At 31.6% G+C, this 115,343-nt stretch carries 119 protein-coding genes, 1 tRNA gene and 1 other RNA gene (2 of these 121 cut by a window edge); 51 read left to right on the forward strand and 70 right to left on the reverse strand.

Features of this window, described 5'->3' with window-relative positions; genetic code table 11:
• The 5 genes from ACFQ1R_RS15155 to typA all read right to left on the reverse strand — a co-directional run.
• Positions 1 to 288 carry the start of a DegT/DnrJ/EryC1/StrS family aminotransferase gene (locus tag ACFQ1R_RS15155; protein WP_379927117.1) on the reverse strand. It extends 816 nt beyond the left edge of the window, so 288 of the gene's 1,104 nt are visible here — the first part of the coding sequence; it begins with the start codon at positions 286 to 288; its stop codon lies beyond the left edge, outside the window.
• Positions 285 to 1,274, reverse strand: a complete 990-nt coding sequence (locus ACFQ1R_RS15160) for a GNAT family N-acetyltransferase (protein ID WP_379927118.1) — start codon at positions 1,272 to 1,274, stop codon at positions 285 to 287. The genes ACFQ1R_RS15155 and ACFQ1R_RS15160 overlap by 4 nt, the downstream gene beginning before the upstream one ends.
• A gap of 45 nt (positions 1,275 to 1,319) precedes the next feature.
• Positions 1,320 to 2,630 (reverse strand): O-antigen translocase, encoded by a 1,311-nt coding sequence (locus tag ACFQ1R_RS15165; RefSeq protein WP_379927119.1) that lies wholly within the window; start codon positions 2,628 to 2,630, stop codon positions 1,320 to 1,322.
• A gap of 184 nt (positions 2,631 to 2,814) precedes the next feature.
• Complete coding sequence (locus ACFQ1R_RS15170) at positions 2,815 to 3,042, reverse strand: uroporphyrinogen decarboxylase (protein WP_379927120.1); 228 nt, start codon at positions 3,040 to 3,042, stop codon at positions 2,815 to 2,817.
• A 1-nt stretch (position 3,043) separates the two neighbouring features.
• The gene (typA, locus tag ACFQ1R_RS15175) at positions 3,044 to 4,843 is read right to left on the reverse strand and encodes a translational GTPase TypA (RefSeq protein ID WP_379927121.1); all 1,800 of its coding nucleotides are present in this window, start codon (positions 4,841 to 4,843) and stop codon (positions 3,044 to 3,046) included.
• 595 nt (positions 4,844 to 5,438) lie between these two features.
• Here typA and kdsA point away from each other — a divergent pair.
• On the forward strand, positions 5,439 to 6,257 hold the full coding sequence (kdsA, locus tag ACFQ1R_RS15180) for a 3-deoxy-8-phosphooctulonate synthase (RefSeq protein WP_379927122.1): 819 nt from the start codon (positions 5,439 to 5,441) through the stop codon (positions 6,255 to 6,257).
• Between the two features lie 14 nt (positions 6,258 to 6,271).
• A complete protein-coding gene (locus ACFQ1R_RS15185) occupies positions 6,272 to 7,129 on the forward strand; it encodes a hypothetical protein (protein WP_379927123.1) in 858 nt (285 codons plus the stop codon).
• Here the strand turns inward: ACFQ1R_RS15185 and ACFQ1R_RS15190 are convergent.
• Positions 7,126 to 7,503 (reverse strand): DUF1801 domain-containing protein, encoded by a 378-nt coding sequence (locus ACFQ1R_RS15190; protein ID WP_379927124.1) that lies wholly within the window; start codon positions 7,501 to 7,503, stop codon positions 7,126 to 7,128. The genes ACFQ1R_RS15185 and ACFQ1R_RS15190 overlap by 4 nt on opposite strands.
• 94 nt (positions 7,504 to 7,597) lie before the next feature.
• Between ACFQ1R_RS15190 and ACFQ1R_RS15195 the strand changes: the two genes are divergently transcribed.
• The 7 genes from ACFQ1R_RS15195 to ACFQ1R_RS15225 all read left to right on the forward strand — a co-directional run bounded on the left by ACFQ1R_RS15195 (position 7,598) and on the right by ACFQ1R_RS15225 (position 13,901).
• The gene (locus tag ACFQ1R_RS15195) at positions 7,598 to 8,209 is read left to right on the forward strand and encodes a hypothetical protein (RefSeq protein WP_379927125.1); all 612 of its coding nucleotides are present in this window, start codon (positions 7,598 to 7,600) and stop codon (positions 8,207 to 8,209) included.
• A complete protein-coding gene (locus tag ACFQ1R_RS15200) occupies positions 8,193 to 8,516 on the forward strand; it encodes a hypothetical protein (protein ID WP_379927126.1) in 324 nt (107 codons plus the stop codon). The genes ACFQ1R_RS15195 and ACFQ1R_RS15200 overlap by 17 nt, the downstream gene beginning before the upstream one ends.
• Positions 8,517 to 8,519: 3 nt before the next feature.
• Positions 8,520 to 8,813 (forward strand): winged helix-turn-helix domain-containing protein, encoded by a 294-nt coding sequence (locus ACFQ1R_RS15205; RefSeq protein ID WP_379927127.1) that lies wholly within the window; start codon positions 8,520 to 8,522, stop codon positions 8,811 to 8,813.
• 54 nt (positions 8,814 to 8,867) lie between these two features.
• Positions 8,868 to 10,244, forward strand: coding sequence for a cell envelope integrity protein CreD (creD, locus tag ACFQ1R_RS15210; RefSeq protein WP_379927128.1), 1,377 nt, complete (start codon positions 8,868 to 8,870; stop codon positions 10,242 to 10,244).
• A gap of 437 nt (positions 10,245 to 10,681) precedes the next feature.
• On the forward strand, positions 10,682 to 11,065 hold the full coding sequence (locus ACFQ1R_RS15215) for a ribosomal maturation YjgA family protein (RefSeq protein WP_379927129.1): 384 nt from the start codon (positions 10,682 to 10,684) through the stop codon (positions 11,063 to 11,065).
• On the forward strand, positions 11,053 to 11,718 hold the full coding sequence (locus ACFQ1R_RS15220; protein WP_379927130.1) for a DUF1361 domain-containing protein: 666 nt from the start codon (positions 11,053 to 11,055) through the stop codon (positions 11,716 to 11,718). The genes ACFQ1R_RS15215 and ACFQ1R_RS15220 overlap by 13 nt, the downstream gene beginning before the upstream one ends.
• 83 nt (positions 11,719 to 11,801) lie before the next feature.
• Complete coding sequence (locus ACFQ1R_RS15225; protein WP_379927131.1) at positions 11,802 to 13,901, forward strand: M48 family metalloprotease; 2,100 nt, start codon at positions 11,802 to 11,804, stop codon at positions 13,899 to 13,901.
• Between the two features lie 13 nt (positions 13,902 to 13,914).
• Here ACFQ1R_RS15225 and ACFQ1R_RS15230 read toward each other — a convergent pair whose 3' ends face one another.
• A complete protein-coding gene (locus tag ACFQ1R_RS15230; RefSeq protein WP_379927132.1) occupies positions 13,915 to 14,694 on the reverse strand; it encodes an SDR family NAD(P)-dependent oxidoreductase in 780 nt (259 codons plus the stop codon).
• A gap of 362 nt (positions 14,695 to 15,056) precedes the next feature.
• On the opposite strand from ACFQ1R_RS15230, the gene ssrA reads away from it, so the two are divergent.
• Positions 15,057 to 15,451, forward strand: a transfer-messenger RNA (tmRNA) gene (gene ssrA, locus ACFQ1R_RS15235).
• A gap of 58 nt (positions 15,452 to 15,509) precedes the next feature.
• Here ssrA and ACFQ1R_RS15240 read toward each other — a convergent pair.
• From ACFQ1R_RS15240 to ACFQ1R_RS15260, 5 genes are all read right to left on the reverse strand, one after another.
• Positions 15,510 to 15,779, reverse strand: coding sequence for a hypothetical protein (locus ACFQ1R_RS15240; protein ID WP_379927133.1), 270 nt, complete (start codon positions 15,777 to 15,779; stop codon positions 15,510 to 15,512).
• A 156-nt stretch (positions 15,780 to 15,935) separates the two neighbouring features.
• On the reverse strand, positions 15,936 to 16,337 hold the full coding sequence (locus ACFQ1R_RS15245) for a rhodanese-like domain-containing protein (RefSeq protein WP_379927134.1): 402 nt from the start codon (positions 16,335 to 16,337) through the stop codon (positions 15,936 to 15,938).
• A gap of 11 nt (positions 16,338 to 16,348) precedes the next feature.
• Positions 16,349 to 16,666: a rhodanese-like domain-containing protein gene (locus tag ACFQ1R_RS15250; RefSeq protein WP_379927135.1), complete on the reverse strand. Its 318-nt coding sequence runs from the start codon at positions 16,664 to 16,666 to the stop codon at positions 16,349 to 16,351.
• A gap of 111 nt (positions 16,667 to 16,777) precedes the next feature.
• Positions 16,778 to 17,398 (reverse strand): thioredoxin family protein, encoded by a 621-nt coding sequence (locus ACFQ1R_RS15255; RefSeq protein WP_379927136.1) that lies wholly within the window; start codon positions 17,396 to 17,398, stop codon positions 16,778 to 16,780.
• Between the two features lie 6 nt (positions 17,399 to 17,404).
• Positions 17,405 to 17,941 carry a TlpA disulfide reductase family protein gene (locus tag ACFQ1R_RS15260; protein ID WP_379927137.1) on the reverse strand — a complete coding sequence of 179 codons (537 nt, stop codon included), beginning with the start codon at positions 17,939 to 17,941 and terminating at the stop codon, positions 17,405 to 17,407.
• 333 nt (positions 17,942 to 18,274) lie between these two features.
• Here ACFQ1R_RS15260 and ACFQ1R_RS15265 point away from each other — a divergent pair, with 333 nt between their 5' ends.
• From ACFQ1R_RS15265 to ACFQ1R_RS15305, 9 genes are all read left to right on the forward strand, one after another.
• Positions 18,275 to 19,678 (forward strand): anthranilate synthase component I family protein, encoded by a 1,404-nt coding sequence (locus ACFQ1R_RS15265; protein ID WP_379927138.1) that lies wholly within the window; start codon positions 18,275 to 18,277, stop codon positions 19,676 to 19,678.
• Between the two features lie 121 nt (positions 19,679 to 19,799).
• Positions 19,800 to 20,366, forward strand: a complete 567-nt coding sequence (locus tag ACFQ1R_RS15270; RefSeq protein ID WP_379927139.1) for an anthranilate synthase component II — start codon at positions 19,800 to 19,802, stop codon at positions 20,364 to 20,366.
• Between the two features lie 3 nt (positions 20,367 to 20,369).
• A complete protein-coding gene (gene trpD, locus ACFQ1R_RS15275) occupies positions 20,370 to 21,362 on the forward strand; it encodes an anthranilate phosphoribosyltransferase (protein WP_379927140.1) in 993 nt (330 codons plus the stop codon).
• Positions 21,359 to 22,141 carry an indole-3-glycerol phosphate synthase TrpC gene (gene trpC, locus ACFQ1R_RS15280; RefSeq protein ID WP_379927141.1) on the forward strand — a complete coding sequence of 261 codons (783 nt, stop codon included), beginning with the start codon at positions 21,359 to 21,361 and terminating at the stop codon, positions 22,139 to 22,141. Before trpD ends, trpC begins: the two co-directional genes overlap by 4 nt.
• Positions 22,142 to 22,278: 137 nt before the next feature.
• Positions 22,279 to 22,890, forward strand: a complete 612-nt coding sequence (locus ACFQ1R_RS15285) for a phosphoribosylanthranilate isomerase (protein ID WP_379927142.1) — start codon at positions 22,279 to 22,281, stop codon at positions 22,888 to 22,890.
• Positions 22,891 to 22,932: 42 nt separating this feature from the next.
• Positions 22,933 to 24,114: a tryptophan synthase subunit beta gene (gene trpB / locus ACFQ1R_RS15290; RefSeq protein WP_379927143.1), complete on the forward strand. Its 1,182-nt coding sequence runs from the start codon at positions 22,933 to 22,935 to the stop codon at positions 24,112 to 24,114.
• Between the two features lie 3 nt (positions 24,115 to 24,117).
• Positions 24,118 to 24,882, forward strand: a complete 765-nt coding sequence (trpA, locus tag ACFQ1R_RS15295) for a tryptophan synthase subunit alpha (protein WP_379927144.1) — start codon at positions 24,118 to 24,120, stop codon at positions 24,880 to 24,882.
• Positions 24,882 to 25,331, forward strand: a complete 450-nt coding sequence (locus tag ACFQ1R_RS15300) for a tRNA (cytidine(34)-2'-O)-methyltransferase (protein WP_379927145.1) — start codon at positions 24,882 to 24,884, stop codon at positions 25,329 to 25,331. Before trpA ends, ACFQ1R_RS15300 begins: the two co-directional genes overlap by 1 nt.
• A gap of 90 nt (positions 25,332 to 25,421) precedes the next feature.
• Positions 25,422 to 25,733 carry an EF-hand domain-containing protein gene (locus ACFQ1R_RS15305; RefSeq protein WP_379927146.1) on the forward strand — a complete coding sequence of 104 codons (312 nt, stop codon included), beginning with the start codon at positions 25,422 to 25,424 and terminating at the stop codon, positions 25,731 to 25,733.
• Between the two features lie 34 nt (positions 25,734 to 25,767).
• Here ACFQ1R_RS15305 and ACFQ1R_RS15310 read toward each other — a convergent pair whose 3' ends face one another.
• The 7 genes from ACFQ1R_RS15310 to ACFQ1R_RS15340 all read right to left on the reverse strand — a co-directional run bounded on the left by ACFQ1R_RS15310 (position 25,768) and on the right by ACFQ1R_RS15340 (position 32,646).
• A complete protein-coding gene (locus ACFQ1R_RS15310) occupies positions 25,768 to 26,007 on the reverse strand; it encodes a VF530 family protein (protein ID WP_379927147.1) in 240 nt (79 codons plus the stop codon).
• Entirely contained in the window at positions 25,988 to 26,212 is a 225-nt protein-coding gene (locus ACFQ1R_RS15315; protein ID WP_379927148.1) for a DUF6500 family protein, read from the reverse strand. The genes ACFQ1R_RS15310 and ACFQ1R_RS15315 overlap by 20 nt, the downstream gene beginning before the upstream one ends.
• Positions 26,213 to 26,214: 2 nt before the next feature.
• Positions 26,215 to 27,504 carry a DEAD/DEAH box helicase gene (locus ACFQ1R_RS15320; protein ID WP_379927149.1) on the reverse strand — a complete coding sequence of 430 codons (1,290 nt, stop codon included), beginning with the start codon at positions 27,502 to 27,504 and terminating at the stop codon, positions 26,215 to 26,217.
• A 289-nt stretch (positions 27,505 to 27,793) separates the two neighbouring features.
• On the reverse strand, positions 27,794 to 30,019 hold the full coding sequence (locus ACFQ1R_RS15325) for a TonB-dependent receptor (RefSeq protein WP_379927150.1): 2,226 nt from the start codon (positions 30,017 to 30,019) through the stop codon (positions 27,794 to 27,796).
• Positions 30,020 to 30,028: 9 nt separating this feature from the next.
• Positions 30,029 to 31,318, reverse strand: coding sequence for a tetratricopeptide repeat protein (locus tag ACFQ1R_RS15330; RefSeq protein ID WP_379927151.1), 1,290 nt, complete (start codon positions 31,316 to 31,318; stop codon positions 30,029 to 30,031).
• 93 nt (positions 31,319 to 31,411) lie between these two features.
• Positions 31,412 to 31,969, reverse strand: a complete 558-nt coding sequence (locus ACFQ1R_RS15335) for a DUF4331 family protein (protein WP_379927152.1) — start codon at positions 31,967 to 31,969, stop codon at positions 31,412 to 31,414.
• Between the two features lie 26 nt (positions 31,970 to 31,995).
• Positions 31,996 to 32,646, reverse strand: coding sequence for a DUF4331 family protein (locus ACFQ1R_RS15340; protein ID WP_379927153.1), 651 nt, complete (start codon positions 32,644 to 32,646; stop codon positions 31,996 to 31,998).
• Positions 32,647 to 32,735: 89 nt separating this feature from the next.
• Between ACFQ1R_RS15340 and ACFQ1R_RS15345 the strand changes: the two genes are divergently transcribed.
• The 6 genes from ACFQ1R_RS15345 to ACFQ1R_RS15370 all read left to right on the forward strand — a co-directional run bounded on the left by ACFQ1R_RS15345 (position 32,736) and on the right by ACFQ1R_RS15370 (position 39,067).
• Complete coding sequence (locus ACFQ1R_RS15345) at positions 32,736 to 33,971, forward strand: LETM1-related biofilm-associated protein (RefSeq protein WP_379927154.1); 1,236 nt, start codon at positions 32,736 to 32,738, stop codon at positions 33,969 to 33,971.
• Positions 33,972 to 34,042: 71 nt separating this feature from the next.
• Positions 34,043 to 35,041 carry a UDP-3-O-(3-hydroxymyristoyl)glucosamine N-acyltransferase gene (gene lpxD, locus ACFQ1R_RS15350; protein WP_379927155.1) on the forward strand — a complete coding sequence of 333 codons (999 nt, stop codon included), beginning with the start codon at positions 34,043 to 34,045 and terminating at the stop codon, positions 35,039 to 35,041.
• A 246-nt stretch (positions 35,042 to 35,287) separates the two neighbouring features.
• Positions 35,288 to 36,811, forward strand: a complete 1,524-nt coding sequence (locus tag ACFQ1R_RS15355; protein WP_379927156.1) for a carbon-nitrogen hydrolase family protein — start codon at positions 35,288 to 35,290, stop codon at positions 36,809 to 36,811.
• Between the two features lie 192 nt (positions 36,812 to 37,003).
• Positions 37,004 to 37,582, forward strand: a complete 579-nt coding sequence (locus tag ACFQ1R_RS15360) for an outer membrane protein (protein ID WP_379927157.1) — start codon at positions 37,004 to 37,006, stop codon at positions 37,580 to 37,582.
• Positions 37,583 to 37,750: 168 nt separating this feature from the next.
• Positions 37,751 to 38,527, forward strand: a complete 777-nt coding sequence (locus ACFQ1R_RS15365) for a hypothetical protein (protein ID WP_379927158.1) — start codon at positions 37,751 to 37,753, stop codon at positions 38,525 to 38,527.
• 174 nt (positions 38,528 to 38,701) lie between these two features.
• Entirely contained in the window at positions 38,702 to 39,067 is a 366-nt protein-coding gene (locus ACFQ1R_RS15370) for a DUF2200 domain-containing protein (protein WP_379927159.1), read from the forward strand.
• 14 nt (positions 39,068 to 39,081) lie between these two features.
• On the opposite strand, the gene ACFQ1R_RS15375 is transcribed toward ACFQ1R_RS15370, so the two are convergent.
• The 8 genes from ACFQ1R_RS15375 to ACFQ1R_RS15410 form a co-directional block, all read right to left on the reverse strand.
• Positions 39,082 to 39,837, reverse strand: a complete 756-nt coding sequence (locus ACFQ1R_RS15375; RefSeq protein ID WP_379927160.1) for a LytR/AlgR family response regulator transcription factor — start codon at positions 39,835 to 39,837, stop codon at positions 39,082 to 39,084.
• A gap of 171 nt (positions 39,838 to 40,008) precedes the next feature.
• Positions 40,009 to 40,320: a 2TM domain-containing protein gene (locus ACFQ1R_RS15380; protein WP_379927161.1), complete on the reverse strand. Its 312-nt coding sequence runs from the start codon at positions 40,318 to 40,320 to the stop codon at positions 40,009 to 40,011.
• Complete coding sequence (locus ACFQ1R_RS15385) at positions 40,320 to 41,657, reverse strand: 2TM domain-containing protein (protein WP_379927162.1); 1,338 nt, start codon at positions 41,655 to 41,657, stop codon at positions 40,320 to 40,322. Before ACFQ1R_RS15385 ends, ACFQ1R_RS15380 begins: the two co-directional genes overlap by 1 nt.
• Before the next feature lie 20 nt (positions 41,658 to 41,677).
• A complete protein-coding gene (locus ACFQ1R_RS15390; RefSeq protein ID WP_379927163.1) occupies positions 41,678 to 42,298 on the reverse strand; it encodes a tetratricopeptide repeat protein in 621 nt (206 codons plus the stop codon).
• Between the two features lie 11 nt (positions 42,299 to 42,309).
• Positions 42,310 to 42,735 carry a DUF2141 domain-containing protein gene (locus ACFQ1R_RS15395; protein ID WP_379927164.1) on the reverse strand — a complete coding sequence of 142 codons (426 nt, stop codon included), beginning with the start codon at positions 42,733 to 42,735 and terminating at the stop codon, positions 42,310 to 42,312.
• A 200-nt stretch (positions 42,736 to 42,935) separates the two neighbouring features.
• Entirely contained in the window at positions 42,936 to 43,673 is a 738-nt protein-coding gene (locus tag ACFQ1R_RS15400) for an energy transducer TonB (protein WP_379927165.1), read from the reverse strand.
• Between the two features lie 100 nt (positions 43,674 to 43,773).
• Positions 43,774 to 44,769, reverse strand: coding sequence for a DUF6695 family protein (locus ACFQ1R_RS15405; protein ID WP_379927166.1), 996 nt, complete (start codon positions 44,767 to 44,769; stop codon positions 43,774 to 43,776).
• A complete protein-coding gene (locus tag ACFQ1R_RS15410; protein ID WP_379927167.1) occupies positions 44,762 to 45,487 on the reverse strand; it encodes an NRDE family protein in 726 nt (241 codons plus the stop codon). The genes ACFQ1R_RS15405 and ACFQ1R_RS15410 overlap by 8 nt, the downstream gene beginning before the upstream one ends.
• Positions 45,488 to 45,638: 151 nt before the next feature.
• Here ACFQ1R_RS15410 and pruA point away from each other — a divergent pair, with 151 nt between their 5' ends.
• Both pruA and ACFQ1R_RS15420 read left to right on the forward strand, forming a co-directional pair.
• On the forward strand, positions 45,639 to 47,267 hold the full coding sequence (gene pruA, locus ACFQ1R_RS15415) for an L-glutamate gamma-semialdehyde dehydrogenase (protein ID WP_379927168.1): 1,629 nt from the start codon (positions 45,639 to 45,641) through the stop codon (positions 47,265 to 47,267).
• Between the two features lie 228 nt (positions 47,268 to 47,495).
• On the forward strand, positions 47,496 to 48,455 hold the full coding sequence (locus tag ACFQ1R_RS15420) for a tetratricopeptide repeat protein (RefSeq protein ID WP_379927169.1): 960 nt from the start codon (positions 47,496 to 47,498) through the stop codon (positions 48,453 to 48,455).
• Here ACFQ1R_RS15420 and rsmG read toward each other — a convergent pair whose 3' ends face one another.
• A complete protein-coding gene (gene rsmG / locus ACFQ1R_RS15425; protein ID WP_379927170.1) occupies positions 48,456 to 49,085 on the reverse strand; it encodes a 16S rRNA (guanine(527)-N(7))-methyltransferase RsmG in 630 nt (209 codons plus the stop codon).
• A 141-nt stretch (positions 49,086 to 49,226) separates the two neighbouring features.
• Between rsmG and ACFQ1R_RS15430 the strand changes: the two genes are divergently transcribed.
• Positions 49,227 to 50,327 (forward strand): fatty acid desaturase family protein, encoded by a 1,101-nt coding sequence (locus ACFQ1R_RS15430; RefSeq protein ID WP_379927171.1) that lies wholly within the window; start codon positions 49,227 to 49,229, stop codon positions 50,325 to 50,327.
• A gap of 21 nt (positions 50,328 to 50,348) precedes the next feature.
• Positions 50,349 to 51,533 (forward strand): pyridoxal phosphate-dependent aminotransferase, encoded by a 1,185-nt coding sequence (locus ACFQ1R_RS15435; protein WP_379927172.1) that lies wholly within the window; start codon positions 50,349 to 50,351, stop codon positions 51,531 to 51,533.
• An 86-nt stretch (positions 51,534 to 51,619) separates the two neighbouring features.
• Here ACFQ1R_RS15435 and ACFQ1R_RS15440 read toward each other — a convergent pair whose 3' ends face one another.
• The 17 genes from ACFQ1R_RS15440 to trkA all read right to left on the reverse strand — a co-directional run bounded on the left by ACFQ1R_RS15440 (position 51,620) and on the right by trkA (position 63,018).
• Positions 51,620 to 52,111, reverse strand: coding sequence for a hypothetical protein (locus tag ACFQ1R_RS15440; RefSeq protein WP_379927173.1), 492 nt, complete (start codon positions 52,109 to 52,111; stop codon positions 51,620 to 51,622).
• 37 nt (positions 52,112 to 52,148) lie between these two features.
• Positions 52,149 to 52,811 carry a DUF6565 domain-containing protein gene (locus ACFQ1R_RS15445; RefSeq protein ID WP_379927174.1) on the reverse strand — a complete coding sequence of 221 codons (663 nt, stop codon included), beginning with the start codon at positions 52,809 to 52,811 and terminating at the stop codon, positions 52,149 to 52,151.
• Between the two features lie 21 nt (positions 52,812 to 52,832).
• On the reverse strand, positions 52,833 to 53,177 hold the full coding sequence (locus tag ACFQ1R_RS15450; protein WP_379927175.1) for a hypothetical protein: 345 nt from the start codon (positions 53,175 to 53,177) through the stop codon (positions 52,833 to 52,835).
• On the reverse strand, positions 53,164 to 53,574 hold the full coding sequence (locus ACFQ1R_RS15455; protein ID WP_379927176.1) for a hypothetical protein: 411 nt from the start codon (positions 53,572 to 53,574) through the stop codon (positions 53,164 to 53,166). The genes ACFQ1R_RS15450 and ACFQ1R_RS15455 overlap by 14 nt, the downstream gene beginning before the upstream one ends.
• Before the next feature lie 3 nt (positions 53,575 to 53,577).
• Positions 53,578 to 53,838, reverse strand: coding sequence for a YtxH domain-containing protein (locus ACFQ1R_RS15460; RefSeq protein ID WP_379927177.1), 261 nt, complete (start codon positions 53,836 to 53,838; stop codon positions 53,578 to 53,580).
• A 76-nt stretch (positions 53,839 to 53,914) separates the two neighbouring features.
• Entirely contained in the window at positions 53,915 to 54,067 is a 153-nt protein-coding gene (locus tag ACFQ1R_RS15465; protein ID WP_372753128.1) for a lmo0937 family membrane protein, read from the reverse strand.
• Positions 54,068 to 54,086: 19 nt separating this feature from the next.
• Entirely contained in the window at positions 54,087 to 54,638 is a 552-nt protein-coding gene (locus tag ACFQ1R_RS15470; RefSeq protein ID WP_379927178.1) for a DUF4142 domain-containing protein, read from the reverse strand.
• A 182-nt stretch (positions 54,639 to 54,820) separates the two neighbouring features.
• Positions 54,821 to 56,605 (reverse strand): CHASE3 domain-containing protein, encoded by a 1,785-nt coding sequence (locus tag ACFQ1R_RS15475; protein ID WP_379927179.1) that lies wholly within the window; start codon positions 56,603 to 56,605, stop codon positions 54,821 to 54,823.
• Entirely contained in the window at positions 56,605 to 57,051 is a 447-nt protein-coding gene (locus tag ACFQ1R_RS15480; protein WP_379927180.1) for a response regulator, read from the reverse strand. Before ACFQ1R_RS15480 ends, ACFQ1R_RS15475 begins: the two co-directional genes overlap by 1 nt.
• 10 nt (positions 57,052 to 57,061) lie before the next feature.
• Positions 57,062 to 57,625, reverse strand: coding sequence for a helix-turn-helix domain-containing protein (locus ACFQ1R_RS15485; protein WP_379927181.1), 564 nt, complete (start codon positions 57,623 to 57,625; stop codon positions 57,062 to 57,064).
• Positions 57,626 to 57,682: 57 nt separating this feature from the next.
• On the reverse strand, positions 57,683 to 58,804 hold the full coding sequence (locus ACFQ1R_RS15490; RefSeq protein WP_379927182.1) for an AI-2E family transporter: 1,122 nt from the start codon (positions 58,802 to 58,804) through the stop codon (positions 57,683 to 57,685).
• Positions 58,805 to 58,912: 108 nt separating this feature from the next.
• Complete coding sequence (locus ACFQ1R_RS15495; protein ID WP_379927183.1) at positions 58,913 to 59,098, reverse strand: CsbD family protein; 186 nt, start codon at positions 59,096 to 59,098, stop codon at positions 58,913 to 58,915.
• 12 nt (positions 59,099 to 59,110) lie between these two features.
• Positions 59,111 to 59,317, reverse strand: coding sequence for a hypothetical protein (locus ACFQ1R_RS15500; RefSeq protein WP_379927184.1), 207 nt, complete (start codon positions 59,315 to 59,317; stop codon positions 59,111 to 59,113).
• 93 nt (positions 59,318 to 59,410) lie between these two features.
• Complete coding sequence (locus ACFQ1R_RS15505; protein WP_379927185.1) at positions 59,411 to 59,701, reverse strand: hypothetical protein; 291 nt, start codon at positions 59,699 to 59,701, stop codon at positions 59,411 to 59,413.
• Between the two features lie 3 nt (positions 59,702 to 59,704).
• On the reverse strand, positions 59,705 to 59,956 hold the full coding sequence (locus ACFQ1R_RS15510) for a hypothetical protein (protein WP_379927186.1): 252 nt from the start codon (positions 59,954 to 59,956) through the stop codon (positions 59,705 to 59,707).
• 199 nt (positions 59,957 to 60,155) lie between these two features.
• A complete protein-coding gene (locus ACFQ1R_RS15515) occupies positions 60,156 to 61,652 on the reverse strand; it encodes a TrkH family potassium uptake protein (RefSeq protein WP_379927251.1) in 1,497 nt (498 codons plus the stop codon).
• A 16-nt stretch (positions 61,653 to 61,668) separates the two neighbouring features.
• Positions 61,669 to 63,018, reverse strand: a complete 1,350-nt coding sequence (gene trkA / locus ACFQ1R_RS15520; protein WP_379927187.1) for a Trk system potassium transporter TrkA — start codon at positions 63,016 to 63,018, stop codon at positions 61,669 to 61,671.
• A 168-nt stretch (positions 63,019 to 63,186) separates the two neighbouring features.
• On the opposite strand from trkA, the gene ubiE reads away from it, so the two are divergent.
• Positions 63,187 to 63,912, forward strand: coding sequence for a bifunctional demethylmenaquinone methyltransferase/2-methoxy-6-polyprenyl-1,4-benzoquinol methylase UbiE (ubiE, locus tag ACFQ1R_RS15525; protein WP_379927188.1), 726 nt, complete (start codon positions 63,187 to 63,189; stop codon positions 63,910 to 63,912).
• Between the two features lie 4 nt (positions 63,913 to 63,916).
• The gene (gene porT / locus ACFQ1R_RS15530; protein ID WP_379927189.1) at positions 63,917 to 64,645 is read left to right on the forward strand and encodes a type IX secretion/gliding motility protein PorT/SprT; all 729 of its coding nucleotides are present in this window, start codon (positions 63,917 to 63,919) and stop codon (positions 64,643 to 64,645) included.
• 58 nt (positions 64,646 to 64,703) lie between these two features.
• Here the strand turns inward: porT and ACFQ1R_RS15535 are convergent, their stop codons facing one another.
• Positions 64,704 to 65,423, reverse strand: coding sequence for a TrmH family RNA methyltransferase (locus ACFQ1R_RS15535; protein WP_379927190.1), 720 nt, complete (start codon positions 65,421 to 65,423; stop codon positions 64,704 to 64,706).
• Between the two features lie 265 nt (positions 65,424 to 65,688).
• On the opposite strand from ACFQ1R_RS15535, the gene tamL reads away from it, so the two are divergent.
• The 8 genes from tamL to rpe all read left to right on the forward strand — a co-directional run bounded on the left by tamL (position 65,689) and on the right by rpe (position 75,742).
• Positions 65,689 to 68,226 (forward strand): translocation and assembly module lipoprotein TamL, encoded by a 2,538-nt coding sequence (gene tamL, locus ACFQ1R_RS15540; RefSeq protein WP_379927191.1) that lies wholly within the window; start codon positions 65,689 to 65,691, stop codon positions 68,224 to 68,226.
• Positions 68,227 to 68,358: 132 nt separating this feature from the next.
• The gene (fbaA, locus tag ACFQ1R_RS15545) at positions 68,359 to 69,426 is read left to right on the forward strand and encodes a class II fructose-bisphosphate aldolase (protein WP_379927192.1); all 1,068 of its coding nucleotides are present in this window, start codon (positions 68,359 to 68,361) and stop codon (positions 69,424 to 69,426) included.
• 242 nt (positions 69,427 to 69,668) lie between these two features.
• The gene (accD, locus tag ACFQ1R_RS15550) at positions 69,669 to 70,526 is read left to right on the forward strand and encodes an acetyl-CoA carboxylase, carboxyltransferase subunit beta (RefSeq protein ID WP_379927193.1); all 858 of its coding nucleotides are present in this window, start codon (positions 69,669 to 69,671) and stop codon (positions 70,524 to 70,526) included.
• Between the two features lie 164 nt (positions 70,527 to 70,690).
• A complete protein-coding gene (gene rpsO / locus ACFQ1R_RS15555; protein WP_379927194.1) occupies positions 70,691 to 70,960 on the forward strand; it encodes a 30S ribosomal protein S15 in 270 nt (89 codons plus the stop codon).
• Positions 70,961 to 71,119: 159 nt separating this feature from the next.
• Complete coding sequence (locus tag ACFQ1R_RS15560) at positions 71,120 to 73,375, forward strand: polyribonucleotide nucleotidyltransferase (RefSeq protein ID WP_379927195.1); 2,256 nt, start codon at positions 71,120 to 71,122, stop codon at positions 73,373 to 73,375.
• Positions 73,376 to 73,493: 118 nt separating this feature from the next.
• Complete coding sequence (locus ACFQ1R_RS15565; protein WP_379927196.1) at positions 73,494 to 73,868, forward strand: hypothetical protein; 375 nt, start codon at positions 73,494 to 73,496, stop codon at positions 73,866 to 73,868.
• Positions 73,869 to 74,034: 166 nt separating this feature from the next.
• Positions 74,035 to 74,898, forward strand: a complete 864-nt coding sequence (locus ACFQ1R_RS15570; protein WP_379927197.1) for a sigma-70 family RNA polymerase sigma factor — start codon at positions 74,035 to 74,037, stop codon at positions 74,896 to 74,898.
• A 181-nt stretch (positions 74,899 to 75,079) separates the two neighbouring features.
• Complete coding sequence (gene rpe / locus ACFQ1R_RS15575) at positions 75,080 to 75,742, forward strand: ribulose-phosphate 3-epimerase (RefSeq protein WP_379927198.1); 663 nt, start codon at positions 75,080 to 75,082, stop codon at positions 75,740 to 75,742.
• Here rpe and ACFQ1R_RS15580 read toward each other — a convergent pair.
• The 18 genes from ACFQ1R_RS15580 to mraZ all read right to left on the reverse strand — a co-directional run bounded on the left by ACFQ1R_RS15580 (position 75,739) and on the right by mraZ (position 94,167).
• The gene (locus tag ACFQ1R_RS15580) at positions 75,739 to 76,155 is read right to left on the reverse strand and encodes a CBS domain-containing protein (protein ID WP_379927199.1); all 417 of its coding nucleotides are present in this window, start codon (positions 76,153 to 76,155) and stop codon (positions 75,739 to 75,741) included. The two genes, rpe and ACFQ1R_RS15580, sit on opposite strands and share 4 nt — an antisense overlap.
• Before the next feature lie 36 nt (positions 76,156 to 76,191).
• A complete protein-coding gene (locus tag ACFQ1R_RS15585; protein WP_379927200.1) occupies positions 76,192 to 76,611 on the reverse strand; it encodes a CBS domain-containing protein in 420 nt (139 codons plus the stop codon).
• Between the two features lie 78 nt (positions 76,612 to 76,689).
• Entirely contained in the window at positions 76,690 to 77,541 is an 852-nt protein-coding gene (locus ACFQ1R_RS15590) for a zinc-dependent peptidase (RefSeq protein ID WP_379927201.1), read from the reverse strand.
• A 288-nt stretch (positions 77,542 to 77,829) separates the two neighbouring features.
• Positions 77,830 to 77,903: transfer RNA gene (locus ACFQ1R_RS15595), tRNA-Arg, on the reverse strand.
• 28 nt (positions 77,904 to 77,931) lie between these two features.
• Complete coding sequence (locus tag ACFQ1R_RS15600; protein ID WP_379927202.1) at positions 77,932 to 78,381, reverse strand: GatB/YqeY domain-containing protein; 450 nt, start codon at positions 78,379 to 78,381, stop codon at positions 77,932 to 77,934.
• 162 nt (positions 78,382 to 78,543) lie between these two features.
• Complete coding sequence (gene ftsZ / locus ACFQ1R_RS15605) at positions 78,544 to 80,514, reverse strand: cell division protein FtsZ (RefSeq protein WP_379927203.1); 1,971 nt, start codon at positions 80,512 to 80,514, stop codon at positions 78,544 to 78,546.
• Between the two features lie 65 nt (positions 80,515 to 80,579).
• The gene (gene ftsA / locus ACFQ1R_RS15610) at positions 80,580 to 81,899 is read right to left on the reverse strand and encodes a cell division protein FtsA (protein ID WP_379927204.1); all 1,320 of its coding nucleotides are present in this window, start codon (positions 81,897 to 81,899) and stop codon (positions 80,580 to 80,582) included.
• Positions 81,900 to 81,902: 3 nt separating this feature from the next.
• Complete coding sequence (locus ACFQ1R_RS15615; protein WP_379927205.1) at positions 81,903 to 82,622, reverse strand: cell division protein FtsQ/DivIB; 720 nt, start codon at positions 82,620 to 82,622, stop codon at positions 81,903 to 81,905.
• Positions 82,612 to 83,964, reverse strand: coding sequence for a UDP-N-acetylmuramate--L-alanine ligase (murC, locus tag ACFQ1R_RS15620; RefSeq protein WP_379927206.1), 1,353 nt, complete (start codon positions 83,962 to 83,964; stop codon positions 82,612 to 82,614). The genes ACFQ1R_RS15615 and murC overlap by 11 nt, the downstream gene beginning before the upstream one ends.
• Positions 83,961 to 85,070 carry an undecaprenyldiphospho-muramoylpentapeptide beta-N-acetylglucosaminyltransferase gene (gene murG / locus ACFQ1R_RS15625; RefSeq protein WP_379927207.1) on the reverse strand — a complete coding sequence of 370 codons (1,110 nt, stop codon included), beginning with the start codon at positions 85,068 to 85,070 and terminating at the stop codon, positions 83,961 to 83,963. Before murG ends, murC begins: the two co-directional genes overlap by 4 nt.
• Positions 85,071 to 85,095: 25 nt before the next feature.
• Positions 85,096 to 86,289 carry an FtsW/RodA/SpoVE family cell cycle protein gene (locus ACFQ1R_RS15630; RefSeq protein ID WP_379927208.1) on the reverse strand — a complete coding sequence of 398 codons (1,194 nt, stop codon included), beginning with the start codon at positions 86,287 to 86,289 and terminating at the stop codon, positions 85,096 to 85,098.
• A gap of 28 nt (positions 86,290 to 86,317) precedes the next feature.
• Positions 86,318 to 87,649 (reverse strand): UDP-N-acetylmuramoyl-L-alanine--D-glutamate ligase, encoded by a 1,332-nt coding sequence (murD, locus tag ACFQ1R_RS15635; protein WP_379927209.1) that lies wholly within the window; start codon positions 87,647 to 87,649, stop codon positions 86,318 to 86,320.
• Complete coding sequence (gene mraY / locus ACFQ1R_RS15640; protein ID WP_379927210.1) at positions 87,650 to 88,891, reverse strand: phospho-N-acetylmuramoyl-pentapeptide-transferase; 1,242 nt, start codon at positions 88,889 to 88,891, stop codon at positions 87,650 to 87,652.
• An 81-nt stretch (positions 88,892 to 88,972) separates the two neighbouring features.
• A complete protein-coding gene (locus ACFQ1R_RS15645) occupies positions 88,973 to 90,436 on the reverse strand; it encodes a UDP-N-acetylmuramoyl-L-alanyl-D-glutamate--2,6-diaminopimelate ligase (protein ID WP_379927211.1) in 1,464 nt (487 codons plus the stop codon).
• Positions 90,433 to 92,394: a penicillin-binding protein gene (locus ACFQ1R_RS15650; protein WP_379927212.1), complete on the reverse strand. Its 1,962-nt coding sequence runs from the start codon at positions 92,392 to 92,394 to the stop codon at positions 90,433 to 90,435. The genes ACFQ1R_RS15645 and ACFQ1R_RS15650 overlap by 4 nt, the downstream gene beginning before the upstream one ends.
• 61 nt (positions 92,395 to 92,455) lie before the next feature.
• Positions 92,456 to 92,773 (reverse strand): FtsL-like putative cell division protein, encoded by a 318-nt coding sequence (locus tag ACFQ1R_RS15655; RefSeq protein WP_379927213.1) that lies wholly within the window; start codon positions 92,771 to 92,773, stop codon positions 92,456 to 92,458.
• Positions 92,774 to 92,813: 40 nt separating this feature from the next.
• Positions 92,814 to 93,710 (reverse strand): 16S rRNA (cytosine(1402)-N(4))-methyltransferase RsmH, encoded by an 897-nt coding sequence (gene rsmH, locus ACFQ1R_RS15660; RefSeq protein WP_379927214.1) that lies wholly within the window; start codon positions 93,708 to 93,710, stop codon positions 92,814 to 92,816.
• Positions 93,697 to 94,167 (reverse strand): division/cell wall cluster transcriptional repressor MraZ, encoded by a 471-nt coding sequence (gene mraZ, locus ACFQ1R_RS15665; protein WP_379927215.1) that lies wholly within the window; start codon positions 94,165 to 94,167, stop codon positions 93,697 to 93,699. The genes rsmH and mraZ overlap by 14 nt, the downstream gene beginning before the upstream one ends.
• Positions 94,168 to 94,459: 292 nt before the next feature.
• On the opposite strand from mraZ, the gene ACFQ1R_RS15670 reads away from it, so the two are divergent.
• The 4 genes from ACFQ1R_RS15670 to ACFQ1R_RS15685 all read left to right on the forward strand — a co-directional run bounded on the left by ACFQ1R_RS15670 (position 94,460) and on the right by ACFQ1R_RS15685 (position 98,301).
• The gene (locus ACFQ1R_RS15670; protein WP_379927216.1) at positions 94,460 to 95,224 is read left to right on the forward strand and encodes an alpha/beta fold hydrolase; all 765 of its coding nucleotides are present in this window, start codon (positions 94,460 to 94,462) and stop codon (positions 95,222 to 95,224) included.
• Between the two features lie 73 nt (positions 95,225 to 95,297).
• Complete coding sequence (gene yihA, locus ACFQ1R_RS15675) at positions 95,298 to 95,909, forward strand: ribosome biogenesis GTP-binding protein YihA/YsxC (RefSeq protein ID WP_379927217.1); 612 nt, start codon at positions 95,298 to 95,300, stop codon at positions 95,907 to 95,909.
• Positions 95,910 to 96,154: 245 nt separating this feature from the next.
• On the forward strand, positions 96,155 to 97,279 hold the full coding sequence (locus ACFQ1R_RS15680; RefSeq protein WP_379927218.1) for a Fic family protein: 1,125 nt from the start codon (positions 96,155 to 96,157) through the stop codon (positions 97,277 to 97,279).
• 119 nt (positions 97,280 to 97,398) lie between these two features.
• A complete protein-coding gene (locus ACFQ1R_RS15685) occupies positions 97,399 to 98,301 on the forward strand; it encodes an alpha/beta hydrolase family protein (RefSeq protein ID WP_379927220.1) in 903 nt (300 codons plus the stop codon).
• Positions 98,302 to 98,334: 33 nt separating this feature from the next.
• On the opposite strand, the gene ACFQ1R_RS15690 is transcribed toward ACFQ1R_RS15685, so the two are convergent.
• A complete protein-coding gene (locus tag ACFQ1R_RS15690; protein WP_379927221.1) occupies positions 98,335 to 99,429 on the reverse strand; it encodes an ABC transporter permease in 1,095 nt (364 codons plus the stop codon).
• A gap of 7 nt (positions 99,430 to 99,436) precedes the next feature.
• Positions 99,437 to 101,575, reverse strand: coding sequence for a carboxy terminal-processing peptidase (locus ACFQ1R_RS15695; protein ID WP_379927222.1), 2,139 nt, complete (start codon positions 101,573 to 101,575; stop codon positions 99,437 to 99,439).
• A gap of 178 nt (positions 101,576 to 101,753) precedes the next feature.
• On the opposite strand from ACFQ1R_RS15695, the gene surE reads away from it, so the two are divergent.
• Genes surE through ACFQ1R_RS15720 form a run of 5 tightly spaced genes read left to right on the forward strand, consistent with a single transcriptional unit; the run spans position 101,754 to position 106,633 of the window.
• A complete protein-coding gene (gene surE / locus ACFQ1R_RS15700; protein WP_379927223.1) occupies positions 101,754 to 102,530 on the forward strand; it encodes a 5'/3'-nucleotidase SurE in 777 nt (258 codons plus the stop codon).
• A complete protein-coding gene (locus ACFQ1R_RS15705; protein WP_379927224.1) occupies positions 102,523 to 102,807 on the forward strand; it encodes a hypothetical protein in 285 nt (94 codons plus the stop codon). Before surE ends, ACFQ1R_RS15705 begins: the two co-directional genes overlap by 8 nt.
• Positions 102,808 to 102,863: 56 nt before the next feature.
• Positions 102,864 to 103,976, forward strand: a complete 1,113-nt coding sequence (gene lpxB / locus ACFQ1R_RS15710; RefSeq protein ID WP_379927225.1) for a lipid-A-disaccharide synthase — start codon at positions 102,864 to 102,866, stop codon at positions 103,974 to 103,976.
• An 8-nt stretch (positions 103,977 to 103,984) separates the two neighbouring features.
• Positions 103,985 to 104,569, forward strand: a complete 585-nt coding sequence (locus ACFQ1R_RS15715; protein WP_379927226.1) for a C40 family peptidase — start codon at positions 103,985 to 103,987, stop codon at positions 104,567 to 104,569.
• Between the two features lie 24 nt (positions 104,570 to 104,593).
• A complete protein-coding gene (locus tag ACFQ1R_RS15720) occupies positions 104,594 to 106,633 on the forward strand; it encodes a ComEC/Rec2 family competence protein (protein ID WP_379927228.1) in 2,040 nt (679 codons plus the stop codon).
• Positions 106,634 to 106,638: 5 nt separating this feature from the next.
• Here the strand turns inward: ACFQ1R_RS15720 and ACFQ1R_RS15725 are convergent, their stop codons facing one another.
• The 3 genes from ACFQ1R_RS15725 to ACFQ1R_RS15735 form a co-directional block, all read right to left on the reverse strand.
• Complete coding sequence (locus tag ACFQ1R_RS15725) at positions 106,639 to 107,187, reverse strand: thioredoxin family protein (protein ID WP_379927229.1); 549 nt, start codon at positions 107,185 to 107,187, stop codon at positions 106,639 to 106,641.
• 88 nt (positions 107,188 to 107,275) lie between these two features.
• Positions 107,276 to 109,087, reverse strand: coding sequence for a peptide MFS transporter (locus ACFQ1R_RS15730; RefSeq protein WP_379927230.1), 1,812 nt, complete (start codon positions 109,085 to 109,087; stop codon positions 107,276 to 107,278).
• A 5-nt stretch (positions 109,088 to 109,092) separates the two neighbouring features.
• Complete coding sequence (locus ACFQ1R_RS15735; protein ID WP_379927231.1) at positions 109,093 to 110,637, reverse strand: peptide MFS transporter; 1,545 nt, start codon at positions 110,635 to 110,637, stop codon at positions 109,093 to 109,095.
• A 212-nt stretch (positions 110,638 to 110,849) separates the two neighbouring features.
• On the opposite strand from ACFQ1R_RS15735, the gene ACFQ1R_RS15740 reads away from it, so the two are divergent.
• The 3 genes from ACFQ1R_RS15740 (at position 110,850) to ACFQ1R_RS15750 (ending at position 114,155) form a co-directional block, all read left to right on the forward strand.
• Entirely contained in the window at positions 110,850 to 112,172 is a 1,323-nt protein-coding gene (locus ACFQ1R_RS15740; RefSeq protein WP_379927232.1) for a hydroxymethylglutaryl-CoA reductase, degradative, read from the forward strand.
• 2 nt (positions 112,173 to 112,174) lie between these two features.
• Complete coding sequence (locus tag ACFQ1R_RS15745; RefSeq protein WP_379927233.1) at positions 112,175 to 113,086, forward strand: GYDIA family GHMP kinase; 912 nt, start codon at positions 112,175 to 112,177, stop codon at positions 113,084 to 113,086.
• A gap of 106 nt (positions 113,087 to 113,192) precedes the next feature.
• Positions 113,193 to 114,155, forward strand: a complete 963-nt coding sequence (locus ACFQ1R_RS15750) for an alpha/beta hydrolase (protein ID WP_379927234.1) — start codon at positions 113,193 to 113,195, stop codon at positions 114,153 to 114,155.
• Positions 114,156 to 114,354: 199 nt separating this feature from the next.
• Here ACFQ1R_RS15750 and ACFQ1R_RS15755 read toward each other — a convergent pair whose 3' ends face one another.
• Positions 114,355 to 115,343, reverse strand: partial view of an L-fucose isomerase gene (locus ACFQ1R_RS15755; protein WP_379927235.1) — the 3' portion only. It continues 793 nt past the right edge of the window; the window shows 989 of its 1,782 coding nt (coding positions 794-1,782); its start codon lies off the right edge, out of view; the stop codon is at positions 114,355 to 114,357.

Below are 115,343 nucleotides of genomic sequence, written 5' to 3' on the forward strand. Positions count from 1 at the left end.
AATAGCTATAATAGTGGCAATGAACGTGTTTGCTGGCACTATAACTTCATCATTTTTTTTTAAAACACCTAACTCTAAATATGCCTGAAAAATTAAAATAAGCGCATCCAATCCATTACTTACACCTATACAGTATTTTGTTCCACAATAATTGGCAAAGTTTTTTTCAAATGCAGCTACTTCTTTTCCAAGAATATAATGTCCTGAATTTAAAAATTCGTTAAATTTATGTTGAAACTCTAATTGAAAACGGGCGTTTATTTTATGTAAGTCTAAAAACTGTATCATAGAAAAATATCGTTTAAAATGGCATGGTTTTTTGTTTTAACTTTATAAAAGTCTTGAGTAATTGTTCTTGCGCCAAAACCTTCCTTCCAAAACTGTAATCCCTTATTTATTTGCAACCCATAATTTTCATTAGAGATTCCAAAATCAAAATATTTTTTTTCTTTAAATACCTCGTTTATTAAATATATATGCAAAAAATCCAAACTTCCTAATGAATTTTTACTTTCATCACCAGATATATATTGAGAATGTGCCACATATTTTGATTCGAAAACAGTAGTACCTGCAACAATTTTATTGTCTTTGTAGACATTAAATTGCTTGATGTTATTTGGGAAACGTCTTTTTAATAACGTCATCTCCTCAAGACTGTGTACTGGTGAAGCATTATGTTTTTTCTTTAGATTTTTTATTAAAATGTCGTTCCAAAATAATTCAAAAGTATCTTCTTCTCTAATAACTAAACCATTCTTTTCTCCTCTTTTAAATCCTTCTAATCGATTATTGGATATTTTTAACCTTTCAAATAAGTTAACTACAGATAAAGTATCTCTTTTAAGCAATTCTGCCTTTAAAACAAACATTAGATACAGAATTTCATCATTAGTATTTGTTATATAAATAGATGGAATTTGTTTTATAATTAGATTTTTAACAGATTGAGTTTCTAAATATTTGAGTATATTTTTAAAAATTTCAACAACAATTTCAAACTTCACTTCTTTTTCTAAAACCACGCCTCCATAGGTAAGCCCTTGATGCGAATAAACATCTTTTCCATTCTTGTTTGCAGGTAAAACAGCAACTAATTTATTTTTTTTATAAGCCAACAATGAAAAATCCTCAAACCTATCTGAATGATACTCCATAAAATCTCTATGAAAAAGAAATGTAGCATTTTTTGAGTTTTCAATAAAACTATTCCACTCGTCATAATAATCTCTTGTATATTTTACTATTTTATACATGGTAGATTTTTCAGACATATTTTTATATAAAACAAATATTAATAACGCTAAATAACATAATACTTAACTTTTTTCATTATTTTCAGTATCTACTCCAAAAAGCGAACTACCAAATATTAGTAAAATAATACCGTAATACATAATATAGCTTACAAAATGTGCGATAACTGCGCCTTTTACATTATCGTATAAATCAATAAAATAAACGCTTGTGGCATATAAAATGACTACCAAAAAAGCTTCGGTTAAAATGTAATGCCAAAACATTTTTTTGGCTAAAAACTGGTAGGCTATCACCATAGATAATACTTTTACAAAATCGCCCAACAATTGCCATAAAAACAAATCTTCAACAGGTTTAAAATCTTCTGAAAATATAATAGTTACAATATATGGTTTTAATAAAAATATAGCTACTAACCCAATGGCCAAAAAAGGAATAACTGTTTTATAAAAACTAAATACTTCTTTTCTAAACTCTTTAACATCGTCAATTTCAGAAAATCGTGGTAATATATAAAGTGCCATTAACGAGCTAACTAACATTAAGTAATATTTAGATATGCGTGTCATCGCTTCCCAAAAACCAGCATCTTTATACCCAATATTGTCTATAATGTAGGAGCGTATAGCAATAGCAATTAATGGCATTATAATAGCTGAAAAAAGAGCCATTAGCGTATAAGTGCTCATTTTTTTTAGAAAACTAAAACTAATACTATTAACTTTTATTAATGGTACTAAAGTTCGTCTATTAGTTATACCTACTAATGTTATTAAGAAAATTAAAGATTCGGCTATAACCACCGATATTAAAGCGCCATTAATTTTATTTTGGTAGATTAACAACAATGCGATGGAAACACCTAAAATTTGACCTATTATGTTGATTATAATAAGTATTTTATACTTTGAAAAACCGTTCATTATAGAAAATGAAAACATATTTAAAGCATAAAAAGGCAATACCATAGCAAAAATTTTAATTACAAAAGCGTAATTATTATAAACAGGAAATATGATATTGTTTATTAAATCTGCATTAAAATAACAGAAAAAAGACACTAAAATAGTTGACACAAAGCCTACATAAAAGATGGTCGAAATAGTTTTGCTAAGTGCTACAACATCATCTTTAAACTCTGAAATGTATTTTACTGCACCATTATAAAAACCAAGTATAGCAATGGTTTGAAATGAACTTACAAAGTTGCGTAAATTACCTATTAATGCTAAACCTGTTGGCCCAATAAAAACAGCAATAGCCTTTGAAGTTAATATTCCGGCAATTATTCTGGTTAATACTGAGGCAGCTTGTAACGAAGTAACTTTAACTAAAACGTTATTATTTATATAATCTATTAATTTTTTCAATTAATATATAGGTTTACAGTTGTTTATGCAAAATAATTCAATAATCAAACTACGTACATATAACATAAATTTGAAAAAAAATATTATTTTGTTTGTTAAAGAAACCAAATATACAAAATCATTTAACGTATCAATATAATTTCAATTTTAAAATGTAAGAAATTATATATTTAAAAAAGTTAACTTATTTTTTAATTAAATAGTAAATATTAATAAAAAAAATAGCGGTATTTGTAATAATAATGGGCTTTGATAAAGGTGCTAACATAACCCCATAAAGCACAAATAGTAAACACCCTAAGGAGTTTACTATTCGTAATTTATTAACAGATTTCATTAAGAATGAAATTAATACCGTAGCCATAGCAGCATACCCAATCCATTCTACATATGAAATTCCTAAGAATTCCATATTATATAATTTTATATCGTTTTCTATCTACTTCTGTTAAATAGATTTTACGTATGCGTAAGTGGTTTGGTGTCACCTCAACATACTCATCTTTTTGAATATATTCTAAGGCTTCTTCTAATGAAAATTTAATTGCTGGAATAATTCTAGCTTTATCATCGGCACCAGATGAACGTACATTACTTAACTTTTTAGTTTTGGTTACGTTTACCGTCATATCATCACCACGCGAGTTTTCACCAATTACTTGACCTTCGTAAATATCTTCACCCGGATCCACAAAAAACTTACCTCTATCTTGTAACTTATCAATAGAATATGGAATGGCTTGCCCTTTTTCCATAGAAACTAACGAACCGTTTTGGCGTTCTGGAATACCACCTTTTAATGGTTGATATTCTTTAAAACGGTGTGCCATAATTGCTTCACCAGCAGTTGCCGTTAATAATTGATTTCTTAAACCAATGATACCTCTAGACGGAATCATGAATTGGCAAACCATACGCTCGCCTTTTGCTTCCATACTTAACATTTCACCTTTACGAAGTGTTACCATTTCAATTGCTTTTCCTGAAACATTTTCAGGTAAATCGATTGTCATTTCTTCAACTGGCTCACATTTAACACCATCAATTTCTTTTATAATTACCTGTGGCTGACCAATTTGTAACTCATAACCTTCACGACGCATGGTTTCAATTAAAACTGATAAATGCAGTACACCACGACCAAAAACCATAAATTTATCAGCACTATCTGTTTCTTGTACTCTAAGTGCTAAATTCTTTTCAAGTTCTTTTGTTAAACGATCCTTAATATGACGCGATGTTACAAACTTTCCATCTTTTCCGAAGAAAGGAGAATCGTTTATTGTAAACAACATACTCATAGTTGGCTCATCAATAGCAATGGTTTTTAAACCTTGAGGGTTTTCAAAATCTGCAACAGTATCACCAATTTCAAAACCTTCTAAACCAACTATAGCACAAATATCACCTGTTTGAACTTCGTCTACTTTTATACGTCCAAGACCTTCAAAAATATGAAGCTCTTTAATTTTATTTTTAACAACTTTACCATCTCTTTTTACTAAAGAAATGTTTTGCCCAACTTTTAAACTACCTCTTGTTAAACGACCAATAGCAATTCGCCCAGTAAAACTAGAGAAATCTAAAGATGTAATTAACATTTGTGTTGTTCCTTCTTCAATTTTTGGTGCAGGAATATGCTGAATAACCATATCTAGCAAAGGCTCGATGTTTTCGGTTTGGTTTTTCCAATCGTCACTCATCCAGTTATTTTTAGCTGAACCGTAAACTGTTGGAAAATCTAACTGCCATTCTTCAGCACCTAATTCAAACATTAAGTCGAATACTTTTTCATGTACTTCTTCTGGTGTACAGTTTTCTTTATCAACTTTATTTACAACAACGCATGGTTTTAAACCTAAATCAATCGCTTTTTGCAATACAAAACGCGTTTGTGGCATTGGTCCTTCAAAGGCATCTACTAATAAAAGTACACCATCTGCCATGTTTAGTACACGCTCTACTTCGCCTCCAAAATCCGCGTGACCTGGTGTGTCGATAATATTAATTTTAGTGTCTTTGTATATTACAGAAACGTTTTTAGATGTAATTGTAATACCTCTTTCACGCTCCAAATCGTTATTATCTAAAATTAAATCGCCTGTATTCTCGTTTTCACGGAACAATTGACAGTGGTACATAATTTTATCAACCAACGTAGTCTTGCCGTGGTCAACGTGTGCAATAATTGCAATGTTTTTAATATTAGCCATAATAGTGCCTTATTTTAAGCGTGCAAAGGTACGCTATATTTTAAAATTTCTACTATACTGCTATAATATTTAGTTAATTAAATGTTATAATTGATAGTTTTGAAAACTTTTTGCGGTTTTCACTCGTTTAATTAGTAACTAAAACTTTTTAAAAATATGCTTAAAATTACATATAAATACTTAATTTTAAGCAATTTATATCATGAAACACCTTAGCAATTATACAAAATTTATACCTTACCTTTATTTTATAACGGTTGTTATTTATTGGTTTACTAACATTAATAAAAGTGAAGGTATAACTGCGTATCCTATTTTATTTTTTGGTATTCCGTTTTTGTATCAAATTATAAAGCCTAGTAAAAAGCTAAACTTCACGCTAGGAATTACTTTTGTTTGCCTATCTTCTTACTTAATTTTGGTCTATTTGTTTGATATTATTGACTTTATAAAACTAAGTAACAACACCAAAAATTTTATAATAAGTGGTGGTTTATTTGTTTTTACAAACTTCATAATGGCTTTGTGGATAATAAGAAATAGTATGACAAAAAGCTTTTAATTTGATTATATTTGTCGCTTAAATTTTAAGCTGATGAATCTTCAAGATATTCCTAAAATAAAACATACAAACGCAAATAACTTTTTCCTTTTATGTGGTCCGTGCGCCATTGAAGGTGAAGATATGGCTCTTCGCATTGCAGAAAAAGTAGTTTCTATTACCAATAAATTAGAAATTCCTTATGTTTTTAAGGGTAGTTTTAAAAAAGCAAACCGAAGCAGAGTAGATAGTTTTACAGGTATTGGCGATGAAAAAGCTTTAAAAATTCTTAAAAAAGTATCTGAAACTTTTGATGTACCAACAGTAACTGATATTCATGAAATTAGCGATGCCCATTTAGCAGCTCAGTTTGTTGATGTGTTGCAAATTCCAGCGTTTTTAGTTCGTCAAACAGATTTGTTAGTAGCTGCCGCAGAAACTAACAAAGTAATAAACTTAAAAAAAGGACAATTTATGAGTCCGGAATCTATGAAACATGCGGTTCAAAAAATTCACGATTCTGGTAATAACAAAGCATGGATAACCGATAGAGGCACTATGTTTGGCTACCAAGATATGATTGTAGATTTTCGTGGCATTCCAACAATGCGCCAATATGCCCCAACGGTTTTGGATGTTACACATTCGCTACAACAACCAAATCAAATAGCTGGCGTAACAGGCGGACGGCCAGATATGATTGAAACCATAGCCCGTGCAGGAATTGTAAATAATGTTGATGGTTTATTTATTGAAACGCATTTCGACCCTGCAAATGCGAAAAGCGATGGTGCTAACATGTTACATTTAGATAACCTAGAAAAGTTACTTACCAATTTAGTAGCCATTAGAAAAACCGTTAATTCACTTTAATTACAACCTACTTAATGAAACTTTTTATATTTAAAAACCTATTAGGTGCTATCATTTTTTTGTTTACACTGAATATAATAGCACAAGATGCTGAAGCAGTAAAATACACCACATCAAACAAAGGAAAATTTTTTATAAGTTGGGGTGGAAATAGAGAAAGTTTTTCAAAATCGGATATTCATTTTAAAGGTGAAGATTATGATTTTATTATTAAAGATGCCGATGCTAAAGACAAACCTAAAGGTTGGCATATTGATTATATTAATCCAACCAGAATTACCATACCACAAACCAACTTTAAAGTTGGTTATTTTATAAATGACCATTACACTGTTTCACTAGGCGCAGACCATATGAAATATGTTATGACGCACAATACCAAAGCAGTTAGTGGATATATAAATCTTCCAAGCACAGAACCTGGTGCTATTTATAATGGAACTTATAACAACGACGATGTTCTTTTATCTGATGATTTTTTACAATTTGAACATACAAACGGTTTAAATTATGTTTATGCTGAATTTGCTCGTTTTGATGATATCTCTTCGATTTTTAATCTGCCAAACACCGATAAGTTTCAAATTAACCTTACCGAAGGTGTTGGAGGCGGCATTCTTTACCCTAAAACAAATACCACTTTACTTGATAAGGATAGATATGATGAGTTTCATTTGGCTGGTTATTGTGTTTCAATAAATGCGGGATTAAACCTTACCTTTTTTAAACACTTTTTTATGCAATTAGATTTAAAAGGTGGTTATATAAACATGCCCGATATTAGAACAACTAGCAATACAGCCGAAAGCGCATCGCAACACTTCTTGTATTTACAGCGTATTATTGCTTTTGGTGGTATTTTTAAAATTTAAAGAAACCAAGCTTTTTTACTTTTCTTAATTAAAGCTGAAGCTTCATATAATAAAGCTTTAAAATTTTGATGATCTAAATCTTCAATTGTTTTTAATTGAATAGATCGAACTTGTTTTCTTTTATTATTATTTTTAAGACTAGGAAATTGTTTTTCTAAAAGAATTCCTTGTACAAAAGCCACATCTACATAATTAGTTCCTTTCAAAATATTAAGATATAGCATTGGCTTTTTTTCAATATTATAAAATGGAATTTTATAACTATACCGCTCTTCTACTTCTGGCAAAGTGCTTAAAATAACACTTCGCACATATAGCATTATAGATTGGTATGGCTCTTTTTGACTTATAAAGTATTCATCTACTGGCTTCACAATAAATGCAAATTATTTATCTTCAAACTTAACAAAAATTTATGATGCTGATTTCAAAAATATTTATTTACTTTGTTTTTCAAAGTACTTTTATATGGAATCAAAAGATTATTTAAAAGACCTAAGCGAGATTAAAGATTTAATGAATAAATCGTCTCGCTTTATTTCACTAAGTGGTTTATCGGGTATTATGGCTGGTATTTATGCACTTATTGGTGCTACAATTGCTTATTGGTTGGTTACAACATCGGTAAGAGGCTATCTTATTCTAGATGGAAAAATATTTAGATTATGCTTAATAATACTATTTTTGGTAGCTTTATTGAGTGTTATAACAGGCATAATACTAACTACCAGAAAAGCAAAAAAACACAATACTAAAATTTGGGACGCAACTTCAAAACGTCTGGTAATTAACTTTTTAATTCCATTAATTGCAGGTGGTTTGTATATTTTAATCATGTTAAGCAATGAAAAATATGGGCAAACTGGCGCATTAATGCTTATTTTTTATGGCTTAGCTTTGGTTAATGCATCAAAATATAGCATTGGCGATATTCGCTATTTAGGTTACACTGAAATTATTTTAGGCTTAATTGCTGCCCTTATGCCAGGATATGGGTTTTGGCTTTGGGTTTTAGGCTTCGGTATTATGCATATTGTTTATGGTACATGGATGCATTTTAAGTATGATAGAAGCAATTAACTTACTTAACAATCAAATGATTTTAAAAAACAAAAGAATACTAGTTTTTTTAATAATAGCCATAATGTTATTATTAACACCTTTTATTGCAATGCAATTTACAAATGAAGTAAATTGGACATTATTAGATTTTATGATTGCTGGAGTATTATTATTTAGCACTGTTTTTTTTATTGAATTAACATTAAATGTTATAAAGAAAAAACAAAAACGATTAATTTTACTCGTCATTATACTATTATTTTTTAAACTAATTTGGTTAGAACTTGCCGTTGGAATTTTTGGAACAGCTTTAGCAGGAAGTTAAATAATGAGCATTATAAACAACATAAATAAAGTATTTGATCATCGTATTAGATTAGGCATTATGTCTGTTTTGATGGTGAATGAGTATGCCGATTTTAATATGCTTAAAGACCTTTTAGGTGCAACCGATGGTAATTTAGCAAGCCACACAAAAGCGTTAGAAACCGCAGAATATATTAAAGTTGAAAAACAATTTATAGGCAGAAAACCCAATACCCGATACACAACAACCAAACTAGGTGAACTTGAATTTAAAAAGCACATTGATGCTCTTGAAAAATTAATAAATAAACATTAACAAAAAATTTTAATCTTTTACTTTGAAATACAAAGTACTTTAAATTTAATAATTATGGAAAACACAAACCCACAACCTCAAAACAAATTTGGCAATTGGCTAAAAACATCCATCACTGCACGTATGCTTATGGTAGGTTTTTTAATTATCATTTTACTAATACCTTTATCTTTTATTGAAAGTCTTATTCGTGAACGTTCTTTCAGGCAACAAGATGTTGTAAACGAAATAAATGAAAAATGGGGAAACAACGTACTGGTTTATGGACCAATTTTAAAATTACCCTACAAAACATTTATCGAAACAAATATATTTAACGAAAAAACAAAAACTTATTTAAAAGAAACCAAAACCGAAATAAACTACGCTTATATTTTTCCGGAAATACTGAAATCAGATGTAAAAGTAAATTCAAAAAAATTAACTAGAGGTAATTTTGAATCTGCTGTTTTTACAACAAATATGGATTTTTCAGGATTCTACATTCCAACAGATTTAAATTCAAAAGACATAAAAAAAGAAGACATTATATGGGATAAAGCAACCGTAATTATTCAAACCTCTAACCTCAAAGGCATTAAAAGTGAAATGCATTTAAAACTTAATGATGAAACTTATGCGTTTCAAACAAACTATGATGAAAATTCCAAAAACAACAACACATATTTAGATGCTTTAGAAACCGATTTCATAAATCCCGATGCAATATCAAAAAATGCAAATGCAAACTTTAGTATCTCAATTGCTTTTAATGGTAGCAAACAAATAGAGCTTATTCCTATTGGAAAAACAACCACTATGCACATGACTTCTAATTGGGCAGACCCAAGTTTTATGGGTAATTATTTACCTAACGATGAAACAAAAACAATAACAAAAGATGGTTTTAAAGCCGATTGGAAAGTACTTCATATTAACCGTGCTTTCTCACAACAACACCTCAATAAAATACCAAATCTTAGCGAGTTTGCATTTGGCACAAAATTCATGGTTATGGTAGATGAATTTCAACAAAGTGAGCGTTCAGCTAAGTACGGTTTTTTAGTAATTGGACTTACTTTTTTAATTTTCTTTTTAATTCAAACTTTAAGCAAAATAGATATTCATCCGTTTCAATATTTAATGATAGGAATAGCCTTAACCATGTTTTACACGCTATTGGTATCAATTTCAGAACACAGCAACTTCTTAAAAGCATATCTAATTGCGGGTATTTCGGTCGTAGTACTTATTACACTATACTCTAAATCCATTTTAAAAACATACAAATTCCCATTATTCATAGGATTCTCATTAATGGCTCTTTACACTTTTATTTATGTCATTATTCAGTTAGAAAATTACGCACTTTTAGTAGGCAGTATTGGTTTGTTCATAATATTAGCAACGGTTATGTTTGTGTCAAGAAAAATAGATTGGAATAATGGTTAGTTTCTAAGCCATTTTTGAGCGTAACCCCCGAAGAAAAAATGGGGGTTTCACTTTTCTTTCAAATCCTCACTTCTATGTTATTGTAAATTTTCTATTTCAAAAACAAAATATTAACCATTTTAATAATTTTAAATATAAAAATTTGTAATGATTAAAGATTTAACAACTACAAGTAAGGCTATTACAATTTTAAGCTTTGTGATAGGCACAATTCTGTTTGTATTATACCTATTCTTTAAAGGTTGGGAAGCGTTACTATTTACTGGAATTATTTTTGTTATATGCGCTATAATTTTAAATAGCATTTCATTATTTACTATGCTATTATTAATGATATTTCATCCAAAAGAAAGACTATTAATTATTCAAACTTGTGGACTAATTTTATTAAATATTCCTGTCGTTATTTTATACTTCTACATTTTATTCATTTACACATGAAACTACATTTCAATAAAACCTATTTAGCCATTACAATTATACTTTTAATAATAGAAATATTAATAGCTAAATATCTAAAAACAGGATTTATACGCCATACCTTTGGCGATTTTTTGGTGGTTATACTTATGTATTGCTTTTTTAAAAGTTTCTTAGAAATCAATTCACTAAAACTTGCCATTTCCGTTTTAATTTTTTCATTTATTATTGAATTTTTACAACTAGCAAACCTATTAAGCTTACTTAATTTACAAAACAACAAATTTGTTAGTATCGTTTTAGGCAGCACTTTTAATGTTACTGATTTAATTGCCTATACCCTAGGAATTATAATAACGCTAATTATCGAATTTCAATCACAAAAATTATGTACCAAATAAAACAACTTTTCAATAACCAATTTAAAACCTTCACCTTAGTAAGTGTATCCATGCTTTTAAGTTTGGTTTTATTAATTATACGAATAAAACTTTCTCATTCCCTTTTTTATATTTTTCTGGTTTGGAATTTATTTTTAGCCTTTATTCCTTTTGCTATTACTACGTATTTAATGCAAAAGCAAAAAAGCAACAAACTCGTTTTATTACTATGGTTTAGTATATGGTTGCTGTTTTTACCAAATGCACCTTATATAATTACAGATTTAGTCCATTTAAGGTTAAACACTAATGGCTATTTATGGCTAGATATTTTAGTTGTAAGTGCTTTTGCTTGTAATGGTATATTACTTTTCTACTTATCTATTTTAGATATGAAAAGTGTTTTACAAAACCATTTTAAAAATTATGTAGTAAACTATACAATACTTTTCACATGCTTTTTAAGTGGTTTTGGTGTGTATTTAGGCAGGTTTTTACGTTATAACTCTTGGGAAATTTTAAGTAATCCTAAATATTTATTTTTTGATATTGCAAACATCATTACAAAACCACAATTCAATAAAGAGGCTTGGTTATTTACATTTTTATTTGGTATATTTTTAAGTATTGGGTTTTGGGTGTTTAAAAATTTGATTGTTTACACAAAAAATTAAAGTAGAAAAAAACAAGATTTTACATATATATTTTAAAGCAAATTCTTATATTTAAATTCTGAAATATCGTCAATCAAAAACTAATGACAGAGAGTCTTTACCCAACAAGCCCCGAAAATTTATCTAAAAAAATTACCTCACTAACAACATCCTACCAATTAAAAGCCTTTTTAGCAATTCTATCAATTATACTATTTTTTGCTCTCTATGTTGCTTTAGTTGTTGTTCTTGCCTATTTAGTTTATTATGCCTTTAAATATGATATGGGCTATATCAATAAACTAACAATTATTATGAAAATAGGAGCCATTGCTGGTTCTGTAATGCTATTTGTGTTTACTCTTAAATTCATTTTTAAACTTAAAAATCACAAACCAAATAATCGGATAAAATTAGACAAAAAAAACTATCCTAAAATTTGGGATTTTGCATATAAAATTTGCAAAGAAACAGGTGCGCCTAAACCTAAAAATATTTATGTTGATCCTGATGTAAATGCTTATGTTTCATATACCAACATGTGGTTAAGTTTATTTCTTCCAGTAAAAAAAGAACTAACCATAGGTTTGGGCTTAGTAAGTTGTTTGAATTTAACAGAATTTAAAGCTGTTATTGCTCATGAATTTGGACATTTTGCTCAAAAAAGCATGAAAATAGGCAGCTATATAATTTCTGCAAACACAATCATCCACGATATGATATTCTCTAGAGATAAATGGGATGATTTACTGGATCAATGGAGAGCTTCAGACATTAGATTATCGGCTGCTGCCTGGGTTATCACACCAATAATTTGGACTATACGACAAATTCTAAATCTATTTTACCAATTTCTCAATATAATGTACTCATCATTATCAAGAGAAATGGAGTTTAATGCAGACAAAGTAGCAGTTAGTACAGCTGGCAGCGATTCAATAATTTCTGCACTTTGGGAATTAGACAATGGTTATACCTGTTGGAATACTAATTTAAACAATGCGTATTTAGCATCACAAAAAAAAATATATGTACAAAATTTATATACTCATAACAACTTAGGTCTAAAAAGAATATCAAATATTAGAGAAGAACTAATCAACAGTTTACCTAATGATTCTAGAGGTGGAAAAAAATACTTTTCAAGCTCAGAACAATCTAAAGTAAACATGTATGCAAGTCATCCACCAAATGATAAAAGGCAAGACAATGCAAAATCACCCTATATTACTTGTGAAATAGATAAAAGAACACCTTGGCTATTATTTGATAATAATGAAGAGCTTCAAGAAAAAGCTACCGTACTAATTTATGATGTTTACTTTAACAAAAAAAGTTTAGAATTCTCTAATGCCGATGAGTTTGAAGCATTTATTAAACATGAAAACAAAGGCAAAGATTTATTAGAAGCATACGCTAATACATTTGAAAATCGATTTCTACACATTCCAGAACTTAAAGATTTAAATTTTACTTCAATTAATCTAAATCAGAATTATTTAAACACTATCAAAACTGAATTAAATTCTTTAATGAAGCCTGTAAAAGAAATTGAAAATTTAATGCACAAAGCAAATCAAATAGGCGAAGGCACAATAAAAGAAACCTCATTTTCATTTAAAAACAATGTTTATAATAAAAAAAATCTACAAGAAGGATATATGTTGCTTTTAAACGAACGTGAAAAACTATTTACTGAAAATTTTAAACAATGGGATACGTTGTTTTGTTCATTTCATTTTGCATTAGCTAAAAAAAATGCGCAAGAAGTTGAACTTACAAACTTATATAAACAACATTCTGAATTATCAAATATTTACAAATCTGCTGTTGCCGTTAAAAACACTATTTTAGAAGAATTAAATACGTTACAAACCAGACAAGATGTAACTCAAGGTGAAGTTACAAGATTTGGATATAGAGCAAATGATTTATATACAAGTTTGAATGACAGTTTAAACAAATTAGACACACTGAACTTTGTTAAACTTCCTAATATTGATACAATTTCAGAACTAAAAGAAGCCATCATTGAAAATGGTATTTTTGAAAGAGAAACAGGTAATATATTTGAAAATGGTGGGTTCAATAAATTGATAAATACGCTAAATAATGTTGTTACCCATTGTCAACGTTTAGATCAAAAAAGCATTATTTCTATACTAGCTTTTCATCATAACTTACACAATTTACTTGAAAATTAAAGTCAACAAAAAGCTAATTTCTATTCTTTTCTTGAATCTTTCGTACAATTGCTGCAGCTGCATTTCTAGAAACCAACCTAGGTAAAATGGCTAAAAACTTATTGAATTTACCAGGAATGGCATAGGTTTTACCCTTTAGCATAGATTTATATCCATAAGCAGCTACAGTTTTTGCAGAAGCCATATTAAATGTTATTTTATTATCGCAGGAATTAGCAGAAACTGTTTTTTGAAACGATGTTTTTGTTGGCCCAGGGCATAAGGCTGTTACCGTAACACCCGTACCTTTTAACTCGTTTGCTATTGCTTCAGAAAATGACAGCATATACCCTTTTGATGCATAATAAATAGCCATTAATGGTCCAGGTTGAAATGCTGCTAATGAAGAGATATTTAATATTCTACCAGAACCACGTTTTACCATACCTTCTAGCACTAATTTGGTTAAATGTGTTGTGGTTAAAATATGTACGTGTAACATTTCAGATTCACGTTCCCAATCGGTATCTACAAATGAGCCAAATAACCCAAACCCTGCGTTGTTAATTAAAACATCTATTGGTTCGTCTTTAATTTCTGCAATAATATTTTCTGCAATATTTTTTTCACTTAAATCTTTCTCTAAGGTAATAACTTGTATTTTAAAATTGTTTTCTAGTTCTGTTTTTACTTTTGATAAACTATTAGCATCAATATCTACTAAAATTAATTTATAAGCATCGGTTGCCAATAAAATTGCAAGTTCATAACCTAAACCAGAAGCTGCTCCTGTTACTAAAGCGGTTTTTGTCATTAAAATAATTATTAGAAATTATGGGGTTTGGTACAAATCTATTGTTTTTAACGCAAATAATTATGAAATAGCACAAATTGGTTAGAATTGTTTGTTTTTAAGCTTTATATATTTGAATATATTAAATAGTTAATCAAACTTTTAGCTATAAAAACGGAATAGTTTTTGTTTTTATAGAATTATTATGAAAAGTTTTTTGATACCTTTGCTGCCCGCGTTAGGGATTACTCATGCTTTTTTATTTTTATAAATCGGAAATCGTGAATACCTAAGGTATTAGTAGCGGCATCCTTTTGCTTTTGCAAAAGATATAGCGAAAAGCCCGACCCTTTTGGGAAACGCCATTATTTTTAAATTAATTTGGGGTCGACTGGTTTTGACAGCGAGATTAATTGAATTGTAAGCACGTGGTGTAATGATTTTGAAACACCTTAAAGACTAAATCAAACTTTAAACGGCGAGAATAACTACGCTTTAGCTGCATAATTCGAATTATAGTAGAATTAGCCTAGGTACACAAGGTGTACAAGCTTTATGTCTCCAGAAAGCCTTGGTTAACGGCGTTCTTTTTTGAGGCATCGTAAATGTTAACATAGAATAGGTAGTGCTTTGATGCCTGTTTGAAACTAAAAAAGCTAAGTTGTAACTAGGTTGTCTTTAACCAGGTTACCATCGAAAACCCAAGAAAAGAATAAACGTGTAGAAAGCCTTTTGGTTACTTGTTTGGACCCGAGTTCGAATCTCGGCGACTCCACAAACAAAAAAGTCCATGTAAATAACTATTTACATGGACTTTTTATATATATAAATTTAGTTTAGCTCACTTGTTGCTTCTTTTTCATTTTTTCTAAAAGCATCAATTCTCTATGAATTTCTTCTTTTCGTTCATTAAATTTTCTAACACGCTCATCAATAAGTTCTTGATTCATTTTGCGCTTTTCAAGTCTAAGTGCTTCTTTTTGTGCTTCTAATTCTTTATTTTTTTTAGCTCTTATTTTTTCCATAAAAACCGAAAAATAAGCGTAGCCATACATACTTATAAATAACAAAGCTATTATTCCTAATATAATGTAACCGTTTTGCATGAAGGGAGATTTTAGATTAATTACTATAAAAGTAAATAGATAGATTATTTTTTGAAAATAAAAAAGGTAAAGTACCCAAAAAAAAGATGAAAATGCAAAACATCGACAAACTACATGCCTGTAACTACCTAAAATTCAGAAAAAAAATATGCGTTATTAATCGATTACAATTGGTAGGCTTTTTGTTTTCCAATTTAAAATACCACCTTCTAAATCATAAATTTTGGTAAAACCTGCATTTAATAGAATTTTTACACTTTCATTACTTCGTTTTCCTGAACGGCAATACACTAATATGGGTTTTTCTTTATCTAAAGTGTTTATGTTTGTTGTGAAAGATGGTGATGCCATAAAATCGATATTTTTAGCATTTTTAATATGTCCTTCTGCAAACTCTGAAGGCGTTCTTACATCAATTATTTGTATTGCTTTATCTTGTAAAACCTTGTTCGCTTCTGTAGGTGTTACAACACTTACTTGGTTTTGTACTGTTGTTTCTTTACAACTAAATCCAGAAATACTTATAAAAAAATAGATTAACAGTATTAATTGTTTCATTTTAAATTGTTTTAGTCTTTATCAACCAAATCGCCTTCCCATTCTAAAATACCTCCTAAAAGGTTATAAGCGTTTTCAAAACCTAATTGGTTCATAACCGAGCAAGCTTGACCACTTCTATTTCCTGAACGACAGTAAACATAATAGTTTTTAGTTTTATCTAACGCTTCAATTTCATCAATAAAGCCTTGTCCTTTATATATATCTATATGAATGGCGTTTTTTATAATTCCATCAGCAACTTCAGCATCTGTTCTTACATCTAAAATAACGGCGTTAGCATCATTTTCTAATTGTGACACCCATTCTTCTTGTGTTAAATCTTCCATGTATTTTAATAATTTATTTTCTACAAAATTAATACTTCTAAAATTTATAGACGAAAAAAAATCTAAAGTATTACACTCTAGATTTTTTCTTAATCATGTTTAATGTGTTATTTAAACTTTTATTGAACAACCAATAGCTTTGGTTTCTGTTTGCTCAATGTCTTTTCCTTGTAGTAAGGCATCAACTGCTTTTTCTACATATTTTGTTGTTACAGATGCTGCATCTTTATAATTATCATCAATAGCACCTATATATTTAACGACATTGCCTTTTTTTGTTTTTTGTAAAATAAACATGTGCGGTGTTTTTGTAGCACCAAATTTAGGATACACTTTTTGTTCTTTATCTATTAAATAAGGAAACGTAAACCCTTTTTCTTTTGAGCGTTGTTTCATGGCATCTAAATTGTCGTCTGGTTTTACAGATACGTTGTTTGGCATAATAGCAATTACCGGATAACCTTTTGACGCGTATTTTTTATCTAAAGCTATAATTCTGTCTTCATAAGCTATAGCGTATGGACAGGTATTGCAAGTAAATGTTACTATAAATCCTTTAGCATTTTTATAATCGGATAAAGACACCATTTTACCGTCTACATTTTTAAGTGAAAAATCTTCGGCTACATCGCCAATTTTATAACCTTCGCTTAATGTTGTTTTGGTTAATGTAAATGCGCTAATACATAATACAATAACCGCTGCCGTAATTAGTTTGATTGTTTTTTTCATTGTATTCTAATTTAAAAATTGATTTATTTCTTTTTCTAATTCTTGAAATGTAAATGATTGTTCAAAAAATTTACGTTTGTTATTTTTATAAATAATGGTTGCTGGCAAAGAACCAGACCATGCCTCATTAACCTTAGGAATCCAAGTATTCATATCTACATCATCAAGCGCTATCACTTTCGATTTTAGTTTTTTCTCCTTTATAAATGGTTTCAGTTTTGATTCATATAAATGCGGAAAATCTAAACTCACCAATAGTACTTCTACATTTTTGTTAGCATATTCTGAATTCAATTTTTCAAAATAAGGTAATTCTTTTACACAAGGCGCACACCAAGTTGCCCAAAAATTAATTACATAAATTTTATCGTCGTTTTTGTTTAAAAACTTTTCAAAACCTGCAAAATCGTAAACTTCAAGATCTAAATTCGTTTCTATTTGTTTTTCAACAACACTATTTTTAGTTGCTATTTCTATTTTTTTATTTTTTGTATTACAACTAACAAAAACAAGTAGAAGTATAAGTACGGCTTTAAATTTCATATTACTTTTTGGACTAAAAAAAGATTGATTGATTTAATAATATTTCATTTTAGTTATAAAAATAATTAATACTTCAAGGTTATTACCCCGTTTAACATTATTTTATGCAAAAATTAACTTGAAGTATTGCGTATTTCTATTATCATTTCTATATTTGAACCAATTAATAATAACAAATGAAAACAATTTTAAATAATACTTGGTGGTGGAGCTTACAAAACTTACGTTTCGTGAAGTAAACCCTAGTATATTTAAAACTTAAAATATCCAAAAGGCTTGTCGTTCACGACAAGCCTTTTTTTAATACCAAAACACTGAAACACATTCAGCATAATGAACAAATTTAATTTATATACGCACTACAAAAAAATTCTGGCAGATACCATTACTCCTGTTAGTATTTACTTAAAAATTAGAGACAAATACCCTAATAGCATTTTACTTGAAAGTAGTGATTATCATGCGAACGATAACAGTTTTTCATACATCTGTTTCAACCCAATTGCAACTATTAAGGTTGAAAATGAAACTATTTTTCAAACGTTTCCAGATGGTAGTAAAACTGCAAATCCTATAACCAAAACAACTGATGTTTCAGAAGAAATTAATCAATTTACTAAACGTTTTAAAGTAACTTCAGAAGAAGACTTCAAATTTATAAACAACGGTATTTTTGGATACATTGCTTATGATGCTGTTAGGTATTTTGAAGATGTTGAAATTTCTAAAAAAGAAAATTCAGTAAACATTCCCGATGTAAATTATGCAGTTTATCAAAATATTATAGCAATTAATCATCACAAAAATGAAGCTTATATTTTTGCACATTGTTTTAATTCTGAACCTAATATTGAAGAAATAGACCACTTAATTAAAGTTAAAAACTTTGCATCATACAACTTTGCATCTAGTGGAAACATAACCTCTAATTTGTCTGATGATGAATACAAACATCATGTAGAATTAGCTAAAAAACATTGTGGCCGTGGTGATGTATTTCAATTGGTTTTATCAAAAAGCTTTGCTCAGGAATTTAAAGGTGATGAATTTAATGTGTATCGTGCTTTAAGAAGCATAAACCCTTCGCCGTACTTGTTTTATTTCGATTATGGTAACTTTAAAATATTTGGAAGTTCGCCCGAAGCACAACTTATTGTAAGTGATGGAAAAGCTGAAATCCACCCTATTGCTGGTACTTTCAAACGTACCGGAAATGATATACAAGATGCCGAATTAGCAAAAAAACTTGTTGTTGACGCCAAAGAAAATGCAGAACACGTAATGCTAGTAGATTTAGCAAGAAATGATTTAAGCAGACACGGAAGTAATGTAACTGTAGATACCTATCGAGAGGTTCAATTTTTTTCACATGTTATCCATTTGGTAAGTAAAGTTACAGGGCAAAAACACAAAGAAACCTCAACAATGCAAGTCGTTGCTGATACATTTCCTGCAGGAACGTTAAGCGGCGCACCAAAACACAGAGCCATGCAACTTATAGAGCAATACGAAAAAACCAGTCGTTCGTTTTACGGTGGTGCTATTGGTTTTATGGATTTTGAAGGCAACTTCAATCACGCCATCATGATTAGAACCTTCCTTAGTAAAAACCACAAATTGCATTGGCAAGCAGGCGCAGGTATAGTATCAAAATCAAGTTCAGAAAACGAGTTACAAGAAGTTTATAATAAATTAGGGGCTTTAACAAAAGCTATTGAATTAGCAGAAACAATATAAATTCCTGTAAAAAAAAAGGAACATTTTTAAAATAAACAGTCAAGAATATATTATTGTATTATTGGCTAAAAAGATTAAACTAATTAAAAACAGATTCCTGCTTTTGCAGGAATAAAAAAAGATGACGAAAGTATTAGTTATAGATAATTACGACAGTTTCACATACAATCTTGTACATTATTTAGAAGATTTAAACTGCGATGTTACGGTTGTGAGAAACGATAAATTAACCTTAGATGATGTTGAACCTTTTGATAAAATTGTTTTATCACCTGGTCCAGGCATTCCAGATGAAGCTGGTTTACTAAAACCCATTATAGAACGCTTTGCACCAACAAAAAGTATTTTAGGTGTTTGCTTAGGGCAACAAGCCATTGGCGAAGTTTTTGGAGGTTCGCTTATTAATTTAGACGATGTTTATCATGGTGTGGCAACAAAAGTGAACATTACGGTTGATGATGAATCCTTATTTAATGGGATGGATAAAGAAATTGAAGTAGGTCGTTACCATTCATGGGTTGTTAGTCCAAATTTACCCGAAAGTTTAGAAGCAACTTCTGTGGATGCAAACGGACAAATTATGTCGCTACGTCATAAAATTTACGATGTAAAAGGTGTACAATACCATCCTGAATCGGTTTTAACCCCTAATGGAAAACAAATTCTTAAAAACTGGATCAATTCTTAAGAAATGAAAAACATATTAAACAGACTCATAAACCACGAAAGCATTTCTAGCGAAGAAGCTAAACAGGTTTTGGTTAACATCTCGAAAGGTGATTACAATCAAAGTCAAATTGCCGCTTTTTTAACCGTTTATATGATGCGAAGTATTACGCTAGACGAATTACGTGGTTTTCGTGATGCACTTTTAGAATTATGTATTCCAATTGATTTAAAAGATTTTAATGCCATTGATTTATGCGGAACTGGTGGTGATGGGAAAGACACCTTTAACATTTCAACGTTAGCATCATTCGTAACTGCTGGTGCTGGTGTAAAAGTAGCAAAACATGGAAACTACGGAGTTTCTTCAGCATGCGGTTCTTCAAACGTTATGGAATATTTAGGCATTAAATTTTCAAACGACGAAGATTTTTTAAAACGCTGTATTGATAAAGCAGGTATTTGTGTATTACACGCACCATTATTTCACCCAGCTATGAAAAATGTGGCGCCTATTCGTCGTGAATTGGGTGTTAAAACCTTTTTCAATATGCTTGGTCCTATGGTAAATCCATCGTTTCCTAAAAATCAAATGGTTGGAGTTTTTAATTTAGAATTGCTTCGTCTATACGGATATTTGTATCAAAATACCGATAAAAATTATTCCATAGTACATGCCTTGGATGGTTATGATGAAATATCTTTGACAGGAAAAACAAAAGTGATTTCAAACCATGCTGAAAGAATGTTTTCACCAGACGATTTAGGTATTTCAGAAATAACACAGGAATCTATTTTTGGTGGAAACACAGTTGAATCATCTGCCAAAATTTTCATGGATGTGATTCAAGGAAAAGGAACAGAAGCCCAGAATAATGTAGTGTGTGCCAATGCAGGTTTAGCCATTGCTACCACAAACAACATAGAACACAAACTAGGGTTTGAATTAGCTAAAGAATCACTACTTTCTGGCAAAGGATTAAAAGCATTGCAAACCATTCAAGAATTGAGTAAATGAACATTTTAGATAAAATTGTAGCAGATAAACGCATTGAAGTCGATTTAAGAAAATCATTAATTCCAGTTAAACAATTGGAGCAATCGGTTTTGTTTGAAAGACAAACTATTTCATTAGCCAACAAATTAAAAAATAGCCAAACAGGCATCATTGCAGAACACAAGCGTCGTTCACCATCAAAATCGGTTATCAACCAAAACTTAAATGTGTTTGATGTGGCAAAAGGATATGAAGCTGCTGGCGTTTGTGGTATGTCCGTTTTAACCGATGGTAAATATTTTGGTGGTTCTTTAGACGATTTGTTAACCGCTAGAGCCAGTTGCAACCTACCACTTTTACGCAAAGAATTCATCATTGACGAATACCAGTTATTAGAAGCCAAAGCCTATGGTGCCGACGTTATTTTACTTATTGCGGCTATTTTGAGCAGAGATGAAATTAAGCAGTTTTCAGAATTTGCAAAAAGCTTAAATTTGGATGTGTTGTTGGAAGTTCATAATGAAGAAGAATTGCACAAATCCATCATGCCTAGTTTAGATATGTTAGGTGTAAATAACCGAAATTTAAAAACCTTCGATGTTAGTTTAAATACCAGTAAAGGACTAAGTGAACTCATACCAAACGATTTTGTAAAAGTATCTGAAAGTGGCATTAGCAACATTAAAGCTATTAAAGAATTACAACCTTATGGCTACAAAGGTTTTTTAATAGGTGAAAACTTTATGAAAACCGATAATGCTGGTGAAAGTGCTAAACAATTTATTAAAAGCCTCCTCTAACACCTCCGAAGGAGGAGAACACTCAAATGGCAAACAGTACGAATAAAAAATAAATGAACAAAGATAAACGAAATACTCCGCAATCCATTCCCTCCCCTTTGGGGAGGGTTAGGGTGGGGCTTCTTAAAGTCTGCGGCATGAAATATCAAGACAACATAGAACAAGTTGCAGAGTTGCAACCAGACTATCTTGGGTTTATATTTTATGAAAAATCTGCACGACATTTTGATTCAAAAAATATTCCTGAAACACCAAAATCTATTAAAAAAACAGGTGTTTTTGTTAATGAAGACATAGAATTTGTTTTAGAAAAAATAAAGACTTATAACTTACAAGCAGTTCAATTGCATGGTGAAGAATCTCCTGAGTATTGTCTAAAATTGAAATTTGTCGCATCAACAACAGTAGAAATCATCAAAGTATTCTCAATAAAAGATGAATTCAATTTTGATATTTTAAAACCCTATGAAAACGTGTGCGATTATTTTCTTTTTGATACCAAAGGAAAATTACCTGGAGGAAACGGATACACGTTCGATTGGAATGTACTAAACAACTACCCATCAACCAAACCTTTCTTTTTAAGTGGTGGTATTGGCTTAAATGAAGTAGAAAAAATTAAAGAATTTCAGCAAAGTAAAGCTTCAAAATATTGCTATGCTATTGATGTGAATAGTAAATTTGAAATAGAACCTGGATTAAAAAATATAGAGTTATTAAAATATTTTAAAGAAAAGCTCAAAGAATAGGTCTACTTGAAACTTTGAACTTTTCAACTTTAAACTTATAAAATGAATTACAACGTAAACGAAAAAGGCTATTACGGTAACTTTGGAGGTGCTTACATCCCCGAAATGCTATACCCAAATGTAGAAGAATTACGCCAAAACTATTTAAAAATAATGGCCGAACCCGACTTTAAAAAAGAGTTCGACCAACTTTTAAAAGATTATGTTGGACGTCCTTCTCCACTCTATTTTGCAAAGCGTCTTTCAGAAAAATACAATACCAAAATTTACTTAAAGCGCGAAGATTTAAACCATACTGGCGCACATAAAATAAACAATACTATTGGTCAAATTTTAATGGCAAAACGCCTTGGCAAACACCGTATAATTGCCGAAACTGGTGCGGGTCAACACGGTGTTGCAACAGCAACGGTTTGTGCTTTGATGGGATTAGAATGTATTGTTTATATGGGTGAAATTGATATTGCACGACAAGCACCAAATGTGGCACGTATGAAAATGTTAGGTGCTACCGTGGTTCCTGCATTATCTGGTAGTCGCACCTTAAAAGATGCTACCAATGAAGCCATTCGAGATTGGATTAACAACCCAGTAGATACGCATTACATTATTGGTTCTGCCATTGGACCGCACCCGTACCCAGATATGGTTACACGTTTTCAATCGGTTATTTCGGAAGAAATAAAATGGCAGTTAAAAGAACATGAAGATAAAGAAAATCCCGATTATGTGGTGGCTTGTATTGGTGGCGGCAGTAATGCTGCTGGAACCTATTACCACTTTTTGCACGAAGAAAATGTAAATATCATAGCTGTTGAAGCTGCTGGTTTAGGAGTTGATTCAGGCGAAAGTGCTGCGACTTCTGTTTTAGGAAAAGAAGGCATCATTCACGGTTGTAAAACACTGTTGATGCAAACTAAAGACGGTCAAATTACCGAACCATACTCTATTTCTGCTGGTTTAGATTATCCTGGTGTTGGCCCAATGCACGCTCATTTAGCAAAAACAGGTCGCGCTGAATTTATGTCTATAACTGATGACGAAGCTATGAAAGCTGGTTTAGACTTGTGTAAGTTAGAAGGCATTATTCCTGCCATTGAAAGTTCGCACGCACTCGCTATTTTCGAGCAAAAAACTTTTAAACCAACCGATGTTGTAGTAGTAAGTTTATCAGGCAGAGGTGATAAAGACTTGAACACATATATTAATTATTTCAAATTGTAAGCTGTGAATAGAATACATCAAAAATTACAAGAAAACAAAAAGTTACTTTCTATATATTTTACTGCAGGTTATCCTAGTTTAAATGACACAACTACCATTATTCAAGATTTAGAAAAAAATGGTGTAGACATGATTGAAATAGGTTTGCCTTTCAGCGATCCGTTAGCCGATGGACCAACCATTCAAGCAAGTTCAACGCAAGCTTTAAAAAATGGCATGACTACGGAAGTACTTTTTAACCAATTAAAAGATATCAGAAAAACAGTATCAATTCCATTAATTATTATGGGGTATTTTAACCCAATGCTTCAATACGGTGTAGAAGCATTCTGTAAAAAATGCCAAGAAATTGGTATTGATGGCTTAATCATTCCCGACTTACCTGTAGATGTGTATAACGAACAATACAAAGCAACTTTTGAAAAATACGGATTAATAAACGTATTTTTAATTACACCTCAAACTTCAGTGGAACGCATCAATTTTATCGATTCAATTTCAAACGGGTTTATTTATATGGTAAGTAGTGCTAGCGTTACTGGTTCTCAATCTGGTTTTGGTGATGAGCAAACTGCCTATTTCAAACGTATTGCAGATATGAATCTTAAAAATCCGCAAATCATTGGTTTTGGTATTTCAGATAGTGAAACATTTACCCAAGCTACACAATATGCAAAAGGTGCAATTATTGGAAGTGCATTTATAAAATATCTTACAAACAATTCTGTTAGTGATATTGATAAGTTTATCAAATCTATTCTAAACTAATGCCTCTTAACATCGTTCTTATTGAACCCGAAATACCAAATAACACTGGTAATATTGGGCGTTTAGCTTTAGCATCTGGTTCTACATTACACTTAGTAAAACCCTTTGGGTTTGAAATTAGTGATGCCCGATTAAAACGTGCTGGTTTAGACTATTGGCAACATGTTACTATCATTTATTATGATGATATTAATGACTTTTTTAATAAAAACCAAAACCAGAATATGGTATTTCTTTCCAGCCATGGCACCAAAACGCATTATGATATTCCTTTTGAAGACAATCTTTTTTTAGTATTTGGAAAAGAATCGGTTGGATTACCAAAAACCATTATTGAAGCTCATGCTAATCAACTTTATAAAATCCCATTATATAGCGAACATGTTAGAAGCTTAAACCTTGCAAATGCTGTGGGAATTGTGGTTTATGAAGGTTTAAAACATTTTTAATCAACATTCTACCCCTGTCTTTTAAACCTTTTTTTAATTGTAATGTCTAAACCTCATTATAGATATCATAAACAATTAAAAAAATAAAATATGAAATTAACAACATTAAAATTAGGTGTATTAGCATTAGGCTTATTTGCTTTTTCTCAAGGAAATGCTCAAGACAGACAAAAACCAGATCCAGAAAAAATGTTTACTTTTTTAGACACCAATAAAGATGGCTCTATTAGTTTAGAAGAATTTAAAGCACGTAAAAGAAAGAATGAAGTATCTGATGAAATGCAAGAAAAAAGATTTGCAAAAATAGACACTAATGCTGATGGCGCTGTATCTTTAGAAGAATTTAAAACTGGTATAGCAAATAGAGGTAACAAAGGCGAAGGCAAGAAAAAACCAGAATAACAGTTTTTATTAAATTAAATAAAAAAGGTTCAAGTTAATTACTTGAACCTTTTTTGCTTTGCTTTAGCATATTTAAATACATTGCTTCTACTTTTGTACGTGCCCAAGGTGTTCGTCTTAAAAATTTTAAGCTTGATTTTACAGAAGGATTATCAGTAAAACACTTAATTTTTATGACATAACCCATATATTCCCAACCATAATGTGCAACCAAATCATTAATAATTTGTTCTAGTTTCACACCATGTAATGGGTTATTTGGTTGCAATGCCATTTACTAGTTTTTTAATTTTTGTAGCTTTTTCAAAATGGTCAAGTTTATGTTCCATAATCCACCAGGTTGCTGCTTCCATTAATAATTCTGGATTGTTGTTTTTATTTTCAAAAAAAGCATAAAAAGACAACCCAACGTTTTCACCTTTTAAAATTATCTTTTCATTACAAACTTTAATAATTTTAGCTTTTAAACTTGCAGTCATTATTAATCTCTTCTGTCGTTTCTACGTCTGTCGTTATTACGTTTTGGGCGACGGCTGTTATCGTTTTTTTGAGTATTTGAATTTGCTGCTCTTTCATTGTTTCTAGAACGGTCTTTACCACCACGTTGTTGGCGCTTTTCTGGCTCGGTTGAAGCATTTGGGTCGGGTTCAAAACCTTCTATTATTTCCGAAGGAATCTTAATCCCTACTAACTTTTCAATATCACGTAAAAAAGTTGTCTCATCTGCACTTACTAATGATATTGCTTCACCACTTGCTCCTGCTCTACCTGTTCTTCCTATTCTGTGTACATAATCTTCAGAAATGTTAGGCAATTCAAAGTTAATAACATGTGGTAATAACGGAATATCTAAACCTCGCGCAGCAATGTCAGTTGCTACCAACACACTTACACTACCATTTTTAAAACCACCTAAGGCTTTTGTTCGTGCGCCTTGACTTTTATTTCCATGTATAGCAGCAGCTTTTATTCCTGCTTTTGCCATTTTTTCACATAGCTTATTTGCACCATGTTTTGTACGGGTAAAAACCAATACTTGATTCCAGTTTCCGTCTATAATTAATTTAATAATTAAATCGGTTTTTAATGCTTTTGCTACACGATATACTTTTTGGGTAATAGCATCAACCGTTGTATTTTCAGGTGTTGCTTCTACTTGTACAGGATGGTTTAAAATACCATGAGCTAGTTTTTTTATATCGGGTGAAAAGGTTGCAGAAAACATTAAGTTTTGGCGTTTTTCTGGCATAATTTTGATGACACGTTCTATATCGCGTAAAAAACCCATATCTAACATACGGTCGGCTTCATCTAAAACAAAAATTTCAACGCGCTTTAACGATATATGGTTTTGATTCACTAAATCTAATAATCGTCCTGGTGTTGCTACCAATACATCAATGCCTTGACGCATAGTTGCTATTTGTGGATTTTGGTTTACACCTCCAAAAATAACGGCACTTCGTATATTCAAAAACTCGCTATACTCGCGCACATTTGCATATACTTGCGCTGCAAGTTCTCTGGTTGGTGTAAGTATTAATGCTCTAATTGGTTTATATTTTTCCTTTGGGTTTTCAGAAAGTAAGTGTAATAACGGCAATGTAAATCCTGCTGTTTTTCCAGTACCTGTTTGTGCACTTGCCAATACATCTTTACCTTGTAATATGGGTGGAATGGCTTTTTGCTGAATTGGACTTGGGGTAGTGTATCCCTTTTTGCTAATTGCTTTTAGCAAGGCTTGGGATAAGCCTAAAGAATTAAATGACATATAAATTGTTTGGTAAACCCTTAATTGGGTATGTTGAGATGACAATCTATATTTTAAACATCACCTCGCTTTTTATTAAGCGACAAATGTACGGTTAATTTATTGGTATATAATATTTATTTAATTACATAAAAAAAGCGCCCGATTATATTACTATAACCAAAGCGCTTTCCCTAACAAAAAAACCAAAAAACCTAAACCAAAAGGCTTTTTAATAATCAACTTTTCTTTTTCATTTGTTAGTTTCTTCTATATGCAATCCCTCAATAAAAAAAACATTCTATTTTATTTAAAACTTATAAGCAATTGTTCCTTTTATAAAAAAAGGTGTTCCAGGTGTAAAATGAATTTCTTCAACAGGTTGTGCTTCGTTTTGAAGTCTTGATTCGGTAGCGAACTGCGTTTCATTCCATTCTGTATCAAATAAATTTTCAATAACTAAACCTAATGTGATGTTGTTAAATGTATAATTAACATTAAAATCGGTTACAAAATACCCGTTAGCAATAATGCTGTTATCTTCATTTGCTGGTCTATCATCTAAATATCTGTAACGAATACCTCCAGAAAAACCATTTAAATTATTAACCGAAATGCCACCAGCCATGGTAAAATCTGGTGCTAACGGAATGTAGTTTTCACCACTTGAATCTTCGGTACTGCGTGCGTGTGTATACGTAGCATCTGTATCAAAAAACAACCAATCGGTTAATTGATATCGCAAACCTAAATCTGCTCCATAGCGTGCTGTTTTTCCGCTAGGTTCTACAATACCTGCATCGCCCACATATACAAACTCTTGTTCTAAAAACAAATACCATAGTGCTGAATTAACAATAAACTTAGGTGCTGGTTTCCATATAGTTCCTAAATCTACACCGTACGAACGTGGTAAAACATCTTTTCCTTTTTGGCTAACTACCACACGTGTGTCATTTGAGTGAAAACCTATTCCTGATTTTAAGTACACTTGTAAATTACTAGCTGCATCATAATAAAAGTTAAGTTTTGGGCTTAACATGGTTTTCGTTTCGACTTGTACTGTGTAATTGGTTTGTAACTTATCATGGTACAAAAACTTAAAATAATCTAAACGTAAAGCTGGAGCTATTCTAAATTTACCAAAATCAAATTGTAAATTAGTAAATGCACTTAGGTTGGTTTGGTTTAAATTGCCTAATTGAGTTTGTTCTAAAGTTGTGTTTCTATTAAGTGTATGCGATAATTCAATATTGTTAACAATATCGTGCCTTAAACTAATACCTGAAGTGGTTGTTAACTCTATTTCACCTAAATTAGTTTCATTTATAATGGTAGTATTAAAGCCTAATATGCTTCTATCTTCCTTCTGTTTAATTTGGTCGCCATTAACAGCATCTTCTAAAAAGAAGGTAAAATTAGAATAAAGTTCAAAACCATAATGCGAATAAAAGGCATTGGTTTTTAAGGTGCTATAATCTGATATATGCTTATTAAATTCTACATTAAAATTAGCACGTTCTGTGTTTCCACCTTCCGTATCATCAATAGCTCCAAAACGGGAAATGTTGCCATTATCAACTTCACGCTGTGGAATTTGCCCTGAAGCATCCCAACGACTGGTAAAGTGCGAAATAGTTAACGATACTTTATCATTGTTTGGTGAAAAAGCAACGTATTTTCCAAACAAATTAAGACGATTAAAATTTTGTGGCGACTTGTAAGGACCATCAGTTGCTATATATTCAGTTGTTATATAAGCATTTTGATTTTTAGTAGTTTCTAATAAATTAAACATACCCAACGTACGGATGCTATTAAATTGACCTGCTGATAATGCTATAGAACTTTCTTTTAAATAATCTTTAGTTGAAAAATCGACATAGCCAGCAGTTGCAAAATCACCACGTTCTGCGTAATAAGATCCTTTGCCGAAATCAATTTTATTAACAGTTTCTGGTATTATAAAATGTAAATCGCTATATCCTTGACCGTGTGCATGCGACACCATATTGATTGGCATACCATCAACTGAAAGCGAAATATCTGTACCATGATCGATATCAAAACCTCTTAAAAATATTTGTTCTGCTTTACCACCACCAGCATGTTGACCGATAATTAAACCTGGTACTTTACGCAAAATTTCTTGAGACGAATTTACTGGATTAGTATTTATATCTAACCTAGTAATGGTACTAACTGGGTTTAAAGCTTCAGTGATAACTAATTCATCTAACTGAAATGATTTTTCATCTAAAGCAATAGTTATCAAAGAATTAAAACTTACATCATTTAAAACAATGGTTTTATTTTTAAAACCTAAAAGTCCAATTTTTAATGAATCGCCCACTGCATTGTTTTCTAAAACAAACACACCATTTTCAGACGTATGTGCATGACTTTTAGAGTTTAAATTGTAAATGTAAGCTGCCTCTAAAGGTTGGTTTTCGCCATTGGTTACAATTCCTTTTAGTTGTTGTGCACTTGAAACAGTAACAAATACAAAAGAAAAAATAAGTAGGATAAATTTCATGAGATTGGTTTAAATTTTATTGATTTCTTGTTCGGTTAATGGACCAAGTTCAAAAGTACTTTCTAATAGTTCTTTTTTCAAGTTTTTAGCTTGCTTTATTTTACCATTGGCTTTATAAACTTCGGCTAAATGATACAAAGCTTTGGGTTCTGATGTTTTACCAGAAACGTGTTGCTCCATAACTTGCAATGCTTCTTTTTCATATCCCATTTTATAGTAAACCCAAGCTAACAAATCGTAAGATAGTGGTGTTGGCCTATTATTAATTTCGGTTTTTGCAATAGCTAAAGCTTCGTCTAAATTTTCAGAAGCATTGGCATATAATATTACATTATATGCGTTATACATATCGCCATACAATTCGTTTTTAACGGCATTTTTATACATGGCTAATTGTAATTTTCGCATAGTTTTATCACCTTTAAATTTGGCTATTTCAGCCTTTAGTAAATAATAATCGGGAGCATGATAGGTATTTGTTACACTATTTAAAATACGCAAAGCTTCATCTGGATTTTTTTCGTGTGCGTACACTATCCATGCTATGCCTTTTTTTGCGTAAGCATCGTTAGGAAACAATTCTAATGCTTTTAAAAAATGATTGTAGGAAGCTTCAATATTACCATGATGTCCATAAAAATCGGCTAAATTGGTATATACCCATTGCTTAGTAATTGGCGAATTTGAAAACTCTGCATTAGCTTTAGCTTTTTCTAAAAACCTGATGGCAGCATCTAAATTACCACGGTGGTCGCTCCATTTAGCTACACGTATTAGGTAATCAAAATCTGTATCATCACTAAATGTATCTAAATAGCTTTTTGCTAAATCGTAATTACCCAATTCTAAATGCACATCAAAAAGCATTTTTTGAGTACCTTCCAGCCTATCGCCATTGGCTTCAGCTTTATTTAATAAATTTAAAGCATCTTTAAATTTATGTTGTGAAATATAATTGGCAGCCAACCCTTTTAGGTAACCTGTTGTTTTATAATTTGTAATAGAATTTAACTCTAAGTAGGCATTTTCAGCATTTTTAAGATATTGAATATCGCCAGTTATAGTAAATAAATGCGCGTTAGCACTCGCTATTTTTGCTAAATATGGAAACTGATTGGGTTGTGCTTCTAACTTTTGTTGCCAGAAAGCTAATTCGTTTTGAGCATCTTGCAGTACTTTTGTATTTGAAGATTCTAAGTAAACATTATATTGCTTACTATTGGTTATTTTTTTTGAAGATGTTGTACAACTTAACACGGATGCCAATATGCAAATCATCATTATAAATTGTGACTTCATGGTTTTTGTTTTTTAGGTTTTGTTTTGTTAAGTAAAAATTCTGGAACAAGGAGAGATGTAGGTTTTACTTGCTCCAGAATTCTGTTTATACTTCTACCAAGGTGAAGCTAAATAAGGGAATGAGGCAAGAAAAGGTTTATCGTTGGCATCTACATTATCGTTTGATAATCCTGGGTTTTCAGAGAAATCTTCACCACCAAAAATCAACAATAATTCAACTGTAATAACATCGTCTGCCAATGCTCTACCCGTTAGTAAATTTGTACCATCGTAAAAAGTTGTTTTTCCATCTAAAGACACATTTAAAACATCGGTAGCTAAAAGACCGGTAAATGCTGCTGCATCTTGACCTAAAGCGTTTTTTCCTCCGTTAGCATAAGCTGGACTTAAAGCCAACAAATTATTTTGAAACATGCTTTGAAACGCTGCGCTTTGTGCACTTGGTGTTGTAACATTAAACATATCTTTACTAGATGAAGACACAAATACGGTGTTTACAGCTGGTCTTCCCATTTGGTCTTCTTGAGTATAAGTGCCAGAGAAATCTAGTTTTGTGTTCATGGTATCGTCATCATCATTCGAACAGTTAAAGACTAATATTGCTACTGCAAAAGCAACTGTTAAGGCTTGTAATTTTTTTATATTTTTCATAATACTAATATTTAATATGGTTAAGTTTATTTTCTTTTAGATTCTACCCAAGTTTTTATAGTTCCTGTACCACCAATCATCGATTTTGGTACTTCAACTACAACCGATAATACGTTAGTTCCTGCAAACGTATCTGCACCTGGGCTATTAAAACTGCTTGCCGTACCTCCTATAATGGCAGAATATTGTGCAAAATCAAAAAAGAATGGATCATCACGCGGTCCAGCAAAAAAGCTCATTCCGTTTCTTGTGCTTGTAATAGCGTTCGTTCCGTAAGGTGTAATATCTACAACACCACCTACGTTTGTAGTATACATTATAGAACTATTCAAGCCTGCTTGTGCAGGAGCAATTGGCCCGAAAAAATACATTTTACCATTTCTTGGAATAGCTTGAATTACTAAATCTTCCACATTATCACCTGTGTTGTCAATATTAAATTCAATTAATACATCTTCTTCAAACATAGCACTAGCTGTTGCGGTAGGGCTTAATAAACCTTGAACGTTAGCTACAAATACTAAATTACTTGTGTTTTGCCCTTGGAAGGCATAAAAATCGGTAATATCACTTGTACCACCTTTTACTGCTGGCGCATCTATATGATCGGCCGCAATTACGAAGAAACTAGCTACTGCTAAAACTCCAATTCCTAAAACTACTTTTAAATTTTTCATGTTTTTGAGATTTTATTATTAGTTATTTATTTGACTCTCACACATACCTACGGAAAAACTTAAAGTGCGGTTTTGTTAAAATTTTGTTAATGAAAATATTTGCTAATAATAATCCTAAAACATTACTTTTGCATCATATAAATAATGGCGCTATGAACCCATCAGCTAATGGCTGGATAAAAAAATTGCTAAAAGAACTAGCAAAAAACAACTCTTATCTAAATGTTGAAAGCGAAACCTTTTATAACGCTTTAAGAGATTGTGGTTTTATTTATGGAAGTAATTTTGATATTGTTTGTAACGTAGTTCAAAACAGAGATTTTACCGACGAGGAACTTTCTAAAACCAATTTATGTTTAGCACTACTATACACCCACAAAAACAGTAATACCGAAACACCATTCATTGAAAGCGTTATTAATTTTTACACCGAAATAAACGAACTTAAAACCTCGTTTTTTGATGATTTTTTAGGCGGAAAAAAATCGTATGAACAACTTGAAAAAATAATTCATAAACGTATTCAAATTGATGATAACTTCTTAACAAAAAACTTCAACTATTTTATAATTAATGCCTTGTTGTATATAGATGTTTTAGCTTTTGAAGAATATTTGAAGCAAAAAACCATATCTATAGATTATATTAAGAATTTAGAATCATCTATCGAAACCATTACATTAAACGTATTAAACTCCAAAGCATCAAAAAACCAGTATGATGAAAGTTTAATAAAGCTTTTTGAATCATCGTTGCGCTACCACGATAATACACCTATAACCTATATAGAAGCAATAAAAAATGTAAAAACAACTTTAGAAAAATTTTATATTCTAGATTTAGCTTGCATGGCAACGTGGAGTGATAAAACTATAGATAAGAAAGAAGAACAATTTTTAATTAAATTAAGTACCGACTTACAAATAGATGCTATACATATAAAGCAATCTATAAAAACTGTAAACACGTTTTATAACTCACATAAAAATGAAATTGCGCTATTAAGTTCTAACAACATTGCTAAAAGTTTTTACAATAACTCTAGTAAAATGGTAAAAAAACTAATTACCAGAAATAGCAAACGCCTATACCAAGAGTTGAGAGATAGCAAAGAACTTATGGTGTTACTTACCCAATCTACGCAACGCGATTTAACCCCAAAAGAACAAAAAAAGGTACAAGAACAGTTATTAGATATTTTTAAATCGATACCAAGTTTAGCTATATTTTTATTACCTGGTGGTGCAATATTATTGCCTCTGGTTGTAAAATTTATACCAAAATTACTCCCATCTGCTTTTGATGAAAACAGAATTGAAGAATAATAATTTATAGTCTCACTTTTTTCATTAAATTTACGAATACTTCATACTAACCAATAAATCCAACTAACATTTTGAAGAAATCGTACTCTATTGAGGAAATAAACAGCATTTTAAATGGCGAACTTATAGGAACTACCACACAAAACATTGAAGGTCCTGAACAATTACAAAATGCAAAAAACAACCACATTTCATTTATTGGAAGTGTAAAATACGTAAAACATTGGGCAACTTCTAAAGCTTGTGCCGCTGTAATAAACGACAATTTAAAAATAGAACCAGGTGAAAATCGAGCACTAATAAAAGTAAAAAATGCTGACTTAGCGATGGCTAAAATATTAGAATTATTCAATCCGCCAGCACCAGAATTTAGTGTCGATATACATCCAACGGCAGTTATTCACGATACTGCAAAAATAGGTAATGGCTGTAAAATTGGGGCAAATTGCTATGTTGGTAAAAATGTTGAATTAGGCAATGGCGTTGTTCTATATCCAAATGTATGCGTGTTTGATGAAACTATAATAGGTGATAACACCGTTGTTTGGTCTGGAACTGTTATTCGCGAGCGTTGTATTATTGGTAGTAACTGTATTTTTCATACGAATGTAAGTATTGGTGCCGATGGCTTTGGGTACAGACCAAGTGATGATGGCCGTGGATTGGTAAAAATACCACAAATAGGTAACGTTATCATTGGGCATTATGTAGAAATTGGTGCCAATTCATGTGTAGACAGAGCCAAATTTAGCTCGACTATTATTGGCGATGGCTGTAAAATTGACAACCTAGTTCAAATAGCGCATAACAGTATTATGGGACGTTCGTGCATTATGGCAGGACATAGCGGGCTTGCTGGTTCGGTAACTTTGGGCGATGGCGTTATTATTGGCGGAAGTGCTTCCATAAAAGACCATACTACCATACATTCTGGTGCTACTGTTGGTGCTGGTTCTGGTGTTGTTGGCGATGTTGAAGCTGGTAAAACCGTTTTAGGATATCCTGCACAAGACGCTAGAGATATGCTGAAACATTGGGTTGCCATGCGCCAGTTTATGAAAAAACAGTAAGCGCATTTTATACTTGTAATTTTATTAAATTTACACGAGTTTGCGTTAGGGATAGCAGTGAAAATCCTTTTTAAAAATGATAACACCTAACTATGATATTTGTTAATAATAAACAGATTGTTATGTGTTTCATGCAAAAAACAACGTTTTAAAAAGATTGCAACGAATAGCCCGACCCGACCCGATAGCTATCGGGACGGGTAACGCCCAAATAATTATAATATTAAAAAAGAATAAAAATTACACATGATACGTAATATTGAAAACATAGAATTACAATTTTTAACGGTTGAAGACTACACCGAACTAAAGGAAGTAATGATTGAAGCTTATGCAACAATGCCTGGATCTTACTGGAAAGAAAGCCAAATAAAAACATTGGTTGAAAAATTTCCTGAAGGTCAAGTTATTATTAAAGTAAATGGCCAATTGGCAGGTTGCGCATTATCCATCATTTTAGATTATAACCAGTTTGACGATCATCATACTTACCAAGATATTACGGGTAATTTCACATTCAGCACACATAATAATAGAGGCGATGTTTTGTATGGTATTGACGTGTTTATAAAACAAGAATATCGTGGTTTACGCCTTGGCAGACGTTTGTACGATTACCGAAAAGAATTAACCGAAAAATTAAACCTTAGAGGTATTGCTTTTGGGGGTAGAATACCTAATTACCATAAGTATGCTGAACAAATGAGTCCTAAAGAATATATAGACAGTGTTCGAAGAAAAGAAATTCATGACCCAGTTTTAAACTTTCAAATTTCTAATGATTTTCATCCATCAAAAATATTAAAAGGCTATTTGGAAGGCGATAATGCATCGGGTGAATTTGCTGTTCTTTTAGAATGGGATAATATTTATTACGAAAAGAAAACCAACAAAGCTATTAGCAACAAAAAAGTAATTAGGCTTGGTTTAATACAATGGCAAATGCGTTTGTATAAAGATATGGAAGAATTAATGCAACAAGCTGAATTTTTTATCGATTCGGTGTCGGCATATCGATCAGACTTTGCCTTGTTTCCAGAGTTTTTTAATGCACCTTTAATGGCAGACCATAACCACATGAGCGAAAGTCAAGCTATTAGAGAGCTAGCAGCATACACGCCAACAATTGTAAAAAAGTTTTCGGAATTTGCTATTTCATACAACATCAATATCATTACAGGTAGTATGCCCGAATTAAGAGGCGATTTACTGTACAATGTAGGCTATTTATGTAAGCGTGATGGCACAACCGAACGCTACGAAAAACTGCACGTAACACCCGATGAAGCTAAAGTTTGGGGTATGCAAGGTGGTAATGAATTGAAAACGTTTGATACAGACTGCGGAAAAATAGGTGTTTTAATTTGTTACGATTCGGAATTTCCAGAACTAAGCAGAATACTTGCTGATGAAGGCATGGACATATTATTTGTACCCTTTTTAACCGATACCCAAAACGGTTATTCCAGAGTACGCCATTGCGCCCAAGCACGTGCAATAGAAAACGAATGTTATGTAGCCATTGCTGGTAGCGTTGGTAACTTACCAAAAGTACATAATATGGACATCCAATTTGCACAATCTATGGTATTTACACCTTGCGATTTTGCATTTCCTGCAAACGGTATTAAAGCCGAAGCAACCACAAATACCGAAATGATTTTAATTGCCGATGTAGATATTGATATGCTACGCGAATTGAACCAATTTGGTAGCGTTAGAAACTTACGTGACCGCCGTAAAGATTTATTTGAGTTGCGGAAGAAATAGACTTATTTTAAAATTATATATTTAGAATCCTGATAAAATTTATCAGGATTTTTTTTATGCACACCATATAATACAACTTGATTTTGTCGGAAAAAAACTCTAAATTCGTTTAACTTCTGATATAAAACATTAAAACGATTTTATATTATTAGAGTTAGGCAACATTTAAACAAACCTTAATCAAACCACTGAATGAAAACAAAACACACTTTAGTATTCCTATTTTTTATATCATTAACTACATTTTCACAAAACAAAAAATTTAGCGTAGAAGTCAATTATCCGTTAGGAATGTCAAATGGATTTGAAAATCTTTCTGGAATTATTGATGCCAGTATTAATTATAGATTTGCAACAAGTGAACTATTTAGTTACGGTGCATCAGTAACTTTCGACTATTTAAAAGGAGACATTAATTTCAGTAATCAGGACTTGAATCGGAATTTTTTTTTCTATCACTTTGACGGATTCGCTGAAATGACTATACCCTCGGCTGAAAAACTTCATCCTTTTGCGGGAGCTGGACTTACTTTACTGAATTATGATTATCAATACCTTAGTGGAACTAACGAATTCCCAACAATTGAAACACGAAAAGAAAAAGATTTAGGTTTTAATATAAAATTAGGAATTCAATATGATTTAAATAATAACTTATTTATTCAAACATATTTTCATTCAATACGGACTTTCAATAAGTCGGATTTCAATAATGAGACAATTGGAGTAAATTACAACCAGTTAAAAATTGGCCTTGGACTTAGATTTTAAAAAACATTGCCTAACACCGTATAAAAAAAAATTGCTAGTTTTAGCTCAACCAAAGTTAGTTACTCGTTTGCTAGCTTCTGATTTTCCTTCGGAAAATCCTCGCACACAAACACGCAACTTTCCTTATACATAAACGTTAAACGAAACCAATAAAGAAAAATTAAAACTATGAAAAGACAAATCACTTTTATAATTCTACTTTTATCTTTTAATTCCTTTTCTCAAAAAACTCTTGTACTTGAAGATTTACAACTTAATGAGAAAACAAGATTAATTGGAATGTATCCTCATTATGATGAAAAAAGGACTTACGAGAATTATAATTTCTTAATAGAGGATTCTAATATCATTGATTCAATTTCCAAAATAATTGTAAAAGGAAAAGAGATAATGAATCAATCTACGAGACAAGAATTTACAATTTGGCTTTGTGACGGTGATAAAAGACTGAAATATTGGTCTTTTGACCCAAAATATAATTTTATTCGAATAGAAGGAAAATCTTACGAATTTGATGCGAACCAAATTCTAAAAATTGCTGAAAAATACGGGTTTAGTTATGTTTTGAATAAAAAATATTACCAAACTCAGGAACAGTTCGACAAAGATTATGCAAATATTAAAACCAATTCTAATTTGCTTTTTTTCAATGAACCAATCTTTAAATTTGAAGGAAGTTTTGAAATTTCTTATCCAAAAACAAATAAATTCAAACACCCGAAAGCGATTTCACAATATCTCGCAAAAAAAATTAGTGAATTTAGAACTGAAGATGAATATAGAGTTTATTATGTTGCGAATGATTATAATATAAAAAATAGGAATCAATTCACTATGACAATTGAATCTGATTTTAGACTTTATGAATTGTTTTCAGATAAAAATTGCAAAAAAGGGGACTGGAAAACAAAAGAGTATTCTGCATATATATTTTTAAAAAACTAAATATAACAATGGCTATAAGTAATTATTTCTACTTACCACATGAAAATACTTGCATATTTGCCATCTTCGGTTTACGGAAAAAAAATCCTCGCACACAAACACACAACTTTACTTATACAAACACGTTAAACGAAACCACTTCAAAATCTATTAAAAGTTTAATATTAATAAACCATGAAACCAACACCAGAACATAACCAACGTATTGAAACCATGACATTTGCTTCGGTTTATCCGCATTATGTAACAAAAGTGGTTAAAAAAGGCAGAACAGAAGATGAACTACTACAAGTAATTGAATGGCTAACGGGTTTTGATAAAACTAAAACACAAACACTAATAGACCAAAAAGTAACCTTTAAAACCTTTTTTGAAAAAGCGACTATAAACCCCAACGCTCATTTAATTAAAGGTGTTATTTGCGGTTACCGAATTGAAGATATTGATAACACTTTAACCAAACAAGTAAGGTATTTAGACAAATTAGTTGATGAACTAGCTAAAGGACGCAGCATGGAGAAAATTTTACGAACGGAGTAACATACCTTTTAATATTACTCCAACCACGCTTTAAAATCTTTCACACGCTCGCGTGCAACAATAACCTCATCGTCGTTATACGAGTTTAGTTTTATTTGTAAACGTGAGTTTGTATAGCTTACCATATCTTTTATGGCATTAACATTCACATAAAACTTTCGGCTTATCCTAAAAAATGTTTGTGGTTCTAGTTCATTTTCTAGCAGTTCTAAAGTTGTGTCTAGCAAATAGTTTCTACCTTCTGTTGTGTGTAGGTATGTGCCTTTGTTTTCGCTGTAAAAACATTCAATATCGTCAATATTAATCAGTTTTAAATGTTGCCCAACTTTTACCGAAAAGCGCTTTTTATACTCGCGGTCTATGGGGTTTATAAGTAATTTTTTAATATCGTTAAAATCTAAAGTAACTGCTTGTTTTTGTGGTAAACGTTCTTGGTATTTTTTTACTGCTTTTGCTAAATCGTCATCATCAATTGGTTTTAGTAAATAATCGATACTATTTAGTTTGAAGGCTTGCAGCGCATACTCATCATAAGCTGTGGTGAAAATTATGGCAGATTTTATTTCGATGGCTTCAAAAATTTCGAATGATAGTCCGTCGCTTAATTGTATGTCTAGAAATATTAAATCGGGATGTTGGTTGTTTTGAAACCAATTGATTGCTTCTTCAACGGAATGCAACATGGTTTCTGCTTCCAAATTTAATGTAGCTAACATGCGTTGTAAGCGTCGTGCTGATGGCTTTTCATCTTCTATAATGATTACTTTCATTGGTTGGTTTTTTTTAAATGAGTTGCAAAGATTAAAAGTTTTAAAGTCGCAAAGTTTTTTACTAAAAACTGAGACTGGGACTGAAAACTGATACACTGGTATGTGCGTTAGGGATTGAAGCAAGCTACCGTGTAGCGCGTAAAGCCCGACCCGAAGGGTAACGCCCAAAACTTATTGCCATGGCTTTTTATCTTTACCCATTAATTCCTTTATTTTACGCTCTTCCCAATCTTTTCCTAATATAAATCTTGGTGTAAAAACCGATAAGCCATGTGCTAGCAAACCAATACCCCAAGCGATTAAAGTGATGAAATTATGCCATTGAAAATAACTTTCGCCTTCGGGTAAATTTTGAACGTTTATAACAATAATCATGATATTAACTACCACATAAACTAAGGCGTGTCTATAAAATCCTGTGATTTGTTTTACGCGTTTTGCTGCGCGTTGATACCTGTCTCTTTCCAAATAATTGTTTTCCATTATTTCCAAATTTTATTGTTTGACGATTCTTCTTTTTCTAAAATTTCTTGAATTTTACGTTCTTCCCACGATTTTCCGTAGCCAAAAACACCAAAGGCATGAAATATTAAGCCCATACCCCAACCTAACATAGGAAACCAAAACCATTGGAAACCCCAAAAGGTTTTATAGTTTATAAATATTAAAAAAGGAATAACTAAGCAATAAGATATTAAATTTGAATAAAAGGCTTTTATTGCTTCTACACGCTTTTTTGCTTTATAATAAGCGTCTTCTTCGTTGTAATTATGACTTGTTTCCATTTTGTGAATTTGTTTTGTAAGCATTGGTATTGCTACTGCAAACCGGTTTGCTTCTTTATTAATATTAATTTTTTTGTTTGTTAGTAAATCATACCGTTGCATAATATTACTTAACCCAACACCTGTACTCTTTTTTATTATTTGTTTGAGTTGTAAATTGTTTTCTATAACTAAACTATCACCATCTTCATAAATTTTTATCTGTAAAGGTTTTGCCGATGTTACCGTATTATGCTTTACAGCGTTCTCTAAAAGTAATTGTAATGATAGTGGTACAACTTTACTTTCTGGATTTATTGCTTTCTCAGGAATATCGAAAATGATGCTGTCTTCAAATCGCATTTTTAATAGCGACATGTAGGTTTTAGCAAATTCTAATTCTTCATCTACCAACACTAATTCTTTATTTTTTTGTTCTAAAACATAGCGATATACTTTTGATAATGATGTTGTAAACTTTTGAGCGTTTTCTGGGTTTTCTTCAATTAAACTGGTTAAAACATTTAAACTATTGAACAAAAAATGTGGATCTAATTGGTTTTTTAAAGCATCAAACTTTGCGCTTGCTGTTCCTGCTATAACCTTTTGCTCTTTTATTTTGTTTTGTTGATACCTGTTATAGAAGTACACAAAATGAAAAATGGCAACAATGGTTAAGGTAATCCACAATCCAAATTGATAGTATCTAAATTTTTCGTTTGCTAAAAAACTTTGAAATGGATTGCCTTCATAAATTACCGAAGTAAATGCTCTAAGAAAAAACAACCCTATTAACGTAAGTATTGTAGAACCTAAAATGCCAATAGCAATGCGCTTTACACGTTCACTTTTTTTCCAAGTAAGGCGTTCCAAATAATCAAAATAATACATGTTTGAAAAGCCCAAAACAAACGAGTAAAGTTGGTAAAACATAAAATCTACTAACGCTTCATTTAAGCTTTCAAAATAAAAACCATTGGAAAGAAAACTACCTATTACAAAAACAGCACAACCTATTATTAAGGTTAAAATGATTGATTTTCTTAGGTTTTTCATGGTTTTATAATAATATTAGATTACTTACAATCTTTTAACAACAACTCAACTCGGTCATTACCCCAATTTGGGCTAAAAGGTGTTTCTGGTTTAAAGTTAGCAAAAAGTTCTTTGGCGCGTTCCAAATCCTTACAGAATGGCTTGGTGTCTTGCCCAAAATACTTTGCGCCACCAATATTCCACTCTGCTTTGCAATACACAACTCGTGGGTTTTCTGGAGCAATCATTTCTGCCTTTGTATAAAGTTCAACTATTTTTCCAGACAATGTCATGCCATACGTTGCACCATCATAAGCCACCCAAGCAGTATGTAATAAGGCTTGTAACACTAAAATTTCTGGGTTATTTTTTGAAATGGCTGTAGCATCATTAATAAAGTTTTGTGCTTTTTTTAATTGTGCTGATAGCTTTTCCTCATTACGTTCACCAAAACTGTATAAAATATTAATTTGTGCTACATAGTATGATGGTAACCAATTATCTGGTTCTGCTTTTGCAATGCGCTCAAATAAATTTGAGGCTTCAATTGGATTGTTTTGCCTCCATAATTCAAAGGCTTTTTGCATGCCTTGTTCGTAGTTGGTTTGTGCTGTAGTAATAGCCGTAACCAGCAGTGTTGCGATGATGTATAGTTTTTTCATTGGTTAATTTTTTAAAGTTTAATATTTTGTGTTATTGTTTGATTACTTATTTCAAATTTGGCATTTTCCCATTTTGGTGGTCCAAAAACCCCTTTAGCATTATTAGAACATCCGTAAGCTTCTTTAGGGATTCCTAAAAAATTAGTATCTAGTTTGTTATTATTGTTTTCATCATGAAACATTGAAATTGCATAAGTTCCTTTTGGTAAATTTTTAAAAGTAACGCTACATGTATTGTTTTCAATTTTAACTTTAGCAGATTTAAACCCTTTGTTTAAAAATGAATCTTCGGTATTAAAAACAGCTACAAGCACTTGACCAGTGTTATTTTTTAAATTTGTAACGTTCACAACTACATCGTGGTTTTCATTTTCTTGTGCTTGAAGAATGGTTATTCCTAAAAATAAAAAACTTAAACTTTTTACTAATGTTTTCATATTTAATTGGTTTCCTTTTTTAATTACATGACAAATATCTAACAGCAATTTACGTTTTTAAAATACGACTTACTGAATTGTTATTTTTTTATGATGAAATGTTATTTTCAAATATATTACGATTATGAATTATAAAACAAAAAAACCAAGAGCTATTAAAAACTCTTGGTTTACTAATCTAATTCAATAATTAATCTAAACTATATTCCGTCGTTATATTTAAAATATATTGGAACAGCATAAGATACTTTTACAGGTTTTCCGCGTTGCTTACCTGGTTGCATTTTGGGTAGCAAATTTATTATGCGTTCTGCCTCTCTTTCTAAAATTTTATCTGGACCTCTAGAGCGTACATTTACAGTATAACCTTTGGTGTCTATCATAAAAATAACTGATACACGACCTTGTATACCTAAATCTAAAGCTGTTTCTGGGTATTTAAAGTTTTTAACTACATGTTCTTGAACCTTTTGTTGAAAACAATCTTTTGTAGCACTTTTTGATAAGCCTTCGCATCCTGGAAATACAGGAACGTCTTCAATAACAGCAAAAGCTACCTCAACTTCTTCTTCTACAACCTGAACTTTTACTTCACCAATACCTATAACTTTTTGTTTATCTGCTATGGCTTCACTTTGGTTTGTTTCAGTACTTTCCAAAACACTTTCTTCAACATCTTCAACATCATCAACTATTTCAATATTTTCACTAATGGCCATTGGTGGTGGCGGTGGTGGTGGTGCATTAACTTCCACAATTGGTATATCTTCTTCAGTTTGAGCATCCATACTTACAACACCTATGTCTATGTCTTCCTTATCATAGGTTTTGTATTCTAAAGCTTGCCAAGAAAAAAATAGCATTAGGTTTAACCCTATAGCAAAGTAAAGACTGCTATTTCTTCCTATTTCTAATTCGGGATTTTTTTTGGGTAACATGACTATTAAATTTAGTACTTAAAATTATTACATTTACAAAGCACTAACTATGACAATTGTCATATATACAGCCATCCATTTAACTCGATTTTAGCAAGTATTATTTCGAAATTCTTTCAAACTTGAAAATTGTTTCATTTTGCTTTACATGAAAAAATTTGCAATTGGAATAATGAATAAATTTATAGTTTGAATGATAATTAAAACCTGTTTCAATAACTCTAAAAGTATCATGAACATCAATATTTCCATGTGGTGAAATACGCTTAAATTGAAACTCAAATTCATTTTCAGTATTAAGCAATTCAAACCATGCACCAGCAGCAATACCAGATAACCATTGCGACTTTTCATGTAACCCTTCAACCTGTTTTGGCTGCAATGTGCCTTCAAAATTAGGTGTATGTGTATCAAGTTTATCTAAAAAACAACGTATGTTTTCACTTTTTTGCGTTCCTGTAAATTCTGAAATAATTCCAGTTTCTGATACTTGAAACACCTTTTTTTCTGTATTAGCCAACAGCACATTACCAACGGTACTGGGTGTAAACCACTTTGATTTTTGAAGCTTTGTTTTAATAGTTTTGTTAGTTACTGAAGCTATTAAGGTATCGGTTACAAATCGGGCACAATTACATGCATTTTTTAAAAAAGCAGCATAACGTATAAAATGTTTTTCTTGCATTTTGGTAATATGAAGTCTTGCAGCTTCATAATCTATTGCTTTACAAACTGAAGCTACCAACTTACCATCACCATGTGTTAGTTTTGGATGCGTTGCTAAAAACACCAAAATTGTTTCTAAATTGGTAATTTCACCATTACTAATATGCGCTTTTAGGGGGAAATGAAGTTCGTTATCTGTATCGCTTCCTCGAACACGACCAGTTGGTTCTGGTGTAATATACCTTCCAAAATCATGATATTCTAAAACACCTGTTTCTTTACTTATAAGTACTAAAGCGGCATGACCAGCACGTAAATAATTCTTTTTACCAATACCCAAAAATCTTAAAAATGGCGAAAACCATTCTTTAGAAACCATGACAATAGTTTCAGGATATGCTAGTGTTAAAATAATACCTGTATTAGCCATTTACTACTTGAGAAAGTTTAAAAGTTTTGCTTGAAATTGTACCATTTTGAAGGTTTTCATGATACATTTCAAACGATTCGTCAAACTTTTCAATTTGCGTAATACTAGTTGTTTTAACAAAACCACGATTCATAACAATACCGTAATCTTTATTGTTTATTGCTGTTGTTTTATGAAATTTCAATAGAGATTGTGCATCTAAAGGTGAAGCTACTTTAAAATCTTCAAACCATTGTAAACGTTCTTCTTTCATTGTTTTGTTGTATAACGTTGAAGACGACCAAATTTTTGGTTCTAAAGGTAATTTTACTAGATGCTTTGTTTCGCCATCCCAAACCAATTCGTAGAATTTCAAAGTTAAATTCCAGTCTATAAGCACCATAGTAAAGGGTTCAATATTTTCTAAATTATAAGTTTCAATAGTTGAAAGTAAATTTTCAGAAAGTAAAAAATCTATAGTTACTATACCTCTACTTTTTCTATAATTTTGTTTATGTTCATGCTTTACAAATCCACCATTTAGTGTGCAAACTACACGGTTTTTTTCACTTAATCCAACCCATGTTCCGCCAGATAGTTCATCCATTGGAAATAGTAGTTTGGTATCGTTTTCCAAATAAATTTTTGGCGGAAGTGATTTTCTATTTGGTGCTTCATCTCTATTAGATGTTAATACAAAATCAGTGTTTCCTTTAGGAATTATTGTTACTGTACACATAAAAATTATAGTCTGAAAACTGTTTAGCAACTTACAAAAAAATTATAAACTTTAACGTGCTTTTAAGACCCAATGAAACCTATAAATCATTTGAAAATTCGTAAGTTTGTAGCTTATTTACTGATAATTCAATAACAAAAACAAACAAATCATGGGAAAAGGTTTTTTTAATGTACCAATTGCTATTAACGAACCTGTAAAAAGCTATGCACCAGGAACGCCAGAACGCGATGCGGTACTTAAAGCTTACAATACAATGTATAACAGTACTATAGACGTGCCTTTATACATAAATGGGCAAGATGTAATAACAGGAAATACCAGAACCATGTCGCCACCTCACGACCATAAACACGTGGTTGGAACCTATCATTTAGCTGAAAAATCGCATATTGATGATGCAATAGCAACAGCTTTGGAAGCTAGAAAAACATGGTCTAAAATGCCTTGGGAACAACGTGCTGCTATATTTTTAAAAGCTGCTGAATTGGTTGCAGGTCCATACCGCTACAAAATAAATGCCGCTACCATGATAGCGCAATCAAAAAACATATTTCAAGCAGAAATTGATGCCGCTTGTGAGTTGGTAGATTTTTTACGTTTCAATGTACAATACATGACAGAAATATACAGCGATCAACCTAAAAGTACAAGTGATGCTTGGAACCGCGTTGAATATAGACCTTTAGAAGGTTTTACTTATGCTGTAACGCCTTTTAATTTTACTGCCATCGCTGGAAACCTACCTGCGTGTATGGCATTAATGGGCAATGTTGTAGTTTGGAAACCTAGTGACAGTCAAATATATTCTGCAAAAGTAATTATGGATATTTTTGAAGAAGCTGGTGTACCACCTGGAGTTATAAATGTTGTTTTTGGCGATCCTGTTATGATTACAAATACCGTATTAGCAAGTCCAGATTTTTCTGGTTTACACTTCACAGGCTCAACATTTATATTTAAAGAACTTTGGAAACAAATAGGAAGCAACATCCATAACTATAAAACCTACCCAAGAATTGTAGGTGAAACTGGAGGAAAAGATTTTATAATGGCTCATAAATCTGCAAACCCAAAACAAGTTACAACAGCCATCATAAGAGGCGCTTTTGAGTTTCAGGGTCAAAAATGTAGTGCAGCATCTAGAGCTTATATACCAAAAAGTATATGGAGCGATGTTAAAAAACAAATTATAGAAGATGTAAAATCTTTTAAAATAGGTTCGCCTGCAGATATGAGTAATTTTATAACAGCAGTAATACATGAAGCCTCTTTTGATAAACTTGCAAAATACATTGATCAAACTAAAGTTGATGCCGATGTTGAAATAATTGTAGGTGGTGGCTACGATAAAAGTAAAGGTTATTTTATTGAACCAACCGTTATTGTAACAACCAACCCAAAATACACAACCATGTGTACAGAATTATTTGGACCTGTTATTACTATATATGTTTATGAAGATGATGCTTATGCAGAAACGTTAAAATTAGTTGATGAAACTAGCGACTACGCATTAACTGGTGCTATTTTAGCTACCGACAGGTACGCAATTACCCAAGCTACAGATATGCTACAAAACAGTGCTGGCAACTTTTATATTAATGATAAATGTACAGGTGCTGTAGTTGGGCAACAACCATTTGGAGGCGCAAGAGCTTCAGGAACTAATGATAAAGCTGGAAGCGCACAAAACTTGCTGCGTTGGGTTTCGCCAAGATTAATAAAAGAAACATTTGTAACACCAACAGATTATCGTTATCCTTTTTTAGGCGAATAAATAGTTTGACAGAATGTTAAAAACAGAAACGCCTCCAAAATTTTGGAGGCGTTTCTGTTTACATTAATTTATACTTTTTACTTAATTATTATTTTTTTACTTTCTGATTCTTTATGAGTAGCTAATTCTACTTGAAAATAACGTTAAATATTTATACCTCTATTAATTTTAAATAAAAATATTAGTAATTTTAATTTCTTAAATTAGCCTATTAAATCTTATTTTGCTATGAAAAAGACCTTCTTAATTTTAACATTAATTTTAAACTACAATATAAATTATTGTCAGGCTAATAAACTGCTAAGACAAGCCAATAAAACCGATAACTTAACAGAGAAAATAGATTTATTAAATCAAGTAATTGATTTAGAACCCAATAATTTAGATGCTTACTTTTTTAGAGCACTTGCAAAAAATAATATAGGTGATTTTTCAGGTGCTATTGTTGATTATTCTAAAATTATTCTAATAAAACCAGATGCTGACACTTATTACAACAGAGGAAATTCAAGATATAGTCTAAAAAATTTCATTGGTGCTAAAGATGATTACCAAAAAGCATATGAATTAGATCCAAATTTTTTAGACGCTTTATATAGTTTGGCGCATGCAAAATATGATTTAGCAGATTATGAAGGCTCTATAAAAGATATTACCAAACTAATTCTTATAACACCAACCGAAACAAAAACCTATTTTTTAAGAGCCGAAGCTTACACCGCTTTAGAAAAATACACCTTTGCTTTAAACGATTATTCGCTTGCTATTTTAGCTAATGCAAATGCGGAGACTTATTATAGACGAGGTGCATTTTTATTAGATATTAATTATTATGAAAAAGCAAATTTAGATCTTTCAATTTCGTTAAAGCTTAATGAAAATAATAGTTTCGCTTACTTTTTTAGAGGCACATCTTTCATGTTTTTAGGTAATTACCCAAAAGCCCTAACAGACTATAATGTAGCATTGCGCTTTGATGCACTAGATTTTGATGCCTTATTAGGTTTAGCACTAACTTATTATAAAGCGAATGATGCAACAAATGCAAAACTATATTTTGAAAAAGCAGCTAGTATAATTTCACCAGAAGGAAACTATAAAGACATTGAAACCTTTAGTAACACTTATTGGTATCAAAACCAGTATTTCTTTTTTAATGAAAACTTTAAAGGACTATCTAATTTATAATTAACCTCGATACTTTAAAGGTAAATGAACCACTTTTTTAGTTTCGTAAAAGTCTTCAGTATAAAAATCACTTAAATTATAAATGGTTGCCGTTCTGTAATCTTGAAGTTCTTCGGTTAAATCGCCGCCTTTTAAATACAGAATTCCATTTTTTAGGTCGTGTGTTTGTTCTTTAGCAATTTTTCCTTTTACCCAATGTGTAAACGTAGGCATAATAGCCACAGCTCTACTTACAATAAAATGATACGTATCATCAATATCTTCCACTCTACTATGGGTTATTTTTACATTAGTTAACCCCAAACCCTCAACAACTTCATCAACCACTTTTAACTTTTTAGCAATACTATCAACTAAATGAAACGCGCAATTTGGAAACAAAATAGCCAACGGAATTCCAGGAAAACCACCACCTGTTCCAACATCTAAAATTTTTGTACCATCATTAAACTGTATTACTTTTGCAATACCTAAAGAATGTAAAACATGGCGCAAATAAAGTTCGTCAATATCTTTTCTAGATACTACATTAATTTTCAAATTCCAGTCTTGATAAAGCGACTCTAACTTTTGGAATTTTTGTATTTGGTCATCAGTAAGATTTGTAAAGTATTTCAGTATTAGCTCCATTCATGTTAAATTTTCAACAAAAATATAGTTTTTACACACATATTTTTACAAAAAAACGTTATTACTTCACTTAGTTTATACCTATCTTTGCGCCGTATTTAATATAGCCAACTAATTATTTACAAACATTAAATTAATAGCATGACAAATCAAACACTGTCCTTTTCAAGAACGGACTCTGCAAAGTTTTTTAGAACACTTAATAAACGTGTTAACGATTACTTTAAAGACAACAACATAAAACGAACTGGTAACTGGAAACTTTGGCTTAAAACCATTGTTATGTTCTCGTTATTTTTAACACCTTATTTTTTATTACTTACACTAAACATTCCTGGTTGGGCGCAACTATTACTAACCATTGTTATGGGTATTGGTATGGCAGGAGTAGGCATGAACGTTATGCATGATGGTAACCATGGTTCTTTTTCTAACAAAGAATGGATTAATCGCTTAATGGGAAGTAGTATTTATATCCTTGCAGGAAATGTGTATAACTGGAAAGTACAACACAACGTATTACACCATACTTACACCAATATTCATGGTCATGATGAAGATTTAGAAGCTGGTAGAATTTTACGTTTTACAGAACATACCGAGTGGCGTTGGCACCATAAATTTCAGCATTATTATTCGGTATTACTTTATGGTTTATTAACTATAAATTGGGCAATTACTACCGATTTTATTCAAATGAAACGCTATATGAAACGTAAATTATCATATGGCAAATTCCCAAATCCTGTTTTAAACTGGAGCAAATTAGTTATCTCTAAAGTTATATATGTAGCTATTTGGATTGTTTTACCAATGTTAATTTTAGATATTGCTTGGTGGAAAATACTTATTGGCTTTTTTATAATGCACTATACAGCTGGTTTAATATTAAGTATTGTATTTCAATTAGCACACGTTATGGAAGATGCTGAAATGCCTTTACCAGAAGCCGATGGCACCATGAAAAACACTTGGGCTATACATCAGCTAAAAACCACAGTAAATTTTGGCCCTAAAAGTAGAATAATCAATTGGTTTACTGGCGGTTTAAACCATCAAGTAGAGCATCATATTTTTCCACATATTAGTCATGTTCATTACACTAAAATTTCAAAAATTGTAAAAGAAACAGCTAAAGAATTTAACTTACCATACAACGAATATAAAACTACCCGTAAAGCTATTATTGCACATTTCAAACACTTAAGAGACATGGGCATGAAACCAGCTTTACACATCTAACAACTATTTATTTTATTTTAAATGCAATTACTATCCGATAGAATTTTAAACATGGCACAGTCTGCTACGTTAGCAATGGCTGCAAAAGCAAGAGAGTTGAAAGAAGAAGGCAAAGACATAATAGGTTTAAGCCTTGGTGAACCAGATTTTAACACACCAGATTTTATTAAAGAAGCTGCTATTCAAGCTATTAACGACAATTATAATTCATACTCACCAGTTGATGGTTATGGCGATTTAAAACAAGCTATCATCACCAAATTTAAACGTGATAATGGGTTAACTTACACACCTAACCAAATTGTAGTTTCTACAGGCGCTAAACAATCGTTGGCTAATATTGCAGCGGTAATGACTAATGCTGGTGATGAAGTTATAATGCCTTGTCCGTATTGGGTTAGTTATGCCGATTTAGTAAAATTAAACGATGGTATTCCTGTTGAAATTAAAACATCTATCGCTACCGATTTTAAAATGACGCCTGCACAGTTAGAAGCTGCTATTACACCAAAAACTAAAATGATTTGGTTTAGTTCGCCTTGTAACCCAAGTGGCTCTATTTATAGCAAAGAAGAACTCCGTGGTTTAGCTGATGTATTGGTGAAATACCCAAACATTTATGTGGTTTCTGATGAAATTTATGAGCATATAAACTATGTTGGCGGTCATGCAAGTATGGCACAATTTGAAGATATGTACGATAGAACCATAACTGTAAACGGTGTATCAAAAGCATTTGCTATGACTGGTTGGCGTATTGGATATATTGGTGCTCCTGAGAAAATTGCTCGTGCTTGTAACAAAATGCAAGGACAAATTACCAGTGGTGCTAACTGTATTGCGCAACGTGCTACTATTACAGCTTTAAACGAATCGCCAAGTCGTGTACAATACATGATTGACGAATTTAAAGTGCGTCGTGATTTGATTTTAAGTTTATTAAACGAAATAGAAGGGTTTAAAACAAACGTTCCAGAAGGTGCTTTTTATGTATTCCCAAATATTTCTTATTTCTTTGGAAAAACACTACGTGGAACAACTATAAATAACGCGTCTGATTTTTCAATGTATTTATTAGCAGAGGCTTTAGTAGCAACTGTTGATGGAGAAAGTTTTGGAAATCCAGATTGTATAAGAATTTCGTATGCCGCTTCACAAGAGCAAATTATTGAAGCTATTAAACGTATTAAAGAAGCTGTAAGTTAAATTTAGCTTCCTGTATTAATAAAAAAAAAAAAAAAGACTGCTCAAAAAAGCAGTCTTTTTTTTGTTATTAATATGATGTATGTATTTTAAAACTGGTATCTAATTCCTAATGCTATATCAAAATCTAAATCATTATTGTTATACACTTCATCACCAAAGCCTATTTCAGGTCTAAAGTCTAACGATAGTAATAATGGAATGTTAAAATTATATTCTATACCAATATCACCAGCTGCAAAGGCAAATGTATCGGTGTAATCGTTCCCGTTTCCGTTATCAAAACTAAAAGAACCTAAACCACCACCTACACCAGCATACCAATTAAAACCACCATCTATATTCCAAACCCATTGGTGCAATGCCGCTAGTTTAAAACCATCGTAGTTTTTACTATCTCTCCAACCTAAATCGAACTCCAATCGTTTGTTTTCATTTAAAGCTCTTTGGTATGATACTTCGCCTCCAAAACCATCACTATCACCTAATCGTAATCCTAGTGCGTTTTTTGAAATATCTTGCGCATGCATCGATACACTTGCTATTAAAATTATAATACTTGTTATTAAATACTTTTTCATCTTTTCTGTTTTTAAGTTAATTGATCAATTTTTATTCTTATTTTTTTGCTTGTGCATTTTCTTCCGATTTTGCACCCATTCTATTTAAGGTATACATAGGCGCAAACTTTAGTTTTAATGCTGCAATTTTTCTGTTATCAGAACTTGTTAAACCTTCTTTTTCAACAGTGTTCTTTCTGGTATCAATAGCTTCATATAAAAGCTTAATTTCATCCCAATCTTCTCTTGAATAAGTATCTTTATTTTTTTCAACCGTATTAACAAAATTTTGATACACATTTAAAATATTGTCTTTATTTACCCATGTAAACGTCATATCGCCACCTGTATAATGACTACCTAATAATGATTCTCGCATTTTCATTTTAGATTTTTCAGCTTCCATTTGTTCGTGTTCTGCAATTACCTTTGCTTTGTAAGTTTCATATTTTAAAGTTGCTTCATCTATTTCCATTTGCAACCCTGAATTTTCTTTTACAGATGCAATGGAATTATTTACATCGGTTTTCATTTTCTGATAATTCGCCTCAATAGCTTCCCAATTTTCAGCTGCTTCATTTGCTGCTTCACGACTTACTGAATCTATAAAAAACTCGTAATTATCTATCTTTTTTTCAGCCATATCTCTTTGGCTATCGTTACACGCTACAAATATTATTGATGCTGCAACTACTACTAATGTTATTTTTATTGTTTTCATTTTCTTGTTTTTTGTTTCTAATTATTGTTCTTTTTCTGCACTTACTTTTTTTGAAATAAAATTGGTTACGGCATACTGTAACACATAACCTAAAATGGTTTTTACAAAAGAATTTGATTTACCGAGTAATAGTTTTTTTGAAAAATAACCTCCAGAAATACTTAATATGGTTTCTAGCAGATTTGTTTTTACTTCTGGCAACTCTCTAAAATCTTTTACCGTTTGATTGAAAATATTTATGGGTTTAAAGCTTTCGGAAGTTTTATAAAACTGTGCTTTTAAATCGTCATAATCTTTCCTTCTTTTTGCTTCCAAAAGCAGTATGGCATCATCCAATAATTGCATCTGACTTTTATGCTGCTTCATGATTGTTGTCTTTAAGTTTATCAAAAATGTTTACCTCTGAATGTTTCGATTTCAACAGTTTGACTATAATCAAATTTGTTACTGGCGATTTTATTAATTCTACTCTATACACATAAAGCAGTAAAGCCAAAACCAAATAGAATGCTGATACTATAAAAAACCCTAAATAATATTGATTTAACAGTTTACCTATAAAAAGGCCTAAACCAATGTTTATAAACAATGTAAACATGGCAACAACAATGACTATAAGTATGATTGCTGTTAAGGACGACAGTACATCGGCCGATTTATCAACTGCTTTTAAAGCCAATAATTCGGTACTAGTTTCTGTGTACTTTTTGGCTTTTTCATAAAGCTTATCAACACTTGTTGCCATGTTTTCTACATTGTCCATTTTTTAGGCTTTAGAGTTTACTGTTTCTTTTACTTCTTTTTTTCCTTTTTCTAGAACTTCTTCCCCATTTTTAACTAACGTTTCATATTTTTTTGAAACGGTATCTAAAAACCCATCAAACTCTTCTTTTAAGCTTTCTTTAGCTTCAATTGATTTGTTTTTTATTTTTTTTCTGGTTTTTGATCCTTTATCTGGTGCAAATAAAACACCTAAAACTGCGCCTGTTGCTATTCCTGCTAATACGCCTAATACATTTGATTTCATAATTAATTTTTTTTTGATTTATAATGTTGCATCAATCTTTTTGATGCCTTTACTATTTTTAAAGTTTGTGCTATAATTACACACCTTTTCCACCTATTAATCTTAGTAATATGGCTATTACTGCAATTACTAATAAAATGTGGATTAACCCGCCTGCACTGTAAACAAAGAACCCTAAAGCCCAACCTATTACAAGTACTACTGCTACTAGATATAATAAACTTCTCATAATGTTTAATTTTTAATGATTAATAATTTGTTTTAAGTATGTTTTGTATTTGATTTAAATTATATTGCAACGTTACCAACAACTTGACTGTAAGTACTTTAAAATCGACGTCATTTGTAATGTTTGACAAGTATTTTAACTGTGCAACTTCACTTTCCAATATCAATTTTACCTTTTTTAAATAAGTTTCAGAAAAACTATTTTCTTCAATTTTCAATAACTCATTAATTACGGTTTCATCTATTGAATTTGGTAGTAGTATTATCTTTTTTTCTGCCAAATCGCTTAACTGCCTTTTAATTTTTAGATTATCTTTTTTAAGTTTGCTTGATATCTTTTTTACATGATATTCATTACTTTTTATTTGTGATAATTGACTTATTGAAATAACAGTTTCATTCAATATTGCAACGTCTGATAATACTTTTGCTTCTTCAATATTTATTTTAACACGTTTTGATGTTGCTTCATTATTATATAAATAGTTTTCGTTTTCTGGTTTATCAAAATCGCACGCCACTAAACAAATACTTGTTATTATAATTAGCAATGGTGTTAAGTACCTTTTCATTTTAAGTATTACCTTTTGTTCTTTTCTACATTACAAAGATGCAACCGCTTTAAAGGTTTTGTGTTACAGCATTTTTAGTGATTGTTATAGAATTTCAACTAAAGCCAATTTTAAAGCATAAAAAAAGCCTTAACACACATTGTTTTAAGACTTTAAGTAGTATTTTGATTTGTTTTAGAAATTTACTCTGGAAGATATACCGTAAAAATGGCGCCAACATTTGGTTCGCCTTGCGCAAAAATAAATCCGTTGTGGTTATCTGCAATTTTTTTACAAATTGATAACCCAACACCTGTTCCGGAATACGCTTGTTTGTTATGAAGCCTATTAAATAACTCGAATATTTGATTCGCATATTGTTGATCGAAACCAATACCGTTATCGGAAAATGTTATTTTATGATAATTACCTTTAATTACCTTTTGTAAATTTTTGTCTTCTTTAGAATTTACTTTTGAATATGAAATATCAATTACAGGATTTACACCTGCTTTACTATATTTTAATGAATTGCTAAGCAAGTTTAAAAACAATTGATGTATTTGAAATGGTATAACAGAAACAGTTGGTAAAACTGCACTTGTAATTACAGCTTGCTTTTCTGAAATGGTTTCAGCTACATCTTGTTTTGCGTTTTCTAAAAGTGTGTTTAAATTGGTTTCAACAAATTCTTTATCGGGTTTATTGGTTCTTGAAAACTGAAGTAAATCGTCAATTAACAAACGCATTCTAGTTGCTGCTACATTAATTCGTTCTAAATATTGTTTACCCGAACTTGAAAATTTATCGGCTTCTTTATCTTCTAATCTTGAAATGAATGTTTGAATTTTTCGAAGCGGTTCTTGCAAATCGTGACTGGCAACATAATTGAATTCTGAAAGTTCTTTATTATTTTTTTCTAGCTCTAAATTGCGTTCTTCAATTTCAAGATAACGTTCAATTTCATCGGTAATATCGGTAATATTTCCAACTATTCGTTTTTCGCCATCTTCACTTACTAAAAGTTTTCCGTAGCCTTTTATGTGTTTAATAGTGCCATCTTTTTGAATAATTCTGTAGTAAATAAATGGTAAATCTTCAACCTTCATCATGTTTTCAACATCTTTTGCAAACTTTTCTTTGTCTTCTGGATGCACAAAATCCATGTAAGCTTCCAAAGTTGGCTTAAAAGCGTTTGGTTTTTCACCTAAAACACGATATAAATTATCTGAAAAGGCAAAGGTATTATTTGCCACATGCCATATCCAATTGCCATGTTTGCCTACAACCTCTAGTTGTATGGCGGCTTCTTTAAATATTAATAATTGATTGTTAATCAGTTTAATATTTTTAAAATCGTTATTTATTTTGTTGTATGAAATGATGATTAGCACCAAGGTTACTAAAAGTACTAAGTACAAAAATAAGGGTGTAAACTTTAGGTTGGTTTGGTATGCTAGTTGGCGCTCTTTTAGCTGTTTATTTTCAAAGGCAACCATTTCGTTTATTTTTTGCCTTATAGAATCCATTATTATTTTTTCTTCAAAAAAATTGGTTTTAAAGGCTTCCGATAGGGTTTCATCACCGCCTATAAATGCATTTGTTTCAGAAAAATTTGTAAAAAGTGCATCTATATACTTGCTTAGGGTTTTTAAGTTTTGGCTTTGCTTGTTGCCATGGTTTGCTATTTCTTTAAGTTCTGCAAACGATTCGTTTACTTTTTCTCGGGCAGTTAAATAAGGTTCTAAATAAGTGGTATCTTTAGTTAAAATATAATTTCTATGTCCGTTTTCGGCGTCTTTTAAGTATGAAATTACTTTTTCTAGTTCTACATTTACTTTATAAGTACTAAGTACAAGCTTGGTTGAATTTGTTAAATTTGAAATATGTTTATAGGTAAAACCGCCAATAACAAGAATAAGAAACACACTAATGATAAATATGGTTCTTAAAACTAAAGCCGATTTTGAAAACACTTCTTTCGTCATTACAAGCGCATTAGAAAATTATCTTTATTTAATCCGTTTGTATGGTATTGCCAGTTAATTGATACCACTTCTGAAAGAACTTTTTTTAGATCTTTAAAACTGCTTGGTTTTTTTATGTAAATATTAGCACCTAGCACAAATGTATCTTCTATATCTTCTTCGGAAGCTGACGTTGAGTAAATTGCTATTGCAATATCATTCATTTTTGAATTGGCTTTAATTTCGTTTAAACATTCAATACCACTTTTTATTGGCATGTTTAAATCTAGAAAAAGTACATTAGGCAAAATAGCATCATCGCTGTTTAAATATGCCATAAGTTCTACACCATCATTAAAGGTAGTTACTTTTGTATTCATATTTAATTCTTCAAAAGCATCGGTAAAAAATAGTCTATCATCTTCATCATCATCAGCTAGAATAATATGTATATAATCGTTTGGCATAAACTGTTAGTTAGTTTTTTTGTTGAGAAATGGTTCGTCGTTTTAAAATAATGCGTTGAAATGCTGATGGCGTAATACCCGTTGCATTTTTAAATTGCGTGCTTAAATGTGCTACACTTGAATAATTGAGTTTAAAGGCTATTTCGGTTAAACTTAAATCGGTAGTTAATAGTAATTGCTTGGTGTATTCTATTTTTTGAATGATTATGAAATTTTCAATAGATGTATAAGTTACTTCTGAAAATAAGTTGGATAGATAGCCGTAACTATGTCCTAATCTTTCAGATAAATACACAGAGCTTTTAACGTTTACTTCCGAATCTTCATTAAAAACCATATCTATTATAGCGTCCTTAATTTTTTGAACTAAAATGCTTTTTTGGTTTTCAACAACTTCGATACCGTATTCGTTTAACGAATTATATAACTGGTTTTGAGCTTCTGGCGTTATTTTTTCTAACAATTCAACTTCACCAAAAGCTAAGATTTTGTATTTTATATTGAGTTCTTCAAGCTTTGTTTCTAAAACTTTTTTGCAAATGGTATTAAAATCGAACTTTATAAATAATTTCATATAACTTTTTAATTATTGTAAAGTTAAGAAAGCATTTTGTTTTAGCCTTAATTTATTTTAAGATACCTGTTTTGCTTTTCTTATGCGTTTCCATTTTTTTAAACGCATTGTGGCTTTACTTTGCAAATGTTTATCAATTGGTTCGCCTATTAAAAAACCATAAGCTTCAAAACCAGGTGTATTATCAAAAATTATTTTTAAGGTTGCGGTAATTGGTAATGCTAAAACCATACCTGTTATACCCCAAAGCATAGAAAATACAATTAATGATGTTATTACCACAAACGCATTAACACTTACCTTTGAACCCGTAATTTTTGGTGTTATAAAATTACCTTCTAAAAATTGAATGAAGCCAAAAACAGCAATAACACCAAAGGCATACCACGCTGTATCTTTAGTTGCCAAAGCTATAATTGCAGGCAATAACGACCCAATAATTACACCTATATAAGGAATTAACAATAAAAATGCTGCTAAAAAACCAAAGAAAAATGGGTTGCTTATTCCTAAAAGCAGTAAGCCTAAACTGTTTAAACAGCCAACTATAATAATTACTTTTATTAAACCTAAAAGGTAGTTTTGCTGTATTTGATATACTTTTTTTAAGATGCTGTTTATAAACGATTTTGATTTAGACCTAAAAAGCTTGTACAAAAACGTTCTAAAAAATGCCCTGTAATACAAGAAGAAAAATATATAAATGGGTATTAAAATTAAATCGCTTAAAAGACTGCTTGACTCTGTTAACACTACCCCAACTTTATCTAAGTTATCTTTAATAATTGTTTCTGCCTTAAATTCTTGTTGCGAAAAAAGCCTGTTGTTTCCAATATTGAATGAATGCTCTAAACTGTTTACCGATTTATGAAATAATTCACCAAGCTTTTGCGAATACACTTCGCTATTATCCATAAAATACAACAACCGTGTGCTAATTAAGAAGAAAAATAAGGCTGTTAAAACAAATAATATAGCCAACGATGTTAGTGTTGCAAATAGCCGATTACAACGCCACTTTTTTTCAAGAAAACGTTGTATTGGAAAAATCATCACGCTAAATATAATAGCAAATAATATAGGTACTATAAACGGTTTTAATACATATAAAATAAAAACCACCGCAATAAGCGACACTAAACTTAAAGCACTGTGATTTGTGTAATTTTTTGCATTCATATATTGGTTTTTAAAATTAAAAAACTGTCTAGAAGTTACTTGCTACATAATTAAACTAACCAACCAAACTATTATGCAATGTAACTATTCTAGACAGTTTAAAGTTTTCTATAAATCTGAAATAATTTTATGTACTTCATCTTTCGTTTTGCCAAGTTTTTCCTGTAATCTGCCAACTAATTCATCTTGTTTTCCTTCAGCTAAAAGCAAATCATCATCAGTTAATGATGCATATTTTTGTTTTAGTTTACCTTTTAACTCGTTCCAGTTTCCTTTAATTTGTGTTGTGTTCATCGTTATAATTTTTTAAGATTTTTTACCACCAAAAAAACTAATAAGCAATGCTACAAGGCCTAAACCTATAGTTATATACGCATTAGTATTATCTTGTTTTTCTACAAGATCTAAATCGCCAATACTTATTTGGGTTTCTGGAATTATCATGGTATAAATACCATAACCCAGCAATACCACTCCTACTATTATTAAAATTGATTTTACACCTTTGTTCATAGCTTTATTTTTTTGGTTATTAGAGTACGTTACCCTTTGACACAAAGATACTGTAGCACTAAACCTTTGCTGTTACACAATTATTAGGGTTTGTTACAGAATTTTAATAAAGCGCTTAATTAGAATTAAATACATAACAATTGAAGTAATAATTACAATAATTATTGTAAACATTATAGCTTGTTTAGTTCTAGCTATTTTATTTTCTTGTTGAAGTTTTTCTTTAATCTCTTTTAGTTGTTCTGAGGTTGCTTTTAAACTTTTAAACTCAAGTTTTTTACTTTCTTTTCCAGACAAAGTACCTTTTAATTTACTTCTTTTATCTAATAAATCTCTATTACTCTTTAAAGACGCAATCATAGATTGTACAACACCAAAACTCATAACTTACTTATTTAGAATATAAAGAATGAATGAAATAAAAATTAGTAATACAAATCCTGAAACCACATACAGTTTCAAGCGTTTTTGTTTATTTTCATTTTGAATTCTATGTTTAATACTTTCCAATTGCGCTTCTGTAGCTTTAGGAAATTTTTTAAGTTCTATATTAGCATAACTACCCTCTAAAGCTTTGGTCTCTTTTCGTTTTGCTAAAAGGCTACGATTGTTTTTTAATGAATTGTTTGCATCCATCATTGCGCCTTCTCCACCAATAATTTCTAAGTTTTAATTGTGAAACATATAGATTGATAAAAGCATTATAAACAATGCATTTATCATCAAACTAAAAAAAGCTGCTTTGTATATTAGTATATAAATTGTGAGGAATGTTACAATAAGTGGATAAAATAAAAGGTTTTACTCAAGCGTTGTTTGGCATTCCTTAAAGCAAATTTCACATATTACGCCAGAAGAAAGGTGTAAATAAAATAAGTACTGTAAACAATTCTAATCGCCCGATTAACATTAAAAAAGACGACCACCATTGCGCTAGTAAAGGCAATGCAGCATAGTTATTTACTGGCCCGAAATTACCTAGTGCTGGTCCTATATTACCCAAACTGGAAGCTGATAAGCCTACAGCCGAAGTAAAATCGATATTAAACATAGAGAATACCAAAGCACCAATAATAAATGACAGCATATATAGAATAAAAAAAGCTAACACATTAAAAACTATAAATCTGTTTATAGCTTTATTGTTATAACGTACAGGCACAATAGCACTTGGGTGCAAAGTACGTTTAAACTCTAAAAAACCATTTTTAATTAGTATTAAATGCCGAACTACTTTTACACCACCTGCTGTACTACCTGCTGAACCACCTAAAAACATAAGACCAAAAAAGAAAACCACCAAAAAAGGCGTCCACAATGTATAATCGGCAGATATAAAACCTGTAGTTGTGATAACTGTAAGCACTTGAAATAAGGAATGCCTAAACGCGCTTTCGGCTTCGCCCCAAACCATAGGATGATCTATAGAAGATAGAGAAACATCTGCTTTGAAATAAATTATAATTGCAGCTATTGCAGTAAAAACAGCTACAAATTTAAAGTATAGTTTAAACTCTTCATCATTAACTATTTTTTGAACTTTCCCTTTAAATGCAAAATAACTCAATACAAAATTAGAGCCAGCCAAAAACATAAATAGAATAATAATATACTGTATGACAGGTTGGTTATTCCAATAGGCAACACTGGCATTTTTTGTTGAAAATCCACCTGTTGATAAGGTTGCCATAGAATGATTAATAGCATCAAAAAAGGACATTCCAGCAAGCTTTAGCAATATCGTTTCAGCTGCTGTATAGCCAAAATAAATAAGCCACAAACGTTTGGCTGTATCGGTTATTCTTGGGTGCAATTTATCACCACTTGGTCCTGGTGCTTCAGCTGCAAAAAGCTGCATTCCACCTATACCTAATAATGGCAAAATAGCAATAGCAAGTACAATAATTCCCATACCACCTATCCAATGTGTAGTGCTTCGCCAAAACAATACACCTTTAGGTATAATTTCAATATCGTTTAAAATAGAAGCACCCGTTGTGGTATAACCAGACATGGTTTCAAAAAATGCATTTGTAAAGTTAGGAATACTTCCTGTTAACACATAAGGCAATGTACCACAAAGCGACATGATAATCCAACCAAAAGTTACTACTATGTAACCTTCACGCTTATTCATTTCTTTTTTATGTTTATGGGTAAGTAGCATGATTACAACACCAGCAACCAAGGTTAGTATACCCGCTAACGCTATTTGAAATGTTACACCATCTTTATAAAGATAACTAACCAAAGCTGCCAACAGCATAAAACCACCATTAAACAATAATAGTAATCCTAAAAAATGAAAGATGATTTTATAATTAAGTTTCAACAGCTATTCTATTTAATATTTATAGAAATAATTTTTCAACACGCTTAATGGATTGAAGTAAGCTACATACAACCACGCGGTCGCCTTCTTGAATTTTAAAGTTACCAAGTGCTATCATTCCAACACCATCTCTAATAACGCCTCCAATAATAGCATCTCTAGGGAAATCGATTGATTTTATTGTTTTATTACAAACCGCAGAAGTGCTTTTTACTACAAATTCCAATAATTCTGCATTAAAATTGTTTAGTTTCGTCATAGCTACAACTTCGCCTCGGCGTATGTATCTAAAAATATTATTAGCTGCTAATAATTTCTTATTTACCAAAGTATCAATTCCAATAGAATGTGATAATTCAAAATAATCCATATTTTCAACCAACGCTATGGTTTTTTTTACGCCTTTAGATTTAGCTACTAAACAAGACATGATATTGGTTTCAGAATTATCGCCAACAGCTATAAACGCATCCATATCACTAATGTTTTCTTCATCTAGTAAATCTACGTTACGTCCATCACTATTTATTACCAGAACTTTATTTAATACTTCGGCAAGCTCAAAAGACCTATCTCTATTTCCTTCTAAAAGCTTAACATTAAAGCCCTTTTCACTTAAATCTCTAGCTGTTTTGTAACCAATTAAGCTTCCTCCTAAAATCATAACATTTTTAATGGCTCGATTAACTTTTCCTGTAAGTCTACAAAGTTCATCTGCACCACCTTCAGAGGTTATAAAAACAACATTATCACCACGCTTAAATTTAGTATCGCCTCGTGGAATAATGGTGAATTGTGTACCAAAACGCTGTATTGCAATGGGTACAAAGTGTAATTCCGGAAAAATTTCAGCAGCTTCTTTTACTGTTTTTCCAACGAACGATGCCGATCTAGATAGTGTTAAGCCTGCCATGGTAAGCGCACCATTTTCAAACTCATAATTTTCGTTAAATGATGACTGTTTTAATGATAATTCAATTTCTGAAGCGGCAAGTGCCTCAGGTGAAATGAGTTCATCAATACCAAACTTAGTAAAGCCAACTTCGTCTTTATAATGTATAAATTCGGTATTTGAAATTCTTGCAATGGTACGTTTAGAGCCTAATTGTTTTGCTAAAACACACACTGTAATATTGGTGGTTTCGCTTGAAGTTACGGCTATAAACAAGTCGCTTTTATCAATACGCGCTTCTTTTAATATTGCAATAGAGGTTGCATCACCTTTAATTACCCTAATATCTAAATGTGTATCAGCATACGCTAAACTTGTTTTATTTGGGTCTATTAATGTAATTTCTTGAGATTCGTAAGATAACAACTTAGCTAAATGAAAGCCTACTTCACCAGCACCAGCAATAATTATTTTCATTAATTTAAATTCATATAAAGTATTGCAATATAGTATAAATTAAGTATAAACCTAAAAGTTAAAAATTGAAAAAGTTAAACCAAAAACCAAAAACCAAACCTCAACAACATTTTAATTACTGTTTTAAAGTAGAAATAAATAATGTAGATTTGCCAAAAAAACAAAGCATTGACTAAAATTAAGCCTTACAAAAACAGCGATTTAGGAAAAAAAGAACAAGTTACTCAAATGTTTGATACCATTTCTGGTGATTATGATGGGTTAAACCGTGTTATTTCCTTTGGTATAGATATTAAATGGCGTAAAAAAGTAGTTAAAATAGTAAAAGAAACTAATCCGGATACTATTTTAGATATTGCAACTGGAACAGGCGATTTAGCAATTAATTTAGCCGAAACCAATGCTACAAAAATTGTAGGTTTTGATATTAGTAGCGGCATGCTAGAAATAGGCAAGCAAAAAGTTAAAAAGAAAGCTTTAGAAAGCAAAATAGACATGATTTTAGGCGATAGCGAAAACATGCCTTTTGATGATAATAGCTTTGATGCCATAACAGTAGCTTTTGGTGTGCGTAATTTTGAAACTCTTGAAAATGGCTTAAAAGAAATTTATAGAGTTTTAAAACCTAATGGAACATTTGTAATTTTAGAAACCTCTGTACCAACCAAAACGCCTTACAAACAGGGTTATAAATTTTACACCAAAAACATTTTACCACTTATTGGAAAAGCGTTTTCAAAAGACAGAAGTGCCTATAAATATTTATGTGAATCGGCTTCTGTTTTTCCTTATGGCGAAGCTTTAAACAATATTTTACGTAAAATTGGGTTTATAAATGTTGAAGATTTTCCGCAAACCTTTGGCGTTGCAACAATCTATAAATCGTCAAAATAAAACTATGAAGCATTTTTTTGCATTACTATCTATTTTATTCATTATTGAAACTTCTAATGCACAGCTATTTAGAAAAGAAAAAGTAACTTATGATGCTAACCAAGGACGAGGTTCTACCGATAATAATTTATTACGATGGGGCTATTTTTTAGGCATTAATAATTACGATTTCAACTTTGATTACAATGATGATTTACGCGATATTTACGTAAAACGTAGCCCAGGTTTTAGTGTAGGTTTAATAGGAAATTTACGCATTAACGATTATTTAGATTTGCGTATGGAACCTGGTTTATTAATAACAACCAGAGAACTTTACTATAGCCAATCCTACTTTCAAGGTACAGCTTTTACAGATGTCGATTTGGTTCGCGAAGTTAAATCAACATATATACACTTACCTTTATTGTTAAAAGTTTCAACCAAACGCATCAATAACTTTAAACCTTTTGTTGTTGGAGGTATATCTACAGCCTTAAATTTATCAAGTAATGAAGATAACCCCGATGATAATGCTAATGGGCAATTTAGAACAACCAAAAACAACTTATATTACGAACTTGGTTTTGGTATCGATTTTTACTTGTACAACTTTAAATTCACACCATCTATTCGCGGTCTTTTCGGTATTAATGATGAATTAATACATGATGAAGATCCAAATAGCCCATGGACAAGCAACATAAACAGCATGAAAAGTAGAGGTGTTTTTATAAACTTTACGTTTCAATAACTGCTTATTTTTTTATTGTTTACAACCTATTCAGCTTAACAACTTACTCCTAAACAACTCACTGTCGTCTAAATTCACTCAACAAAATAGCAGTTGCAGTAGCTACATTTAAACTTTCGGTAGCTTGTAAATCGCCATATCTAGGAATGGCTATTTTTTCGGTTATAATAGCTTCTATTTCTTTTGAAACACCGTTAGCTTCATTACCCATAACCAAAATTCCTTTTTCGGGTAATCGTTTCTTGTAAACCGTTTCACCTTCCATAAAAGCACCAAAAACAGGCAACTCTGCTTCCTTTAAAAATGTGGTTAAATTAATGTAATTTATATTAACACGTGCTATAGAACCCATAGTAGATTGTATTACTTTTGGATTAAAACAATCTACAGTTTCAGTACTACAAACCAATTCTTTCACTCCAAACCAATCGCAAAGTCTAATAATAGTTCCTAAATTCCCTGGATCTCTAACAGCATCAAGTGCCACAACAAGTCCATTTGTTTCAATAGCTTTTGGCTTGGGTATTTTAAAAATTGCTAATGCTGTATTGGGCGTTGTTAAAAAACTAATTCGCTTTAAATCACTTTCTGAAATTAAAACTTCAACTTTGGCATCAATATTGAATGTTTCTGTCGTATATAACGCATGAAGCTTTAAATGAGATTGCAAAAGTTCTTTGATGGTTTTAACACCTTCAACAACAAAAAAACCATGCTGCTGTCGTTGTTTTTTTTGCTTTAAACTGGTTATTAATTTTATCTGGTTTTTAGAAAGCATATTAGTATATTAGAGTGTAATTTTTTATAAAGAAATGAAAAATGCAGTGGTTTGCATCTCAATTTTTTTAAATATTTTTTTCAATAGAAATAATGTATTTTTGAATTTGCAAAACGTATTTTTTAATTTAAGCACTTAAATAAAACCTGTTTCGTTTAATTAATTTTAATATCATTTAAAATGAGTCTTAAAAAACTCTGTAAAATAATCCAATTATCAATATGCGAATTACATCTGTCCAATTTAAAAAAATAGAAATTAGCAGATGAAACTACAGCTCTCAAAAATACTACTTTTAGTTTTAGTTACAGCCTACTTCTTTTCTTGTGATGCTGTAAAACGAGTTCCTGAAAACAGTTATTTACTTAATAACAACAAAGTTTTAGTAAATGGCAAAAAAGAACAAACCGAAACCATAAACAACTTATTATACCAAAAACCCAACAGCAAAATTCCTGTTATTGGCATGCCGCTACGTTTGTTTATATACAACATGGCTCGAAACAAAAGAGATTCTTTATTTGAGGCTTGGTTAGATAAAAGCCCTAACCGTAGAGCTAGATTAACCAAACGACTATCAAAAAAACAACTTGATAAACTTAAACAATCGGCAATTGGATTTAATAATTGGTTACGAAAAACGGGCGAAGCACCAGTAATAATTAGTGAAGAAAAAGCCGAAAAATCTGTTAAAAGACTAGAAGATTACTATATAAATAATGGTTGGTTTGATGTAAAAGCAAACCATACCATTTTGAAAACTGAAAAAAAACGGGCAGATATAGAATATACTGTTGAAACTGGTAAACCGTTTATACTAGATAGTATTTCAGAAAAAATAAAATCACCCATAATTGATTCATTGTATCAAAAATTTAAAAAGTATAGTATAGTTAAGCAAAACGAACAGTACAAATCCTATAATTTTTCACAAGAACGCGAACGTATTGCTAATGAATTGCGCAATTCTGGTGTGTACCATTTCAATCAAGATTATATTAATTTTGAAATGGATACTATTGGTACAAATAAGAAAGTTAATGTTGAAGTTCAAATTCAAGATAGAGCTATTAGAACTCAAGATTCGGTTAAACGCGTACCTTTTAGCATATACAAAATTAAAGATGTTAATATTATAACCGACTACACGTTTGAAAACAGAAACAAACCTTTTCAAGATTCTATAACTTTTGAAGGCTATAAAATTTACAGCTACAACAAAATAAAATATAGAGCAAAAGCATTGGCAGATGCTGTATTTATTACACCAAATACAATATTTAAAGATAGTGATAGAACTCTTACTTACAGACACATAAACGAACTACGCACATTTAAATACCCAAATATTGAATACATTGAAAATTCAGATAATACTCTAACGGATACTATTAGACTTACACCGTTAAAAAAATTCAGCTTAAGTTTCAGTACAGATGCTTCAACTAGTAATATTCAAACCATTGGATTCTCATTAAACCCAAGTTTATTAATTAGAAATGTTTTTAGAGGCGCAGAAACTTTAGAGTTATCGGCTATTGGTGCCATTGGAGCTTCAAAAAGTGGATCAAGAAACAATGTTAACGACCCATTTTTTGATATTAACGAAATTGGTGCTAATTTAAAATTAACCATACCCAGATTCTTTTTTCCGTTTAACACAGAAAAAATTATTCCTAAATACATGTCGCCAAGTACTAGAATTAGTTTGTCTACCACCAGTCAAACCAACATAGGTTTAGATAAACAAACCTTTAGCGGTATTTTTAATTATAACTGGTCGCCTTCAAGCAAAGTTACAAACAGACTTGATGTATTTAATATTCAATACGTTAGAAATCTAAAAGTTGAAAATTATTTTAAAATTTATGAAAATTCATTTAATTCGTTAAACAACATAGCGCAAAATGTTAATTACATAAACCCAAATGAAAATTTAAACATCCCAACCGATACGAATGCTTTTTTAAGTTATGCCTTAAACACGCCTACTCCTAATGAAATATCACCAACACAATTGGCAACCATTAGCAGTATTAACGAACGTAAAAACAGATTAACCGAAAACAACTTAATATTATCATCAAGTTTTAGCTTAACAAATGATGAACGAACCAATTTATTTGATGACGATTTTTCAATTTTCCGCTTTAAGTTAGAATTGGCAGGAAATATTCTTTCAAGTTTATCAAGTGCCATCGGGCTTAATAAAAATTCTGATAACCGTTACGAACTTTTTAGCGTTGCCTATTCGCAATACGTAAAAACCGAATTTGATTATATTAAACACTGGAATTTAGGTAATAAAAACATACTTGCCACCAGAAGTTATTTTGGCATTGCCATACCTTATGGTAACTCTAACAACATACCATTTTCAAAAAGTTTCTTTGCTGGCGGACCAAATGATAACCGTGCTTGGACAGCGTATCGTTTAGGACCAGGAAGCTCTGCCTCTAGCAACGAGTTTAATGAAGCAAATTTAAAATTAGCATTAAGTGTAGAACAACGCTTCAATATTTTCGCAAATTTAAACGGTGCTATTTTTGTAGATGCAGGAAACATTTGGAATGTATTAGATGATGTAACCGACACAAATGCAACATTCTCAAATTTTAGCTCTTTAAAAGATATTGCTGTTGGTTCAGGTTTTGGATTACGCTACGATTTTAGCTTTTTTGTTTTTCGTTTTGATATTGGCTTTAAAACCTACGATCCTTCATACCAAAACCAAAACCGTTGGTTTAACGACTATAATTTTTCCAACGCTGTTTACAATATTGGTATAAACTATCCTTTTTAAAGCTTCAATAAGTATTTAAAAACTATAACGTTTTAGTGCCTTTTTAATATTTTAAAGACTACAAATGGTTCCTAAATATTTAAAAAATGATTACTTTTGAAACTTACAAACTAAAATCAAAATCAAATAATTATGGGACACAACATAAAACCAGGAGTTGCCACAGGACAAGAAGTTCAAGCCATTTTTAAACTAGCAAAAGAAAAAGGTTTTGCTTTACCTGCTGTAAACGTAATCGGTTCAGATACCATTAACGGTGTATTAGAAACTGCAGCTGCTTTAAATGCGCCTGTAATTATACAATTCTCTAATGGTGGTGCACAATTTAATGCAGGAAAAGGTTTAAATAACGATGGGCAAAAAGCAGCTATTGCTGGTGCTATTGCTGGTGCAAAACACGTTCATACATTGGCAGAAGCTTATGGTGTTCCTGTAATTTTACATACAGACCACTGTGCAAAAAAATTACTTCCTTGGATTGATGGTATGCTAGATGCTAGTGAAAAACATTTCGCTGAAACCGGAAAATCACTTTTTAGTTCTCATATGATAGATCTTTCAGAAGAACCAATTGAAGAAAACATTGAAATTTGCAAACAATACCTTGCACGTATGAGCAAAATGGGAATGACTTTGGAAATTGAATTAGGTATTACTGGTGGTGAAGAAGATGGTGTTGATAACAGCGATGTTGATGATTCTAAACTATACACACAACCTGAAGAAGTTGCTTATGCTTATGAAGAATTAAGTAAAGTAAGCGACCAATTTACAATTGCTGCTGCTTTTGGAAATGTACATGGTGTTTACAAACCAGGAAATGTAAAATTAACTCCGAAAATTTTAAAAAATTCTCAAGATTATATATCTAAAAAATACGGTGTTGGTCATAATCATATCGATTTTGTATTCCACGGTGGTTCTGGTTCTTCAGTTGAAGAAATTCGCGAAGGTATAAGCTACGGTGTCATTAAAATGAATATTGATACCGATTTACAATATGCGTTTATGGCAGGAATTCGTGATTATATGGGTAGTAAATCTGAATACTTAAAAGGTCAAATTGGTAACCCTGAAGGAGATGATTCACCAAACAAAAAATATTACGATCCACGTGTTTGGTTACGTGAAGGTGAAAAAACATTTATTGAGCGTTTAAAACAAGCGTTTCAAGATTTAAACAATGTGAATACACTATAAAACAATTGTATTATTAAGTTATAAAAATCCTGTTTAAAGCAGGATTTTTTCATTTATAAATACTTACAAAAAATTATTTCACCAATAAAAAAGGTAAGGTGTTACACCAAAATTAAAATAAAACTTTAATTTTGTAATCTAGCTTTTGGCTTTAGCTATGTTAAAAAAAAGCCTAAAACCCTAACAAATAACGATATAAGGTTTTAAAATCTGAAATCGTAAATTATAAATCGCGAATCATTATGTCTTGGTTTAAAAGAAAAACAAAAGGAATTACAACCACAACTCAAGAAAAAAAAGATACCCCTAAAGGGCTTTGGTATAAATCGCCTACTGGAAAAATAGTAGATACTGACGAACTTGAAAAAAACTTCTACGTAAGTCCAGAAGATGGCTACCACGTTAGAATTGGTAGTAAAGAATATTTCGAAATTCTTTTTGATGACAATAAATTTAAAGAGTTAGATGCCAACCTAGAATCAAAAGACCCATTAAAATTTATTGACACTAAAAAATATCCAGATCGCTTAAAATCGGCTCAAGAAAAAACACATTTAAAAGATGCTATTCGTGTTGGTGTAGGCAAATCTAAAGGAAAAGATCTTGTTGTAGCTTGTATGGATTTTGCGTTTATTGGTGGTTCTATGGGAAGTGTTGTTGGTGAAAAAATTGCACGTGCTGCTGATTATTCATTAAAGAAGAACATTCCTTTGATGGTAATTTCAAAATCTGGTGGCGCACGCATGATGGAAGCTGCATTATCGTTAATGCAATTAGCAAAAACATCAGTAAAATTAGCTCAATTGGCAGATGCTGGTATTCCTTACATTTCATTATGTACCGATCCAACTACAGGTGGCACAACCGCTTCGTTTGCTATGTTAGGTGATATTAATATTGCTGAACCTGGTGCTCTAATTGGGTTTGCTGGACCTCGTGTTGTGAAAGATACTACTGGAAAAGATTTACCAGAAGGTTTTCAAACATCAGAGTTTTTACTAGAACATGGTTTCTTGGATTTTATAACCTTAAGAAAAGACCTGAAAAACAGAGTAAATCAGTATTTAGATTTAATTTTAAATCAGCCTTTAAGAGCTTAATCATAATTTCAATTTACAAAGCTCATTATCAATGAGATTTAAATTCAAATCAAGATTTAAAACTTTTTAACTTTAAACTTTAAACTTTAAACTCAAAAACACTATATTTGCCGCTCGAAAGATAGACTTTCGTGTACATAAAAATTATTTACAACAATATTAGCATGTATTTAGCAAAAGAAGTAGTAGAAGGTATCTTCGCAAAACACGGTAAAGGAGCAAACGACACTGGTTCTGCAGAAGGACAAATTGCGTTATTTACGCACAGAATTAACCACTTAACTGAGCACTTAAAAAAGAATCGTAAAGATTATAACACAGAGCGTTCTTTAGTGAAATTAGTAGGAAAGCGTCGTGCTTTACTAGATTACTTAACTAAGAAAGATATCTTAAGATATCGTGCCATAGTAAAAGAATTAGGATTAAGAAAATAAGAAAAAGAGGCTTTTTAGCCTCTTTTTTGTTTAAAAAATAACTCTGCGTAGAGTATAAACACGTTTTGAAGAAGCTTATTATAGTTTTTCATTGGTCAACACACAACAACTACACACAACAACACAACGACCATTGTTTAATTAGAATTAAAAAAATTTATGATTCCAAAAGTTTTTAGAGAGGTTATAGACCTTGGTGATGGAAGAACAATTTCCATCGAAACCGGAAAATTAGCAAAACAGGCACATGGTTCTGTTGTTGTGCAATCTGGAAAATGTATGTTGTTATGTACAGTTGTTTCCAACTACCAACAAAGTGATGTTGACTTTTTACCTTTAACGGTAGATTACAGAGAAAAATTTGCTGCTGCAGGAAGATACCCAGGTGGTTTCTTTAAAAGAGAAGCAAGACCGAGTGACGGCGAAGTTTTAACGATGCGTTTAGTAGACCGCGTTTTACGTCCGTTATTCCCAAAAGATTATCATGCTGAAACGCAAGTAATGATTCAGTTAATGTCTCATGATGAAGAAGTTATGCCAGATGCTTTAGCAGGTTTAGCTGCTTCAACAGCGATTCAATTAAGTGATATCCCTTTTGAAACACCAATTTCTGAAGTACGCGTGGGAAGAATTGATGGTAAATTCATCATCAATCCAACACAGTCTCAATTATTAGAATCTGATATCGATATGGTTATTGGCGCATCTGCCGATTCTGTAATGATGGTTGAAGGTGAGATGAAAGAGATTTCGGAAGAAGAAATGGTAGACGCTATTAAGTTTGCGCATGATGCTATTAAAGTACAATGTGCTGCTCAAATTAAATTAGCTGAAGCTTTTGGAAAAAAAGAAACTCGTGAATACGAACCAGAGCGCGAAGATGAAGCTTTAGCTAAAAAAGTTCATGACTTAACATACGATAAAGTATATGCTGTAGCAAGAGCTGCATCGGCAAAACACGAGCGTAGTGCTGCTTTTGAAGCTATTAAAGAAGAAGTGAAAGCTACTTTTACTGAGGAAGAATTAGCTGATTTTGGCGGATTAGTTTCTAAATATTTCTACAAAGCTGAGAAAAAAGCGGTTAGAGATTTAACTTTAAATGAAGGTTTACGTTTAGATGGACGTAAAACAACCGACATCAGACCAATTTGGTGTGAAGTTGATTATTTACCATCAACACACGGTTCTTCAATCTTTACACGTGGAGAAACGCAAGCATTAGCTACAGTTACTTTAGGAACATCTAGAGAAGCAAACCAAATAGATATGCCATCTTTTGAAGGTGAAGAGCGTTTCTATTTACATTACAACTTCCCTCCTTTTTCAACTGGTGAAGCACGTCCTTTAAGAGGAACGTCTCGTCGTGAAGTAGGACACGGTAACTTAGCACAACGTGCATTAAAAGGTATGGTACCTGCAGATTGCCCTTATACAGTAAGAGTTGTATCAGAAGTATTAGAATCTAACGGGTCGTCTTCTATGGCAACAGTTTGTGCTGGTACAATGGCGTTGATGGATGCTGGTGTTCAAATTAAAAAACCTGTTTCTGGTATTGCAATGGGATTAATTTCTGATGCTGAAACAGGAAAATATGCTGTGTTATCTGATATTTTAGGTGATGAAGACCACTTAGGTGATATGGACTTTAAAGTAACTGGTACTGCCGATGGTATTACTGCTTGCCAAATGGACATAAAAGTTAAAGGGCTTTCGTACGAAATTTTAGTAAATGCTTTAAAACAAGCACAAGCTGGACGTTTACACATCTTAGGCAAATTAATTGAAACCATTGCACAACCAAATGCAGATGTTAAAGCACATGCTCCAAAAATGATTACGCGTGTAATTCCTAATGCGTTTATTGGTGCATTAATTGGACCTGGTGGAAAAGTAATTCAAGAATTACAAAAAGCTACCAAAACAACGATTGTTATTAATGAAGATCCAATTACTGAAGAAGGTATTGTTGAAATTTTAGGTACTAACCAAGAAGGTATTGATGCTGTATTAGCTAAAATTGATTCGTTGTTATTCAAACCAGAAGTTGGCGGCACTTACGAAGTAAAGGTGATAAAAATGCTTGATTTTGGTGCTGTTGTTGAATATACAGATGCTCCAGGAAATGAAGTTTTATTACACGTAAGCGAACTAGCTTGGGAACGTACTGAAAACGTAACGGATGTGGTTAATATGGGTGATGTTTTTAACGTAAAGTATTTTGGTATTGATCCAAAAACACGTAAAGAAAAAGTATCTCGTAAAGCATTACTAGAGAAACCTGAAGGTTATGTTGCTAGACCGCCAAGAGAGAATAACGACCGTGGTGGACGTGATAATAACAGAGGTAGAGATAATCGTGGACGCGATAATCGCAGAGACGACAGAAAACAAAGAGAAGACAGAAAAGACGATTAAGTTTTTTAATCTATAAACTCAAAAAACCGCTTCAAAATTTGAAGCGGTTTTTTTATACCCAAATGTTAAACCCTGTTAAATATTTGCTTTTCTCTATATTTTCACTATATTATATGTTATGATATACGAAGACAAAGAGAAATATTCCGACATTTTAGAAACCTCCATTTCCTATTTAGAAAATAGAGGTTATGAAAACATTAAAGCTGATATTAAGGGTTACGAAACCCCAAAATCGTACACAAAAGCCGGAAGCAATATCACCATTACACCAGATATTGTAGCTGAAAAAGAAGGTAGAAAACATTATTTTGACATTAGTTTAAAATCTGAAAAACCAAATCTATTAAAATCTAAATGGTTATTTCTTAATGCATTAAGCAACCTAAAATCTTCAAGGTTTAGATTAATTACAGCTAAAGGACATTATGCGTTTACGCAAGAAATGCTTGAAGCTACCAACATTAACAAAAATTCGTTAATAAAAATCTAAAAAACGCATTCAATTATAGTAATGAAACTCGAGTGACATTTTCACAAGTATTGGGTCTAAATATAAAATGCTAAAAAATAAATATTTTTTTGTAACATTTTTTAATATTTAAACGTATAACTACTGAATAACAATATTCACCTTAAAACTTACAGGAGAACTTTAGATGAGACAACTTAAAATTACGAAGCAGGTTACCAATAGAGAAACCGCTTCGTTAGACAAATATCTTCAAGAAATTGGAAAAGTTGACTTAATTACCGCAGACGAAGAAGTAGAATTAGCACAACGCATTAAAGCCGGAGATCAACGCGCTTTAGAAAAGTTAACTAAAGCTAATTTACGTTTCGTTGTATCGGTGGCTAAGCAATACCAAAATCAAGGTTTAACATTACCAGATTTAATTAATGAAGGTAACTTAGGTTTAATAAAAGCCGCACAACGTTTTGATGAAACTCGTGGTTTTAAATTTATATCGTATGCTGTTTGGTGGATTCGTCAATCAATTCTTCAAGCCTTGGCTGAACAATCACGTATTGTACGTTTACCTTTAAACAAAATTGGTTCTATTAACAAAATTAATAAAACGTTTGCTTTTCTTGAGCAAAGCCATGAACGTCCACCTTCTGCAGAAGAAATTGCAAAAGAATTAGACATGACAATTAACGATGTTAAAGAGTCCATGAAAAACTCTGGTCGTCACGTAAGTATGGATGCACCTTTAGTAGAAGGTGAAGATTCAAACTTATACGATGTATTAAATAGTGGTGAATCGCCAAACCCAGATAGAGAATTATTACATGAATCACTACGCACAGAAATTGAACGTGCTTTAGAAACATTAACACCTCGTGAAGCAGATGTAATTCGTTTATATTTTGGTTTAGGAAACCAACACCCAATGACTTTAGAAGAAATTGGAGAAACGTTCGATTTAACTCGTGAGCGCGTACGTCAAATAAAAGAAAAAGCTATTAGAAGATTGAAACATACTTCTAGAAGTAAAATATTAAAAACATATTTAGGTTAGTAATTTAACAAAATTACGACTAAATTACAGTAACAAACAGTTACACATAACTGTTCGTTTTTTGATTGATGAAAGAACCCTCGGCTGATTACCGAGGGTTTATTTTTATTCTAACTTTATTAAGAGACAAAACTTAAAAGACTTTTCTATATTTGCAAAAACTTTATAACACACCTTTATAATGAGTTCTAAATTAATTGCACCTTCACTACTTGCTGCCGATTTTGCCAACCTGCAACGCGATATAGAAATGGTAAACCAAAGTGAAGCAGATTGGTTTCATATAGATATTATGGATGGTGTTTTTGTACCAAATATTTCTTTTGGTATGCCAGTGCTTCAAGCTATAACAAAACATACAAAAAAAACGGTTGATGTACATTTAATGATTGTTGAACCAGATAGATATATTAAAACATTTGCCGATTTAGGGAGCGATATTTTAACCGTACATTATGAAGCTTGCCCACATTTACACCGCACACTACAGGCTATAAAAGCTGAAGGGATGAAAGCAGGTGTTTCTTTAAACCCACACACCAGCGTAAATCTTTTAGAAGATACTATAAACGATATTGATTTAGTACTAATTATGAGTGTAAATCCAGGTTTTGGTGGTCAAAGTTTTATTGAAAACACTTATGATAAAGTGAAACAACTTAAAGAACTTATTAAACGTAAAGGAGCTTCAACCATTATCGAAATTGATGGTGGTGTTACCACTGCAAACGCCAAAGCACTTACTGATGCTGGTGCCGATGTTTTAGTTGCTGGTAGTTTTGTATTTAAAAGCGCCAACCAACTTGAAACAATAAAGGAATTAAAAGCTATTGCGAATTCTTAATATTGTTTTATAAAATAGTTTAGCAAATCGGTAGTTGTTACAATACCAATCAAAATAGAATCATCTACAACTGGTAATGCATGAAACTCATTTTTAGCTAAAATTTCTGCAGCTTCTTTTATAGTTGTTTTGCTAGTTATACTTATTACATTTTTAGTCATAACTTGTTCGATAGTAAAGGAATTATAAACTATAGAATCCACATTACATTCATCTTCAGCCAGATCAGAATAACTAATTCTTAACAAATCCGAATAACTTAACATACCAATAACAGACTCTGAATTCACAACAGGAATATGTCTTATTCTTTTTGATTTAAACAATTTTTCGGCATATTGCAAATCATCATCCAAAGTTAGTGCAATAACATGTTTACTCATTATTGTTTCTATGGGTGTTTCACTTTTCATTTTATTTAATTTAAACTGAATATTAGATTGAATTAATTAAAATTGTGCTAATAAATATTTAATAAGATCGGTGGTTGTTACAATACCTACTAGTCGGTTATTATCTACAACTGGTAAAGCATGAAATTCTTTTGTAGCAAGTATTTCAGCAACTTCTTTGATTGAATTTGATGATGAAACAGTAACTATGTGCCGTTTCATAACTTGTTTAATAGTAAACATGTTATAAATTAGTGTATCAGCATGAACATCATCACTATTGGTAATATCAGCAAAACTAAGTCGTAATAAATCTGTATAACTCAACATTCCAACAACAACGTTGGAAGACACAACAGGAATATGCCTAATATGATGCTTTTTAAAAAGCATTTCTGCAGTTTCTAAACTATCGTGCTTCTTAAGGGTAATGACGGGAGCAGTCATTATCATCGAAATTGGTGCTTTTCGTATCATGACTTTTTTATTTAAACTTCACTAAAGTTATTTAAATAAAAATCTAAAAAGTATGACAAAAGTCATTAAAAAAACACATTAATAACCTGCTACCGTAAAATTTAGCATTTGTTTTACTTTACTGTAAATGTTAGGAAATTCAGCTTTAAATAGTTGAGGCGTTTCTATAAAATTTTCAATAATTACTGCTAGAAATTCAAATTGATTGGTGAAAGCATATTTTCTAAAATAGTCTGATTCCAACAATTTATTTCTTAATGTTTCGTTTGAAGCTAGCATTTCAGAAAGCTCTTTAAATGAATCACTAAAAACAGTTGAACTTATATCGCGCTCTTTCATACTATTAATGTGTATGGCATGTGTAAATTCGTGTATTCCTAAATTTATATTATCATTTCCAATAGTATATCCTTTAACAAAATCTTCCCATGAAATAACTAATGTTTCCAATTTAGGATTAAATTCACCTTTATGAAATGCTTTATTTGTATTTGAATAAAACGCTTTTGGATATATTATAATTTTTGAAATTAAGCCAATATAAAAATCGCGAAAGCCAAATGTTAGCATAATTGCTGTTGCAGAAATTAAAACTCGAATCTCTTCGGAAATTAAAATACCATCTCTACCAATAAAATGTTTGTCTTTTATGAAGGATGCAACCCGATGTTCAAAATATTTTTTTTCTTTACTATCAAGCTTTTTGTAAAACTGAAATTGATGCTCTAAAACCTTTTTTTGAACATTGTTTAAACGCCTTAACCTAAAATAAATATGGTTAAATAATGGTTTTTTATGCTTAAGAATATAGCCAACCTCTATCATAACAAACATATTTTTCAAAATAATCCAAATTAATACAGCTAGTAAAATTCCTATCATGATTTTACTACTTAAGTCAAATTCTTTCGCTATTAATACTATTTGCATGAAGTACAAACGTTTTCTTTAAAAATTGATTGTATGTTTAGGCTAAAATACAAAACCTAAACATACAATTATTAAGTTGATTATGTACTAAATAATAAATGAAGATTAATTAAATGATGATATTTAGCAAATAGCTATATGCTGAAAATAAAAAATCTCTGTTTACAAATTCAAGCAAGCTTGATTTGAGGGATTATATTTCCCAAAGCATTCCGCTTTGAAAATAAAAAATCTCTGTTTACAAATTCAAGCAAGCTTGATTTGACACAGAGATTTTTTATTTATTCGTGACCACGAAGGGATTCAAACCCCCGACCGCTGGAGCCGAAATCCAGTGCTCTATTCAGCTGAGCTACGTGGCCATAATTCCTGCGAAAGCGGAAATCTATTTTAAGACAATTTAGCCTTTACAATATTTGAAATGGTTTTGCCATCTGCTTTTCCTGCAAGTTCTTGACTTACAATACCCATAACTTTGCCCATATCTTTCATGCCTTCTGCACCTACCTTAGCAATAGTATCTACAACCACTTTTTCAATAGCTTCATCACTCATTGCTTCTGGTAAAAACTGACTTATTACTTCAGCTTCTGCCAACTCGGGTGCTGCTAAATCTTCGCGTCCTTGACCTATGTATATTGCTGCACTATCCTTACGTTGTTTTACTTGTTTTTGTAGTATTTTAAGCTCTTGGTCTTCTGTTAATTCTTCCTTTGCGCCACTTTCTGTTTGAGCCAATAAAATAGCCGATTTTACAGCTCTTAAAGCTGTTAAAGCTGTTTGATCTTTAGCTTTCATAGCTTCTTTTAACGCATCCATTATATTTTGTTGTAAACCCATAATGATATTTTTATTAGAGGTGCGAAGATATAAAAAAGTAAGCAGTCTTCAATCTATAGTTTTAAGTTAAAATATATTAGATTCCTGCTCTCGAAGGAATTAAAAACCCGAAAAGCTGAGGGAAACTTTTCGGGTTCATAACTAAGTAAGGCTAGTAAAATTTTAATCTACATTATCATGTAAAAATGAATTATTGCTTCTTATTTGGATATCATCATTATCATCTGTTCCAACGCTTGATCTTGAAAAATCGGTTTCAGATGAATGTTTTGCATCATCTAAATTAATGCCTTGGCGTTTGTATGCTGGAACACGCTCTATATCATCAATTTTTGCGTTATTGAATTTATAGTTGAATTCTTTCATTTTGCGTCTGCGTTCTTCTGCACGTTCTTTTAGCAATTCTGAAATAGGACTATTCATTGGATCTATTTCATCTTCTATATTTTCTTCTTGAACTGGTGCTTTTACAACTTTCTTTTCAAAAACAATTTCTTGATCAAAAGCCTCTATAGTTTCATTTGGTTTTTGCTGTTTTTTGTTCATTGAAGATTCTATTTCAATATAATCTTCTAAAGCATAACGCACATCACCTTTTTCGTTGGTTTCATTTACAGGAATTAACTCAACATAATCTTTAACCGAAATATCTTTTACTTCGTCATTTAATTGAAACAAGGTTATATTATTTTCAGCTTCATTTTCTTCCTCTGCAAAAGGCATATCGAAAGTTAATGTGATTTGTTGTTCTTCCTCAATATAATCTGAAACTACTTCAATATCAGCAATATCTTTGTCTGCTTTAGACATTCTTGTTACTGGTTTTATGATGAAATCGTCTTCCTCTTGAATGGTAGCACTTACTTCTTCATAAACAACTTTTATGTTTTTTATAAGTTCTGAAGTTGGAATTAAATCGATATTATGGTCTGGTTTTGAAGTTTCAACTTTAATTTCAGCTTTAGGCGTTTCTTCTTCTATATCAAAATCTAAAGTGTGCTTAACAATTGTTGGTTCTTCTTTTTCTGTTTTTAATTCTATTACAGGTGCAATAATTACAGGTTCTTTTTCTTTTGAAACAACATCTATATGGTCGCTAAGTGAGTGTACTACTTTTTTAGCTTCGGTATTTGAAATTTCGTCTTGTTGTTCTATGTTGAAACCTGTTGCTATAATAGTTACTGATATTGACTCTTCTAAAGTTTCATCTTCACCAACACCCATAATAATATTTGCACCATGACCAGCTTCACTTTGAATGTGGTCGTTTATTTCACCTATTTCATCAATGGTGATTTCGTGTGTTCCTGAAACTATTAGCAGCAATACATTTTTAGCTCCAGTAATTTTATTATCGTTTAATAATGGTGAATCTAAGGCTTTGCGAATAGCATCTTGCGCACGACTTTTACCTGATGCTAATGCAGAACCCATAATTGCAGTTCCGCTATTACTTAATACGGTTTTAGCGTCACGTAAATCGATGTTTTGTGTGTAATGGTGTGTAATTACTTCGGCTATACCACGAGCAGCTGTAGATAGCACTTCATCTGCCTTTGAAAATCCTGCTTTAAAACCAAGATTACCATACACTTCGCGAAGTTTGTTGTTGTTAATTACAATTAATGAATCGACTACATTTCTTAAGTTTTCAATACCAATTTGCGCTTGTTCAATTCGCATTTTACCTTCAAACTGAAATGGCATAGTAACAATACCTACGGTTAAAATATCTAAATCTTTAGCCATTTTAGCGATTATTGGTGCTGCACCAGTACCTGTACCACCACCCATACCAGCAGTGATAAATACCATTTTGGTATTAGAATCTAGCATGTTTGAGATGTCTTCAAAACTTTCAACTGCCGATTCTTCACCAACTTGAGGGTTTGCACCTGCACCTAACCCTTCGGTTAAGTTAAGTCCTAATTGAATTTTGTTTGGTACGCCACTATTTTGAAGTGCTTGTGCATCTGTATTACAGATGTAAAAATCGACTCCTTTAATGCCTTGTTGGAACATGTGGTTAATAGCATTACTGCCGCCACCGCCAACACCAATAACTTTAATAACATTTGATTGATTTTTAGGTAAATCAAATGCGATACTTGCGAATTCTTTTTTGCTGCTCATAAATTCTGTTTTACTGGTATTATACTTTAATTATTACTTTTATTTTTTGCTCAATGGATGTATTATTACTCGGCGTTATCTAAAAAATCTTTAACACGCTCAGTTAATTTATCTAAAAACGAACGACGTTCTTTTTTAGGTTTTTCTTTGATGTCTTCTACAGGTTTTACTTCGTCTACTTCTTTTGAAGCTTTTTTTATTTCTTGTTGTTCAATTTTCTTTCTTTCATTACGCTTCAAACCGTCTAAAACCAAACCAACAGCTGTTGCGTAAAGTGGACTTGTAATATCTTCATCACTATCGCCAGCCAAATGCTCGTTAGGATATCCAATTCTGGTATCCATACCTGTAATGTATTCTACTAATTGTTTTAAATGTTTTAGTTGGCTTCCACCACCTGTTAAAACAATACCTGCAATTAGTTTTTTCTTTTGTTCTTCGTGCCCGTAGTTTTTTATTTCAACATATACCTGTTCAATAATTTCAACAATGCGTGCATGAATTATTTTTGAGAGATTTTTAAGGGTTATCTCTTTTGGCTCTCTACCGCGTAATCCAGGAATAGACACAATTTCGTTATCTTTATTTTCTCCTGGCCATGCTGAACCAAATTTTATTTTTAATAATTCGGCTTGTTTTTCAATAATTGAACAACCTTCTTTTATATCTTCAGTAATCACATTACCTCCAAATGGAATAACTGCTGTATGACGAATAATACCGTCTCTAAAAATGGCTAAATCAGTCGTTCCACCACCTATATCAATAAGTGCTACACCTGCTTCTTTTTCTTCTTGACTTAATACAGCATTTGCTGATGCTAATGGTTCCAAAGTGATACCTTCTAAGTTTAAACCTGAACTTTGAACGCATCTGCCTACATTTCGTATAGATGACACTTGACCTACTACTACGTGAAAATTGGCTTCCAACCTACCACCATACATACCAATAGGTTCCTTTATTTCGGCTTGCCCATCAACTTTATATTCTTGTGGTAGTACATGTATAATTTCTTCACCGGGAAGCATAACCAATTTGTGTACTTGGTTTATAAGTCTATCAATATCATCTTCATCAATAACCGTTTCTGAATTAGCTCTTGTAATGTAATCACTGTGTTGCAAGCTTCGTATGTGCTGCCCTGCAATACCAACGGTAACGCCTTCAATTTTAATATCAGAAGCTGCTTCTGCTTCTTGAACTGCTTGCTGTATGGATTGAATGGTTTGCGTAATATTATTTACAACACCACGATGTACACCTAAACTTTTAGATTTACCTATACCTAAAATTTCGACTTTACCATAGTCGTTTTTACGACCAATCATAGCCACAATTTTAGTGGTTCCTATGTCTAATCCTACTGCTAAATTATGCTCCATAGCTTATATTTTGGTACATACTACTTGGTTATCAAATTGCAAATTAACTTTGCTATAATTTCCAAGCGTTTTTTGTTCAAGATTTTTTTGATAAAACGCTTTTAGGTTATTAATTTTTTTATCCAAATTTTTAACGCTTCCTAATTGCACTAAAAATTGGCATTGACGTAATTTTAAATATAGCATGTGGTCATTACCTCTATAAATTTCTATTACATGCTTTTTTAGAAACTCATCATCTTTAATTTTGTTAGCAACTATATAGATGCTTTTTAAATTATTTTTTTCAACATAACCAGTAACTAATGGCACTCTTGCGGCATAATTACTTGACAAAGGCATGTAAAAACCATCAGCATCAATATAATATGATGCGTTAGTGCTTACTCTTGCAATAGGTGTTTTTTGTTCAATTTCAGCTTTAAGTGTGCCGTTTACAGCAACATACACTTCAGCTGTTTTGATCATGGGGTTAGATTTTAGGGCATTTTCTAACTCATTCAAAGCTAAAGTTTCTTTAGGAACATTTTTAACACCTTTGAAATTTTGTATTAACAATTTACTAACATTCTGGTTAGTTATGAACGGGCTACTTTCTCCAATAAATTCGATATTAGGACTTGTTACAATTCTAACTGCATTTCTTTTGGAAGCAAAGACAAATAGAAATACTACTAAGCCCATTAAAACAATCATTTTTATGTAGTTCCAGTTAATTTTCAAGGCTAAATTCTTTTTTAATATGTTTAACTTCTTCACCTATATCACCAGCACCAATAGTTAATACAATTTGCGCTTCACTTTCATGTATTTTTTGCAACAACTGTTTTTTACTAACTAGTTGCTTATTTTCATTAGTTATTTTACTTAATAACCAAGCCGATGTTACACCTTCCATAGGTAATTCGCGTGCTGGATAAATATCTAACAACAAAACCTCATTAAACTGCGATAAACTTTTTGCAAAATCATCAATAAAATCGCGGGTTCTACTAAATAAATGTGGTTGAAAAACAGCCAATACTTTTTTGTTTGGGTACATTTCTCGCACAGCTTGATGCACTGCATTTATTTCCTCAGGATGGTGTGCATAATCATCGATATACACAAAATTATCCGTTTTAATTTGATAGGTGAATCTACGTTTCACACCCTTAAAAGACGCTAATGCTTTGGCGAGCTGTTGGTGAGAGCAACCATATTCTACAGCCATCGCCAAGGCCATTAGTGCATTAGACAAATTATGTCTACCAGGTAGGTTAAATTTTAAATTTTCAAGCACAGTAGTTGGTGTTTTTACATCAAAAACATATGTGCCATTTTCTATTTTTATATTTTGAACCGAATAATCGGAATCATCTTCAATACCATAAGTTATACCCTGAATTGGCAAACCGTTCTTAACAAATAACTTTCCATTAGGTTTTACTCTTTTTGAAAAATCTTCAAAAGATTTCACTAATTCTGAAGCATCACCATAAATATCTAAATGGTCGGCATCCATAGATGTTATGCCTGCAAAATTTGGTGATAATGTTAAAAATGAACGATCAAACTCATCTGCTTCAACTACCGAAACTTCGGTGCCGTTGATGATTAAATTAGAATTATAATTTTCACAAATACCACCTAAAAAAGCGGTTAGTGGCACATTACATTCATTCAATAAATGTCCTAATATACTAGTTGTAGTTGTTTTTCCATGTGTACCTGCAACTGCTAAACAAAACGTGTTTTCAGTAATTAAACCTAATATTTTGGAACGTTTTAAAATTTGAAAGTTATTATTCTTAAAGTATTCAAACTCTAAATGTCCTTGCGGAATTGCCGGTGTATAAACAACCAGTGTGTTTTCAATATTCAAAAATGCCGTTGGAATATTTTTTACGGCATCTTCAAAATGCACTTCAACACCTAAAGTTTTTAAACCATCGGTAATATCACTAGGTGTTTTATCGTAGCCAGCAACAACTTTACCGTTGGCTATAAAATAGCGAGCCAAAGCACTCATACCGATACCACCAATACCTACAAAATAAACGTTATGTATGTTGTTTAAATTCATTTGCTTTTTAACAGTTTTTCAACCTCGTCGGCTATTTGGTTTGTTGCATTAACTAAGGCTAATTTTTTTATATTTTCTCCTAATTCTTTTTGTTTTTCTAATGATGTTGATAGTTTTAAAAACGTACTTTCAAAATCAACATCCAAGTCTTCTTCTTTAATTATTAACGCTGCATTTTTATTTACAATTGCCATAGCGTTTTTGGTTTGATGATCTTCAGCTACATTTGGCGATGGTATAAAAATTACTGGTTTTCCAACAATACAAAGCTCGGATACTGAACTTGCACCTGCACGAGAAATAACAAAATCTGCCGCAGCATAAGCAAAATCCATATTATTTAAAAACTCACAAACTTGTATATCTTTTGTATTGTTATAAATTTTGTACTGATGATAATACAACTTACCGCATTGCCATATTACCTGAATATTTTGCATTTGAAAAAACTCCAGTTCTTTTTCAATTAATTCATTAACACGTCTAGAACCTAAACTTCCACCTAAAACCAGAAGTGTTTTTTTTCCGTTTTTTAAATTGAAGAAATCTTTAGCTTCAGCGGTTTTAGATTCAATATCTAATAAACTACTTCTTACTGGATTTCCTGTTTTAATAATTTTATCTTTTGGAAAAAAACGCTCCAACCCATCATAAGCCACACATATTTTTTTTGCTTTTTTTGCTAGAACTTTATTTGTAACTCCTGGATAAGAGTTTTGTTCTTGAATTAAACAAGGCACTTTTTTTGAAGCCGCCACTTGCAATAATGGTCCGCTTGCAAAACCTCCTGTACCAATGGCTACATCTGGTTTGAATGTGTTTACTATATTCCTAGCATTCCAAAGACTACTTATTAACTTAAACGGAAACATTAAATTTTTTAATGTTAATTGGCGCTGTATTCCAGAAATCCAAAGTCCTTTAATAGGATATCCTGCTTGCGGCACTTTTTCCATCTCCATTCTATCTTTAGCACCAACAAATAAAAACTCTGCATTTGGAAATCGAGATTTTAACTCATTTGCAATAGCAATTGCAGGGTAAATGTGTCCGCCTGTACCTCCGCCAGATAAGATTATTTTATATGTTTTATTGTTGTTACTCACTTTCTATTTTTCTTATGTACTTTATTTAAATTGCTTCCGATAATATTTCTAACGGGTTTTCTTCTATACTTTCCTGTTCTTTAATCTCGTCACGTTTTGCACTCACACTTAGTATTATTCCAATGGCTAAACACGTCATCCATATAGACGTTCCTCCACTACTAATTAGTGGTAATGTTTGCCCTGTTACGGGAAACAATTCTACTGCCACAGCCATATTTATTAATGCTTGAAAAACAATAGGCAAGCCAACACCAAGTACTACTAATTTCCCGAAAACGGTATCCGATTTTTGGGCTACTATTACTATTCTGAATAAAAACCACAAATAAAGAATCATGATAAAAAACCCACCAAGCAAACCATATTCTTCAATAATAATTGCAAAAATAAAATCGGATGACGATTGTGGTAAAAAATTCTTTTGGATACTTTTACCAGGACCAACACCTTGAATACCTCCTGTTGCAATGGCTATTTTAGCTTTTTCAATTTGATAATCGGCTTCTGTATCTTCATTGTTTGAATAGTTTATAATTCTATTTTCCCAAGTTTCAACTTTTACACTTAATGGTCCTGTGGTTAATTTTGCAACAACTATAAAAAACATCAACCCAATTAAACCCAATCCTAAAATAACTCCAATATATTTTAATGGATAACCACCTATAAAAACCAATATTAAAACCATTAAAAACATAATAGCTGTTGTTGAAAAGTTTGATGGCAATATTAATGCTAACACTAAAAAAACTGGTGTCCAAAGTGGTAAAATGGAACTTTTAAATGTAATGGCTTTATCTTGTATTTTAGACATATATCTTGCTACATATATCATAAGCACCACAGATGCCAATGTTGATGTTTGAAATGATACGCCTACAACTGGTATTTGAATCCATCTACTTGCACTTGCTCCTTCAATGGTTGTGCCTTGCAACATTGTTATACCTAACAATACCAACACAATAGGAATCATGACTAACGACAAGCCTTTGAAATAACGATAAGGTATTTTATGAACTCCATACATTATGGCAAAACCCAAAGCTAAATGCACTAAATGCTTAATCAAAAAAGTGAATGTATTTCCACCTACTGTTCTGTATGCCAAATTACTTGCAGCACTATAAACTGGCATAAAGGACACAATAGCCAACAATGCTACTATTGCCCAAATTAATTTATCGCCTTTTATGTTATTTAATAGTGTTTGCATTTTTTATTCCTGCGTATGCAGTAATGAATTATAAATTTCTTACTGCGTCTTTAAATTGACGACCTCTATCTTCATAGTTTTCAAACAAATCGAAACTTGCACAAGCTGGCGATAGCAACACATTATCACCTGCTTCAGCTAATTTGTAAGCTATTTTAACCGCTTCACTCATAAACTGTGTTTCAACAATAACATCAACCATGCTTCCAAAAGCATTTAACAACTTAGCATTATCAACACCTAAGCATATAATTGCTTTTACTTTTTCATTCACAAAAGGAAACAATTCTTCGTAATTATTACCTTTATCTACACCACCAACAATCCAAACTGTTGGCGCGTCCATACTTTCCAACGCATAATATGTAGCATTTACATTTGTTGCTTTCGAATCGTTTATATACTGTACTTTATTAATTTTTAGCACTTGCTCTAAACGATGCTCTACACCTTGAAAATTCTCAAGACTTTCACGAATGGTTTGCTTTCTAATTTTTAACAAATGCGCTACAGTAGAAGCTGCCATGGCATTTTTAATGTTGTGTTTACCTTCTAGTGTTAAGCTTGATGTTGGCATAATTATTCTGTTATTATCTATTGTTATTATTATATTTTTATTTTCTAAATACGCACCATTTTCTATTGTTTTTACCAGAGAAAACGGTAGTAATGTAGATTGAACTGGGTGGTTTTCCAACCAACTTACGAGTACCTCATCATCAGCATCATAAATCAAATAATCATCTTTGGTTTGATTTTCAGCTATTCTGAATTTTGAAGCGATATAATTTTCAAATTTGTAATCATACCTATCTAAATGATCGGGTGAAATGTTGGTGATTACAGCAATTTTTGGTTTAAAATCAACAATATCATCTAATTGAAAACTGCTAATTTCTAATACATAATTTGGGTAATCTTTTTCCAAAATTTGTTTTGCAAAACTATCGCCTATATTACCTGCCAAACCAACTTCTAATTCTTGTTTTAAAAGATGGTGTGTTAATGTTGCCGTGGTTGTTTTACCATTGCTTCCTGTAATACCTACAATGGTTGCGTTGGTATATTTTGAAGCAAATTCAATTTCTGAAACTACTAAAATACCTTGTTCACGAATTTGCTTTACCAAAGGTGCTTTATCAGGAATTCCAGGGCTTTTCATTACAATATTAGCATTTAGAATTTTAGCTTCTGTATGCGTTTCATCTTCCCATTCAATCTCATTATGTATAAGAACTTGTTTGTACTTTTCTTTTATTTTTCCTTTATCGGAAACAAAAACGTCGAATCCTTTTTCTTTTCCTAAAAGTGCTGTTCCAACACCGCTTTCGCCTCCTCCAAGAATTACTAATCTTTTCATCTATCTAATTTTCAAAGTCACTATGGAAACGATGGCTAACAAAATGCCTACAATCCAAAAACGCGTCACTATTTTACTTTCGTGATATCCCTTTTTTTGATAATGATGATGTAGTGGCGACATTAAAAAAATGCGTTTACCTTCACCAAACTTCTTCTTAGTATATTTAAACCAACTTACTTGTAATACCACCGATAAATTTTCAGCTAAAAAGATGCCACACAACACAGGTATTAACCATTCTTTTCGAACAGCAATGGCAATAACCGCTATAATACCACCTATGGTAAGACTACCTGTATCACCCATAAACACAGATGCTGGATAGGTATTGTACCATAAAAACCCTATAAGCGCTCCAACAAAAGCTGTGATATAAATTGTAATTTCTTCTACCCTTGGGATGTACATAATATTTAAGTAATCAGAAAAAATAATATTACCAGAAACCCAAGCAAAAATTCCTAAAGTGAGCACAATTATGGCGGATGTTCCTGCTGCTAACCCATCAATGCCATCGGTAAGATTTGCTCCATTTGAAACTGCTGTGATAATAAATATTGAAATGATTACAAAAATAACCCAACCATAATCTTTTAAACTTGGACTTATCCATGTGATAACATCGGCGTAATCAAATTCGTTTCCTTTTACAAACGGAATGGTTGTTTTAGTTGATTTAGCTTCTTCTTTAAAAAATTTAGCAGGTGAAACATTTGGGTTTTCTGCCATCATTTGTTGACGAACTTCAATAGGCAATTTTTCTTTAATAGTTGCATACGGACTGAAGTATAACGTTGTTCCAACAATAATACCCAAACCTACTTGACCTAATACTTTAAAACGACCTTTTAAACCTTCTTTATCTTTTTTAAATTTTTTAATATAATCGTCTATAAACCCAATTGTTCCCATCCAAAGGGTTGTAACAATCAATAAAACGATATATACATTACTTAATTTTGCCAATAAAAAAACAGGAATTAGTGTAGCAAGAATAATGATAATTCCACCCATAGTTGGTGTTCCTGCTTTTTCACTTTGTCCTTCTAATCCTAAATCTCTAATGGTTTCTCCTACCTGTTGTTTTTGTAAAAAACGAATGATGCGTTTTCCGTAAATTGTAGAAATTAACAACGACAAAATCATAGCTAAAGCTGCTCTAAAAGTTATAAAACCAAATAGAGATGCTCCAGGAATTTGGAATTGTTTTTCTAAATAATCAAATAGATAGTATAACATTTTTTTTTGTTTAGTTGTTTGTTGTTTAGTTGTTTAGTTGTGAAATCGACTTAACAACTCCACGACAACCGACTTAACTTTTTACTTATTCAGTTGTTTTAAAAATTCACTTACTATTTTAAAATCATCAAAATCAAAACGTTCTCCTTTAATTTCTTGATAGGTTTCGTGTCCTTTGCCCGCAACAAGAATTATATCGTTTGGTTGCGCCATTTGACATGCTGTTTTAATAGCTTGAAGTCTATCAGAAATAGTTACTGTTTTTTTATAATTTTGAGGTTCTACACCACTTTCAATATCTTTTAAAATGGTTTCTGGCTCTTCACTTCGTGGGTTATCACTCGTAAAAATTACTTTTGTACTTAATGCCGTAGCAATGTGTCCCATTTTTGGACGTTTGGTTTTATCTCTATCACCACCACAACCTACAACGGTAATTAGTTCTTCATTTTTAGTTCGAATACTATTGATGGTTTCTAACACATTTTTAAGTGCATCTGGCGTATGAGCATAATCAACAATAGCTGTAATTTTATTCTCTGAAACTACATATTGAAAACGACCACTTACACTTTCCAGTTCACTTATCAAGCGTAGAATTTCTACTTTTTCAAGTCCTAATAATTCCGCAGTAGCGTAAATTGCTAAAATATTGTAGGCATTAAAATTCCCTATAAGGCGTGTCCAAACTTCAGCATCATTAATTTTCAATAACAAACCACCAAATTGATTTTCTAATATTTGCGATTTATAATCGGCATACCCTTTTAAAGCATAAGTGTATTTTCGGGATTTGGTATTTTGCAACATTACCAATCCGTTTTTATCATCTACATTTACTAATGCAAATGCTTTTTCTGGAAGTGCATCGAAAAACGATTTTTTTACGTCGCGGTATTCTGCAAACGTGCTATGGTAATCTAAATGATCATGTGTTAAATTTGTAAAAATACCGCCTTCAAAACGTAAACCTTCAGTTCTATATTGATGAATACCATGCGAACTTACTTCCATAAAACAAAACTCCACACCTTCAGTATTCATCAATTTTAAATACTTATTAATGGTTAAAGAATCTGGCGTTGTGTGTGTTGCTTTGTATTCAATAGTATCAACCATAATTTTCACGGTAGATAGTAAACCTACCTTATAACCAGCTTTTTTAAATAGCTGATACAACAAACTCGCCACAGTAGTTTTTCCATTAGTACCTGTAACACCAACTAGTTTTAAGTTTGCTGAAGGGTTTTCATAAAAATTAGAAGCCATTATTGCCAAGGCTTTACTTGAATTATCAACTTCTACATAGGTAATACCTTCAACCAAATTTTCTGGCATTGTTTCACAAACAACAGCAACAGCACCTTGTTTTACAGCGCCTTCAATAAATTTATGTCCATCTGAAACTGTTCCTTTAACAGCAACAAAAACATAACCGTTTTTTATATTTCTAGAATCGAAATCTATAGCAGTTGCCATAACATTTGTAGAACCAACTACAGCGTTAATGGTTACTTTATACAATATGTCTTTTAATGCTATCATGATGCCGTTAATACTACTATTTGATTATTTTTTAATTTGATATTTTGTTCGATGGATTGCTTTTTGATAATGCCATTACCTTCTAATTTCACTTTTACTTTTACCTGCATATTTTCAAGTAATGCCAAAGCATCCATAGCTGGCAAACCAACCACATTAGGCATAATGGTTTTGTGCGATTGTGCTGTTTTGTAGAAGTTATTATATTCATTATCAACCGAAGCAATTCTTACTTTTAATGATTTAACCTCATCAACAATAGGTGTATCTGTAAATATTTTTTGTGCAATTTTTTTGAAAACTGGCCCAGAAACATCGGCACCATAATACCCAACACTTTTATCAGGTTCATGAATAACCACGATGCATGAATACTTTGGATTTTCCGCAGGAAAATAACCTGCGAATGATGATATATAACTTAACTTATCTTTATTAGCATAATCTTTCTGACAAGTACCTGTTTTTCCTGCCATTGAGAAATTTTCAGAATACAACCTATGTCCTGTTCCGTGTTTTTTATCAACTACATTTTTAAGTAGTTTTTGAACTTTAGCAATCGTTTCTTTTGAACAAATTTGCTTATTAATAACTTCCTTTTTAAAAGGCACAATCACTTCATCAAACTCTCTTACTTCTCTTAAAAACTGCGGTTTTACCATTTCGCCACCATTTGCAATAGCATTATAAAACGTTAATGTTTGAAGCGGTGTGAACGATACACCATATCCATACGCCATCCACTGCAATGCAATACCACTCCAACGCCCGTTTTTAATTCTTGGGTCTGGAATTACTGGTTTTGGCTCACCAATAATTGGTAATTGTAAATCGTTTTGAAGATTCATTGCATACAATCTATCAACAAACTTGCTTGGTGTTTTTCCGTAAGCTTTATCAATAGCTCTTACAATACCCGTATTTGACGAAACTTCAAATGCTTTTGAAACAGTTATTTTACCATAACCACCATGATGTGAATCTCTAACAGGTTTACCATAAAACCAGATAATACCTTTCTCGGTATCAACCACATCACTTGTATCTATAACTTTATCTTCAATACCGGCGGTTAAAGCCATTAATTTAAAAGTTGATCCAACTTCATGCGATTCACCTAAAGCATAATTCAAACGCTCATAATACAAGCCTTCGCTATTTCTTCCTAAATTTGAAATAGCACGAATTTCGCCAGTTTTAGTTTCCATAACAACCACACAACCGTGGTCTGCTTTGTATTTTTCTAACTGCTCTAAAAGTGCATGATGCGCTATATCTTGTATATTAACATCAATAGTTGTATACACATCGTAACCGTTTTTTGGATCAATTTCATTCGCATCATTTAAAGGTTTCCATTGCCCTTTTCCTATTTGTTGCTTTTTTCTTTGACCATCAACACCTCTTAAATATTTCACACCAAACGCACCATCAATACCAGGTCTTGTAACGTTTCCGTTTTCATCAATACGTTCATAACCTATGGTTCGTTGCGCAATACCACCCATTGGATGCTCGCGTTTTGTGGTTTGCTCTACAATTAATCCGCCTTTAAAAGCACCTAATTCAAGCATTGGAAAGTTGCGTAATCGGATATATTCTGAATACCCAACATTTCTAGCAATTAAATAATAGCGGTTTTGAAGCGCTCTTGCTTTTCTAATGTCATTTTGAAAATAACTAGATGGTTTTCCTGAATATTTTGAAAGCGAATCGCTTAATGGTTTAATATATTTTTCAAATGTTTTAGATGAAGGTGTTATAGCATCAAACCTAATATCATACTTAGGAACCGATGTAGCCAATAAATTACCCTTTACAGAATACACATTACCTCTATTTGCAGGTATGATAACGTTTTTCACAACACGTTCGCTTGCTAAGGCTTTATACTTATCGCCTTGCATAAATTGAATACTAACCAATTTAAAAACTACGGCAAGCCCAAAGACGAACATACATCCTGCTATAAAATACAATCTGTTTAATATGTTTTTCTCGCTTACCACTACGTGTTATTTATTCTTGAGATTTTACTTTTATTTTTTTTGGCGGAATTACCGATGGCGCAATACCTTTTTCTTGCATTACTTCAACTACATTCGATTCCATTTTAAGTTTCATTAGTCTTGAACGTCCATCTATAAATGCCGAACGCATTTCATTTACTTCATTTTTTAAACGCGCTATTTCATAAACTTTTTTATCTGCACTATGTGAGCTTGCTATCATTATTATTGCCAAAGCTGAAATAAATAAAATAAACCTCCAATTTTTAAAAGAGTCGTCACTTACTAAAAAAGTACCTTTCAACAGTTTATAAATATTTGTTTTCATATTATTTCTTTTGGCTTCAAACCCGATTTGCCACTTCTATTTATATTTTTTCAGCAATGCGCAGTTTTGCACTTCTTGCTCTACTATTCGTGTTAATTTCTGCTTTTGAAGGCACTATTAAACCACCAACTTTTTTTAATGGCACATCAAAATTGCCATACATGTCTCGCATTGGTTCACCTTCAAAAAGTCCGTTTCGCATAAAGCGTTTTACCAATCTATCTTCTAAAGAATGGTACGAAATAAAACTTAACCGCCCTTCTACCTTCAATATCTCTGGTGTTTGTAATAAAAATTCCTTTAATGCCTCAATTTCTTGATTCACTTCTATACGAATGGCTTGATAAATTTGTGCCAACACTTTATTCTCATGCCTTGGCGGCAAAAATTTATTAAGTACTTTTTTTAATTGTTCACTAGTTACAATTGGTTCAATTGCTCTACTTTCAATAATCAACCTCGCCATTGCTGGTGCAGCTCGCAATTCTCCATATTGCAAAAACACTTGTTTTAGCTGCTCTTCATCATAATTGTTTACCACTTGAAATGCTGACAAGGCATTTTGCTGATTCATGCGCATATCCAAATTTGCTTCAAAACGTGTTGAAAAACCCCGTTCAGCAACATCAAATTGATGTGACGATACACCAAAATCTGCCAAAATTCCATCAACTTGTTTCACGCCATAAAATCTTAAAAAACGTTTTATGTAGCGAAAGTTTTCATTTATCAACGTAAACCTAGAATCATCAATCGTATTTTCAAGAGCGTCCAAATCTTGATCAAAAGCAAATAATTTTCCTTTTTCACCAAGGCGTTTTAATATTTCTTTACTATGCCCACCACCGCCAAAAGTTACATCAACATAAATACCATCAGGTTCAATATTTAACCCGTCAACGGTTTCTTTCAATAAAACTGGATTATGATATTCCATAGTCATCATCATCTTGCCCCATTACTTCTTCAGCTAAATCTGCAAAATCTACAGTAGCATCATCAATGGCTTGTTCATATAAATCTTTATCCCATATTTCAATAATATTTACCACCGAAGTAATCACGATATCTTTTGAAATATTTGCAAAAACCGTTAAATCTTTTGGTATTAATAAGCGCCCATTAGTATCAACCTCAACCATTTTTACTCCCGCAGTAAAGCGACGAATAAAATCGTTATTCTTCTTTTTAAACTTATTAAGCTTGTTTATTTTTTGCATGAGAACCTGCCACTCACTCATAGGATACAACTCTAAACACTTTTGAAACACCGAACGACGCAAAACAAACCCATCTTCTAAAACTGAAGACAGTTGTTTTTTTAGCGGAGAAGGCATCATTAACCTGCCTTTAGCATCCACTTTACAATCGTATGTTCCTGTTAATAAATCCAATGTGATTTTTTGGTGTTTCAGCGTTTAAGTTTCAAATATATTGAAAATTTTACCACTTTTTACCACTTCTTACCACTTTGTTAATAAATTTTCGACTAAATGATGTTTGAAACCGCCATGAACAACTAAATACACTTACACGCACTAAGAATCAATGCATTAATGAGATACAATTAATAATATTAGAATTGTTAATATCTCCATTTTTAAATTTTAAATTCCCAACTCAATAAAGTCATTGAAATATGAATGAAATAACTATATTTGTTTCAAAGCAATGACCAACTGATTAATGACGCATCGTTTAAAAAAAGAGAAAAATTACAGCTATATTGAAGCTGGTGAAGGCACACCTATTATAGTTTTACATGGTTTAATGGGTGGTTTAAGTAATTTTGATTCGGTAATAAAACACTTTAGCCAAAAAGGCTACAACGTTATTATTCCGGAGCTGCCTATTTACACCATGTCTATCCTTAAAACCAATGTTAAAAGTTTTGCAAAATACCTGCATGATTTTATTGAATTTAAAGGATTTGACGATGTTATTTTATTAGGAAACTCGTTGGGCGGACACATTGGTTTATACCACACAAAATTATATCCTGAAAAAGTAAAAGCGCTTATTATAACAGGAAGTTCTGGACTTTATGAAAGCGCTATGGGCGGTGGCTACACCAAACGTAGTGACTATGAGGTTATTAAAAAGAAAGCACAAGATGTTTTTTACGACCCAGCTGTAGCTACAAAAGCTATTATAGATGAAGTTTATGAAACCGTAAACGACCGCAATAAACTTATAAAAACATTGGCTATTGCCAAAAGTGCTATACGCCACAATATGGCTAAAGATTTACCAAAAATGAATCTTCCAACATGCATTATTTGGGGTAAAAATGACAATGTAACACCACCAGAAGTTGCCGTAGAATTTGATGAATTATTACCAGATTCTGAATTATTTTGGATAGACAAATGTGGACATGCAGCTATGATGGAACATCCAGAAGAATTTAACCAGATTATGGATGCTTGGTTACAAAAACGAGGTCTTTAAAGTAAAAAATCCAATATAAAAAACACCAAATTCTAATATCGTTTTATTTATAATTTGGGTTAATTTAAAAAAAATGCATATAAAATCGGCCGAATTTGTAATGAGTAATTCTAATGTGGCAAAATGCCCAAAAGGATTATTGCCCGAGTATGCATTTATTGGCAGAAGTAATGTAGGCAAATCGTCGCTTATTAATATGCTAACTAATAAAAAAAGTTTAGCAAAAACATCTGGACGCCCAGGAAAAACACAACTTATCAATCATTTTTTAATTAATGAAAATTGGCATTTGGTAGATTTGCCCGGTTATGGATATGCACGTGTTTCAAAAAGCTCGAAAAAAGTATTTCAAAAATTTATTACCGAATATTTTGGCTTACGCGAGCAATTAGTTTCTGCCTTTGTTTTAGTTGATGTTAGGCACAAACCACAACCTATTGATTTGGAGTTTATGCAATGGCTAGGTGAACATGGTGTGCCATTTTCAATCATTTTTACAAAAGCTGATAAGCTAAAACCCAACGCTATTTTAAGACATGTTGAAGACTACAAAACCGTGCTTTTAGAAGCTTGGGAAACGATGCCCAATTACTTTATAACCTCATCCAGCAACGAAACTGGGAAAGACGAAGTTTTGGCCTATATTGATGCGTTGAACAATAATATGCAATTAGATTCTTTTTAAAATTTTCTGGTTTTAAATTAACACTTCTACTTGATTTTGTAAATAAAATCAACTAAATTCGTTTAACTTCTGATATAAAATATTGAACTGGTTTTATATTATTAGAGCTGGGCGACATTAAATAACATCTTTCAATAATTAAGAAACTAAGCACATACTTAATTTACAACCTTTCTTGTTTAATATTTTTGCAATATTCTTAATTAAGAAGTATCTTTGTTTAAGTTTATACTTAAATAAAAAAAATGAAAACATTCAAATCTGGCAATTATATAAACCAAGGAACTCACAAAAGCTTTCAGCCTACTAAAATAAATCAACAATGGACTATTGACAATATGGAGGTATTAACTCTTTTAAGTCAAGCAGACAGGCAACTTGGAAGACTTGATATGTATTCTGAATACATCCCAAATATCGATTTATTTATCAGTATGCACGTTTTAAAAGAAGCAACTCAATCAAGTAAAATTGAAGGGACAAAAACGAATATAGAAGATGCTTTATTAGATAAGGAAGATGTAAATGATGAAAAAAGAGATGATTGGGAAGAAGTACAAAATTATATCGAAGCATTAAATTCTGCTATCAAAAATTTAGAAAAGTTGCCTTTTTCCTCTCGATTAATACGGGAGACCCATAAAATACTACTACAAGGGGTCAGAGGAAAATATAAACTTCCCGGAGAATTTAGGAGTAGTCAAAATTGGATAGGAGGAGCAAGTATCAATGATGCTACATTTGTTCCACCAACTCACACAAGTGTTAATGAGTATATGGGTGATTTAGAAAAATTTGCCCATAATATTGAATCATTTTTTCCTGATTTACTTAAAATAGCATTGATACATTATCAATTTGAAACTATTCATCCATTTCTGGATGGTAATGGTAGAGTTGGTAGATTAATGATTACTTTGTATTTAGTTGAGAAAGGAATATTAAAAAAACCTATTCTCTATCTCTCTGATTTTTTCGAAAGAAATAGAATGCTTTATTATGATAATCTAACAAAAGTTAGAGAGAAAAATGATTTAAGTCAATGGTTTAAATTCTTTTTAGTTGGAGTAATAGAAACAGCAAAAAACGGTATAAATACATTTGATAGTATTTTAAAACTACAAAAAGAAGTTGAAATCAAACTACAAACATTAGGAAGTCGCTCCCGTAATGCACAATTGATTTTAAACCATCTTTACCAACGACCAATTATAGATGCCCAAAAAGTTAAAGAATTGACAGGCTTATCGTCACCTTCCGTTTACAAATTGATTGAAGAACTCGAAAAACTAGAAATATTAACTGAAATAACTGGTGCGAAAAGAGGAAAAATTTATTTATTCAAAGAATACACAAAACTATTTAAATAAAAACGTTGCCCAACAATGGCTGTAAGTAATTGCTTATTATTGCATAGTTCGGAAAATCCTCGCACGCAAACACAAAAGGTTCCTTACACATAAACGTTACATACAGTTTAACCCACTCAATGAACAGAATTCTAACATCAATCTTTTTTTTACTTTTTTTAAGTTTTGGACTTGCTCAAAACGGACAATTAATCTCGAAAAATTTAGTTGACATTTCCAACACACCTATTTGGGATAGAATTTCTCAAGACAATGAATTGCACTCTGATTTTGAACATTTAAAAAAATTAGATTTTTATTTTATTACTTACAAAAGTGACAACCAAAAAATTAAAGGTCTATTAATTGAGCCAAAGAAAGAGGGAAAATATCCTGTTGTAATTTTCAATCGTGGTGGAAATAGGGATTTTGCCCAATTAACAGTTGCAACAATGATAATGTACACTTCCAAATTAGCAGAACAAGGTTATGTTATTATTGGTAGTAACTATCGAGAAAAGGATGAATTTGGAGGAGCAGAAATTAATGATGTGCTGAATTTGACAAAAACCATAAATAAAATTGAAAAAGCTGACTCAAACTGTATCGGAATGTTTGGTTGGTCAAGAGGCGGAATGATGACCTATTTAGCTTTACAAAAATCGGACAAAATAAAAACAGCTATTGTTGGAAACGGAGTGTCTAATTTGTTTGACACAGCCAAGTTTAGACCGAAAATGGAAACTAATGTGTTTGCCGAATGTATTCCTAATTATTGGAAAAATAAAGAACTGGAATTAAAAAAACGCTCTGTAGTTTATTGGGCAGATGAATTAGACAAAAATAGTAGTCTTTTAATTTTATGTGGAACAAACGACAAAAGAGTAAACCCAGATCAAGCTGATAAAATTGCAGAAAAACTATCCGAAATCAATTACGATTTTGAAATAAGAAAATTTGAAACAGATCATTACTTTTCAGAATATAAAACAGAATTGAACGAAATAATAATTGAATGGTTTGACAAAAGATTAAAAAAATAAAAACTAATAGCAACAACAGAATGACACCAAAAATCACCCCTTCACATCCAAGGCATCACGCAACGCATTCCCAATAAGCATAAATGCCATTACCAAACTCATAATACAAAGCCCAGGTATGATAGCTAAATACGGTTTTCCGAGGATGATATAATTATAATGATCTTTTATCATAGCGCCCCAACTTGCCATTGGTGGTTGTGCACCAATACCTAAAAAGCTAAGTCCACTTTCAATTAAAATAGCTGCGGCAAAATTAGCTGCCGATATAACAATAACTGGTGCCATGATATTTGGCAATATATGTTTGGTTATAATTCTAAAATTATTAAAACCCAATGCTTTGGCGGCTGTAACGTATTGCATTTCTTTGGCACTAATTATTTGTCCGCGTACTACCCTAGCAACTTCAACCCACATAGTTAAACCTACAGCAATAAACACTTGCCAAAAGCCTTTTCCTAAAGCTAAAGTAATAGCTATAACCAACAATAGCGTTGGAATAGACCATGTTACATTAATAATCCACATAATAAAAGCATCCATTTTGCCCCCAAAATAACCAGCGATACTTCCCATAAAAATACCGACAATTAAGGATATAAATACCGCTACAAAACCAATAAAAAATGAAATTCTGGCACCTACCAAAACTCGGCTAAGTAAATCGCGACCATATTTATCAGTTCCAAAAAGAAAGTTTTTTTCTTTAATGACATTCTGAATAGTTTTATTAGAAAATGCATTTAAAGACATGCTTTTTTCAACACCTTCCAAACCATCGGAAGCATATTCTTTATAAGTTAATGTATTACCTTGTATATTGTATTTTGTAATAGGAATTTCGGTATCAGCATTTGTGTTACCAAAAAACAGCTTATCAAAACCACTTTGGGTACTTTCTAATTGTGTTGGTATTGTTAGCATCTGCACTTTAAAACCAGGTTTTTTTGAATGAATTGCTAAATGCATTTGGTTTGCATATTGCGAATTATCAGGCGCAAATGCATAGGCAAAAACAGAAATTATACCAACTAAAATGATGAAACAAAAACTAAAAACGCCCCAAAAGTTCTTTTTAAACTTTTGGAGCGCTAATTGTTTTAATGAGCTTGATTTATGACTCATGTAGTATTTAATTTTTTGCAGTTGCTGCAACTTTTTTAATTGGGTATGCAGTTTTTAAATCTTCTAAAACGTTTATAGCTTCTTCAACATAAATATCTTGACTTAATGTTTCGTGCCAACGAGTACGTTTTTCTTTTAAATCGGCAGTATCGTTATTAAAAAGTGATTTTTCGTATTTTGTTGAATCGAAGGTTAAATTTGTTTTATAATTGGTTAAAGCATCAAATCGTTTAGCTTCTTCTTCATTTAAATCTAATCCTGCTTTATACTTTTTGTAATTTAAAGGCACAATGGTTTCATCAATTTTACTTTTTACCCATTTTGCATTTTCCTCTATAAGTTTAAGTTGTGCATTATTACTCATACGTTCTTTACTTTTTTTAATAGTAGTATCATAATCATAATAATTTTCCCAAGGTGTATAACTTGCTGCATCAATTTCATCCCAAGGCAATGGGTTATCTTTATCTTTTTCACCTACTTCAATAAAGCTAAAACGACCAGGCACATTTACATCACTTTTCACACCTTCTAATTGTACAGAACCACCATTTATTCTGTAATACTTTTGGGTAGTTAAGGCTAAAGCACCTAAATCGCCACTTGTATTATTTCTTAACATGGTATTAAGGTTAATAACGTTTTGAACCGTACCTTTTCCATAGGTTTGTTTTCCTCCAATAATAATTGCGCGTTTATAATCTTGCATTGCTGCTGCCATAATTTCGGAAGCTGATGCTGATATTTCATTAACTAAAATAACCAAAGGTCCATCCCAAGTAATTGATTTATCTTTATCGCTTAATACCTCTTTAGCTTCACCTGTAGAACGTACTTGAACAATTGGTCCATCTTTAATAAATAAACCCGCCATATCTACCACTGTTGGTAATGATCCTCCACCATTGTTACGCAAATCTAAAACCAAACCTTGAATACCATCGGCTTTTAAGCGTTCAATTTCGGCTTTAACATCTTTGGCTGCATTTATGTTTTTATAGTCTTGAAAATCTACATAAAACGATGGTAAATCTATAATTCCAAAAGTCATGTTATCTTTTTTTACTACTGATGATTTTGCATAAGTTTCTTCTAACTCTACAACATCTCTTGTAATAGTAACATCTCTAATAGTACCATCAACTTTTTTAATTGTTAATGTTACTTTAGTTCCTTTTGGACCTTTTATATATTTTATGGCATCGTTAATACGCATGCCTACAATATTTACAGGAAATGCTTCATTTTCTTGCTTTACTTTTAAAATAACATCTTCAACTTCAAGCTCTTTACTTCGCCATGCTGGACCACCAGAAATAAGTTCAACTATTTTAATATGATCCATACGTTTTTGTAAACGTGCACCAATGCCTTCTAATTTTCCTGACATACGCTGGTCAAAATCTTCTTTATTTTTTGGTGCTAGATAATAGGTATGCGGATCGAACTCTTCAACAATGGTGTTTACATAAATTGAAAACCAGTCTTCCCGCTGTAAATCGTCAATATTATCATTAAAATAAACATCAATTGATTTTAAAGTTGATTCGCGCGCTTCTTTTTCTATCTCTTTTTCAGATTTCTTAACATACGAAGGATTATTCTTTTTTGATAATTCTTCTTGCATTAACAAATCGTGGTAATTAGAAAGTGTAGAAAATTTAAGTTGTTGTCTCCAACGTTCTTTCAATTCTTTTCTATTTTTTACAAATGCACTGTTTTCATAATCTGTATTAAATGTTTCATCAACAGTATAATCAAAAGGTTCTGATAGTACTTCTTTGTAAATTTCTTTAGCTTCTTCAATACGTTTTAGCATGCGCTCGTGTACAACATTAAAAAATGTAATATCAGTAGCTTTTAGTTGATCGTCAATTGTAAGTTTATATTTTTCAAAATCTTTAAAATCCGATTCATAGAAATAACGTTTAACAGGATCAATAATTTCTAAATAATCTTTAAATAATTCCTCAGAAAACGAATCGTCTAACACCAACGGATCAAAATGACCTTGTTCTAACACAAAGGTTATTACTTGTATTAACAATTTATCTTTATCAGGATTACTAAACTTTTTGGTTGTAAAACTGCACGATGCAAAGGCTAGCAGTATTGACAATAATAGCACCTTATAATTCCTTCTCATAATATTTTTCATTCGTTTAATAATCTACGACGCATGAAACGCCCAACATTTTTTTACTAAAATAAAGAAAAAACCATGCCATTAAGGGTTATGTACCACTAAATTTTTGTTAAACTGAATAAATAGGCTATTTCCTAAGGAAATTATGTATTTTAGCGATACTTTTTTAAGTATAAAAATGACAAAAAAACCGCTTATATTAGTAACCAATGATGATGGCATTAATGCACCTGGTATTAGAACATTAATAGCTGTAATGAATACTATTGGTGATGTTGTTGTGGTTGCGCCTGATAGTCCGCAAAGCGGCATGGGACATGCCATTACATTAGATTCTACACTGTATGTTGAACAAGTTTTTATAGATGATGGCCCGCAAACCGAATACAGTTGCTCTGGCACACCAGCCGATTGTGTGAAACTTGCTATAAGAGAAAAACTAACTAGAAAACCTGATATTTGTGTTTCTGGAATAAATCATGGCTCCAACTCATCAATTAACGTTATCTATTCTGGCACTATGAGTGCAGCTATTGAAGCTGGTATTGAGGGAATTCCTGCCATTGGATTTTCATTATTAGACTATGCTTGGAGTGCTAATTTTGAAGCAACTAAACATTTTGTAAAAACCATTACAGAAAACGTTTTAAAACAAGGTTTGCCAAATGGCATTGTTTTAAATGTAAACATTCCTAACCTTGCAAAAGAAAATATAAAAGGCATAAAAATATGCAGACAAGCCAAAGCTAATTGGGTTGAAGAGTTTGATAAACGCAAAACACCACAAGGTCGCGATTATTATTGGCTTACCGGAAAATTTGTTAATTTAGATGGTGGTGAAGATACCGATGAATGGGCTTTGGAAAATGGGTATATTTCAGTTGTACCCATTCAATTCGATTTAACAGCACACCACTACATTCAAAATTTAAACACTTGGAATTTAAATGATTAAAAAGGATATTTTTATAGGCATACTTGTAGGTTTAATAGCAAATGCTGTTGGTTTACTTCTAGTAGCCACATTATTAGGGCAAGGTGATGATTTTACTACTGTAATAAAAGCTGCTGCCAAAGAAGGTTTTTTAGGCAAACTTATCAGTCTTGGTGCTATTTTAAATTTAGTAGCTTTTTTTATTTTTATAAGAAAACGACAAGATTATAGAGCACGTGGCGTGCTACTAATTACTATTTTTATAGCAGTTTTTACGTTTGTTTTTAAATTGTTTTAACTAAAAAATCGTAAAAAACAATAACTTAAAACCAATTACCCTGTAAATTACAAGCAATGAAATACTATATTATAGCAGGTGAAGCATCAGGCGATTTACATGGCTCAAACCTAATGAAAGCATTACAAAAAGAAGATGTAAATGCCCATTTTAGGTTTTGGGGTGGCGACCTTATGCTAGCAGTTGGTGGCACATTGGTAAAACACTATAAAGAACGCGCCTTTATGGGTTTTGCTGAAGTGGTTATGAACCTGTCTGCTATTTTTAAAGATATTTCATTTTGCAAAAGCGATATTGAAAACTACAAACCCGATGTTATTATTTTTATTGACAACTCGGGGTTTAATTTACGTATAGCTAAATGGGCAAAACAAGCAGGTTTTAAAACAAACTATTACATTTCTCCACAAGTTTGGGCATCTAGAGCTAAACGAGTAAAGGACATAAAACGCGATATTGATGCTATGTACGTTATATTGCCTTTTGTTGAAGACTTTTATAAAAAATACGATTACAAAGTAACCTTTGTTGGTCATCCGCTAATTGATGCTATAGCCAACAGAGACCAAGTTGATGAATATAAATTTAGAGCCGAAAACGAACTTTCAAGCAAACCAATTATTGCATTATTGCCAGGTAGCAGAAAGCAAGAAATAACAAACATGCTATCTGTAATGCTTAGTTTGGTTGATGAATACACCAATTACCAGTTTGTTATTGCTGGTGCACCAAGTCAGGAATATTCGTTTTACGAACCGTTTATAAAGTCGAGCAACGTAAAATTTATTTCAAACAAAACTTATGATTTATTAAGTATTTCATACGCTGCTTTAGTTACTTCTGGTACAGCCACTTTAGAAACAGCTTTATTTAAAATACCTCAAGTTGTTTGCTATAAAGGCAGTGCTATTTCGTATCAAATAGCAAAACGTATTGTAACTTTAAAATATATTTCACTTGTTAATTTAATTATGGATAAGGAAGTTGTTACAGAACTTATCCAAAATAATTTCAATAAAAAACGCCTTAAACTAGAACTCGATAAAATTTTAAACACCGAAGAGCGTTCTAAAATATTTATTAATTATTACGAACTTGAGAAAGCCTTAGGAGGCAAAGGTGCTAGCGAAAAAACTGCTAAATTAATTTACAAATCCATCAAAGCTTAATCTTATTTATGAGAAACATCATCATTTTACTTCTAATTGCAATTAGTTTTAGCAGCTGTAAGTCTTCAAAAGCAATCGTTGTAAAAAAATCCACATCAAAAAAAGTTGTTTCTCAACCAAAAACAGTGGTAAGTGCCACAAAAACTACTAGCAAAGTATCTTCAAAAAAAGGAAATGATGATTCTACTGAAAATGATTCAGTTGAATTTTCAAAAGCCATTAGCATTGTTGATTATGCAAAACAGTTTAGTGGCGTAAAATATAAATTTGGAGGTGCAACTAAAGACGGTATGGATTGTTCTGGTTTGGTTTTTGAATCGTTTAGAGCTTTTGATATTATTTTGCCACGAATTTCTCGAGATATGGCAAAACAAGGTGAAAAAATCACTTTAAAAAATACACAAGAAGGCGATTTACTTTTTTTTAAAACCATGAATAGACGAAACGATATTAGCCATGTAGGACTTGTAGTTAGTGCTGAAAATGGCGATATTGAGTTTATTCATTCTACCACACGCGCTGGTGTAATTGTATCTAAACTTTCGGAAAGTTATTGGGATAATGCCTTTGTTGAAGCACGTAGAATGTTATAACATTTTTTATATATTAGAGTAGTTATGAAGCTACTCAATTTCACCATAATCAAACTAACATTTTGCTTTATTTTAGGCATTGTAATCGGCTACGGTTTTAACATACCGCTTCAACTAAGTTTATTGATAACAGGTATTGGTTTTCTTCTTGTTTTTACTTTTTATTTAATTGACAGAAACCGATTTATTAAAACCATTTGGTTTGGAATTTCAGCTTTCATTACCATGGTTTTTGTTGGCGTTTTAGTAACGAATCTTCATAATGAAAAAAATAATTCTGAACATTATTCATATCAAATTAAGCATGAAACAGATTCTTTAAAAACCATTACATTTAGAATTCGTGAAGTTTTAAAACCAGGCAATTACTATGACAAATACATAATTGATTTACTAGAAATTAACAACAAGAAGGTTACAGGCAAATTATTATTAAACATTCAAAAAGACTCTTTAACGAAACCATTAAAAGTTGATGCCGTTTTTGTTAGTAAAACCGCATTTAAAAATTTAATAAATCCGTTAAACCCAAATCAATTTAATTACAAATCTTACCTCGAAAAAAAATATATTTACCATCAAATATTCACTACAGAATCTTCTCTTTTTAAAGTAGAATCAACCACAAAAACACTTTTTGGAATTGCCAATGAAATAAGAAACCACATTAATGAAAAACTAAAACCATATCAATTTAAGCCAGATGAAATAGCAATAATAAATGCACTTTTATTAGGACAACGACAAGATATTAGTGAAGAAGTTTACACAAGTTATACCAATGCAGGTGCTATACACATACTTGCTATTTCAGGTTTACATATTGGTATTATTTTACTGATTTTGCAATATATTTTCAAGCCAATAGAACGCTTAAAACATGGTAAATTATTAAACGCTATTTTGCTTGTTAGTATTTTATGGAGTTTTGCCATTATTGCAGGACTTTCAGCTTCGGTAACGCGTGCAGTAACTATGTTTAGTATAGTTGCTATTGCAAAAAATTTAAATCGCCCAACCAATATTTACAATACACTGGCCATTTCCATGCTTGTAATACTGCTTTTTAAACCCATGTTTTTGTTTGATGTAGGTTTTCAATTAAGCTATTTGGCTGTGTTTGCTATTGTAACTATTGATCCGTTGCTATATAAATTATGGAAAACTAAGTATTGGCTTCCAAATTTGTATTGGCATACATTTACAATTACGGTTTCGGCACAGTTTGGTATTATACCTTTAAGCTTATATTATTTTCATCAATTTCCGAGTTTATTTTTTCTTTCAAACTTAGTTATTATACCACTTTTAGGACTTATTTTAGGCTTTGGTATAGGTATCATACTCTTGTCTGTTTTAAACATATTGCCTCAATTTATAGCCACTGGTTACGGTTATGTTATTAGCCTTATGAACTGGTTTGTTGGGTGGATTTCTAAACAAGAAGCATTTTTATTTAAAGACATTCCGTTTAGTTTACTATATGTTTTTGTTTCATATATCCTCATCATTTCATTTGTTATATTTTATGTAAAACAAAATTTTTCAGCTTTAAAATGGTTTTTAATCAGCATTCTAATTGTACAATTTAGTATTATTTACACAGCTAATAGCAAGCCTGAAAATCAATTCATAGTTTTTCATAAAAGCAGATATACCTTAATAGGAAATACCGTAAACAACGCTATTACTGTGGCTTCCGATTTAGATAGTATTACAAAACTTAAAACTAAAATAATTACAGATTACACAGTTGGAAATCATATTAAAAGCGTAATTGAAGATTCGTTACATTCGGTTTATATGCTTAATACAAAAAAATTATTAGTAATTGATAGCTTAGGAATTTACAATATAAAATCGTTTCAACCAGATTATGTTTTGTTGCGGCAATCGCCAAAAATAAATTTAAATAGATTGATTGATTCTATTAATCCCAAACAAATAATTGCCGATGGAAGCAATTACAAATCGTATGTAGAACGTTGGGAAGCAACTTGCAGAAAACGAAAACTCCCTTTTTACCAAACTAGTAAAAAGGGAGCATTTATTATTGATTATTGATTTTATCAACCTTTAAACTCAGGCTTAAATGCTGTGTAATAGGTATTAAATTTTTCTTGAGTATCTAAGGTTTTATGCTCATCAGCTTTAAACATTTTTAAATACAATTCTAGCTGCGTTGGTGTTTGATAACCTCTAATAGGCGCGATAACATCGGCTTTTTCATCCATAAAAACAATGGTTGGATATGCTTGAATTTGAAAGTAGCGTGATAATTCGTGTGCCGAATTACGTCTTTCAGCTAATTCTGGTTTATAATCTGGATTTGAAAATGTTTTACCTTTATACGTTACAGATTGGTTTCCTTCTGCATTAAACTTAACAGCATAGTAGTTTTGGTTTACATATTTTACAACGTCTGGGTTATGAAATGTATTTTTGTCTAGCATTTTACATGGACCGCACCAACTTGTGTAAACATCAATCATTATTTTTTTGGGGTTTTTCTTTTGAAGTTCTATTGCCTTTTCAAGTGTTACCCAATTAATTTCTTGTGCTATGCTACTAACCGATGTTAAAACAGCAAAAACGAATATATATACTAGTTTCTTCATAATTAACTTTGTTGTGATATGGATATCGAACTTACAAAAAATGCGCCAAAAATGGCACATTTAATATAATTTTTAACTATTTCTTCGATTAACGAACACCATGCATTAGTTTTTTAATGATTGGCGTCATTACTATTGAAACAATAGCCGCAAGTGCAGATACTATAGTTAACATCCAAAAGAAGTAGCTAATTCCTTTTTCATCAGCTATTTTATCAATATTTTCTCCAAATTTACCCGCGCCTTTCATACCTATTGCAACCGCTAAATACCAAACGCCAAACATAAAAGCAATCATTCTTGCTGGCACCAATTTACTAACATACGAAAGTCCAACAGGAGAGATACATAATTCTGCCATGGTATGAAATAAGTAAACCAATATTAACCAAATAATACTAACAGAAGCGGTTTGAGCACCAGGTTCAATACCACTTGCACCAAAAGCAACAAATGCCATACCTATAGCAAGTAAAAACATACCAATACCGTATTTCATATTTGCCGATGGATTGTATTTACTCTCCCACCATTTTGAAAACAGTGGTGCCAATGTAATTATGAACAACGAGTTTAAAACACTAAACCAAGATGCTTGTATTTCTGTTAAACTTTCAGTTACTTTTTCAATTTTCAATAATTCAAGTGTACCATCAGATAACGATAAATAGCCAGCAGAATAGAAATCTTTAACTAATTTCCAAATAGCAATTAGCCAAAGAATAACGAAACTAAAACTTAAAATAATATTAGCTTTTCCATATTTACTAAAGGTTTGTTTAGAAAGAAGATATAAAACCCAAGAAATTATAATTAAAGGAATGAATGTCATTAAAGCATCTACTATTAAAAATATTAAACTAGCGTTTCCTTCTAAAACTCTATTTGTATAGTCTCTTGCAAAAATGGTTAATGTACCAGGCGACTGTTCAAAAATAGCCCAGAAAAAAGCGCATATAATAGCAAAAAAAGTAACAGCTATCAACTTCTGTCTTGTAATTAATGAATATTTAGATAGCCTGTATATAGTAAGGCCAATAAACAACAAAATTGCAAACAGTATTGTAAAATTATTACCAGACAATCCTAAAACACTAAAATTGAATATATTTATTTTCCCTTCTGATATTAATGCAACTGGTTCAAAAATTAACCAAGCAATTCCCATTAAAACCATAATTGCAATTAAAACTAATTGAACAGTTGTAAATGGAACACGTATATCTTTATCTAAAGTTTCAACTGAATTTACGTCGTCTTTTTTTGGTTTCAAACCTATATCGCCAAATATATTTTGAGCTAACCAAAACTGAATCAATCCAAAAAACATAAAAATTCCTGCTAATCCAAAACCAATACTCCAACCAACTTTTTCACCTAAATAGCCGCATAATAAGATTCCGAAAAAAGCACCAGCATTTACGCCCATGTAGAAAATTGTATAGGCACCATCCTTCTTTTCTGGTCTATCTTTATACATTTCAGAAATTATTGAAGTCATATTTGGTTTAAAAAAACCATTTCCAAAAACCATAAGTCCAAGTCCTAAGTAAATGAAAAAAGGTGTTTCTAACGCCATTGAAAAATGCCCCAAAGTCATTAACAATGCACCAACTACAACTGCCCATCTATAGCCAATAATTTTATCGGCAAAATAGCCTCCTAACATTGTAGAAAGATATACTAGCCCTACATAAGAACCAAATAAAGCCATGGCATGTTCTCTAGGCCATTCCCAACCACCTCCCATAATGGATGTAGTAAAAAATAATACTAAAAGCGCTCTCATACCATAAAACGAAAAACGCTCCCACATTTCGGTAAAAAATAAAACAAATAATCCTGATGGATGCCCTAAAACGGTGCTTTTGAAAAATTGATCGGTTGAATTCTCACTCATAATATTTAGTTATTTAATTCTTTATCAACACCATGCATTAACTTTTTGATTACAGGCGAAAGGATTAAAAGCAATACTCCAAAACCTAAACCTGTATAAAACAAATATTCAAAAAGCTTTAAATAGCTTTGCTTGGCGATATTTAAATCTGGCGCGGTACCATTAGTAGTATCTACCGATGCTATGTTTGCTAAAAGTGATGCAATAAACTCAGAACTTGCGGTTGCTAAAAACCAAACGCCCATCATAAATCCAACAATTTTAACTGGTGAAAGTTTTGTTACTGCCGATAAGCCAACTGGAGACAAACATAACTCGCCACAAGTATGTAAAAAATAAGTTATCACAAGCCAATACACAGCAACTTTCCCCATTTCAGAAGCATTAATTCCCATTACTAACGATCCAAAACCTAAACCTACAAGCATAAGTGCTAAAGAAAATTTTACTGCTGTATTGGGGTTATATTTACCTAATTTTACCCATAACCAAGCAAAAACTGGAGCTAACAAAATAATAAACAAGGCGTTTAAACTTAAAAACGTACCTGCGGCAATCTCTCCTCTATCTAAAATACGGTCTGCAAATAAATTTAGTGATGTATAAGCCTGTTCGAACAATGCCCAAAATATTACTGTAAAAACAATTAAAATTGTTAAAGCTAGTAAACGTTCTTTTGCAACTTTGTCTAATTGTGTTAAAGCATAATAAAGTATATAGACAAAAGAAATTGCACCTGCAATTATTAATAAATTTTGTACTACACTATGGCTTTGCACCATTTGCCAAACAACTAAAGTTGACAAAATACTTAAACCATAAATAAGCCATTCGTTTTTTATACCAAGAGTTTTTTTGTTCAATAATTCTGGCACATTTGATTCACCTTTCCCTAACAAATGCTTTTTACCTATTATAAAGGTTAACAACCCAAAAAACATACCAACACCTGCAGCACCAAAACCATAACTCCAACCATAAGTTTCACCCAACCACACACATATTATAGTTGCTAAAAAAGACCCTAAATTAATACCCATATAAAAAATGGTAAATCCAGAATCCCTACGCTTATCACCTTTATGATATAATTCACCTACCAAAGAAGATATATTTGCTTTTAAAAAACCAACACCTAATATGATAAAAGCTAATGACAAATAAAATATTTGAAGTGCAAAATTATCTCTAACAATCTCGCCAGTAACCGATTGAGTGGCTGCATTTCCTTCATAAGCCATACCAGCATGCCCTAAAACTAACATAATACCTCCAAAAACAATGGCTTTTCGAAATCCTAAATACTTATCGGCTAAAAAACCACCAACTACAGGAATTGCATATACTAATGCGGCATAGCTTCCTATCAATAAATTTCCATCTACATCTGTAAACAAATGATATTTGGTTAAATAAAAAATTAAAAGAGCTTTCATTCCATAAAATGAAAATCGCTCCCACATTTCGGTAAAAAACAAAATGAATAATCCTTTAGGATGCCCAAATAATTGTTTCGGCTGTTCTGGATTATTTATAGTAGAATCAGACATATATAATTATAAATTAAAACTTTATAACTTGAATAATAAAACCTCTTTCAATTAAAATAATCTTGCTAATTTCAATTAATCGTTGCGGTTTTATTAAAAGTTTTCAAGTTTACTAAAAATTCTTCAAAAAACAACAAAGATTAACAATTAAATCCGTCTAGGTTCATATAAAAAATGGATGTAGTATCTTTGCTTTTTTAAATCTGAAATTAATGTGTGCATCCATTTCTGGCTTCTCTAAATTATCAAAATCCAAAAAAATTGATTGGATTGTTGAAACTTATTTTTCTAACACTGAAGATGCAAAACGCATTTTAAAACAATATTGGAATAGCAACGATAAATTACAACAGCTTCATGATGAGTTTATTGAAAACACCATTACTAATTACTATTTACCCTTAGGTGTAGCTCCTAATTTTTTAATAAACGGTAAGTTGTACACCATACCTATGGCTATTGAAGAAAGTTCGGTGGTTGCCGCTGCTAGTAAAGCTGCTAAATTTTGGATGGATCGCGGCGGTTTTAAAACTAAAGTTATTAGTACTACAAAAATAGGGCAAGTGCATTTTATGTTCTATGGCAATCCTGAAACCCTAAAAAATTACTTTAAACACATAAAATCGCAACTAATTTATGACGCAAAACCCATTACCAAAAACATGGAAAAACGCGGTGGCGGTATTTTAGATATTGAATTACGAGACAAAACACATGATATAAAAGGCTATTACCAATTACATGCATCGTTTGAAACGTTGGAAGCTATGGGTGCTAATTTTATAAATTCCTGTTTAGAACAGTTTGCCAAAACTTTTAAAAATGAAGCATTTCATTTTGACGCTTTTACGGAAGAAGAAAAACAGATTCAAATTGTGATGAGTATTCTTTCAAACTATGTGCCAGATTGTTTGGTGCGTGCCGAAGTAAGTTGCAAGGTTGAAGATTTAAACGAAGATAAAACCATTTCTGCTGAAGAATTTGTAACTAAATTTATACAAGCTGTAAACATTGCAGAAGTTGAACCGTTTCGTGCCGTAACCCACAATAAAGGTATTATGAATGGTATTGATGCTGTGGTTTTAGCAACTGGAAATGACTTTAGAGCTGTGGAGGCTGGTGTACACGCTTATGCTTCTAGAAACGGTGCATATAGTAGTTTATCGCACGCCAACATTGAAAATGGTATTTTTACGTTTTGGATGGAAATTCCGTTAGCATTAGGCACCATTGGCGGTTTAACAGGCTTGCATCCGTTAGTTAAATTATCGTTGGAATTATTGCACCATCCAACCGCTAAAGAACTCATGCAAATTGTTGCCGTTGCAGGTTTAGCACAAAATTTTGCAGCATTACGTTCGCTTACTACAACTGGTATTCAACAAGGCCATATGAAAATGCATTTAATGAATATTTTGAATCAATTTGAAGCTACAGAAACTGAAAAGACAACCTTAATAGAACATTTTAAAACGAATGTGGTAACACATAGTGCGGTGGTTGAAGCAATTCATCAATTAAGAATGAAAAATTAAGAATGAAAAATTATTACAGCAACGGGAAACTTTTAATTACTGGTGAATATGTGGTGCTTGATGGTACGTTATCGCTTGCTGTTCCTACAAAGTTTGGACAATCTTTAAGTATTGAAGCTATAGATGAACCTAAAATTAGTTGGAAAAGTTTTAATAGTGATGGTTCTATATGGTTTGAAGATACATTTTCAATTAATGAGATTACTTCAGGTTTTATAAATCCGAGCAATGATATTTATGGAAGACTCATTCAAATTTTAAATGCTTCAAAAACATTAAATCCTGAATTTTTAAATACAAATCAAGGATATAAAATTACTACACACTTAACATTTCCTAAAAATTGGGGATTAGGCACTTCTTCTACCTTAATAAATAATATGGCGCAATGGGCAAATGTTAATCCGTTTGAATTATTAAAACTAACTTTTGGCGGTAGTGGTTATGATATTGCCTGTGCACAAAATAATACTCCTATTAGTTATCAATTAGTAAACGAGAAACCCAACACTAGTATCATTCAATTTAATCCATCGTTCAAAAACCATTTATATTTTGTTTACTTAAATAAAAAACAAAACAGTAGAGATGGTATTGCGCAATACCGATTAAACAAACCACATGAACTTATTTTGAACGCCATTAGCAAGATTTCAATTAAGATTATGAATGCTAAATCGCTTATTGATTTTGAAGAATTAATAACACTTCATGAAGACTATATTTCTGAAATTATTAAACAAAAACCTATTAAGCAACAATTGTTTAATGATTTTAACGGAAGTATAAAAAGCTTAGGCGCTTGGGGTGGTGATTTTGTTTTGGCAACTTCAACAGAAAACCCAAATGCTTACTTTAAGAATAAAGGATTTGATGTGGTTATTCCGTATGATGATATGGTTTTGAAATTTTAAATTAATTTTACTTTTAAAAACCCACTTAAATTGAATGATATTCTTTCAATTTATTACTTTACTAACACACTGATTTTTGTTTTTTTGAAAGAATAATTCAATACATTTGAAATCAAACATTTCACTTGCAATTTATTACGAAACACAAGGACTTATTAATAAAATTAACTTAATCGTTGTTAAAATGAAAATTTCAAAATCAACTCTTCTTCTACTTTTTTTATTGCAAAGTATTATAGTATTAGGTCAAATTCCTAAAGAAATACCTTTGTTCCCAAATGGAATAAAAGATAACCCAATCATACACGAACAAACAGAAAGCTTTGTTGATTCACTTGTACAACCAGGTTCATTCTCAAATAAAAATCGAGTTTTCAGCAATATTTCTGAGCCAACTTATATGATTTTCCCTGCTTCTGAATCCAATAACAAACATGTAGCCACTATTATTTTTCCTGGAGGTGGCTTTCACACTAATTGGGTTGATAAAGAAGGAACTGATTTAGCATTATGGTTATCAGGTCAAGGAATAACTTGTATGGTTGTGAAATACAGAACGAATAAAAAAGATGAAAATGGAAAATTTATTATCCCTATGGAAAAATACTTTGGAGCTCTTTTTAACGATGTGAATTCTAGTGTTATGACAATGATTGGATTAGCCGAAAAGTTTAAATTTGACAAAGATAAAGTTGGTGTACTTGGTTTTTCTGCAGGTGGTTATATTTGTGAACAGCTTACATTCAAAACCATTGATGGTAAGATGGGATGGAAACCAGCTTTTGTTGGATTAATTTATGCTGGAGAAAATATAAAAGCTTTAGAAAAGGTAAATGATAAAAGCATCATCCCTCCATTTTTTATGGCAATTGCCCGAGATGACAAAAAATGGACATTAAAAAGAGCGCTTCCTTTCTTATCTTCTGTTGTTGCCGAAGTTGACAAATCGGAACTACATGTTTACTCTAAAGGCAACCATGGATTTGGATTAGCTTACAATGAAGGACATTCTGTTAAATTATGGAAAAATAACTTTTTCAATTGGTTATTAGATATTTACAATAAATAATTTATTGGTATAATTCGGTAAAATTTCATTAAAAAACTTTAGATTCCGGATTAAACTAAAAAGCAACTTCAATAAAATTTGAAGTTGCTTTTTCGTTGCGTTAGGGATTACTCTTGCATACTATTTTTTAAATTAATGAAATAGTGAATGCCTCGTATTTGAAGTGAAAAACCCAACGCTTGCAGTAACCCAAAACTGTTTATCCATAAAGTGCTTTGTAGGTTTCACAAGCTCTATAATCGGATGATTCTTTATCCATACCAAACGATGCCCACGCACTTGGACGGAAAATTTTATCTTCTGAAACATTGTGCATATTTACCGGAATTCGCAACATAGATGCCAAGGTTATTAAATCTGCACCAATGTGCCCATAGGTAAACGCACCATGATTTGCGCCCCAATTTGCCATAACGCTATACACATCTTTAAACGCGCCTTTGCCTGTTAAATTTGGCACAAACCACGTTGTTGGCCATGTTGGATTGGTGCGCTCGTTAATAATATTATGGACGTTTTCTGGTAAATCTATGGTTTTACCTTCGGCAATTTGAAGTACTGGCCCAATGCCTTTTACAATATTAATTCGGCACATGGTAACAGGCATATCGCCTTTGGTTTTAAAAGTTGACGAATAGCCACCACCTCTAAAATATTCTAACATACCTGGACCCCAAGTGGTGTGTTCCAAGCACTTTTCAACCTCATTTTCGGTGATATCCCACCAGGGTTTCATGGCAGGCTTTCCGTTAATTGTTTGTTGCCCTGTACCATCTAAAGCTGAAGCTCCTGAATTTATTAAGTGAATAAATCCGTTTGCTGCATCGCCTGTAAGTGTGTAACCTGTTACACGTTTTACCGCTTCTGGACTCCAATAGGTTCGTACATCACTAAATATTTGTGCTGCACCCGTAAGTAAGTGACCAAATAACATAGAAATTCCGTTTAAACTATCGTTTTCGGTAGCGAACATAAAGGGTTGACGAATGCCATTCCAATCGAAAGACGAGGTTAAAATGGCTTCCATGAAATCGCCATTAGGAAAATGATCTGTCCATTGGCGTTGGCCTTGGAAACCTCCAGAAATAGCGTTTCTACCTAAAGCTTCTTCACCGTAGCCTATGGCTTTTAATTTTGGATTTCCTATCATTAAATCACGCCCAATTAATGCCATTTTAACTACAAACT

Origin of the sequence: Mariniflexile jejuense (genome assembly GCF_042675665.1) — a bacterium.
Taxonomy (GTDB): Bacteria; Bacteroidota; Bacteroidia; order Flavobacteriales; family Flavobacteriaceae; genus Mariniflexile; species Mariniflexile jejuense.

Coding starts and splice junctions, on each gene's coding strand:
- ACFQ1R_RS15240 (WP_379927133.1), bottom strand. CDS start 15,779: ATGCAAAACGGTTACATTATATTAGGAATAATAGCTTTGTTATTTATA.
- murD (WP_379927209.1), bottom strand. CDS start 87,649: ATGAAAAGATTAGTAATTCTTGGAGGAGGCGAAAGCGGTGTTGGAACA.
- surE (WP_379927223.1), top strand. CDS start 101,754: ATGACAAAAAAACCGCTTATATTAGTAACCAATGATGATGGCATTAAT.
- ACFQ1R_RS15320 (WP_379927149.1), bottom strand. CDS start 27,504: ATGTCATTTAATTCTTTAGGCTTATCCCAAGCCTTGCTAAAAGCAATT.
- ACFQ1R_RS15270 (WP_379927139.1), top strand. CDS start 19,800: ATGACGAAAGTATTAGTTATAGATAATTACGACAGTTTCACATACAAT.
- ACFQ1R_RS15715 (WP_379927226.1), top strand. CDS start 103,985: ATGAGAAACATCATCATTTTACTTCTAATTGCAATTAGTTTTAGCAGC.
- ACFQ1R_RS15225 (WP_379927131.1), top strand. CDS start 11,802: ATGACAGAGAGTCTTTACCCAACAAGCCCCGAAAATTTATCTAAAAAA.
- ACFQ1R_RS15370 (WP_379927159.1), top strand. CDS start 38,702: ATGAAACCAACACCAGAACATAACCAACGTATTGAAACCATGACATTT.
- ACFQ1R_RS15395 (WP_379927164.1), bottom strand. CDS start 42,735: ATGAAAACATTAGTAAAAAGTTTAAGTTTTTTATTTTTAGGAATAACC.
- ACFQ1R_RS15695 (WP_379927222.1), bottom strand. CDS start 101,575: ATGAGAAGGAATTATAAGGTGCTATTATTGTCAATACTGCTAGCCTTT.
- ACFQ1R_RS15475 (WP_379927179.1), bottom strand. CDS start 56,605: ATGACGAAAGAAGTGTTTTCAAAATCGGCTTTAGTTTTAAGAACCATA.
- ftsZ (WP_379927203.1), bottom strand. CDS start 80,514: ATGAGCAGCAAAAAAGAATTCGCAAGTATCGCATTTGATTTACCTAAA.
- ACFQ1R_RS15590 (WP_379927201.1), bottom strand. CDS start 77,541: ATGCAAATAGTATTAATAGCGAAAGAATTTGACTTAAGTAGTAAAATC.
- ACFQ1R_RS15480 (WP_379927180.1), bottom strand. CDS start 57,051: ATGCCAAACGATTATATACATATTATTCTAGCTGATGATGATGAAGAT.
- ACFQ1R_RS15485 (WP_379927181.1), bottom strand. CDS start 57,625: ATGAAATTATTTATAAAGTTCGATTTTAATACCATTTGCAAAAAAGTT.
- ACFQ1R_RS15380 (WP_379927161.1), bottom strand. CDS start 40,320: ATGGAAAACAATTATTTGGAAAGAGACAGGTATCAACGCGCAGCAAAA.
- ACFQ1R_RS15560 (WP_379927195.1), top strand. CDS start 71,120: ATGATTCCAAAAGTTTTTAGAGAGGTTATAGACCTTGGTGATGGAAGA.
- ACFQ1R_RS15185 (WP_379927123.1), top strand. CDS start 6,272: ATGAAACTTTTTATATTTAAAAACCTATTAGGTGCTATCATTTTTTTG.
- ACFQ1R_RS15255 (WP_379927136.1), bottom strand. CDS start 17,398: ATGAAAAAAACAATCAAACTAATTACGGCAGCGGTTATTGTATTATGT.
- ACFQ1R_RS15505 (WP_379927185.1), bottom strand. CDS start 59,701: ATGAGTTTTGGTGTTGTACAATCTATGATTGCGTCTTTAAAGAGTAAT.
- ACFQ1R_RS15195 (WP_379927125.1), top strand. CDS start 7,598: ATGGAATCAAAAGATTATTTAAAAGACCTAAGCGAGATTAAAGATTTA.
- ACFQ1R_RS15340 (WP_379927153.1), bottom strand. CDS start 32,646: ATGAAAAATTTAAAAGTAGTTTTAGGAATTGGAGTTTTAGCAGTAGCT.
- ACFQ1R_RS15300 (WP_379927145.1), top strand. CDS start 24,882: ATGCCTCTTAACATCGTTCTTATTGAACCCGAAATACCAAATAACACT.
- ACFQ1R_RS15720 (WP_379927228.1), top strand. CDS start 104,594: ATGAAGCTACTCAATTTCACCATAATCAAACTAACATTTTGCTTTATT.
- ACFQ1R_RS15360 (WP_379927157.1), top strand. CDS start 37,004: ATGAAAACAAAACACACTTTAGTATTCCTATTTTTTATATCATTAACT.
- ACFQ1R_RS15445 (WP_379927174.1), bottom strand. CDS start 52,811: ATGAAAACAATAAAAATAACATTAGTAGTAGTTGCAGCATCAATAATA.
- creD (WP_379927128.1), top strand. CDS start 8,868: ATGGAAAACACAAACCCACAACCTCAAAACAAATTTGGCAATTGGCTA.
- ACFQ1R_RS15735 (WP_379927231.1), bottom strand. CDS start 110,637: ATGTCTGATTCTACTATAAATAATCCAGAACAGCCGAAACAATTATTT.
- ACFQ1R_RS15200 (WP_379927126.1), top strand. CDS start 8,193: ATGATAGAAGCAATTAACTTACTTAACAATCAAATGATTTTAAAAAAC.
- trpB (WP_379927143.1), top strand. CDS start 22,933: ATGAATTACAACGTAAACGAAAAAGGCTATTACGGTAACTTTGGAGGT.
- ACFQ1R_RS15470 (WP_379927178.1), bottom strand. CDS start 54,638: ATGAAAAGGTACTTAACACCATTGCTAATTATAATAACAAGTATTTGT.
- ACFQ1R_RS15330 (WP_379927151.1), bottom strand. CDS start 31,318: ATGAAGTCACAATTTATAATGATGATTTGCATATTGGCATCCGTGTTA.
- accD (WP_379927193.1), top strand. CDS start 69,669: ATGTCTTGGTTTAAAAGAAAAACAAAAGGAATTACAACCACAACTCAA.
- ACFQ1R_RS15440 (WP_379927173.1), bottom strand. CDS start 52,111: ATGAAAAAGTATTTAATAACAAGTATTATAATTTTAATAGCAAGTGTA.
- pruA (WP_379927168.1), top strand. CDS start 45,639: ATGGGAAAAGGTTTTTTTAATGTACCAATTGCTATTAACGAACCTGTA.
- ACFQ1R_RS15655 (WP_379927213.1), bottom strand. CDS start 92,773: ATGAAAACAAATATTTATAAACTGTTGAAAGGTACTTTTTTAGTAAGT.
- ACFQ1R_RS15250 (WP_379927135.1), bottom strand. CDS start 16,666: ATGGAAGATTTAACACAAGAAGAATGGGTGTCACAATTAGAAAATGAT.
- ACFQ1R_RS15355 (WP_379927156.1), top strand. CDS start 35,288: ATGATACGTAATATTGAAAACATAGAATTACAATTTTTAACGGTTGAA.
- ACFQ1R_RS15645 (WP_379927211.1), bottom strand. CDS start 90,436: ATGATAGCATTAAAAGACATATTGTATAAAGTAACCATTAACGCTGTA.
- ACFQ1R_RS15725 (WP_379927229.1), bottom strand. CDS start 107,187: ATGAAGAAACTAGTATATATATTCGTTTTTGCTGTTTTAACATCGGTT.
- ACFQ1R_RS15500 (WP_379927184.1), bottom strand. CDS start 59,317: ATGAACAAAGGTGTAAAATCAATTTTAATAATAGTAGGAGTGGTATTG.
- ACFQ1R_RS15230 (WP_379927132.1), bottom strand. CDS start 14,694: ATGACAAAAACCGCTTTAGTAACAGGAGCAGCTTCTGGTTTAGGTTAT.
- ACFQ1R_RS15685 (WP_379927220.1), top strand. CDS start 97,399: ATGAACAGAATTCTAACATCAATCTTTTTTTTACTTTTTTTAAGTTTT.
- rsmH (WP_379927214.1), bottom strand. CDS start 93,710: ATGGAATATCATAATCCAGTTTTATTGAAAGAAACCGTTGACGGGTTA.
- ACFQ1R_RS15600 (WP_379927202.1), bottom strand. CDS start 78,381: ATGGGTTTACAACAAAATATAATGGATGCGTTAAAAGAAGCTATGAAA.
- ACFQ1R_RS15325 (WP_379927150.1), bottom strand. CDS start 30,019: ATGAAATTTATCCTACTTATTTTTTCTTTTGTATTTGTTACTGTTTCA.
- ACFQ1R_RS15510 (WP_379927186.1), bottom strand. CDS start 59,956: ATGATGGATGCAAACAATTCATTAAAAAACAATCGTAGCCTTTTAGCA.
- ACFQ1R_RS15205 (WP_379927127.1), top strand. CDS start 8,520: ATGAGCATTATAAACAACATAAATAAAGTATTTGATCATCGTATTAGA.
- ACFQ1R_RS15365 (WP_379927158.1), top strand. CDS start 37,751: ATGAAAAGACAAATCACTTTTATAATTCTACTTTTATCTTTTAATTCC.
- ACFQ1R_RS15450 (WP_379927175.1), bottom strand. CDS start 53,177: ATGAAGCAGCATAAAAGTCAGATGCAATTATTGGATGATGCCATACTG.
- ACFQ1R_RS15400 (WP_379927165.1), bottom strand. CDS start 43,673: ATGTTACCCAAAAAAAATCCCGAATTAGAAATAGGAAGAAATAGCAGT.
- ACFQ1R_RS15460 (WP_379927177.1), bottom strand. CDS start 53,838: ATGAAATCAAATGTATTAGGCGTATTAGCAGGAATAGCAACAGGCGCA.
- ACFQ1R_RS15245 (WP_379927134.1), bottom strand. CDS start 16,337: ATGAAACAATTAATACTGTTAATCTATTTTTTTATAAGTATTTCTGGA.
- ACFQ1R_RS15160 (WP_379927118.1), bottom strand. CDS start 1,274: ATGTCTGAAAAATCTACCATGTATAAAATAGTAAAATATACAAGAGAT.
- rpe (WP_379927198.1), top strand. CDS start 75,080: ATGAGTTCTAAATTAATTGCACCTTCACTACTTGCTGCCGATTTTGCC.
- ACFQ1R_RS15390 (WP_379927163.1), bottom strand. CDS start 42,298: ATGAAAAAACTATACATCATCGCAACACTGCTGGTTACGGCTATTACT.
- ftsA (WP_379927204.1), bottom strand. CDS start 81,899: ATGGAGCATAATTTAGCAGTAGGATTAGACATAGGAACCACTAAAATT.
- ACFQ1R_RS15420 (WP_379927169.1), top strand. CDS start 47,496: ATGAAAAAGACCTTCTTAATTTTAACATTAATTTTAAACTACAATATA.
- tamL (WP_379927191.1), top strand. CDS start 65,689: ATGAAACTACAGCTCTCAAAAATACTACTTTTAGTTTTAGTTACAGCC.
- ACFQ1R_RS15730 (WP_379927230.1), bottom strand. CDS start 109,087: ATGAGTGAGAATTCAACCGATCAATTTTTCAAAAGCACCGTTTTAGGG.
- ACFQ1R_RS15630 (WP_379927208.1), bottom strand. CDS start 86,289: ATGCAAACACTATTAAATAACATAAAAGGCGATAAATTAATTTGGGCA.
- trkA (WP_379927187.1), bottom strand. CDS start 63,018: ATGAAAATAATTATTGCTGGTGCTGGTGAAGTAGGCTTTCATTTAGCT.
- ACFQ1R_RS15405 (WP_379927166.1), bottom strand. CDS start 44,769: ATGGCTAATACAGGTATTATTTTAACACTAGCATATCCTGAAACTATT.
- trpC (WP_379927141.1), top strand. CDS start 21,359: ATGAACATTTTAGATAAAATTGTAGCAGATAAACGCATTGAAGTCGAT.
- lpxB (WP_379927225.1), top strand. CDS start 102,864: ATGAAATACTATATTATAGCAGGTGAAGCATCAGGCGATTTACATGGC.
- typA (WP_379927121.1), bottom strand. CDS start 4,843: ATGGCTAATATTAAAAACATTGCAATTATTGCACACGTTGACCACGGC.
- ACFQ1R_RS15335 (WP_379927152.1), bottom strand. CDS start 31,969: ATGAAAAATATAAAAAAATTACAAGCCTTAACAGTTGCTTTTGCAGTA.
- ACFQ1R_RS15410 (WP_379927167.1), bottom strand. CDS start 45,487: ATGTGTACAGTAACAATAATTCCTAAAGGAAACACTGATTTTGTATTA.
- ACFQ1R_RS15680 (WP_379927218.1), top strand. CDS start 96,155: ATGAAAACATTCAAATCTGGCAATTATATAAACCAAGGAACTCACAAA.
- ACFQ1R_RS15745 (WP_379927233.1), top strand. CDS start 112,175: ATGAAAAATTATTACAGCAACGGGAAACTTTTAATTACTGGTGAATAT.
- ACFQ1R_RS15305 (WP_379927146.1), top strand. CDS start 25,422: ATGAAATTAACAACATTAAAATTAGGTGTATTAGCATTAGGCTTATTT.
- ACFQ1R_RS15740 (WP_379927232.1), top strand. CDS start 110,850: ATGTGTGCATCCATTTCTGGCTTCTCTAAATTATCAAAATCCAAAAAA.
- rpsO (WP_379927194.1), top strand. CDS start 70,691: ATGTATTTAGCAAAAGAAGTAGTAGAAGGTATCTTCGCAAAACACGGT.
- ACFQ1R_RS15170 (WP_379927120.1), bottom strand. CDS start 3,042: ATGGAATTCTTAGGAATTTCATATGTAGAATGGATTGGGTATGCTGCT.
- rsmG (WP_379927170.1), bottom strand. CDS start 49,085: ATGGAGCTAATACTGAAATACTTTACAAATCTTACTGATGACCAAATA.
- ACFQ1R_RS15570 (WP_379927197.1), top strand. CDS start 74,035: ATGAGACAACTTAAAATTACGAAGCAGGTTACCAATAGAGAAACCGCT.
- ACFQ1R_RS15455 (WP_379927176.1), bottom strand. CDS start 53,574: ATGGACAATGTAGAAAACATGGCAACAAGTGTTGATAAGCTTTATGAA.
- ACFQ1R_RS15385 (WP_379927162.1), bottom strand. CDS start 41,657: ATGAAAAACCTAAGAAAATCAATCATTTTAACCTTAATAATAGGTTGT.
- ACFQ1R_RS15490 (WP_379927182.1), bottom strand. CDS start 58,804: ATGAATGCAAAAAATTACACAAATCACAGTGCTTTAAGTTTAGTGTCG.
- ACFQ1R_RS15580 (WP_379927199.1), bottom strand. CDS start 76,155: ATGAAAAGTGAAACACCCATAGAAACAATAATGAGTAAACATGTTATT.
- ACFQ1R_RS15495 (WP_379927183.1), bottom strand. CDS start 59,098: ATGAACACAACACAAATTAAAGGAAACTGGAACGAGTTAAAAGGTAAA.
- ACFQ1R_RS15375 (WP_379927160.1), bottom strand. CDS start 39,837: ATGAAAGTAATCATTATAGAAGATGAAAAGCCATCAGCACGACGCTTA.
- ACFQ1R_RS15285 (WP_379927142.1), top strand. CDS start 22,279: ATGAAATATCAAGACAACATAGAACAAGTTGCAGAGTTGCAACCAGAC.
- ACFQ1R_RS15535 (WP_379927190.1), bottom strand. CDS start 65,423: ATGCTTTCTAAAAACCAGATAAAATTAATAACCAGTTTAAAGCAAAAA.
- ACFQ1R_RS15265 (WP_379927138.1), top strand. CDS start 18,275: ATGAACAAATTTAATTTATATACGCACTACAAAAAAATTCTGGCAGAT.
- ACFQ1R_RS15690 (WP_379927221.1), bottom strand. CDS start 99,429: ATGAGTCATAAATCAAGCTCATTAAAACAATTAGCGCTCCAAAAGTTT.
- porT (WP_379927189.1), top strand. CDS start 63,917: ATGAAGCATTTTTTTGCATTACTATCTATTTTATTCATTATTGAAACT.
- trpD (WP_379927140.1), top strand. CDS start 20,370: ATGAAAAACATATTAAACAGACTCATAAACCACGAAAGCATTTCTAGC.
- yihA (WP_379927217.1), top strand. CDS start 95,298: ATGCATATAAAATCGGCCGAATTTGTAATGAGTAATTCTAATGTGGCA.
- fbaA (WP_379927192.1), top strand. CDS start 68,359: ATGGGACACAACATAAAACCAGGAGTTGCCACAGGACAAGAAGTTCAA.
- ACFQ1R_RS15650 (WP_379927212.1), bottom strand. CDS start 92,394: ATGTTCGTCTTTGGGCTTGCCGTAGTTTTTAAATTGGTTAGTATTCAA.
- ACFQ1R_RS15705 (WP_379927224.1), top strand. CDS start 102,523: ATGATTAAAAAGGATATTTTTATAGGCATACTTGTAGGTTTAATAGCA.
- ACFQ1R_RS15260 (WP_379927137.1), bottom strand. CDS start 17,941: ATGAAATTTAAAGCCGTACTTATACTTCTACTTGTTTTTGTTAGTTGT.
- ACFQ1R_RS15345 (WP_379927154.1), top strand. CDS start 32,736: ATGAAAATATTTGCTAATAATAATCCTAAAACATTACTTTTGCATCAT.
- ACFQ1R_RS15565 (WP_379927196.1), top strand. CDS start 73,494: ATGATATACGAAGACAAAGAGAAATATTCCGACATTTTAGAAACCTCC.
- mraY (WP_379927210.1), bottom strand. CDS start 88,891: ATGTTATACTATCTATTTGATTATTTAGAAAAACAATTCCAAATTCCT.
- ACFQ1R_RS15220 (WP_379927130.1), top strand. CDS start 11,053: ATGTACCAAATAAAACAACTTTTCAATAACCAATTTAAAACCTTCACC.
- ACFQ1R_RS15435 (WP_379927172.1), top strand. CDS start 50,349: ATGCAATTACTATCCGATAGAATTTTAAACATGGCACAGTCTGCTACG.
- murC (WP_379927206.1), bottom strand. CDS start 83,964: ATGAATTTAAACAACATACATAACGTTTATTTTGTAGGTATTGGTGGT.
- ACFQ1R_RS15585 (WP_379927200.1), bottom strand. CDS start 76,611: ATGATACGAAAAGCACCAATTTCGATGATAATGACTGCTCCCGTCATT.
- ACFQ1R_RS15310 (WP_379927147.1), bottom strand. CDS start 26,007: ATGGCATTGCAACCAAATAACCCATTACATGGTGTGAAACTAGAACAA.
- ACFQ1R_RS15430 (WP_379927171.1), top strand. CDS start 49,227: ATGACAAATCAAACACTGTCCTTTTCAAGAACGGACTCTGCAAAGTTT.
- ACFQ1R_RS15465 (WP_372753128.1), bottom strand. CDS start 54,067: ATGAGAAGTTTATTATATCTAGTAGCAGTAGTACTTGTAATAGGTTGG.
- ACFQ1R_RS15315 (WP_379927148.1), bottom strand. CDS start 26,212: ATGACTGCAAGTTTAAAAGCTAAAATTATTAAAGTTTGTAATGAAAAG.
- ACFQ1R_RS15215 (WP_379927129.1), top strand. CDS start 10,682: ATGAAACTACATTTCAATAAAACCTATTTAGCCATTACAATTATACTT.
- ACFQ1R_RS15670 (WP_379927216.1), top strand. CDS start 94,460: ATGACGCATCGTTTAAAAAAAGAGAAAAATTACAGCTATATTGAAGCT.
- kdsA (WP_379927122.1), top strand. CDS start 5,439: ATGAATCTTCAAGATATTCCTAAAATAAAACATACAAACGCAAATAAC.